Below are 115343 nucleotides of genomic sequence, written 5' to 3'. Positions count from 1 at the left end.
GGTTCTTAGGTCACCCTGAGGTATATATCGTAATCTTACCTGCAATGGGAATTGTTTCAGAGATTATGGCAGCTAATTCACGTAAACCAATTTTCGGTTACCGTGCGATGATTGCTTCTATCTTAGCAATTGCATTCTTATCTACTATCGTATGGGGTCACCATATGTTCGTATCAGGAATGAACCCATTCTTAGGATCTGTATTTACATTTACTACATTATTAATTGCTATTCCATCAGCGGTAAAAGCATTCAACTGGATTACTACTATTTGGAAAGGTAATATTCAGATGAACCCTGCAATGGTATTCTCTATTGGTTTTGTTTCTACATTTATTACAGGTGGTTTAACAGGTATTATCCTTGGAGATTCAGCATTAGATATTAACGTTCACGATACATATTTCGTAATTGCTCACTTCCACTTAGTAATGGGTATATCTGCTATCTATGGTATGTTTGCAGGTATCTATCACTGGTATCCAAAAATGTTTGGTAGAATGATGAATAAAAACTTAGGTTATATTCACTTCTGGATTACTGCAATTAGTGCTTATGGAGTTTTCTTCCCAATGCACTTCATCGGAATGGCTGGTTTACCAAGACGTTACTATACAAACTCAACTTTCCCTTTATTTGATGACCTAGCAAACACAAACGTGATCATTACTGTATTTGCTTTAATAGGAGGAGCTGCACAGTTAATTTACTTATATAACTTCTTCACATCTATGTTCTACGGAAAACGAGCTGTTAAAAACCCATGGAAATCTACCACATTAGAGTGGACTACTGAAGTTAAGCATATCCACGGAAACTGGAAAGGAGATATCCCTCATGTTTACAGATGGCCATATGATTATTCTAAGCCAGGACATGATGTTGATTTCGTTCCGCAAAACGTTCCTTTAAAAGAAGGAGAAGAAGAACTTCAACACTAAATAAAAACTGCATTAGCAGATTTAAATAAAAAGACGAAAAGACCTTTGGATAGTTATAAGCTTTCAAAGGTCTTTTTCATTATATTTGTTTTGACTTCTTGGTCATTCTAAATTCCGTTTAGAATATATAAAATAATAGCATCTCAATTATCGTTGAGCTAACACTAATAAGTTCCCTTAATCACGGGAAATACTATGAACGAAAACCTAGATCCAACAGACCAAAATTTTTCTCCGGAAGAATTAGATGTAGAAAAAAAATTAAGGCCATTATCCTTTGATGACTTCACTGGGCAAGATCAAGTATTAGAAAACTTACAAGTTTTTGTGCAAGCTGCAAATGGTCGTGAAGAAGCATTAGATCACACCCTTTTTCATGGACCTCCAGGCTTAGGAAAAACTACTTTAGCTCATATACTTGCAAACGAATTACAAGTAGGTATCAAAGTAACCTCAGGACCTGTTTTAGATAAACCTGGGGATTTAGCTGGATTACTTACAAATTTAGAAGAACGCGATGTTTTATTTATAGATGAAATACATCGTTTAAGTCCAATTGTAGAAGAATATCTTTACTCTGCAATGGAAGATTATAAGATTGATATTATGATTGAAACAGGACCTAATGCAAGAACGGTTCAAATCAATCTGAATCCCTTTACACTTATTGGAGCAACTACTCGCTCTGGTCTATTAACAGCACCAATGCGAGCTCGTTTTGGAATTCAAAGTAGGTTGCAATATTACAACACAGAGTTATTAACTACCATTGTTCAGCGTAGTGCAGAAATATTAAAAGTACCAATCTCTATGGAAGCAGCCATTGAAATAGCTGGTAGAAGTAGAGGGACACCTAGAATAGCAAATGCCTTACTGCGTAGGGTTAGAGATTTTGCGCAAATAAAAGGTAATGGAAGTATCGATATTAAAATTGCTCGTTTCTCATTAGAAGCCCTAAATGTTGATGCCCATGGTTTAGATGAAATGGATAATAAAATTCTTTCAACTTTAATTGATAAGTTTAAAGGAGGCCCAGTAGGTATTACAACTTTAGCAACAGCAGTTAGTGAAAACTCAGAAACTATCGAAGAGGTATATGAACCTTTCTTAATACAACAAGGTTTCATTATGCGTACCCCTAGAGGAAGAGAGGTAACCGAATTAGCATATAAACATCTAGGTAGAGTTAAAGGTCCAAGGCAAGGCGATTTGTTTTAGAATTCAAAACATTTCACTATTCGCTTTGAAAGCTTTATAAATACTTTCAATAAGTACATCTTAATTTGAAAACTAAAAACAACATACCCACAGTTCCTTTAAGCCGATTCGTAAAACATTCGCTTGAGATACTCAAAAATCCGTTGCCTTTTCACCATAGGAATTTTGAAGAGCAAGGAGATGTTTTTAGATTGAAAATAGGCTTTCATACAGGTGTCGTTTTTATTCGAGATGCTGCTTTTGCAGAGTATGTCCTTCAAAAGAACCATAAGAATTATACTAAGTCTAAAATTCAAACAGAAGACTTGGTTAAATATGTTGGTAAAGGTTTATTAACGGCAGAAGGAGAGCACTGGAAAAGACAAAGAAAACTTATTCAGCCTGCCTTTCATAAAAAGCAATTACAAAATATTTTGGGGACCATTAAATCGGCAATTCTTACCGAGTATAAGAAGATCACACCCAATACTAAAATAGATGTTTTTCCAATTTTAAATGATTTAGCTTTTCAAACAGTGGTAAAATCTTTGTTTAGCTCTGCAGCAAATCAAGAAGATATTAACCGACTGCAATATATTACCGAGCAAGCTCAAAAGATGTTGGTAAAAGAACTTCGTCAGCCATATTTATCTTGGTGGTTTCATATTAGTGGGGAGATTAAAAAACATCTTGATTTAACGCAAGAAGCTAGAAAGATTTTAAAACGAATTGTAGCAGAACGAAGAGCTTCTTCTGTAAAACAACATGATTTACTGGACATGCTGTTAGATGCAAAGTATGATGACGGCAGTTCTATGGAAGAAGAACAACTTATAGACGAAATACTAATTTTATTTACTGCTGGTCACGAAACAACATCCAATGCACTTACTTTTACCACACAACTTTTAGCCTTATATCCAGAATGGCAAGAAAAGATTTTACAAGAGCGTGCTGAAGTATTAAAAGAAAGTGACGATTTAATGCAATTGGTTACAAAATCAAAAGTTTGTCAGCAGGTGATTGAAGAATCTATGCGCTTATACCCACCGGTATATTTTATAGATCGTGTAAATGTTGAAGATGACACATTTAATAGCTTACATTTTGAATCTGGATCTAATCTATTGTTTTCGGTTTACGAGATGCATCGCCACCCTGATTTGTGGGAACAAGCAAATAAGTTTATACCAGAGCGATTCAGTGAAGGTTCAAGAAAGTTCTCTTCGCAGTATTTCCCTTTTGGTGCCGGACCAAGAAAATGTATAGGTAATAATTTTGCTATGTTTGAAATGATTATTGCAATTTCAGAATTAGTCTTCACTTATAAAATCCTTCCAAATTTTGAGTCTATCGAAGTGACTCCTTTAATTACTTTAAAGCCTAAAAATGCTTTTTTAAAGTTTGAAAAACGAAGTTAATGCCTAATAATAAAGCCAAATACACAGAAATCATTAAAGCTGAAGCAAAACGCCTTGGTTTTTTATCTTGTGGAATTAGTAAGGCAGCGTTTTTAGAAGCCGAAGCACCTCGTTTAGAAGCATGGTTAAACAAAAGCATGAATGGTGAAATGCATTATATGGAAAATCATTTCGATAAGCGTTTAGATCCAACAAAATTAGTGGAAGGTTCAAAATCCGTTATTTCGTTATTATTAAATTACTACCCTGAAGAAAAACAACAAGATAACACCTATAAACTATCTAAATACGCTTACGGAACCGATTATCATTTCATTATAAAAGACAAATTAAAAACGCTGTTACATCATATTCAAGAAGAAATTGGAGAGGTTGATGGTCGTGCTTTTGTAGATTCCGCGCCAGTTCTTGATAAAGCTTGGGCAGCAAAATCAGGTTTAGGTTGGATTGGTAAACATTCTAATTTATTAACCCAACAAGTAGGTTCGTTTTATTTCATTGCAGAACTTATCATCGATTTAGAATTAGAATACGATTCAAGGGTAACCGATCATTGTGGTACTTGTACTGCTTGCATCGATGCTTGCCCTACCCAAGCCATTGTAGAACCTTATGTGGTTGATGGAAGTAAATGTATTTCATACTTAACAATTGAGCTAAAAGATAATCTTCCAACACAATTTCAAGGAAAAATGGACGATTGGATGTTTGGCTGCGATGTTTGTCAAGATGTTTGCCCTTGGAATAGATTTTCAAAAGCACATGCAGAGCCACTTTTTAATCCGCATCCCGAACTATTAGACATGACTAAAAAAGATTGGGAAGAAATCACAGAAGAAACTTTTAGAAAAGTATTTAAAAAATCGGCTGTAAAGCGCACAAAATATTCTGGCTTAGTTAGAAATATTCAGTTTTTAAAGAAATAGAACGCGAGACTGTTTTCTTTTTTCTATGTACTATTCGCTTAATAACTTATATTTGCTAGTTCCTTAAAATGAATAGCAATTATGAGTAAACAAAGCAAAAGAAGAGAAGCTTTAGTATATCACGCAAAGCCAACTCCAGGAAAGATTGAAGTAGTACCTACTAAAAAATATGCAACTCAAAGAGACTTGTCTTTAGCGTATTCACCAGGTGTCGCAGAACCTTGCTTAGAAATTGAAAAAGATAAAAACAACGCATATAAATATACAGCAAAAGGAAACTTAGTAGCTGTAATTTCTAACGGAACAGCCGTTCTTGGTCTAGGAAATATTGGTCCGGAAGCATCTAAACCAGTAATGGAAGGAAAAGGACTTCTTTTTAAAATTTTCGCAGGAATTGATGTTTTTGATATTGAAGTAGACACCGAAAATGTGGAGGAGTTTATTCAAACGGTAAAAATGATTTCACCAACTTTTGGAGGAATTAATCTTGAAGATATTAAAGCCCCTGAAGCTTTTGAGATAGAACGACGCTTAAAGGAAGAGTTAGACATTCCTGTAATGCATGATGACCAACACGGTACAGCAATTATTTCTGCAGCAGCCTTATTAAACGCATTAGAACTTTCAGAGAAAAATATTAAAGATGCTAGAATTGTAGTTAGTGGTGCCGGTGCCGCAGCAATTTCTTGTACTAGATTATATCAAGCATTTGGAGCGAGTCGTGAAAATATTGTGATGCTAGATAGCAAAGGGGTAATCAGACAGGATAGAGAAAACCTTTCTTCGCAAAAAACAGAATTTGCTACACATCGTAAAATAGATACTCTTGAAGAAGCAATGGTAGATGCAGATGTGTTTATCGGACTTTCTGCCCCAGATATTGTAACACCAGAGATGTTAAAGTCTATGGCAGAAAACCCAATAGTTTTCGCAATGGCAAATCCTAATCCAGAGATAGATTATCAATTAGCAGTAGAAACTAGAGATGATATTATCATGGCTACAGGTAGAAGTGATCACCCTAACCAAGTAAATAATGTTTTAGGTTTCCCATTCATTTTTAGAGGCGCGCTAGATGTTCGTGCTTCAAAAATCAATGAAGAAATGAAAATGGCAGCGGTAGTAGCCTTAGCAGATCTTGCAAAAGAACCAGTTCCAGAACAAGTAAATATTGCTTACGGGGAAACTAGAATGACTTTTAGTAAAGATTATATCATTCCAAAACCATTTGACCCTAGATTAATAACAACAGTTCCTCCAGCTGTAGCAAAAGCAGCAATGGAAAGTGGTGTAGCAAACGAACCTATTGAAGATTGGCATAAATACGAAGACGAATTGTTAGACCGTCTTGGTAGCGATAATAAAATTGTTAGACTTTTACTTAATAGAGCAAAAACAAATCCTAAACGAGTTGTGTTTGCAGAAGCAGATCACTTAGATGTTTTAAAAGCAGCACAAATTGTCTACGAAGAAGGGATTGCATACCCTATTCTTTTAGGAAGAAAAGATAAAATTGAAAAACTTAAGGAGGAAATAGAGTTTGATGCAGATGTGCCAATCATCGATCCTAAATCAGATGAAGAAGAAGAAAGAAAGAACAGATATGCAAAGGTGTATTGGCAACAGCGCCAACGTCGTGGAATGACGTATTATTCTGCACAAAAATGGATGCGTGAAAGAAATTATTTCGCTGCTATGATGGTGAATGAAGGAGATGCCGATGCATTGATTTCAGGATATTCTCGTAGTTATCCTTCGGTTGTAAAACCAATGTTAGAGTTAATTGGTATGGCTCCGGGTGCAACTAGAGTAGCTACTACCAACTTAATGATGACAAAAAGAGGACCGTTATTCTTAAGTGATACTTCTATAAATATTGATCCTACAGCAAAAGACTTAGCTAAAATTGCACAGATGACAGCTAAAACAGTAAAAATGTTTGGTATGGAACCGGTTGTTGCACTAACTAGCTATTCTAACTTTGGATCTTCATCTAACGATAAAGCTTCTAAAATGAGAGATGCAGTTTCTTTATTGCATAAAGTAAATCCAGATATGATTGTAGATGGGGAATTACAAACAGATTTCGCTTTAAACAGTCAAAGAATAAAAGATATTTTCCCATTCTCTAAACTTGTTGGAAGAAAAGTAAACACATTAATCTTTCCGAATTTAGATGCTGCAAATATTACTTATAAGTTATTAAAAGAACTTAATAAAGCAGATTCTATCGGGCCAATTATGATGGGAATGCGCAAGCCAGTACATATTTTACAGTTAAATGCTAGTGTTGATGAGATTGTAAACATGACAGCGATTGCAGTTATTGACGCGCAGGAAAAAGAAAGATGGGAAAAAAGAAGAGCGAAAAAACAAAGCGATTAAAATTTTTTAATCGTTAAAAATTACAGTTTCCGGGGATTTATTCCTACACCATGATAATGCGTAATTATTTTATTACATTTGAGAGTTTAACGAAGGTTCATATATGATTACACACATACAAGGGAAATTAGTAGAAAAAAATCCAACAGACGTTGTTATAGACTGTAATGGAGTAGGTTATTTGCTTAATATTTCTTTACATACATATTCTCAAATACCAGATCAAGAAAACCTTAAATTGTATACCTATCTTCAAGTAAAAGAAGATTCGCATACACTTTTTGGTTTTTCTTCTTTGGCAGAAAGAGAAATATTTAAACTGTTAATTTCTGTAAGTGGGGTTGGTGCTAGTACTGCGCGAACCATGCTTTCTTCGTTAACTCCTAAACAAGTAAGAGAGGGTATTGCTGTTGGTGATGTTGCTTTAATACAATCTATAAAAGGAATTGGAGCTAAAACTGCACAGCGTGTTATACTTGATTTAAAGGATAAGGTTTTAAAGATTTATGATATAGATGAAGTTTCTGTATCTCAAAACAATACAAATAAAGATGAAGCGTTATCTGCTTTAGAAGTTCTTGGTTTTAATAAAAAGCAAGCAGAACGTGCGGTTGATAAAGTTATTGCCACAGAACCCGATGCAAGCGTTGAAGTAATTATAAAGCAAGCTTTAAAAAACTTATAATAAGATTTGAATACAACTAACTACAATCCCACAAAAACAATCAAAAAGCAACTTGTTACCATGGTTGCCGTTTTGTTGTCTTTTGTAGCTTGGTCTCAAGAGCCAACTCCGCAAGATTCTACCAGTACAGGTTACAGTCTAGGTAACTTAGAGATGCCAAATCCAACAAGTATTGTTTCCAAATATACCTATGACCCAATTACAGACAAGTATATTTATACCGAAACAGTTGGAGCTTTCAATATTAATTATCCAGTAATATTAACTCCGAAGGAATATCAAGCACTTGTAGCTCAAGAAAATTTAAGAAGTTATTATAAAGAAAAAATTGATGCTTTTGATGGTAAAAAAGCAGGTAGTGAAGACGAACAGAAAAATCTTTTACCAGAATTTTATGTTGATTCTGGACTTTTCGAAACTATTTTTGGTAGTAATACCATTGAAGTTGTTCCACAAGGTTCGGTAGAAATGGATTTAGGAGTTTTGTTTTCAAAACAAGATAATCCAGCATTTTCACCAAGAAACCGAAGCAGCTTCACTTTTGATTTCGATCAACGAATTAGCCTAAGTTTATTAGGAAAAGTAGGTACGCGTTTACAAGTAACAGCAAATTATGACACCGAATCTACTTTCGATTTTCAAAATTTGGTAAAGTTAGAATACACACCTACCGAAGATGATATCATTCAAAAAATAGAAGTAGGTAACGTAAGTATGCCACTTAATAGTTCTTTAATTACAGGAGCACAGAGTTTATTTGGTGTAAAAACACAATTACAGTTTGGTAGAACAACCATTACAGCGGTTTTTTCTGAACAAAAATCAGACACCAAATCTGTTATAGCGCAAGGGGGAGGAACAATGGAAGAGTTTGAATTTTTTGCTAGAGATTACGATGAAAACAGACACTTTTTCCTAGCACATTACTTTAGAGAGAACTACGATGCTGCATTAAACAACTATCCGTTTATAAATACACAAGTTCAAATTACAAGAATTGAAGCTTGGGTAACAAATAGAAATAATAGAACAGAAAACGTAAGGAACATTGTAGCCTTGCAGGATTTAGGTGAAAGTGCAAGAGTAGGTTCAGCAGTAAACGTAACGGTAGGTCCAAATGCTTATCCTAGTAACAAAAACAATGCTTTCAATCCATTAAATATTGGTGGTGCTGGTTCACAATTAAATAGTCAGATTAGAGATATTGCAACCGTACAATCTGGAATTATGGTTGGTGGTGTAACCGAGGGAGCTGATTATGCGAAGTTAGAAAACGCAAGAAAACTACAAGAGGGACAGGAATATACATTAAACACTCAATTGGGGTATATTTCTTTAAACCAACGATTAAATAACGATGAAGTTTTAGCCGTAGCATTCCAATTTACTGTTGCTGGGCAAGTGTATCAAGTTGGGGAATTTGCTAACGACGGAGTAGATGCTACTGGTGTGAATACAGATTTTGACGGAAATGTAACAGGAGTAAATAATAACAACTTAGTTTTAAAATTATTAAAGAGTCCGATTACTTCTACAAATCAACCGATTTGGGACTTAATGATGAAAAATATTTATGATACAGGAGCGTATCAATTAAGTCAAGAAGATTTTAAATTAAATATATTTTATAACGAAGGTTCTCCAGTAAACTATATTACGCCGGTTTCAGGAACTACCTTCCCAATTTTTAATGGAAACACTTCTATTTCTGGTGATGATTCAGAAATTTCTGAAACACCTTTAATTCGCTTATTTCATTTAGATAAATTAAACTACAATAACGATCCGCAAGTTGGTGGTGATGGATTCTTCGATTTTGTGCCAAACATTACAGTTATTCCGCAAAACGGAAAAATTGTATTCACCAAAGTAGAGCCTTTCGGTCGTTATTTATTCGATATTTTAGATGATGATGGAAACCCATCTAACAATGAAGCCGATTATCAAGCAGATACCTATACCAATCCAAACCAGGAGAAATACGTATATGATGTGCTGTATAAGGAAACGAAAACAGCCGCTTTAGAAGAAGTAGAGAAAAATAAATTCCAAATTAAAGGACGTTATAAATCTGTTGGTGGTGAAGGAATTCCTATTGGAGCATTTAATGTACCTAGAGGTTCTGTGAAGGTTACAGCAGGTGGTCGTGTGCTAGTAGAAGGAATCGATTATACAGTAAACTATCAATTAGGTAGGGTGCAAATTTTAGATGAAGCCTTAAAAGCTTCAAATACACCTATTCAAGTTTCTACAGAAAATAATTCTATTTTCGGTCAACAATCTAAACGTTTCTTTGGAATAAATGTAGAGCACAAGGTTAGTGATAAATTACTTTTAGGTGCTACATATATCAGCTTAAAAGAAAGACCAATTACCCAAAAAGCAAATTATAACAATGAACCAATAAATAACCGTATTTATGGTTTCAATATTAATTATTCAACAGAGGTTCCGTTCTTAACAAGATTGGTTAATAAATTACCAAATATTGATACAGATGTTCCTTCTAATTTTTCTGTTTCTGGTGAAATTGCAGCATTGCGACCAGGTTCTCCAAAAGGAACCGATTTTCAAGGTGAAGCAACTTCTTATGTAGATGATTTTGAAGGTTCACAATCTGCTATAGATTTAAAATCGGCACAATCATGGTACTTATCTAGTAGACCTATTAGAGTAGACGGCACCGATACTTATGACGTTCAAAATATTACAAACGGTTACAACCGTGCCATGTTAAACTGGTATCATATTGATCCAATTTTCTATAGTAACCGTCGCCCAAGTGGAATAAGTGATGATGATATGTCTGGTTTATATACATCTAGAGTATTTATTAACGAGCTTTTCCCGCAGCAAGATATCGCACAAGGACAAACCACAGTAATAAACACATTAGATTTAGCTTATTATCCTAATGAGCGCGGGCCATATAACTTTCAAACGACTAATGTGGATATTCCAAACGGGATTTTAACCAATCCACAAGACTCTTGGGCAGGAATTTCAAGAGCTTTAACTTCAACAGATTTTGAACAAGCAAATGTGGAGTATATCGAGTTTTGGTTGCAAGATCCATTCCAAGAAAATGCTTCAAACCCTGGAGGTAAGTTAGTTTTTAACCTTGGAAATATTTCAGAAGATATTATTAAGGATGGTAGAAAAATGTACGAAAATGGTCTGCCTAAAGATGGAAACGTAAGTATGTTTAATCAAACAGACTGGGGTTCTGTTGTTCCATTAAACCAATCATTAATTTATGCCTTCGATTCCACAGGAGGAGAAAGAACAAATCAAGATGTTGGTTACGATGGTTATAATGATTTGGAAGAACAAAGCTTAAGTGCGGCTTATGCAGGTTTAGATGATCCTTCAAACGATAATTATGATTATTTCCTGAATAGAGAAGGAGATATTTTTGAAAGATATAAACGTTATAATGGTGTAGAAGGAAACTCTCCCGATGCGTTTTCAGATAACAATCGGGGTAGTACAACGCAACCAGATGTTGAGGATATTAATAGAGATAATACAATGAATACCATTGATAGTTATTTTGAATATGAATTAGATATCACCCCTTCAGACTTAAACTTAAGTAATCCATATATCGTTGATAAAAAAGATAGTCAGGTTAGAAACTTGCCTAACGGACAAACCGTAGTTCCTGTTTGGTATCAGTTTAGAGTTCCGGTTACAGAATTCACGAATGCAGTAGGAGGTATAGCAGATTTACGTTCTATACGTTTTGCCCGTATGTATGTAAAAGAATTTAGTCAGCCAACAGTATTTAGATTTGGTACATTAGATTTAGTACGTAGTGAGTGGAGAAGATACACTAGAACTTTAGATGAAGATTTAGGAGATCCGAATTTAGACTTAAATACAAACTTCACTCTTGGGGTTGTAAATACTTTAGAAAACGAAGGTGTATACCAATCTCCTCCAGGAGTAGAGCCAGAAGAACTTTATAACAACAATACCGTAATTAGACAAAACGAACAGTCCCTAGTTGTTAAGGTTTGTGATTTAGAATCTCATGATGCTAGAGCTGTTTATAAAAACATCAATGTAGATATGAGGCAGTATAAACAGTTAAAAATGTTTATGCATGCTGAAATGGGTGAAGACAGATCGCCACTTGCAGATGGAGAATTGGTAGGTTTTGTAAGAATGGGTAATGACCTTACGCAAAACTATTACCAAATAGAAGTACCTCTAAAAGTTTCTACAGGTACCTCTAGATCGGAACTTTGGCCAGAAGAAAACGAATTAAATATCCGATTAGAAATATTACAACAAATAAAAGCAAAAGCTATAGCCGATAATTTTAGTGCAACCGAAGCTACTTTTTACGATGTTGTAGATGGCGGATTAAGTGATAATCCAGTTCCAGAATATGCTTCTCATACAGTTGGACAGCAACGTGTAGCTATCTTTGGAAACCCGAACTTTGGAGATATTAGAACGCTAATGATAGGGGTTAAAAATGCAACTTCTAGTAATAGATGCGGACAAATTTGGTTCAACGAACTGCGTTTAGCCGAAATGGATAACGAAGGCGGTTGGGCAACGGTTGTAAGTGCAGATGCTAATATTGCAGATTTCGCAAATTTAAGTGCAACAGGAAGATATAGTACTTCTGGTTTTGGTTCTATTGAACAAGGTCCGCAAGAGCGTAGTATTGAAGATGTAAAACAATATGACGTTGTAACCAATGTAAATGTGGGGCAGTTATTACCAAAGAAATGGGGAATGCAAATTCCGTTTAACTATGGTCAAGGAGAAGAAAGCATCACTCCTAAATACGATAAACTATATGAGGATATCGAATTACAAACTAGAATTGATGCAGCTTCCACTACCGAAGAACAAGAAACCATAAAAGAACAATCTGAAACCTATACGAAGCGAAAAAGCATCAACTTCATTGGAGTAAGAAAAAATAGAACGACAGATAAAACACCACGTTTCTATGATGTAGAAAATCTAACACTAAGTTATTCATATAATAAAGTAGAACATAGAGATTTCGAAATTGAACGTTCTTTAGACCAACAAGTAAGAGCAGGAGTGAACTATGCATATAATTTCAATCCACTTGTTATAGAGCCTTTCAAAAAGAATGATTCTTTATTTAATAGTAAGTATTTAAAATTATTAAAAGACTTTAATGTTAGTTTATTGCCATCTAGTTTCACTGTAAATACAAACTATACAAGACAATTCAATAAACAAAAGTTTAGAGATGTTGATTTAGGTGGAGCAAATATTGGTTTAGAAGAATTATACAGAAGAAACTATAATTTCGATTTTCAATACACCATAAACTATAACTTAACTAAGGCGTTAAGTCTTGATTTTACTGCTTCCAACAATAATATTGTTAGAAACTATTTTGTAAACGACGAATTAAACGGAAGACAAGATTCTGATCTAGATGTTTGGGATGGCTTCTTTGATTTTGGGGATCCTAACAGGCAATACCAAAAACTAGGAGTAAACTATAAGTTACCATTAAATAAAATACCAACATTCAGTTTTATTGATGCAACCTATACGTATAGCGGAGAGTTTCAATGGCAAAAAGGATCTGATTTATTTGGAGACCTTCAGTTAGATGGGAAAACGTATGATTTAGGAAACTCTATTTCTAATGCTAACCAACATAATATTAATGCATCTTTAGATATGAATAAGCTGTATAAATATATAGGATTAGAACAAAAAAGAGGTAGAGCTAATTCTAGAGCAAGAACTAGTCGAGCAACACCTCCAGGAGCAGAACCTAATAATAGAACGCAAACGAAAAAAAGTAGTAAACTTGGTAATTTCGGAATAGGTTTAATCACTAGTGTAAAACGAATTCAGCTTAATTATAATGAAACCAACGGAACTTATCTTCCTGGATATTTACAAACACCAGGTTTTATAGGAACCCTTAAGCCAACGGTAGGTTATACCTTCGGAAGTCAGCGAGATATTAGAGAATTAGCCGCTCGTAACGGATGGTTAACCCAATATCCAGAATTTAATCAGCAGTATACGGAAACTACTTCCAAACAATTTGATTATTCCATCAATGTAGAACCATTTAGAGATCTTAAAATTGATATTGTTGGTAATAGAATTTACGCCGAAAACTTTGCAGAAAACTTTAATGTGAATAGCGATTTAGAATACCAATCCTTAACTCCTAATAGCTTCGGTAACTTTACTATCTCTTCTGCTTTAATAAAAACAGCATTTAGTAAAAGTGATGAGATAGAATCTAAACCTTTTGAAGACTTTAGAGAGAATAGGTTAATTATTGCAGAAAGATTGGCAGAAAAGTTCTATGGAAACACAAACTACACTAGGGATGCAGAAGGCTTCCCAGAAGGTTTTGGTAAATCTAGTCAGGCGGTATTATTACCAGCTTTCTTAGCTGCTTATAAAGGGCAAGATGCAGGTAAAACTAAAACCACAGCATTTAGAAATATTCCGGTGCCAAACTGGGATTTAAAATATGCTGGTTTTATGAAACTTAATTGGTTTAAAAAACGTTTTAAAAGATTCTCTCTATCTCATGGTTATCGTTCGGCATATACCATCAACCAGTTTAGATCTAACTTAGACTATACTGCTGCGCAAGAAGGAGTGGTGTTTGCAAACCAACCTGCAGATGCATTAGACCAAAACGGAGATTTCAAAAACAAGGAATTATACAGTAATATCAACTTAACAGAAATGTTTAGTCCGTTATTCCGTATAGACTTTGAATCTAAAAGCGATGTAAAAGTGTTGTTAGAAATGAAAAAAGATAGAATGCTATCTCTAAGCTTCGACAATAACTTAGTTACAGAAATTCAAGGTAAAGAATATAAAGTAGGATTAGGATACAGAATTAAAGACGTTAGAATGAAGTCTAAATTAGCTGGTCCTAGAAAAACAATTATAAGTGATATTAACTTAAAGGCAGATGTATCTTATAGAGACAATAAAACAATTATTAGATATTTAGATCTTAATAATAACCAAATTACATCTGGGCAATCCTTATGGAGTACGAAGTTTACAGCAGATTATGCCTTTAGTAAAAACTTAACCGGTATTTTCTATTTTGATTATACCTTCTCAGAATATGCTATATCTACAGCTTTTCCACAAACATCTATTAGATCCGGATTAACCTTAAGATATAATTTTGGTAATTAATATTTAAAATTACAAGACAATTAGATACATTTGCTAATAACAAAAAATTATTTAAAAATACTATGAATATTCCAGCAGAATTAAAGTACACAAAAGACCACGAGTGGGTTAAAATTGAAGGAGATGTAGCAACAGTAGGTATTACAGACTTTGCACAAAGTGAATTAGGTGATATTGTTTATGTTGAAGTAGAAACAGTAGACGAAACTCTTGATGCGGAAGAAATTTTTGGTTCCGTGGAAGCAGTAAAAACAGTTTCAGATTTAATTTTACCGCTTTCTGGTGAAATCATCGAGTTTAACGAGTCTTTAGAAGACGAGCCTGAGAAAGTAAATACAGATCCTTATGGAGATGGTTGGATGATTAAATTAAAAGCATCAGATCTTTCTCAACTAGATGATTTATTATCTGCTGAGGATTATAAAACACTTATTGGTGCATAAAAAGATAGCTTTTTTTGTTGCATTAGGTTACACAATAGCTTTAACTGCGGTTAGTTTAGTAAGCGTTTCTGGTATGCCAGATTTCGAATACTCTAATGCGGATAAGATATACCATTTTATTGCGTATTTTTTCCTTTCCTCTCTATGGTTTGTTGTGTTATTTAAGCGATATAAATTGCCTTTTTATAAATCATTATTGTATTCTGTTGTTGCTTCAATACTTTTTGGTATAATTATTGAAGTGTTACAAGCAATATTAACAGACTATAGGTCGGCAGATTACATGGATGTTTTAGCAAATACCATTGGTGTTAGCACAACAGTAATTACTTTATTGATATTGAAAAAAAAAGTAGTTAAAAAATAATACACACTTGCTTTTTTGCCAAATAATTGGTTATTTTAGCCTCTAGTAAAAACTAAAAAATATGGAACTGAAGAAAAATCCGAAAGCAAATGTTGGTAGAAACAGCACGCTATACTTTCTAATAGGTTTAGCATTAATGTTATTTTTAACCAATTACGCAATCAATTATAAAACGTATGATAAGTCTGCGATTGATATTGGTGTACTGAATTTAGATGATGAGTTAGAAGAAGAAATTCCAATTACAGAGCAATTACAAACGCCACCACCACCGCCACCGCCACCAGCAGCACCAGAAGTTATTGAGGTTGTTGAAGACGAGGAAGAAGTGGAAGAAACAGTAATTGAATCTACAGAAACATCTCAAGAAGAAGAAATCGTTGAGGTGGAAGAAATCGAAGAGATTGAAGAAGTAGAAGAAGATATTGAAGTTCCTTTTGCAGTTATTGAAAACGTACCTGTATTCCCAGGATGTGAAGGCGAAACAAATAACAATGCTAGAAAAAAATGTATGTCTGAAAAAATCGCTCGATTTGTAAACAAGAAATTCAACACAGATTTAGCACAAGATTTAGGATTAAAAACAGGTAAACATAGAATTAGTATTCAGTTTAAAGTTGACAAAAGCGGACAAGTTGTAGGAGTACGTGCAAGAGCACCACACCCAAGACTAGAAGCAGAAGCTGTGAAAGTTGTAAGTCAGTTACCTAAAATGAAACCTGGAATGCAACGTGGAAAAGCGGTAACAGTACCTTACGGTTTCCCTATCTCATTCATGGTTCAAGATTAAAAATTTAATTTTTATCATATAATTAACTCCCGTTACAAGTTTTGTAACGGGATTTTTCTTTTAATATAATATCGTTACTTACCACAAGAAAACTTCAAATTGTATAGTCTTTCTAATTATAAAAAAATAGTATCTTTCAGCATTAAAACAACAGTAACCATACTATGAAGAAATTCCTTTTTATATTATTTCTTTCTCCATTTTTATCGTTTTCTCAAGATGGAACCCTTTCTGAAAAACCACCTGTTTTCCCAGATTGCGAATCTGTAGCGATAGAACAGCTTCAGCATTGCTTCGACACACAAGTATTGACGCATATTTTCAATAATTTTAAAGTTCCTGAAACGATTTCTGAAGAAAAATATAAAGGGGAAGTTGTTGTTCTTTTTGAAGTTGATAAAGAAGGTGCTTTTAAGGTTATTTATATTGATGCCATGTACGAGGAGCTTAAAGAAGAAGCTACACGTGTTTTTGAAGACTTGCCGAAAATTACACCAGGAACATATAATGGAAAACCAACATTCAAACAATATACCGTTCCAATTCAGATACCTATCGTAAATCAAACTGTTGAAGCAAAAGTTGTTTCGGAAAAAGAAAAAGTACAATCTATTGAAGATGCTATAAAAACAGAATATGATAGTGTTAGCCAAAAATTAGTGCCTTACACAAATAAGGAATTCACCAGTCAGTTAAATATCCCTTTTACACATAGTGCCTATGCTAAATTTGATAGAAATATCAACTTAGTTGGAACCAATAGCCATACTGCATCTAAGCCATTTGTATATGAAGAAGTTTCTAAGTATTATGATTTTCAAGCGGCAAATGAATCTTTAAGCAAAGCGGATGCTTCACTTTTATCTAGAAAACTATGGGATGAACATTTAGTGCGTTACCAATCGGAAGACTATTGGTTTACTGTAGATCCTATTTTCGATTTACAAGTAGGAAAAGATACTGATGCAGATTTTAGTTCTACTTATAACAATACAAGAGGTATTTACATACAAGGAGGTTTAGGGAAAAGTAATAAGTTTAGTTTTCATGCTTCCGTTTTCGAAAGTCAAGGTCGATTTGCGCAATACTATAATCAATATGCAGAATCTATTAAGGGAGCAGATGAAACTGCTGTTATTCCGGGAAGAGGTATCGCGAAGCGATTTAAGTCAGACTCTTATGATTATCCCGTAGCCGAAGCTTACTTGTCCTATGCACCTGCAGCGTTTTTCAATGTGCAGTTCGGACACGGAAAAAACTTTATTGGTGATGGTTATCGTTCCTTATTTATAAGTGATGCAGCTAGTCCTTCTACATTCTTAAAGTTAAATACGAAGTTTTGGAAAATTAAATATACCAATACTTGGATGTGGCTTAAAGATATAAGACCATCTGCTAAAGACGATAGCGGAGCCTATTTAAGTAAATATATGGCAACGCACTACTTGAGTTGGAATGCTACAAAAAAACTGAATATAGGTTTGTTTGAATCTGTAATTTGGGCTAAAACCGATAATAGAAACTTCGAGATTAATTATATAAACCCAATAATATTTTACCGTGCTATAGAGTTTGAAACAGGTCAAAAGGCTGGTAATGCTATTTTAGGTCTATCTGCAAAGTATAAGGTGAATGATAATATTAATACCTATGGTCAATTTATCCTAGATGAATTTTCTCTTAATCATATAAAAGGTGGTGAAAAGAGTTGGAAGAACAAATTTGGTTACCAACTAGGTGTGAAGTATTATGATGCTTTTAAGTTTAAAAATTTAATGTTACAGGCAGAATATAATAGAGTAAGACCGTTTACCTATTCACATAATTCTTCTTTCTTGAACTACGGACATAATAACCAATCTATGGCGCATTTATGGGGAGCTAACTTTAGCGAGTTCATTCTGATTGGTCGCTATCATTATGATAGATGGTTTGGAAATGCTAAAGTGATTTTAGGATCTAGAGGTTTAGATTTTAATGATGGAACCGATAACTTTAGTTATGGAGCAGATATTTACAGGACGTATAATGATAGACCTTCAGATACGGGTGTTTTGGTTGGGCAAGGAAATAAAACAAATACATTTTTCGCCAATGTACAAGCAGGATATTTAATTAATTCGGCAACCAACCTGAAAATATTTGCAGATGTAAGTTTTAGAGATTTTAACCCTGAAGCAAATACACTAACTACATTTAAAAATAATACGGTTTGGTTTAATCTAGGAATAAGAACTGATTTATTTAATTGGTACTATGATTTATAAGATTTCTTGCAATTTTTCAAAGTAAAAAACCACATGTAAAAAGCTTGTAGTTTTTTCTTTTTAAATAAGGTTTTATAAAGTATCTTTGCCCTCGCAAAACAAAGCGTTTTAATTGGACACTACAGTTACATCTACAGTAAAACATTCGGTAATTTCCGATTTTAAAGAAATTACAAAAATGCGCTTAGCATTAAGCGTCGTGTTCTCTTCTCTTGCAGGTTATTTGCTAGGGGTTGAAACAGTAGACTATAAAACGCTAGTTCTTTTAGCTTTTGGTGGTTATTTTATGGTTGGAGCTTCTAATGCTTTTAACCAAATTATAGAAAAAGACCTAGATGCTTTAATGGACAGAACTAAAGATAGACCTGTTGCTGCAGGGCGTATGTCTGTGAATGTTGCCTTTTCAATTGCTGCCATCTTTACCATTCTAGGAATTACCATTTTATATACTATCAATCAGCAAACAGCAATGTTCGGTGCGATTTCTATATTCCTTTACACCTGTGTTTATACCCCTTTAAAAACAAAAACACCATTAGCTGTATTTGTAGGGGCAATTCCTGGGGCTATTCCATTTATGTTAGGTTGGGTTGCAGCTACAGATAATTTTGGAATTGAGCCAGGTACTTTGTTTGCAATACAATTCTTTTGGCAGTTTCCACACTTTTGGGCAATTGGATGGTTTTTGTTTGAAGATTATAAAAAAGGAGGCTTCTTTATGTTGCCAACAAGAAAAAGAGATAGGGCTAGTGCAGTGCAGGTAATCGTATATTCTGTATGGACGCTTTTAGCTTCGTTAATACCAGCATTTGGTATTACTGGTAAACTATATATTACACCAATATCAGCAGTTATAGTGGGGCTTTTAGGTTTGGGCTTTCTATATTATGCATTTCAATTATTCAAAAAAATGACTACGCAAGCAGCTAGAACTTTAATGATTGTTAGTGTTAGTTATATTACATTGCTACAAATAGTATATGTATTAGATAAATTTATACGTTAATCATGGATTTAACCCAAGGGACTTTAGAAGAAAAACACGGAAGAGCAAAAAAAATGATGCTCTGGTTTGGAATTATATCACTAGTTATGTCTTTTGCAGGATGGACTAGTGCATTTGTTGTAAGTAGTACACGACCAGATTGGTTAGAAGACTTCAAACTGCCAAATGCATTTATTATAAGTACAGTTTTTATAATACTTAGTAGTATTGCATTTCTTGTAGCAAAACGTGCATTAAAAAAAGACGATAGAAAACAGGTTACCATATGGCTTTTAGCTACATTGGTATTTGGTTTGCTATTTATTTTTAATCAGTTTAAAGGTTTTCAAGAAATTATTGATTTAGGGTATAATTTTACTGGTCCAACTAGTAATGTGACCATGTCTTATATCTATTTGATCGCAATGGTGCACATTTTACACGTTGTTGCAGGCTTGATTTGTTTGTTAGTAGTAATTTATAATCATTTTAAACAAAAGTATAGTTCTACTAATATGCTAGGCTTCGAATTAGCAGCAACTTTTTGGCATTTTATTGATATACTATGGATTTATCTGTTTTTATTCCTGTATTTTGTAGGATAAAATAGAGTGTAATAGCTAGATTGATAGGCTATCAAAGGCCTAGATTATTTAGAGAGTTTCAAAATTTAAAGATCTATGTTTCATTTGAGAAATAAAATGATTATTTTTGTCCAACTTTATTAAAAACTAAACCAATTATATGAACACGACAGTTGTAAATACTGGAACAGAAGAAAAGACTTGGGGAGGCGGTAAAGAGCCCTTGAACGCAAGTTATGGAAAAATGATGATGTGGTTTTTCATCACTTCCGATGCACTAACATTTACTGGGTTTTTAGCAGCTTATGGATTTTCAAGATTCAAATTTGCTGAAATTTGGCCAATAGCAGACGACGTTTTTACCCACGTTCCTTTTATACATGGAAATTATCCAATGATTTTCGTGGCATTCATGACCTTCATTTTAATTATGTCATCGGTAACTATGGTATTAGCCGTAGATGCTGGACATAAAATGAACAAAGCGAAAACCACAGTTTACATGTTCTTAACTGTTCTTGGTGGTTTGGTTTTCTTAAGTTCTCAAGCTTGGGAGTGGAACACATTTATTAAAGGTGATTTTGGAGCTGTATCAACTCACGGTGGTAATATTATTCAGTTTGTAGATACCGATGGGAATAGAGTAGCTTTAAAAGATTTCGCTATTGCACAACCAACAGAGCGTACACAACATCAAAACAAAAACGGACTTTGGTTCGCTGATGAAAAGCCTCTAACTAGCTTTACTTACGAGGAAGTTGTAGCAGGTTTTGAAGCTAATCCAAATATATTAGTTAAAACAACGTATTCTGATGAGAATGGTCACAAGACTATTCTTGATAGAAACGAGTCTTTAAAAGAATTAAAAACAAAAGGTAAAACAGTAGTAGAAGGTGCTAACTTAACTCATAACGAGTACGGACCACCATTATTCGCTAATTACTTCTTCTTTATTACAGGATTCCACGGTTTCCACGTATCTATTGGAGTGTTATTAAATATCATTGTTTTCTTCAATGTTATCTTAGGTACTTACGAGCGTAGAGGAAGTTATGAAATGGTTGAAAAAGTAGGATTATATTGGCACTTTGTTGATTTAGTATGGGTGTTTGTATTTACATTCTTCTACTTAGTTTAATTCAAAAAAAGATTATCAAAAATGGCACACGAGCATAAACTAGAAATATTTAGAGGACTTTGGAAATTTAAATCCAACACTCAAAAGATTTGGGGAGTATTAGCTTTCTTATCCTTTGTAACTGCAATTGAGGTAATTTTAGGTATATACAAACCTGAAATCTTAAACGAGCACTTTATGGGAATGAAACTTCTTAACTGGATTTTCATTATCTTAACTATTGTAAAAGCATATTATATTACTTGGGATTTCATGCACATGCGTGACGAAGTTTCTGCTTTTAGACGTATGGTAGTTTGGACAGGAGTGTTCTTAATTTGTTATTTAATCTTCATCCTTTTACAAGAAGGAGGATATGTTGGAGATGTTTTAAACTCAGGTTTTGTAAAACACGATTTTTAACATATTGATAAGTGTTTAATTTATATATAAAGGTGGTTTTTAAACCACCTTTTTTTATTTTTGTATTATGAATAAAAAGCAAATAAAAAGGAATGTAATACTCGGAATTTTATTCTTCCTTCCAGTCGTGTTTCTGTTGTTTTTATACCCTGCTAAACATAATTATATCGCACTAGATATACTTGAAGAAAATGTTTCAGATATTACCGGATTCACTTCCGATGATACCAAAACCATTCAATTAAAAGATCATATTACCATTTTAGGTTTCATAGGTACAAATCCGCAAGATAAATATATCGCTATGTCTAACTTAAAGGAGTTGATGTACGATAAATTCAAAGGATTTAAAAGATTTCAAATTGTTATGGTGTTACCTCATTCTGCAAAAGCTGAAGCCGAAGTACTAAAAAAGGAACTAAGCAAATATGAGTATTTAGAATATTGGAAATATGTCTACGGTACCGAAAATGAAATCAAACACCTATATAATAGTTTAAACTTAATTAAAGACTTAGATGAAAATCTAGCAACTAATGATGTTGTAATTATTGATAAAGAATTAAACCTAAGAGGTAGAATTGATGATAGAACTGATAACGAAAAGCAGAGTAATAAGCCAGTTTACCAATTAAAATCATACGATTGTATAAAAGTCGCTGAGTTAAAAAACAAAATGAGTGAAGATTTAAGAATAATCTTTACTGAATATCGTCAAAAACGAAAAGGTAACTTTAATTCAGAAACTAGAAGAGCAAACGAGTTATTAAATAAGCCAGAGTAATATTAATACAATTTACCTGCATCTATTTAAATATTAAACAAAATTTAAAATGAACAAGAAATCAAATTATTCGTACATAGGAATAGCCCTAGTTATTTTAGTGTTTGGAATCATCTTTATACCAAAAATTGTTGACAGAATCAGCAATAAAGATGTGGTAAGAGATGAAAGCAGAAGTGTTAGTGTTTCTAATGATGATAGAACCATGAGAACTTCAGATTTAGCATTCCTTGAAATTAACGGAGAAGCTAAAAAAGTACCAGAATTCAGTTTTACAAACCAACATGGTGAAACTATTACTAATGAAGATTATTTAGGAAAAGTATATATCGTAGAATTCTTCTTTACAACCTGTCCTACTATTTGCCCTAGAATGAGCAGAAACTTGGTAGATATACAAAATACGTTTCCAGATAATAAAAACTTTGGTGTAGCTTCATTCACTATTAATCCAGCTAACGATACCCCAGAAGTATTGAAGGCTTATGCTGAACAATATGGAGTTACAAATCCTAATTGGAATTTCTTAACAGGAAATCAAGAGGATATTTATAAGTTAGCTAACCAAGGCTTCAATTTGTATACTGCAGAAGAAGCTGAAGCCGAAGGAGGTTTTGAGCATTCAGGAAATTTTGCTTTAATAGATAAAAACGGATTCATTCGTTCTAGAATAGTTAACGGAAACCCTGTTATTTATTACAACGGTATGATTTCTGAAGAAGAAAAAGTAGATGAAGAAGGGCAAGAAGAGCAAATTTCAATGCTAAAACAAGACGTAGCTAAATTATTAAACGAGTAGGTTTTTTATTTCACTTTAGAAGCAATTTGTAAGATTAAGAATATGATTCAAGAGCAAAACATTCAAAACGAAAAAAAATACAACAAGTTAATTGTTGTTTTGTCTGTGTTAATTCCGGTAGCAGTTGCTGCTTTATTTGGTATCAAGATTGATGTGGAGCTGCCCGTATTCTTGCCACCAATATATGCTTCTACAAATGCACTAACTTCTGTTATTTTAGTGCTTGCATTTATTGCCGTTAAAAACAAAAAGGTAAAATTACATGAAAACTTGATGAAATTTGCCATCGCACTTTCTGCAGCATTTTTAATCATGTATGTTGCTTATCACATGACTAGTAATTCTACTAGCTATTTAGGTGATCAAAAAGTATTGTATTTTACAGTTTTAATTAGTCATATTGTTTTATCTATAGCTGTAATACCATTTGTGTTAATCACTTTTGTTAGAGGAATCACTAATAATATTGAAAAGCATAAAAAGATTGCACGTATTACCTTTCCGTTATGGTTATATGTTACCGTTTCGGGTGTTGTAGTATATCTTATGATTTCGCCTTATTATATGTAAATTTGATTATTCCTTTGCTATCAAAGGAAGGTTAAAAACTTTAAAATGAAAAAAATAATTTTACTTGCCATATTAGTTCTTTTAGTTTCTACACCTGTAGAAGCACAGTGCGCTATGTGTAGAGCAGTTTTAGAAACCGAAGAAGGACAAAGTACCGCCAAAGGTGTAAACGATGGTATAGTTTATTTAATGGCAGTTCCTTATATTTTAGTTGGTGGAATAGGATTCTTTATCTACAGAAAATTTTCCAAAAAAACAGCAAAATAAACAGTATTTCTCTGTAACATATTTTATTTTCTATAGTCTAACTTCTATACTGTATAAATGTTTTCTTAACATTTAATTAGTATAAACTCGGTTGTGGTTTGTTTATTATTGTAGTAGCTAGTCGATTAGCGTCTAGTTTTTTTAGATGTAAAATGAAATATTCAGGATGATAGAAATAAAAGATTTACAGAAATCTTATCAAATGGGAAGTAATTCTCTTCACGTTTTAAAAGGAATTAATTTTAATGTGAAAGAAGGAGAGCTAGTATCTATTATGGGTTCATCCGGTTCTGGTAAATCCACTTTGCTGAATATAATAGGAATGTTAGACGAAGCAGATCAAGGAAGTTACACCCTTGATGGAGTTCCTATTAAAAATCTAAATGAAAAAATTGCTGCCAACTACCGAAACAAATTCCTAGGTTTCATCTTTCAGTCTTTTAACTTAATAAATTATAAAACGGCGCTAGATAACGTTGCAATGCCTTTGTATTACCAAGGTGTAAAACGAAAAGAAAGAGCAGAAAAGTCTATGCATTATCTAGAAAAAGTTGGTTTAGCAGATTGGTCTCACCATTTGCCAAGCGAACTTTCTGGAGGTCAAAAACAACGTGTAGCGATAGCTAGAGCTTTGGCTTCAGATCCAAAAGTATTATTGGCAGATGAGCCAACAGGAGCATTAGACACTAAAACTTCTTACGAAGTCATGGATCTTATTCAAGGTATTAACGACGAAGGAAAAACCATTCTTGTAGTGACACATGAGGATGACATAGCACAAATGACAAAACGTATTGTGCACCTTAAAGACGGACTGATTATAGATGATAGTAAGGTAGAACAAGTAAGAGCTTCAGTGCATGTTTGATTTAGAGCGTTGGCAAGAAATATTCGAAACCCTAAGCAAAAATAAGCTTCGTACTTTTTTAACAGGTCTTTCTGTAGCGTCTGGAATTTTCATATTAGTAATTCTTTTAGGAATCAGTACCGGAATTCAAAACGGTGTTAGATCTCAATTTCAAAGAGATGCTACCAATTTAATAAGTATTTGGGCTGGTTCCACTACTAAAGAATATAAAGGCCTAAATCCGGGAAGGCGTATTCAGCTTAAAAATGATGACTTCAATGCTGTATCTACAAAATATGCCGATAATATAGAACATGAATCTGCTTTTTATACTATTTGGGGCGGACTAGTAAACTATAAAAATGAATCTGGTAATTATAGAATTCAAGGAATTTTACCAGGAAATCAATTTATTGAAAATGCCGATATAACTAGCGGGCGCTTTATAAATATTGCCGATGTAGAAGGGTTGAAAAAGGTGGCGGTTATTGGAAATAAAGTATCACAAGATTTATTTAAAGGCGAAGACCCAATAGGAAAAAATATTTCTCTTTATGGTATTAACTTTAAAGTAGTAGGAGTGTTTTATGATCCGGGAGGAGAAAGAGATGAAAGTAAAGTTTTTATGCCTCTAACCACAGCACAATTAGCTTTTAATGGAGGGGATAATATCCGAAACATGATGTTTACACTTAAAATGTCTGACAATTTCGATCAAGCAGTTGCCGAATCTCAAGCTATAGCTACAGCAATAGAAAGTGAAATAAAACAAAGGCAAACCGTCGCTCCAGATGATACAAATGCCGTAAGAGTAAATAATACTTTAGAGGAAGCTAAAAAAATCTATTCTTTAGTAGGTACTATATCTGCAGTATTTTGGTTTGTAGGTATAGGAACCATTATAGCTGGAGTTGTTGGTGTTGGTAATATCATGTTGATTATAGTAAAAGAAAGAACCAAGGAAATTGGTATACGTAAAGCATTAGGAGCACAGCCATGGTCTATAGTTGGAATGATTTTACAAGAATCTGTTTTTGTAACGCTTCTTTCAGGATTGTTAGGTCTCATCTTAGGTCTAGCATTACTTGAGCTCGTTGGTCCACTCATACAAAGTGATTTTATAGAGTATCCCCAAGTAGACTTTAATACAGCAATTACTACCGTTTTTATTTTAGTATTTGCTGGGGCAATAGCAGGGTTTATTCCAGCATACAGAGCAGCCAAAATCAAACCAATTGTAGCACTAAGAGACGAATAATATGTTTAGCAGAGACCGTTGGGACGAAATATTACAAGCACTTACAGCTAATAAGTTTAGAACTTTTTTAACTGCTTTTGGTGTGTTTTGGGGTATTACAATTTTAGTATTACTTCTAGCATTAACAAATGGCTTGAAAAATGGTGTAACCTCTAGTTTTGGGAATTTTGCAACAAACTCTATGTTTATGTGGACCCAAGGAACTTCAAAAGAATATAAAGGCTTGCCTAAAGGAAGATTTTTCAATTTTAAACTTCACGATGTAGCAACCTTAAAAAGAGAAATTCCCCAATTAAAATATGTTTCTCCAAGACTTCAGTTAGGAGGATTCCAAGGAGCAAATAATGTGACAAGAGGAACAAAAACGGGAGCCTATCAAGTGAATGGAGACTATCCTGAATATATTTTTCAACAACCAATAGATATTCTACAAGGTAGATTTTTAAGCTATTCTGATATTGAAGCAAAACGAAAAATTTGCGTCATTGGAACAGATGTTATTAACGGTTTATACGATAAGGGCGAAGACCCTTTAGGAACTTATATAAAAGTAAATGGCGTAAATTTCTTAGTAATTGGAACTTTCAAGGCTTCCAACAGTAGAGACCAAGAAGAAGATGCAAATACTATTTTTATCCCTTTTACTACTTTTGGTCAGGCTTTTAATAGCGGTGATAATGTAGGTTGGATGGCTTTAACGGCAGAAGATGAAGTTTCCATTACTACATTGAAACCAAAAATCATGGAGCTTTTAAAAGCGAGTCATAAAATTCATCCAGAAGATGATAGAGCCATTGGTAACTTCGATTTATCCGAAGCTTTTGGACGCGTAAACGGTTTGTTTGCCATTTTATCCTTAGTTGGGTATTTTGTTGGAGCATTAGTTTTAATGTCTGGTATTATAGGAATTAGTAATATCATGCTAATTGTTGTAAAAGAACGAACTAAAGAAATTGGTGTAAGACGCGCCCTTGGTGCTACACCTTGGTCTATCAAGTCACAAGTATTACAAGAAAGTTTGTTATTAACTATCATTTCCGGAATGGTAGGTATTTCCTTTGCAGCATTCGTAATATTTATAATGAATTATATTTTAGATAGTAACGGGCCAGTAGAAAACTTTGCAAACCCTAGTGTTAGTATGTCTGTGATTTTTATAGCATTATTTATACTAGTAGTTTCTGGTTTATTGGCAGGATTAATTCCAGCAAATAGTGCTACTAAAATGAAACCGGTAGATGCTTTAAGAACCGAGTAGTATTTAGTGAAGATTTATAGTTAAGAAATAAGATTAGAAAATAAGAAATTAAACAATCAAAAAATGAAAAGAACCAAAACCATCATCGTTTTATCATTAATAGTCTTAGTGTTTGGTACAGCATTATATTATTTGTGGCAAAAGAACCAGGAGGACCCTGTGACTTATACTACAGATGTAGCTAGTGAACAAACAATAACCGTTAAAACCGTAGCGACAGGAAACATTGTACCAAAAGACGAGGTTTTGATCAAGTCTAATATTTCTGGAGTAGTAGAAGAGATTTTTGTTGAAGCTGGAGAATATGTTAAAGCAGGAGACCTAATTGCTAAAATTAGAGTAATCCCTAATGTTTCTTCCTTAACAAATGCAAAAGGAAGTATTGCTCTTAATCAAACAGCTTTACAAACGGCACAAATTAATTTCGAAACGCAAGAAGCTAGCTACAAGCGTCAAAAAGCATTATTTGATAAAGGAGTGATTTCAGCTAACGATTTTGAAGCAATCCAAAACACGTATTTACAAGCTAAGCAAAGTGTTGAACAAGCAAAAATAAATATCAATACTGCAAGACAAAATTACGATATTATTAAAACAGGAACTACAAGCGGTTTAGGTAATATCGCTCAAACCCAAGTGAGAGCAACCGTTTCGGGGATGGTTTTAGATGTTCCTGTGAAGGAAGGAAATCAAGTAATTGAAGCAAATAATTTTAACGAAGGGACTTCTATCGTATCTCTTGCAGATGTGAAGAAAATGATTTTCGAAGGAAAAGTAGATGAAAGTGAAGTTGGTAAAATTAAAGAAGGCTTACCATTAGAAATTACTGTTGGAGCTATTGAAGATCAAAAATTCGATGCGGTTTTAGATTATATCGCACCAAAAGGTGTTGCCGAAAATGGAGCAATTCAATTTGAAATTAAAGGAACTCTTCAAAAAATAGATTCTATTTTTATTAGAGCAGGTTTAAGTGCAAATGCTTCTATCATTTTAGATAAGGCTGAAAATGTTTTAGCCATAAAAGAAGCTTTGGTACAATATGATGAAAAAACAAAAACTCCTTTTGTAGAATTGGAAGTTTCCGATCAAAAATTTGAAAGAAAAGATGTGGAACTAGGAATTAGTGATGGTATTTTTGTAGAAGTAAAAAGTGGCGTTTCTAAAGAAGATAAAATTAAAGTTTGGAACCAAGTACAAGGGATTCCAAAATACGCTCAGAAATAAATAACGGAAACAACTGTAACATATTTACATTTATAAAGACTTATAATTTAATTATGAAAAAAATAATTTTTATACTTTTTGCGCTAGTAAGCATCACATCCCAAGCCCAAGATAAACTTTGGACGCTTCAAGAATGTGTAGAATATGCTTTAGAAAACAACATTTCTGTGAAGCAGAGTGAATTAGATTTGCAAAATGCAGAACTAAACAAAAAAGACGCTTTCGGAAACTTTTTACCTTCGCTTAATGCAAGGGTTTCTCATTCCTGGAATATTGGACTAAACCAAGATCCAGTTACCTTCGATGCGGTAAATTCTACTACTAGAAATTTAAGTGGAGGAATAAGCTCTGGTGTAAATATCTACAACGGATTAAGAAACTTAAACCAACTTCGTCGTTCTAATTTAGAGATATTAGCTAGCCAATATCAGTTAGATAATATGAAGGATAATATGTCGCTAACTATAGCAAATGCTTTCCTTCAAATTTTATTCAATAAAGAACAGCTAAAAGTTTTACAAGCACAGCAGGCAATTACTCAAGAAGAACTACAACGTACTACAGATTTGGTTGAAGCAGGTTCTTTACCAAGAGGTGATTTATTAGAAATTGAAGCAACAATCGCATCGCAAGACCAACAAGTGGTAAATGCAGAAAATGCCATTTTCCTTTCTAAAATTAGTCTAGCACAATTATTATTAATTGAAGATTATGAAAATTTTGATATCATTGATACAGCTTACGAAGTGCCGCCAACCTCTATTTTAAATGAGTCACCACAAGCTATCATTGCAAAAGCAAAAGAAACTCGTTACGATATTAAAATAGCAGAAAACAATAGCGAAATAGCAGAATATAATTTAAAAATAGCAAAAGGAGCTATACAACCAACTTTAAGCGGTTCTTATAGTTTTGGAACTAATTATTTTAGATCTCAATTATTCAATACACCAGAATTTACAGATCAAGTTTCAGATAATAAGAGTCACGGATTTTCACTAAATTTAAACATTCCTATTTTCAATGGTTTTTCAGTAAGAAACAATATTAAACGTAGCGAAATTCAAATTGAAAATACAAAGTATTTACTAGAGCAAGCTAATCTAGATTTAGAGACCAATGTTTATCAAGCATACAATGATGCAAAAGGAGCTTTAAAAGCTTACGAAGCAGCATTAAAAACAGAAGAAGCTAGATCTGAAGCATTTAATTATTCAAAAGCAAGATATGATGTTGGTTTATTAAACGCTTTCGATTTTAGTCAATCTAAAAACAGATTAGAAAACGCACAAAGCGAAGTAGTAAGAACCAAGTATGATTATATATTTAAACTTAAAGTTTTAGAATTCTATTTCGGAATTCCAATCACAGCATTAAACTAATAACCATGAGTAAGAAAACATTAACCATCATTGTAATTGCAGTAATTGTATTGCTAGCACTTTTAATTGGAGGAAAAAAAGCAGGGTGGTTTGGTAAACAAGGTAATTTTAAGGAAGTAGAAACCAAGAAAATTGCCAAAATTGATATTATTGAAACCGTTTCGGCTACAGGAAAAATCCAACCAGAAATAGAAGTGAAACTTTCTAGTGAAGTTTCTGGGGAGGTTATAGAACTTCCAGTTGTTGAAGGACAGCAAGTGAAAAAAGGAGATTTGTTGGTTCGTGTAAATCCAGATATTTATCAATCTAACTTAACGCGTACACAGGCTTCCTTACAGAATGTTCGCTCTGGATTAAATCAAGCAGAAGCTTCACTTAAAGAAGCAAAAGCTAATTATGACAGAAACAAACAGCTTTTTGAAAAAGGAATTGTCTCAAAGGCAGATTGGGATAAGGTTACTTCTTCTTACGAAATTGCACAAGCAAATAGGCAGTCGGCATACTACAATGTGCAAAGTTCTGTAGCTATCGTAAACGAAGCTCGTGACAATTTAAACAGAACAAATATCTATGCGCCAATGGACGGAACTATTTCTAAACTAGATGTAGAATTAGGAGAACGTGTTGTTGGAACACAGCAAATGGCCGGAACAGAAATTCTTCGTGTGGCAAACTTAACCAATATGGAAGTAGAGGTAGATGTAAACGAAAATGATATTGTAAAGGTTAATATAGGCGATTCTACTATTGTTGAAGTAGATGCTTATTTAAAAAAGCAGTTCAAAGGATTAGTAACACAAATCGCGAATTCGGCAGATGGTATTTTAACATCCGATCAAGTAACAAACTTTAAAGTAAAAGTTAGAATTCTGGAAGAGTCTTATCAAGATTTATTAGAAGGGAAAGATGATTTCTACTCTCCATTCAGACCTGGAATGACAGCAACAGTAGATATTATCACCAACAAACGTGAAAATGTAGTTGGTGTTCCAATTAGTGCAATTGTTATTAAAACAGATACTTCTTCAACTAAATCAGCAAGAAAAAAAGAAGCTGTTGAAGGGGAGAGCGAAGAAAAATTTGAATGTGTATTTATCAAAGAAGGTGAAAAAGCAAAACTTAGAGTTGTAAAAACTGGAGTTCAAGATAATTCTAATATCGAAATTTTAGAAGGACTTCAAGAAGACGAAGAGATTATTACCGGTCCGTATAACACCGTTACCAAATCCCTTAAAAATGGAGATGCAGTTCAAATAAAATCGGACGAAAAGGCAAAATAAAAACTGAAATAGATTCATAATAGATTATGAGTATCATTCTAAATATTGAAACAGCAACAACAAATTGTTCCGTCTCTCTTTCTAAAGAAGGAGAGACTTTTGCTTTACTAGAGGATAATAGTAAACAGTATTCTCATGCAGAACGATTACATGTATATATTAATCAAATTCTAGAAGAAAACAATATAAAATCTTCGCAAATAGATGCGATTGCGGTTAGTAAAGGTCCAGGGTCTTATACCGGGTTACGTATAGGAGTATCGGCGGCAAAAGGGCTTTGTTTCGCTTTAGATAAGCCGTTAATTTCTGTTTCTACATTAGAGGCTTTAGCACGACAAGTAAAAGAAGAAAATGGACTAATTATTCCTATGTTAGATGCTAGAAGAATGGAAGTGTACTCTGCTGTTTTTGATGCTAATTTCAATACGATTAGAGAAATTGAAGCACAAATTCTAGATGAGCAGTCTTTTGCTAGTTATTTAGAAAAAGGTAAAGTTTACTTTATTGGAAATGGAGTAGAGAAAACGAAAGGCTTAATTCAACATGAAAATGCTGTTTTTATTGACGATAAACTTCCTTCGGCAAACGAAATGTCTGTAGTTGCATATAATAAGTACAAAAAAAGCGACATAGAAGATGTCGCTTATTTTGAACCTTATTATTTAAAAGATTTCGTGGCTTTAAAACCTAAGAAGAAATCTTAAGCTTCTTTGTGAATTTCAACACTGTGTGGATAAGGTATATCTATTCCTGCAGCGTCTAATGCTTCTTTAGTACGTTCAATAATATCAAAGTTTACATCCCAGTAATCTTCTTTGTTTACCCAAACTCTAGTAAAGAAGTTAATAGAGCTATCTGCTAATTCCGATACATTCACGGCTGGTGCAGGATCTTTTAATATTTTAGGGTTTGATTCAATAACACTTAAAATAACCTCTTTTGTTTGCTTAATATCTGAATCGTAACCAACACCAAAAGTAAAGTCTACACGTCTTGTGTCTTCTGTACTTAGGTTTGTAATATTTCCGTTTGAAAGACTTCCGTTAGGAATAATAATTTCTTTGTTGTCTGGCGTTCTTAATTTAGTCGTAAAAATCTCAATCTCTTTTACCGTACCAGCTTCGCCTTGTGCTATAATATAATCTCCAATTTTAAAAGGTTTAAAAATTAAGATTAATACCCCACCAGCAAAGTTTCCTAAAGAACCTTGAAGTGCCATACCAATTGCTAAACCGGCAGCAGCAATAATTGCAGCAAAAGAAGTAGTTTCAACACCTAAGTTTCCAAGTATTGTAATTACTAAAAGAATTTTTAATACCCAGTTTAATAGGTTTACTAAGAATTTTTGCAACCCTAAGTCATACTCTCTTTTAGCCATTAATGTAGATAGGCCTTTCATTATTTTTTTAATAACCCAAGAACCTACAATCCAGATGGCAATAGCTCCTATAACTTTTAAACCGTAGGTAGTTATAAATTCCATGCCAATTTCTGCCCATTTTTCAATTTCCATAATTTTGTATTTTAGTTATTATTTTAGTTTGCGAATTTATAAATAGTATTGAAATTAATGGAGAAAGAAAAGGGTTTTAAACTTTCTTTAAGAAAAAAATGGAAGCTTGTTCTATATAATTACTCTTTTAAAAGTTGAATAGCATCTTCTGTTTTAGAAACCGCAAGTTTACAGGCTTTATTTAGGCAAACATAAATCATCGTTTTATCTTTTATAAACCTATTTTGTAGTAAAGGAAGTTTGCTTTTAGTTTCGCTTCCAGCAATTAGCTTATTAGGTAAATAGGTTTGATTTAGTTCCTTTACTTTTTGACTAGTATCTTCACCTGCAATTGCTACTTCGTAAAACGGCATTGTAAAGTTTAGCATTAAGTCTAACCAATTTGAAAATCCCGAAGCATATTCTTGCATTTCGGGTTTTACATTATTTAGCATCGTAGAGACCGTTTTGTAAAAGTGTATATTATCAAAATACTGAGACAGCTTAAATAGGTTTTTAGCCATGATAGAATTACTTGCAGGAATAACATTTTCTCTATATTCGATACTTCTTGAAACCAAGGAAGCGTCTAAATTAGAAGTGAAAAAGAACATTTTACTTTGGTCATCAAAAAAGTGATCTAGGCTATAGTTTGCTAAATCTCTAGCAGTGTTTAACCATTTTTCATTTAGCGTCACTTCGTATAAAGCGATAAAGGCTTCTATGGTTGCCGCATAATCCTCTAAATATCCGTTAATAGTGCTTTTTCCATTTTTGTAATTATGGAATAATCTTCCGTCGGCTTCTAGTTGTTTGTTTAAAATGAAGTTTGCATTTTTTTTAGCTACGTCTATATATTCTTTGTCGCCAAGAACACGATAAGCATCTATATAGCCCTTCAGCATAAGTGCATTCCAAGAAGTTAATGATTTATCGTCTAGTCTAGGTTTGTCTCTTTTGTTTCTTTCGGTTAAAAGAATTTCTTTCCAAGTGTTTTTCTTTTGAAGGAATTCTTCCATTGTAATATTATGCGTTTTTATAAAAGAGGCATCCGATTCTTTTCTAATCAATACATAGTTGTCATGCTCCCAATAACCATCCACATTTATATTATAATAGTTTGAAAATAGCTGGAAATCTTCTTTTAGTAATTTTTGAAGTTCCTCTTTTTTCCAAACATAAAAAGCTCCTTCTTCTAATGTGCCGGAAGCATTATTGCTATCTGCATCTAAAGAAGAATAAAAAGCACCTTCGCTATTGGTTAAATTACTTTTAACAAAGGCTAGTGTTTTGGTAATAACTTCCTTATATAGTTCGTTTTTTGTTAGGAGGTAGGCGTCGGCATACAAACTAACAAGTTGTGCATTGTCATAAAGCATTTTTTCAAAATGAGGAACGTGCCACTTAGCGTCCACCGAATAACGAGAGAATCCGCCTTACAATTGGTCAAAGATTCCGCCATAAGCTATTTTAGTTAAGGTATGATTTACATATTTTAGTAAATCTTCATCCTTGTTTTGATATGCATATCGTAATAAAAAGTGATAGTTGTTTGGCATCATAAACTTTGGTACTCTTTTCATTCCACCTTCATGATGATCAAAATGAGAGGACCAATTATTTACTGCTTTTTCAATAATAGCATTGGTAAAAACGGCTTCGTCTGTATTTAGCTTAACTAGGTCCACGGCTTTTATACCACTTTCTAATTTGTCTGCATATTCGGTAAGTTTCTCAGGTTTTTTAGCGTGTAATTCTGCTATCTGCTCCAGAGCTTGCATCCACTGTTCTTTTTTAAAATAGGTTCCTCCCCAAACCGGTCTGCCGTCCGGTAAAGCTACAACGTTTAGAGGCCAGCCCCCTTGGCCTGTCATGAGTTGTACAGCATTCATATATACTTGGTCAATATCTGGACGTTCCTCTCTGTCTACTTTTATATTTATATAATTGCTGTTCATTACCTGAGCAACTTCTACATCTTCAAAACTCTCATGCTCCATTACATGACACCAATGGCAAGCAGCATAACCAACACTAATTAAAATTAGTTTGTTTTCTTTTTTTGCTTTTGCTAGTGTTTCTTCGTTCCAAGCAAACCAATTTACTGGATTATGAGCGTGTTGTAATAGATACGGACTAGTTTCATGTATAAGGTTGTTTGTGAATTGCTGTGTCATGTTTTGTGTGGTTTGACTATTGCTGGTAAATACTATAGCAAGTTGAAAGGAAAAGAGTATTATGAGTTTTCTCATAATCAAAGTTAGTTAAATAACGGCACAAAAAAAGCGATCTACTAGAGATCGCTTTTTAATAATATTTTTAGAGTGATTTATTTTACTTCAAAAGTTAATTTTAAGTTTACTCTAAATTCTGTTACGTTATCATCTTTAACAACTGCACTTTGTGATTGTACAAATACAGATTTAATGTTCTTTACAGTTTTTGAAGCTTCTTTTATAGCTTTTTTTGTTGCGTCTTCCCAGCTTTTATCTGAATTAGACATTACTTCAATTACTTTCATTACTGCCATAGTATATCTTGGTTTTAAATTAATATTTAGTTGAACTATCAATTTACAAATTATTATACTAAAGAAAAAAACTATTAGCAATGATTTAACTATTAGTTAATGAGTAGGATAAGAATTATCCGTTTATAGCTTCAACAGTTTCAACTCTACCTTTAAGCATTTCTTTCAACATGTTTTCTATACCGTTTTTAAGGGTGAAAGTTGAAGAAGGGCACCCGCTACAAGCTCCTTGTAAAATAACTTTTACTTTTTTGCTTTCCGCGTCGTAAGATTCAAATTGAATATTTCCACCGTCACTAGCCACAGCTGGCTTGATGTATTCTTCAAGTATGTTTACAATCTCTTTTGAAGTGTCGTCAAGATTTTCATAAGTTTGATCTAAAGCTTCCGTAGATTTTTTTACAACTTCTGGAGCATCTGCAGTAACTACATCTTTTCCGTTTTCTATAAAAGTTCTTATAAATTCACGAAGTTCCATTGAAATATCATTCCAATCTGCAACTTCATATTTAGTAACCGAAACATAGTTTTCATCTAGGAACACACTTTTTACGAAAGGAAAGTGAAATAATTCTGAAGCTAGAGGAGAAGCTTTTGCTTCATCTATAGAAGTAAACTCAAAGGTAGCAGCAACTAGTTTTTTGTTAGCCACAAACTTCATTACCGAAGGGTTTGGAGTACTTTCAGCATATACTGTTACAGGTACTTTTTTAGCAGTTGCAGTTTCTTCTACAGCAATTCCGCCATCATTTAAGTAGTTTTGTATTTGTTCAGCAACTTCTTCTTGAACATCTGGCCATTCCACAATACTATATCTTTCAACAGCAATAAAATTACTGGTGATATATACTTTTTTTACAAATGGAAGGTAAAATAATTGTTGTGCTAATGGTGATGATTTAGCCTCGTCTATATTATTGAATTCAAAGCTTTGATGCTTGGTTATAAATTGGTTTAACTCAAACTTTACAATACTTGGATTGTTGGTTGCTTGTATAGAAACTTTATATGTGCTCATGATCAATCAAATTTTTTACAAAAATACTAAAAGAACACAAGAGTAATCTATATATTTGGGTTTTCTTAACTGTATTAAATGAAGTTAAAATCGATTAAGCAAAATCTTTAACTTTTGTTCTTAGATTTGTAAAGACTTATTTTTATATATTTGAGGGAATTATTTTGATTTAATGGAAAGGTTAAGTTGTAATAGATGTAAGAATGTGCATTTGCACAATTTGACTTGAAAACTAAAACTATGAATTTTAAAAAGTTATACCTTATAGTACTAGTTGTGTTTAGTACTCAATTTGTTAATTCTCAAGAAGGACTTCCTATATATACAGACTATTTAACAGATAATTACTATTTAATTCACCCTTCAATGGCTGGTGCAGCAAATTGTGCTAAGCTAAGAGTTACAGGTAGACAACAGTGGTTTGGTCAAGATGATGCACCACAACTAGCAACCGTAAGTGTAAATAGTAGAATTGGTGAAACACAATCTGCTATAGGAGGTATATTTTTTACAGATAAAAATGGGTTCCATTCTCAAAATGGAGCTTATGTAACTTATGCACATCATTTAATGTTTTCAAGAAGTGAAGTTGATTTAAACCAACTTTCTTTTGGATTAAGTGTAGGGATGATTCAGTATAAATTAGATGAAACATCTTTCTTAGCTGAAGGATTTGATCCTATTATTGCAGGAATTGAACAAAGCTCCACAAACTTTAATATAGACTTTGGTTTTTCTTACCACTTATATAACTTTTACGCACATGCAACAGTAAAGAATGTGTTGAATAATGAAGGTATTAATAACGATATAGAAGTAACAAGTAACTTAAGACGTTATTTACTTTCTGTTGGTTCTGTGTTTGGAAAATTTGGATCTGAGTGGAGTTATGAGCCTTCTGTATTATTTCAATATAAAGATGGAACAAAAGAAGCTTCATTTGATTTAAATGCTAAAGTTTATAAGGAAATGGACTTTGGTAAAGTTTGGGGAGGATTATCTTACAGACGTAGTTTAGATGGTGCAGAGTATTTAGATGGTACTACGGTTAGCGATCAAAAGCTTCAGTATATATCACCTCTTTTAGGTATTAACTATAACGACTTTATGTTTGCATATACTTATGCTTACCAAGCGAACTCTGTAGTATTTAATAATGGTGGTTTTCACCAAGTAACTTTAGGTTATAACTTTAACTGTAGAAAAGAAAAATATCACTGCTTATGTCCGGCAGTTAACTAATACAATTCACAAAAAAGCCTTCATGATTTATGAAGGCTTTTTTTTATAACTATACTTTCATGTTTCTGGATATTTGATATTACTTTTTTATCATGGATTTTGTCTTTTCTATCTTCTTTAAAAGTTTAATTTTGAATAATTAATTAACCTAAGGAACCCTATGCTTATCATAGGTTCTTCTATTAAAATCAATATTATGCCATTAATAAAAGCAGTAAATAATAAGCATCCACAAATACCAGAAGACTGTTATGTAGCAGAAAATGCAACCATTGTTGGTGATGTAACTATGGGGAAACAATGTAGCGTTTGGTTTAATGCTGTCATTCGAGGGGATGTGCATTTTATCAAAATGGGAAACAAGGTAAATATCCAAGACGGAGCCGTAATTCATGCTACTTATCAAAAGTCACCAACTACTATAGGAAATAATGTTTCTGTTGGGCATAATGCTATTGTTCATGGGTGTACCATTCATGATAATGTTTTAATAGGAATGGGAAGCATTGTAATGGATGATTGTGTTGTAGAAAGTAATAGTATTATAGCAGCTGGAGCTGTGGTAACTGCCAATACTAGAGTAGAGGCGGGGAGTATTTATGCAGGTGTTCCAGCAAAGAAAGTAAAAGATATAAGTAAGGAGTTAATCCACGGGGAAATTAATCGAATCGCAGAAAACTACGTAAAATATTCTAGTTGGTTTAAGGAAGACTGATATGTTAAAGTTTTAAAATACAGCTTAATAAGTGATAATTTTTCTTATCTTTAATATGTTGTATTGAGGTGCCTAGACTTACATTAGTGGCTGAGAGAATACTCATTGAACTTGTTGGATAATGCCAATATAGGAATACGACTTGCAAAGGAAACACTTGATAAAAAGCGTCAATCTGTTTCCTTTGTCATTTTTAGATATTTCTTGTTTTTAAAGAGTTCTAAAAATCTAAATATTCTACAGGGTAATCATTAGTTAGAAGCTGTTGCATTACTTCTGGCTTTCCGTTAGAATAGAATTTAAGAGTAGGTTTGTTTGTTACGTTATTAAGAAGGTTGTGCTGTCTTAAAACGGCTTTTGTTTGTCTTGCAACCGCTTCTCCAGAGTCAATAATCTTAATATGGCTAGGAAGAATTTCTAATAGCTGAGGTATCAAATACGGGTAATGAGTACAACCTAAAACAAGATAATCTATATTTGCTTTTAGCATAGGGTGCATATAGATCTTTAAGAGCTCTTTCATTTCATCGCTTGCAACTTTTCCGTTTTCTATTAAATCTACAATTCCTTCTCCTACCTGTTCAATCACTTTAATATCATTTGTGAATAGATTGGTCTTTTTATGAAAAAGATCGCTAGAAAGGGTTCCTTTGGTTGCTAGAATACCTATTGCTTTGGTTTTTGTTTGTAGTGCAGCTGGTTTAATAGCAGGTTCTATGCCTATAAAAGGAATATTGTATTTTTCACGCAGTTTGTGAATGGCGTTTGTTGTAGCTGTATTGCAGGCAACAACTATAAGTTTGCATTTTTTTTTAATTAGAAATTCTACATTCTTTTCGCTTAAAGAAAGTATTTCTTTATTGCTTTTATTTCCGTACGGAGCATTCTTGCTATCTGCTAAATAGATAGTGTTTTCATGAGGAAGTAAGGCGTTAAGTTCCTTCCATATAGAAGTTCCTCCAACACCAGAATCAAACATACCGATAGCTTGTTTACTCATGAGTTTTTAAATTGCATATAAAAGTAAATAAATACATTGAAAAAATAAATTAGTTTTTACTCTTTCCGCTTGTTATCGTTAGTTTATAAAATAAAAGAGCCGTCTTGTAGAAGACGGCTCTTTTGAAATTTTATTTCGATGTTTATTAGAAACCTAATTCTTTTTTTACATCTGCAAGTAAGTCTTTACCATCTGCCATGATAACTCCACCACCTTGTGTAGAATCTAATACATAAGCAAAACCTTGAGCTCTTGCTACTTTTAAGATAGCAGCTTTAGCTTTTTCAGTAATAGGCTTTAATAAGTCCATTTCTTTCTTTTGCATATCTTGTTGTGCTTGACCTTGGTATTCTTGAATGTTTTGTTGCATTGTTTGTACCTCGATTAAACGCTTTTGGTTTTCCTCGTCTGTTTTCGTGTTAGCTTCAGACTCATATAATTTCATTTTGTTTTGGTATTCTGTTACCATTGCTTTGATGTCTGCTTCGTACGTTTTACCAAGTTTGTCCATTTCAGCTTGAGCTGTTTTCATGTCTGGCATTTGAGAAATAAGTTCTTGTGTATTGATATGTGCAACTTTAGTTTGCGCTTGCATAAAGCTTGTTCCACCAATGAATAAAGCTGCTGCTAATAATAGGGTTTTAAATTGTTTCATTTCTTAAAGTTTAATTTGTGTTATAATTTTTGTTTTTAATTTTCGTCTTCTTTTTCGTTTTTCTGTTTTTCTCGCTCTTCTTTTGCTTTTCTACGATCTTCCAGAATTTTTTGTCTTCTTTCTTCTAGTTCTTGTTTACGCTTCTCTCTGTCTGATAATTTCTTTTCTGCAGCGTCTTCTATAACTTTTTCTTCTGTTTTAGGCTCTTCAGCTTCATTAACAGTTTTAGAACTTTCGTCTTCTTTGGTATCTACATTTTCTTCATTTGTAGTATTTCTTTCTTTTAGCCTTTCTTCTCTAATTTGTTTTCTAGCTTCAATAATACTATCTCTTCTTCTTTGTGCTTCTTCTTTTTTAGCTTCACGAGCTTCAAGAAGTTCTTGTCTGCGTTTTTCTGCTTCCGCTGCACGGGCTGCTTTCTTTTCTTCTAAAGCTTTTCTTCTTTCATCTATAGCATCATTTACTTCTGGTACTACATCTTCTGCTTGAGCTTCTCTTCTTTCTTTCTTAGAAGCTGCTTGCTCTCTTTTAGAAGTTCTTACAATTGCTCTAATAACTTGTTCACTTATATCGAATCTATCAGCGGAGTAAAGCATTACTACATCTGCAGATTTATCGAATATAAAATCATATTTTTTAGTTGAAGCAATGTCTTGAACTGCTGCAAATATTTGATCTTGTATTGGCTGAATTAATTGTCTTTTTTGGATCATTAAATCGCCGTTAGGACCAAATCTTTTTTGCTGATATTCTAAAATTTCAAGCTCTTCAAACTTAATATCTTCTTCTCTCTCTGCAACAAGCTCATTTGTTAAAAGAACTTTTTCGTTGCTTAGGTCTTTTCTTTTTTGCTCAATAACACTTAATCTAGATTCTATTTCCGATTTCCATTTCTGAACTTTAGAATCTAACTGTGAAGTTGCTTCTTGGTATTCAGGGATGTTTTCTAAAATATATTCTGTGTCAATATAACCGATTCTTACACCACGTTGTGCTTGAATATTTGTTATGTTGAGCATAAATCCAATTGCCAGTAAAATAAGAACTTTTGATTTCATCTGTTTTATATTTTATAATTTATTGGCTTATAAATTTTATAAAAGGACAGATGATTATTTGTTGCTATTCTGTCACTTTTAGAATTAAGCTTTTCAAAATTAACGAAATTTAATTTTAAAAATTTCAATTCCTTTTCTAAATAATCAATTTGTTAATAGAAAATACCGTGCCAAGTTTTAATTTCAATTAAAATTGTTGTCCGATTATAAAGTGTGTTTGCCATCCACTTACTTGATTTCCTTGACCTGGAACTGTGTCGAAACCGTGACCAAAGTCGATACCAAGTAATCCGAAAGCAGGCATAAATAAACGTAAACCTAAACCAGCAGACCTTTTAATATTAAACGGACTGTAGTCTCTAAAGCTGTTATGTGATATACCTCCTTCTAAGAATCCTAATACATAAATTTTTGCAGTAGGTTTTAGTGTAATAGGGTAACGTAACTCTAAGGAGTATTTGTTGTAGATAGATCCACCATCATTTGTAACATTACCATTTTCATCTATTGGTTGTAATGATTGGTTTTCATATCCACGTAAAGCAATAGATTCTCTACCATCTAAACTATAACTTCCTAAACCATCTCCTCCAAGGAAGAAACGTTCGAAAGGAATAACTCCTCTATCATTGTTATAAGCTCCTAAGAAACCAAATTCAATACTTGGACGTAGAACTAATTTATCAACGATACGTGTATACCAATCTGCTTTAAATTTAATTTTATAGAATTCTAACCATTTAAAACGTTCTTGATCAATTTCTGAAACTCTTGCTGCTGCATTGTTTCTTACGAAATCATTATTGTTTGGGTTATCTCTTACATCTACTTTTTCATCTCTTTCTGCTGCTAAAGCTGAATAATCTACATTATTAAATAAAGAATATGGTACAGAAAGCTTTGCTGTAATACTAAAGTTAGATCCTCCTGTAGGGAAAACAGGATCGTTATATGTATTGTTTCTACTTAAACCAATAGTATATGCTAAGTTGTTTGAGTATCCATTTCCGAAGGTAAATAAACCAGTATTATAGTTTAATAAATCATAATGTTGGTAACTTACCGCTTGTGATAATGTAAAGTAATCATCTGGTACCGAAAGACGTTTTGCTAAACCTACAGAAATACCTGTAATATTAAAACGTTTGTCTTTATCTGCATTTCCTGTTCTTGGGTTGTATAAGAACTGCTTTGAATGCGAAATAGAAGTAGAGAACTGTACTGGTTTTTTACCACCTAGCCATGGTTCTGTAAATGAGAAACTATAGGTTTGGTAAAATCTGCTTGCTTGTAAACGAAGCGCTAGTTTTTGTCCGTCACCTCTTGGTACAGGTTTATAAGCTTCTTTGTTTAAAATGTTTTTAATAGAGAAGTTATTGAAAGATAAACCTAAGGTACCTATGAAACCACCTCCACCGTAACCACCTTGTAGTTCGATTTGGCTAGATCCTGTTTCAACAACACCGTATTGTAAATCTATAGTTCCTTCGTTTGGATTAGGGTTTTTAAAGTCTGTTGAAATTTGTTCAGCATCAAAGAAACCTAATTGACTAAGCTCTCTAATAGTACGAACAACATTTGCTTTACTATATAGTTGACCTGGACGCGTACGTAACTCTCTGTAAATTACTTTATCGTTAGTAACGTCATTTCCACGAACGGTAACGCTATTGAAGTATGTAGGTTTTCCTTCAGAAATTCTAATTTCCATATCAATAACATTTCCTTCTGCATTTACTTCAACAGGGTTGATAGTAGAGAAAAGGTATCCGTTATTTTGATATAGGTTTGTTAGGTCGTTAGCGTCTGGTTTTGTGTTGTCAGCAATTCTTTCTTGTAAAAGAACTCCGTTATAAGTTTCTCCTTTTTTAATTCGAAGAATTCTACCTAATTGATCGTCTGTATATACAGTATTTCCAATAAAAGAAATATCACCAAAAGTATATTGTTCTCCTTCTTCTAGATCAACATACAATGTTACTGTATTGTCTTTGTTGTTTACTAAGCTATCTGAAATGATTCTAGCATCTCTATAACCGTTTTCTTTGTATTTGTCTACAACGCTAGTTAGGTCTTCTTTAAAATCGTCTTTAATATATTTAGAACGTTTTAGTAAGTTAAAAAAGCTTTTCTTTTTTGTGTTTTTCATTGCTTTACGAAGCTTTTTCTCTGTTAAAACAGAATCTCCTGTAAATACAATGTCTTGCACTTTTACTTTTTTTCCTTTGTCTATAGCTAATACCATATTAACTCTAGATTTTTGTAAAGAGTCTATAACCTCTACGTTATTGATATTGACTTTAGCATTATAGAAACCATCTTTTTTGTACTTGTTTACTAAGTAGTTTTTTGTTGTAGTAACTAAGTTTTCAGTCACTTTAACTCCTTTAGTAAGTTTGTTTTCTTTAATGATAGACTCTCTTTTACCTTTCTTAACACCTGTAATTTTTACTTCGTTAAGTTCTGGTAAATCGGCTAATCTAATTTCTAGGTAAGCATTATTGTCTTCTACTTTTAAAAGGTAGATGTCAATGTCATTAAAAAGATTAGAGTTCCAAAGTTTTTTAATAGCGTTACTAATTTCCTCACCAGGAATTTGTATTTCACTACCCTTCTTAAGTCCAGAATAAGTAATGATTGTTTGTTCGCTAAAATTAGTGTTTCCGTTAACAGTTATTTCTGCTAAGGTGTACTTTTTTCCTTTTTCAAATGTAGTTTCTTGAGCAAAAGTGCTTAAACTAAATACTGTAAATAATAATGCTATAAAACGTGTAGTAAATGCTTTCAAAGGCATAAACTTAGCTAAGTTGTTCACTTGTTTTCCCAAATCTTCTTTCTCTTTTTTGATATTCTATAATTGCCTCGTACAGATTTTGCTTTTTAAAATCTGGCCATAAGGTTTCCGTAAAATAAAGTTCTGCATAGGCTATTTGCCACAGCAAAAAGTTGCTAATACGTTGTTCGCCACTAGTTCTAATAAGCAAATCTACGTCTGGTAAATTGTGCGTGTAAAGATGCTCATTTATAAATGATTCATCAATATTATCTGGCGAAATTATATTATTTTTAACTTTAATTGCTACTTTTTTTACTGTATTTATTAATTCTTCCCTTGATCCGTAGCTTAAAGCTAAAGAAAGCGTTAATCTATTGTTAGTTTTTGTTTTGTCAATAACTTCCAGTAATTCTTTATGCACTTTTTTAGGAAGTGCCTCTAGGTTTCCTATTGCAGAAAGTCTTATGTTGTTTTTTTGAAGGGTTTCAATTTCCTTTTTTAAGGAAGAAACTAAAAGTCTCATAAGAGTTTTAACTTCTAGTTTTGGTCTGTTCCAGTTTTCTGTAGAAAAGGCGTAAAGAGTAAGATTTTCAATACCTAATTCGGCTGAAGCTTCTACTATTTCGCGAACCGATTTTGTGCCATTTTCATGACCAAAAGCGCGAATCATTCCTTTTTGTTTTGCCCATCTACCGTTTCCATCCATGATGATGGCTAGGTGTTTAGGAAGTCTGTTAGTGTCTATTTGTTCTTTTAAATCCATTTAAAAAATGCAGTAACATGGTGTTTTACCAAAAGTATAAGTTAATGTAATTCCAGTAAATACATACCAGTCGTTATTGTTTGTGTTACCAAAAGCAAACCTGTCAAAAAGTTCTTCAGCATCAGGAACACTTCCATCAATTTCATCTGTAAAAGTATATCTAGCTCCTATTTCTCCTGCAAGAATAAGGCTGCTAGCTATTTGGTGTTTGTAGCCTAAAACCATAGGAATTCCGTAAGCTAAACTAGAAGTATTGTCGTTTACAAATTGGCCATTTTGTCCAAAATGGAAATTATCGTGTTTTGCAACGGTAATTCCAGTATATAAGTAAGGTGTAGCGTTTGTTTTACGATTGTGTAAGTTGAAATCGAAAAAGGTAAATTCTAATCCTAAAGAGGCTTCTATTATATGATTATTGAATTTATAGTCTCTTTCTTTTCTTCTTGGGTCGTCAGAATTACTGTCTATTCCTTCTAATTCTGTGTATATAAGAGAAAAACGGAAAGAGTGTCTAGCACTTCTATTCCATTTAAAAATCCCGCCTATTGCAGGTTTATTAGGAGATATATGTTTTGTTGAACCTACATCACCAATAAAATTACTTCCTCCTGCAAAAACACCAACCTCATAGGTTTGTGCATGCGAGAGCTGTATGGTGATAAGACTCAATACTATAATAAAAAAATACCTCATAAATAATTAAAAGTTTGCAAATATAATAAATAAGATTAGCCTTTAACAATTTGAAACAAATTGATATGTGATTAAACTAATTATCTGCTAATTTATTGTTTTAATTGCGTTTGTCTTCTCCCCAAAGTAATTTTTTTCTCAGCGTATCTAAAAAGCTTTCGTCTAGTAATTCTAGCATTTTTATAGTAAACGGAGCCTTTTTAATTTTGATCACCGTATTGTTGTCTAAGGTTGCAATTCTAGAGTCAAGTGATACTAAATGCTGATTTTCTCTACCGTTTACTTTTAATTCAATTTCTGTAGAATCTGGTATAACCAAAGGTCTTGCACTTAGGTTGTGAGGTGCAATAGGTGTTAATACAAAACTGTTTGTTGATGGTGTAATTACTGGTCCGCCACAACTTAAAGAGTACCCTGTAGAACCTGTAGGTGTTGAAACAATTAATCCGTCACTCCAATAAGAAGTTAAATATTCGTTGTCTAATAAGGTATCCACGGTAATCATCGAAGTCGTGTTTTTTCTGCTTACAGCAATTTCGTTTAACGCATAATTAGCTTCTAAAATATCTTTGTTTTCCGGACTGGTTTCTACACTAAGTAAACTACGTTCAGAGATTTTATATTGTTTATTTAAAATGCTGATAAAAGCTTCTTCAATTTCATCTGTTTGAATGGTTGCTAAAAAACCTAAACGACCTGTGTTAATTCCAACAATAGGGATGTTTAAATCTTTAACATACGTTATGGTTCGTAAGATGGTACCGTCTCCACCAATACTAATTAGTAAGTTAAAACTCTTGTCTAATTCTGTAAAAGATTGAATTTCTGTGTTGTTTCTAACTTTTTCGTCTAACTGTTTTAGAAATTCTTTTTCAATACAAACCGAAATCTTCTCTCTTAAAAGAACATCTAATAAAATAGCGAAAGCTTCCGAGGTTTTCTTAGTATAATATTGGCTGTAAATAGCAATCTTCATATTATATGTTTAAATATTTATTTAAATAATCAGATCGCTCTTTTAAGCTTTCCATATAAGAGTCTTCTTCGTGTCCTGAAACAACATTGTACCCATAACGTCTAAATGTCTGCATGATATCGTTAAGTCCAGTGTTTCCAACTTTCAAGGTTAGTTGCGCTATATCGTTTTCAATTTTTGAAATAAAAACACCTAGAAGTTTCCCATTATTAGATTCTACAATTTGACTAACCTCGCTAAACGAATAATCGTTCAAACTTTTTTCAACAATTAAGATGCCACCCGCTTCAGCAAAAAAAGGTGTTTCGTTAAATAATCGAATAATATCATTTAATTCGTAATAGCCTAAATAGGTGTTTTTTGCATCTAAAACAGGCATGATATTGGTGGAATTCTGTGCAAAAGCTTCTAATATATCTAACCAATTGGTTTCTTGTCTTACAAAAAAGCCTTCCGCAGCATATAAAATATCTTTAATAGACTTGTTCGTTTCAAAACAATGAGCATCTGTTTCAGAAATACAACCTAAGTACACATTCTCTTCGTTTTTAATGGGTATATGCGAGTTGGTCAGCTGGTTAAACAGCAACTTTAAGTCGGTAACATCCTCGTTAATTGAGAGGGGTTTTATGTCGTTAATTATGTAATCTGAAAGATTCATTTCTTCTAATTTGTTTTTGCAAATTAATCAAAAAAATAGTACAATAAGGCTGTTCTACTTTGTATTTTTGCAGAACTAATAAAATTTCTTACAATGACGAAATTAAGCGTAAATATTAATAAGATAGCTACTTTAAGAAACTCTCGAGGTGGAGATTTGCCTAATGTAGTACAGTTTGCAAAAGATGTGCAGCGTTTTGGAGCAGAAGGAGTAACTATTCATCCTAGACCAGACGAAAGACATATACGTTATCAAGATGCTTACGATTTAAAACCGGAAGTTTATACAGAATATAATATTGAAGGAAATCCTATTCCGAAGTTTGTAGATATGGTTCTAGAAATAAAACCAACACAAGTAACTTTGGTGCCAGATAGTGTAGACGCACTAACAAGTAATGCAGGTTGGGATACTATTAAGAATAAAGATTTCTTGGTAGAGGTTATTCAAGAATTTAAACGAAACGGAATTAGAACTTCTATTTTTGTAGATCCAGATTTAAAGCAAATGGAAGGCGCTAAAGAAACAGGAACAGATAGAATTGAATTATATACCGAAGCATTTGCGCATCAATATGGCTTAGGAAACAAAGAAGCCATTCAACCGTATGTTGCATGTGCGGAATTAAGTAACAAATTAGGCTTAGGTGTAAATGCTGGTCACGATTTATCTTTAGATAATATTCATTATTTCAAAGAAAATATTCCGGGTTTATTAGAAGTTTCTATTGGTCATGCACTAGTTTCAGAAAGTCTTTATCTTGGAGTAGAAAATGTTATTCAAATGTATTTACAAAGATTGAAGTAATTTTATTAATTAAAATCAAGCATAGGTGGAAGAAAAAGAAATATTATACGCAAAAGTAATAGGAGAAGGAAAACCATTTGTAATCCTTCATGGTTTCTTAGGAATGGGAGACAACTGGAAAACGCTAGGAACGCAATTTAGCGAAGCAGGTTTTCAAGTGCATTTAGTAGATCAACGTAATCATGGTAGAAGTTTTCACGATGCTACATTTAATTATGAAGTTTTAGTTTCAGATTTAAAAAGATATTGTGAAGAGCATCAACTAGAAGATATTGTTTTGTTAGGTCACTCCATGGGAGGGAAAACAGCAATGCTATTTGCTTCAGAATATCCTGAATTGGTTTCTAATCTAATAGTTGCAGATATTTCTCCTAGATTATATCCAATTCATCACGATGTGATTTTAGAAGGTCTGAATAGTTTAGATTTCGATAAAATAAAATCTAGAGGACAAGCAGATAAAATGCTTTCTCAATATATTACTCATTTAGGGGTTCGTCAATTTTTATTGAAGAATTTATACTGGGTTGAAAAAGGAAGGTTGGACTTACGTTTAAACTTACAGGCTTTAATCGAAAACATTGGCGAAGTAGGTGAGGCACTTCCTATACATGCTAAATTTGATAAAGACACTTTGTTTCTTCGTGGTGATAAAAGCGAATATATTGGTGAACAAGATCAAGCTATTATTAGCAGACACTTTCCGGAAGCAAAAATTATTACTATTTCCAATTCGGGACATTGGTTGCATGCCGAAAATCCAGAAGATTTTTACCAATCTGTAATAGATTTCGTATCTTTCTAGATAATCAATTTAAAAAAATAAAATATGTATTTAATAATAAGACTTTTGCTAAATGCTATTGCCGTTTTTGTGCTAGCAAATATTTTAAATGGCGTAGGTGTAGATAGTTACGTAACTGCAATTATTGTAGCCTTAGTACTTTCTATTTTAAATCTTATTGTAAAACCAATATTGGTGATTTTAACCTTGCCAATTACCATCATTACCTTAGGACTATTTATGTTTGTTATAAATGCCGGATTGGTACTTCTAGCAGATAAATTTGTAGACGGTTTTTCGGTGAGTTCTTTTTGGACAGCCATGTTGTTTTCTGTCTTATTGTCTATCCTTCAATCCTTATTACAATCCTTCTTAGTTAAGGATAACTAATTCATCCTAAAAGCTATAGGTTTTTAATTGGCTTTCAAGTAAAGTTGTTTGATTATTTTGTTTAATAAATAACTTTACTTGAAATTAGCTAGTTTACAATACGTTAAAAACTTTGTAGTAGTCTAAAAAAATAGTACTTTTGCACTCCTTTTTGAATGGAAAAATGTGTTAAAGCACGCTTTAAGCATTCTGTTTTAAGAGGTCTTTCCCTATAAAATCGGGAAATTAAATAACTAGTGTTAACGTCCAATAAAGGACTTTATATCATTTATAATGAATATTACAAGAGAAAACATTGATGCATTAAATGCTGTAGTAAAAGTAGACATCGCTAAAGAAGATTATAGCGATAAAATTGAAAAAATCTTAAGCGATTACAGAAAAACAGCTAACATTCCTGGATTTAGAAAAGGTCACGTACCAATGGGAATGGTTAAGAAACAATATGGTAAAGCCGTTTTAGTTGATGAAGTAAACAAACTTTTACAAGAAGGATTAAATAAATATTTAACGGAAGAAAAGTTAGATGTTTTAGGACAACCATTACCAAAAACGCAAGACGAAATAGATTGGGATGCTGGTGATTTTTCTTTTGAATTTGAATTAGGTTTAGCACCAGAATTTGAAGTAGAATTAAAAAGTAAAAAACCAATTACACATTATAAAATTGTTGCTGGAGACAAAATGATCGACGATCAAGTTGAAAACATCCAAAAACAATATGGTAAATTAATTTCTCAATCTACAATTGAAAAAGACAGTGAAATCACTGGAACTTTTAAAAACGAAGAAAAAGAAATTGAAAATACAGTAACTTTAACTTTAGATAAATTTAAAGGAGCTGCAAACGCAAAGAAATTTGTTGGAGCTAAAGTTGGAGATGTAATTACATTAAAAACAAAAGGTTTATATAACGACGATCATGAATTAATGCATGCATTAAAAATTCAACATGATGAAGCACACGGTTTAGATATCGAAGTAACTTTTGAAGTAACTGAAATCAACAAACGTGAGTTAGCAGATTTAGACCAAGAGTTATTTAACAAGTTATTTGCAGACGGAAGCGTAACTTCTGTTTCAGAATTAAAAGACAAGATCAAAGAAGATGCTGAAAAGCAATTCGTGCAACAAGGTGATCAAAAACTTTTAAATGATATTACAGAGTATTTAGTAGACAATACTAAATTTGATTTACCAGCAGCTTTCTTACAAAAATGGATGCAAACTGCAGGTGAGCAACAATTAACAGAAGAGCAAGCTAAAGAAGAGTACGAAAAGTCTGAAAAAAGCTTACGTTACCAGTTAATCGAAGGAAAGTTAATTACAGATAACAATATTCAAGTTACTCTAGAGGATATTAAAGGTCAAGCTAAAAACATGATCAAAATGCAAATGGCTCAATTTGGTCAAATGAATCCTTCAGATAAAGAATTAGAAGATATTGCTGCACGTGTACTTTCTAATCAAGACGAAGCTAGAAGAATTTCTGAGCAAATCATTAGCCAAAGATTATTAGATATCTATAAAGAAAAAGCTAATATCGAAACGAAAGAATTAACTTACGAAGACTTCGTAAAAGAAGTTTACGGAGATAACAAATAACCAAAAGGTGTCTCTTGTTTTAAGAGAAAATCCGTAATACGTCAGAAAGATTTTTTAAATCTGAAGATTGAAAGGTTAAAGAATAAATCCTTATATTTAGGCGTTAAAACTTTATGAGTTCTAACGCCTTTTTAAATAACAAAACACATAAGTCAACATATGGATTACGCAAAAGAATTTGAAAAATTCGCAATAAAAGATCAAGGAATTAGCAGCACTTACTACAACAAGATTATTAGTAGTATGTACCCAACAAACTTGACGCCAAATATCATTGAAGAGCGCCAAATGAACATCGCTATTTTTGATGTTTTCTCTCGTTTAATGATGGATAGAATTATATTCTTAGGAACTGGAATTAACGATCAGGTTGCAAATATTATTCAAGCACAGTTACTATTCTTAGAAAGTACAGATGCTAATAAAGATATTCAAATATATATCAACTCTCCAGGAGGTAGCGTTTATGCTGGATTAGGTATTTATGATACGATGCAGTTTATCAAACCAGACGTTGCAACTATTTGTACAGGTATGGCAGCATCTATGGGTGCCGTTTTATTATGTGCAGGAGCAAAAGGAAAACGTAGCGGATTAACGCATTCTCGTGTGATGATTCACCAACCTTTAGGTGGAGCACAAGGACAAGCAAGTGATATCGAAATTACAGCTCGTGAGATTTTAATCTTAAAAGAAGAACTTTATAATATTATAAGTAAGCATTCTGGTCAAGATTACGACAAAGTATACAAAGATAGTGATCGTGACTACTGGATGAAAGCTGATAAAGCTAAAGAGTACGGAATGATTGATGAGATTTTAGTGAGAAGCTAAAATAGAAATGAAAAATAGGAATTAAATTATAATGGCAGAAAAAGATTTAGAATGCTCGTTTTGTGGTAGAAAAAAGCCAGAAACTAATTTATTAATTGCTGGGCTTGATGCACATATCTGTGATAGGTGTATAGAGCAGGCGCATGGTATTGTTGTAGAAGAATCTAAGCAAACAGATAATAGTGATTTATCTGCAGAGCTAGTTTTACGCAAGCCGCAAAAAATTAAAACCTTTTTAGACGAATATATTATAGGTCAAGATTCTACTAAAAAGGTAATGTCTGTTGCTGTATATAATCACTATAAAAGATTATTGCAACCACCTACAGATGATGATATTGAAATTCAAAAATCAAATATCATTATGGTTGGTCAAACAGGAACCGGTAAAACCTTAATGGCAAAGACAATAGCAAAAATGCTTAATGTACCATTAGCAATTGTAGATGCAACAGTTCTAACTGAAGCTGGTTATGTTGGAGAAGATGTAGAAAGTATTTTAACAAGACTACTTCAAGCTGCAGATTATAACTTAGAGAAAGCTGAAAAAGGAATCGTTTTTATAGATGAAATAGATAAGATTGCTCGTAAGAGTGACAACCCATCTATAACTCGTGATGTTTCAGGGGAAGGAGTACAGCAAGCTCTTTTAAAGTTATTAGAAGGAACAGTTGTGAATGTTCCGCCAAAAGGTGGGCGTAAGCATCCAGACCAAAAGTTTATTGAAGTAAATACAGAAAACATTCTATTTATTGCAGGTGGAGCGTTTGACGGAATTGAGCGTGTAATCTCAAAAAGACTAAATATGCAGGCTGTAGGTTACAGCGCTTCTATGAGCGATGATGTTGTAGACCACAACCATTTATTACAGTATATTATTCCAAAAGATTTAAAAGACTTTGGTTTAATACCTGAAATTATTGGTAGACTTCCTGTATTAACTTACATGGATCCTTTAGATGCAAAAACACTAAAAGCTATCTTAACAGAACCTAAAAATGCTATCGTTAAACAATATAAGAAATTGTTTGAAATGGATGATATTGCATTTACTATTACAGATGGTGCTTTAGATTTTATTGTAGAAAAAGCTGTTGAATATAAACTAGGAGCAAGAGGATTACGTTCTCTTTGCGAAGAGATTTTAACAGATGCTATGTTTGAGTTACCAGGAACTAAAGAGGCTAAATTAAACGTAACAAAAGCTTACGCTGAAGAAAAGCTTACTAAAACTACAATTAAAAAGTTGAAAGCTGTTTCGTAAGAAAAGCTAGTAGTATAAAAAAGAAACCCAAGCAACTTGCTTGGGTTTTTTTATGCTGTTTTAGGAAGCTTTTTTATTTTAAACTAACTGTGTATTAAGTTTCAGTAACTCCTCCAGGTAATCTCTAGAGTTTGAAAGTCTAGGAATTTTATGCTGCCCTCCTAATTTGTTGTTTTGTTTTAACCAATCATAAAACAGTTTTTCTCTTGCAATATGAATTTTAGGTTCGTTTAGGGTAATATTATTTTGACGTTTGGCTTCATAATCCGAATTCAATGATTTTAATGTATTATCAAATAATTCGTTAAAACGGTTTATATCATTTGGAGGTTTTTTAAACTCAATCAGCCATTCATGTGCACCTTTTTCTTTTCCTTGCATAAAAACAGGGGCAGCGGTGAAATCTACTATCTCAGCTTCAGTTTCTTTACATACTACTTTAAGTGCTTCTTCAGCATTTTCAATAATTAATTCTTCTCCAAAAACATTTATATGATGTTTTGTTCTACCAGAAACCTTTACTCTATACGGACTAATAGATGTAAATCTAACAGTATCACCAATCTTGTATCTCCATAGTCCGGCATTTGTAGTGATAATTACTGCGTAGTTTTTTCCTATTTCTACTTCGCTTAACGGAATTACTTTTTCGTCTTTGCTTCCATAGGTATCCATCGGAATGAATTCATAGAAAATACCATAATCTAGCATCAGTAGAAGTTCGCTAGAATTGTTTTGATCTTGAATAGCAAAAAATCCTTCCGAAGCATTATAAATTTCGTAGTACTTGAAATTACTATTTGGTAAAATAGCTTTGTATTGTTCTTGGTAAGGTTTGAAGCTTACTCCCCCATGAAAATAGACTTCAAGATTTGGCCAAACTTCGTGAATATTTGTTTTTTTGGTGGTTTCTAATACGTTATTAAGTAATACCAACATCCAAGAAGGTACACCTGCAAGACTCGTAACATTTTCGTTGATAGTTTCATCTACAATTGCTTGCATTTTGTGCTCCCAATCGCTCATTAAGGAAACCTTATTACTTGGTGTGCTACTGAATTCTGCCCAAAAAGGCATATTGTCAATTAGAATAGCGCTTAAATCACCAAAAACAGTCCCGTTTTCGGTATACAGCTCTTTGCTTCCTCCAAGTCGTAAACTCTTACCTGTAAATAGTTGAGCATCTTCATTATTGTTTAAATACATGCACAATAAATCTTTACTAGCTGCATAATGGCAATCTTCTAATGAGTCTGAACTTACCGGAATAAACTTACTTTTTGCATTGGTTGTTCCGCTAGATTTGGCAAACCATTTTATAGGCGTTGGCCAATAAATATTATTTTCACCTTGTCGTGAACGCTCTATATTACTTTGAATCTCTTCGTAGGTAGAAACAGGAACTCGTTCTGCAAATTCCTTATAGGTTTTAATAGACTTAAAATCATACATCTTACCAATTTCAGTGTTTTCCGCTGTGTTAATTAGCGAGAATAATAGTTCGTTTTGTACTTCGTTTGGGTATTTTAAAAACAATTCAATTTGATGAAATCGTTTTTTTAAAAACCAGGAAGCAATAGAATTGACTATAGGAATTGGCATATTTATATTATCTTTAAAAGTTTAAAAATAAGACTTTTTTTTTATGTTATACCAAGGTGTTTTGACAAAAATGGAAACCGAATTCTCACAGCCAATTCAATATTATTTGGTGTTTGATTCCGATTTCTTAAATATGAATCAATTATTAGGTAAAACGCTTCAGATGAAGTTTGTTGGCTACCAATGTTTAAACTGTGGTTTGAATAAGGAAATCTACCGGCAAGGATTCTGTAAGAGTTGCTTTTTTGATATTCCGCAAGCAGCAGATTGGATTATGCGTCCAGAGTTAAGTACCGCCCATTTAGATAAAGAGGATAGAGATTTAGAATACGAAAAGAAAGTGCAGCTACAGCCGCATATTGTGTATTTGGCTAACTCTAGTAATGTGAAGGTTGGGGTGACAAGAAAATCGCAAGTACCAACGCGTTGGATTGATCAGGGAGCTCATGAAGCCATCGAAATTGTTGAGGTTCCTAATCGTTACTTGGCAGGAATTACCGAAGTTGCTTTAAAAGAGTTTGTTGCCGATAAAACGAATTGGCGAACTATGTTGAAAAATGACATTGCAGATGAAGATTTAGTTGCTTGGCGCGAAAGACTAAAAACTCATATTCCAGAAGAAGCAAAAGATTATTATATTGAATCGAATACCGAAACGAATATTGATTTTCCAGTTTTGCAATACCCTGAAAAACCAAAAAGTTTGAACATTAAAAAGGAAGGTTCTTACACAGGAAAACTAGTTGGTATAAAAGGCCAGTACCTTATTTTTGAAGACCAACGCGTTTTTAATATAAGATCCAATGAAGGGTTGATAGTACAGATCGAAATAAGTTAATCAATCAAATATAAATCTAAAGAAAAATCACCAACATTTCCGTTGGTGATTTTTTTTGCTTTAATATGAAAATAAAAGGCAACAAAAAAACACGCTTAAATTAAAAAGCGTGTTTTTGTATATGTAAATTAAGAATGAACTACTAAATATCTTCAGCGTCTCTTAAGCCTTGAATATAAGCAGCCTTAGATAATTGTCTTCTACGTTTAACCGATGGTTTTGTAAAAAACTGATTCTCTCTTAAATTCTGCATTACTTTCACATTTCTGTGTTTACGTTTGTAACGTTTTAAAGCACGTTCTATATTTTCGCCTTCTTTAATTTCTATTCTTAACATAATGATTCTTTAATTGTGGATGCAAAAGTAATTCAATTATTCTAATTTTTATAATATTTCAGTAAGTTTTTTACTTAACTGTGTCTTTTACTGTTTCTTTCTTCTTTTTTCCTCCAAAAATTCCGCCTAAAACATCTTTTACACCTTCTTCAATAGTTGGTTTGGTTGGTGTTGTTTTAGTTGAGTCTTTTGGGGTGTTATTTGTGTTGTTGTTATTTCCGCCCATAATACCTCCTAAAACATCTTTAATTGGATTGTTTTCTTGTGTTTTGGTACTGTCAGTTTTTGGTTTCGTTCCGCCTAAAACATCACCAATAATATTTCCTAGTTGTTCGGAACCTTGATTTAAAAGTTTTTGTTTTTCAATCTCAATTAATTGTTTCGTAAGATTCGTGATTCCGGTTTTTAAATCTGTTTTAACGCTTGGAGTCATAAATGTTCCACCAATAATAGCTGTAACTGGAATGGTTATATTCTCCACAGCAGGATCGTTTATTTTTCCAATTAGCCTATTGATTTCGCTTCCTAAGTATTTGGCAGGAACTTCTAGAACGGCATTGTAAGCCATGCTTTTGTCAAAACCATGAGAGCCATCCACAGTTATTTTTATGTCTTTATATTTTATGTCAAATGGTTCTACATTTACTTTTCCGTCTTTAAAGTCTAATTTCGTTTTTAAATCTTTTAAATCCAGTTTACTGAAATCAATGAAATTTAAAGCATTGTCTAGTTTGCTTAGTAGAGGAGCAGATGCAGAGCTTATTTCGGTAGTTAATAATTCGGCAAGAGCATTTCCAGAGATAGAGGATAGTTTTGGTGAAAACTCTTCGTCTAAATCTCCCGATAAATTTATAGTTGTATTTAACTTTCCTTGTAGGATTTTAGAAATTGGTGCTAAACTTTCAAGTAATTCTAAACCTGTAAAAGATTGAGAGATATCAAAGTTTTTAATACCTAGATTCATATTGAAAAGAGGCGTTTTGTTTTTGGTGTTTACCAAACCAGAAATAGCAATGTCACCATCAAATATATTAGAAGTCATATTGTCTAAATCTGCTTGCTCATCTTTAATTCGTAATACTCCTTTTACATTTTTAAGCGTAAGATTATCATATAATACTGTTTTAGCATCTACTTGAATTGTGCAATCTAAAAAAGCAGGAATTTTTAACGATTCTTCTTCACTTGTGGTTTTGTTTTTAGCAGCAACTTCTGTGTCTGCAACCATAAAATCACTAATAGCAAAAGTGTTTGATTTTACATTGAAATTTCCTTTTAATTTCCCGTCACTTAATAAAAACCCTAGTAAATTGTTGATGTTACCTGTAGCGTTTAAGTCGCTTTTTCCTGTTCTAGCATCAAAGCTATCTAAAGAAACTATACCAGGATGAAAAGTTACATCTGCCTTACTAATATGAATTGGGTTTACAATATCTTCACTTGAAAATATAAAATCAGTAATACTAACGCTTCCGTTGTTTTTTATTCGTTTGTATGCATTAGTCTCTATAGCCTGCATATCAAAAGCTGTATTTAATTTTGCTTTTAATATTCCACTTAATTCTTTATCTATGCTTACAGGGTATGCTTTAGTAATATTTGCTAAGTTTAAAACACCATCTATATCTGCATTAACTAGCATGTTTTTGGTGATGTTTTTTATGGTTGCTGAGGATTTAAAAACATCTTGATCTATTTTGAAGTTAAGAGTCTTGATGTTTAAATATGTATTGTCAATATTTCCATCATCGTTTTTAACCGATGCGTTTATTGCGATATTTTCAACACGTTTTGGTAAGTCAGGGTACTTAAAGGACGCATTATTAGAACTTATATTAATATCTAAATGCGGAATAGTAGTATCGTTATTTACCCCTTTAATATTTCCTTTTACTTTAAAGTTTCCTGTTGTTGCTACGTTTTCAATGTTTTTAGAATATTCCTTAGGTATTACAGCTAGGAAATCTTTAAAGTCTGAGCCAGGATTTTCAAAAGAAATATCCATCTCTTGCCCATCATCAAGCATCTTGATATAACCTTGAAATTCTAATGGTAACTGATTAATATAACCTTTGTTTTCTTTAAAGCTGTACTTGCTATTTTCTAAATCTAAATCAATTAAAGCATCAAGTTTTATTATGTTGTTACTAAGGTATTCGGTGTCCTCTAAGCTTAAGCTTACTTTAGCTTCCGATTTTGTGTCTAATTGTGAAATATCACCAGAAAAAGTTCCATTTCCAGAATGATTTAATTCTGTAATATAAAAAGTGATATTAGACTCTTCATCCAAATAGGTAAACGCACTATTATTAATTGCATAGTCTTTTACATCAATGGTGAAAGACGCCTCCTCTGTAGAGGTGTTTTCGTTTTGACCTTCTTTTTCTTTTACAATATCATAATTTACATCTCCAAACTTGTTAGTTTTTAAAGTAAGTAAAGCTTCGTTTAGATTGATCGTGTTTATTACAATTGGGCCTTCATCTACTTTTTTGAACAACTCTTTAACAGACATTTCGAAAGTTATTGACTTTGCAGTAGCAAAAGTTTCATCTTTAAAAGGTTCAAAATTGGTAATCACTAGATCGTCTACACTAACATGAGCCTGCGGAAAGCTACTTAATAAACTTAGGTTGACATCGCTAAATTCCACATTAGCATTTACGTTTTCGTTTATAAAACGTTTAACCATGTCTTTGATTTGTGATTGAAACATAAATGGAATAGCCAGCAAAACAGCCACTAAAATAAGTAGTGTGATACCAATAATTTTTAAAGCTTTTTTCATAGAAAAATACAAATTAGTTTGTGTAAGTATTTACGTATTAATATGGATGTTTAGATTATACAAAGATACACATTAGCATAAGTTTAGCATTTAATATAAAGTTATATATTATTCGTTTTAAGAATAGTACAGGTTTTTTTGTGTAAAATAGAATTTAGAAAACCAAGCGAATTTTAAATTGTGAATAAATAGCCAAGATAAATAGAATGCTTTAGAAATTGTTTTAGTTATTTTGCAGCAGCAGATTTTGGCTAATTTCAGGGCCGTTTTAGTTATTTACAGAATAGAAAAAGTGAAGTGTAGTTCACTAAATTATGAATCAATCACAGAAGGCATACATCTCTATAGGAAGCAATCAAGGCGACAAATTTAATAATTTGCAAAACGCTATTAATGCCATTTATAATGAGATAGGTGTTATTAAAAGTATTTCTAAAGTTTATAAAACTCCAGCTTTTGGTTTTGAAGGTGAAGAGTTTTTAAATGCATGTTTACTAATAGAATCTGAACTAAAACCAGCTAAGCTCTTAAAAAAGCTACTTGAAATTGAAAAGAAATTAGGTAGAATTCGTTCAAAAGAAAAAGGGTATCAATCTAGAATTATAGATTTAGATGTTATTTTTATTGAAGACGAAATCATTGAAACTACTTCTTTGATTGTTCCGCATCCAGAAATGCATAAACGTAGATTTGTTTTGCAGCCTTTAGCAGATATAGCTTCTAATTTTATACATCCAAAACTAAAGAAAGAAGTGGCTGTTTTATTAGAAGAATGTGAGGATTCTAGTGTTTTAGAGTCTATTAATATTTGGCTGAAGAACCCAATCAAACAATATGATTTTTCTAAGTATAACTTTATTGCAATTGAAGGGAATATTGGTGCAGGAAAAACTAGTTTAAGTAATAAAATAGCTCGTGATTTTAATGCAAAACTTATTTTAGAACGCTTTGCAGACAATCCTTTTTTGCCAAAGTTTTATAAAGAACCAAAGCGCTATGCTTTTACTTTAGAAATGTCTTTTCTTGCAGATAGATACCAGCAAATTAGTGATGATTTATCGCAACTAGACTTGTTTAAAGATTTTATAGTTAGCGACTATGATGTTTTTAAATCTTTAATTTTTTCAAAAATCACTTTGCCAGAAGACGAATTTAAACTCTACAGAAAACTCTTTTATCAGGTATATAAAGATATAGCAAAGCCAGATTTGTATGTGTATTTATATCAAAATACAGAGCGCCTTCAGGAAAATATCAAGAAGAGAGGAAGAAAATACGAGAAGGATATTGAAAACGATTACCTTGAAAAAATCAACACAGGTTACTTAGATTTCCTTAAAGAGCAAACCGAATTAAATGTGAAAATCATTGATATCTCTGAGAAAGACTTTGTAAAAAACAGAGAAGATTATCTTTGGTTACTTGAAAAAATCTGCGAATAAGTTTATACTTTTTGTAGTTTGTTAAACACATCCCAAACTACAACTCCGCAACTAACAGAAATATTTAAAGAGTGCTTGGTTCCAAATTGAGGGATCTCAATCACTGCATCACTTTTGTTAACTACATCTTGTGCAACACCTTTCACTTCGTTACCAAAAACTAAAGCGTAGGTAGTATTTGATTCCGGAGAAAACTCATCAAGCATGGTTGCGTTTTCCGCTTGTTCCACAGAACATACTTTTACATTGTTTTTTTGAAGTTTTTCAATAACATCCAAGGTGTTTTCTGCATATTCCCAAGCAACGGTATCGGTGCTGCCTAGAGCAGTTTTGTGAATGTCTTTATGTGGTGGAGTAGCGGTAATTCCGCAGAGGTAAATTTTTTCAACTAAAAAAGCATCACTAGTTCTAAAAACAGAACCAATATTATTTAGACTTCTAATATTATCTAATACGATGATAATAGGTGTTTTATCTGTGTTTTTAAATTCGTCAACACTTAATCTGTCTAATTCGCTATTTTTTAGTTTTCTCATTTCAAATTTTCCTTTCTAGTGGTTTGCAATACAGCAATCTCATCTGTAAAATTGTGAACAAATGTATATAACTTCTGTTGGTTTCCCTTCAAAAAAAATCAAATTATAAGTACATTAGCAATCTTACGAAATTGATATATAATAGTACAAAAATAACATATTTACACTTGGCAAAAAAAGCAAAAAAAGAAACACCTTTAATGAAGCAATACAATGCTATAAAAGCAAAGTATCCAGACGCTTTATTGTTGTTTCGTGTTGGAGATTTTTATGAAACTTTTGGAGAGGACGCTATCAAGACCGCAGGAATACTGGGCATCATTTTAACCAAGCGAGGAGCAGGAAGCGATAATGAAATTGAACTAGCCGGTTTTCCGCATCACTCTTTAAATACTTATTTGCCAAAACTTGTAAAAGCAGGTGAGCGTGTAGCTATTTGCGATCAATTAGAAGACCCTAAGCAAACAAAAACCATTGTAAAACGTGGGGTTACCGAACTTGTAACTCCGGGAGTTGCACTTAATGATGAGGTTTTAGTTTCTAAATCAAATAACTTTTTGTGCTCGGTATATTTTGAGAAAAACAAAATAGGAATTTCCTTTTTAGATGTTTCTACGGGAGAATTTTTAACTTCTCAAGGAAACGCAGAATATATTGATAAGCTTCTTCAGAATTTTAGTCCGAGTGAAGTTTTAGTGTCCAAACAAAAAAGAACCCTTTTTAATGATACGTTTAGCACCGATTACCATACCTTTTATTTAGAAGATTGGGTATATCAAACAGATTATGCAAACGAAACACTAACGAAACACTTCAATACAAAAACACTTAAAGGTTTCGGTATTGCAGATCTTCACGAAGGTATTATTGCTTCAGGATCTATTTTACATTATTTAGGAGAAACACAACATAATAAACTACAGCATATCACTTCTATTGCTAGAATTGCAGAAGATGACTATGTGTGGATGGATAGGTTTACTATTAGAAACCTAGAACTATATCATTCTACCAATAATAATGCTGTTACGCTGTTGCAGGTTATAGATAAGACTATTTCTGCAATGGGCGGGCGTTTATTAAAACGTTGGTTGGCATTACCTTTAAAGAATGCTGAAAAAATAAAGCAACGTCATGAGGTGGTTGATTTTTTTACGAAAAACAAAACTACGCTTCAAAAGACACAGAATCACATCAAGCATATTGGGGATATAGAGCGATTAATATCTAAGGTTGCTACTGGAAAGGTGAACCCAAGAGAGGTAATTCAGTTGAAAAATTCTTTAGAGGCAATTATTCCTATAAAAGCATTATCGTCTAATTGCGATAATGAATCCCTAAAGATTATCGGGGATAAATTACAAAGTTGTGATGTGCTTCGAAAGAAAATTAAAGGAATGCTTAATGAAGATGCTCCTGTTAATGTTTTAAAAGGAAATACCATTGCAACTGGTTTTTCAGAGGAGTTAGATGAACTTCGAGCGCTTTCCACATCGGGTAAAGATTATCTAGATAAAATGTTAGAGCGTGAAAGTGAACGCACAGGAATAACTTCTCTTAAAATAGCATCTAATAATGTATTTGGTTATTATATTGAAGTAAGAAATACGCATAAGGATAAAGTGCCTGCGGAATGGATTAGAAAGCAGACCTTAGTTAATGCCGAAAGATATATAACAGAAGAATTAAAAGAATACGAAAGCAAGATTCTTGGTGCAGAGGAACGTATTTTAACTATAGAACAAAAACTGTTTGCAGATTTAGTAGTTTGGATGAACCAATATATTAAACCTGTGCAGCAAAACGCATATTTAGTAGGTCAGTTAGATTGTTTGGCCGGATTTGCGCAATTGGCAAAAGATAATAAATATGTATATCCTGTAATTGATGATACCCATGATTTAGAGGTTAAAGATGGTAGACACCCCGTAATAGAAAAGCAATTACCAATTGGTGAACCATATATTACTAATGATGTTTTCTTAGATAGAGATGGTCAGCAAATTATTATGATTACTGGACCAAACATGTCTGGTAAGTCTGCTATTTTACGTCAAACCGCTTTAATAGTGCTGTTGGCTCAGATGGGGAGTTTTGTACCTGCAAAAGCTGCTAGAATAGGTTTAGTAGATAAAATATTCACTAGAGTAGGGGCGAGTGATAATATTTCGATGGGAGAATCTACATTTATGGTAGAAATGAATGAAACTGCTTCCATTCTAAATAATATAAGTGATAGAAGTTTAGTTTTACTAGATGAGATTGGAAGGGGAACAAGTACCTATGACGGAATATCTATAGCTTGGGCTATTAGTGAATACTTACATGAGCATCCAGCAAAACCTAAAACTCTTTTTGCAACGCATTATCATGAGCTTAATGAAATGACAGAAACATTTAAAAGAATTAAAAACTATAATGTTTCAGTAAAAGAGTTAAAAGATAATGTATTGTTCTTGCGTAAGCTTGTAGAGGGTGGTAGTGAGCATAGTTTTGGAATTCATGTGGCTAAAATGGCAGGAATGCCACAACAAGTTTTGCATCGAGCAAACAAGATTTTAAAGAAATTAGAGCGTTCACACTCTAGTGAAGAACTAACTGATAAGGTAAAATCTATAAAAGATGAAATGCAGCTAAGTTTTTTCAATTTAGACGATCCTTTGTTGCAAGAAATAAAAGAAGAAATATTACACACTGATATTGATACACTTACGCCGGTAGAAGCCTTGATGAAGCTTAATGAAATCAAGAGAATGTTGGTGAAGAAAAAGGGAAATTAAAAATAATTTGAAATTTTTTTAAAAAAGGCTTTGCAATTCACATATTTCTTTTAAATTTGCAACCGCAATAGCAATATTGCTCGTTCATAACAAAGACTGCGAAAGTAGCTCAGGGGTAGAGCATCACCTTGCCAAGGTGAGGGTCGCGGGTTCAAATCCCGTCTTTCGCTCTGAGACTTTCTTAAAACATACCAATGCTGAAGTGGTGGAATTGGTAGACACGTTGGACTTAAAATCCAATGTCCATTAGGACGTACGGGTTCAAGTCCCGTCTTCAGTACAAATTGCCTTGTTAATCGTTTGATTTTCAAGGCTTTTTCGTTTTATGTCCTTTTTTTTGTACGTCATTTGTACGTAGTTTGATTTTTAAGTTAAAAACCATCACTAAAATCTTTTGAATACTTGTCTAAACTTTGTCCAGTTTTAAAACTTCTAACTTCAAGTATAAAATTCTTTTTAGGAGTATATACAACCTCAACGAAAAACATATCTATTGCGTAAAGGTTTATCCTTTCTTTATCTGTAATGTAGTTATCTAAAAAAACGCCTTTTTGGTTCGTTACTTCCATTCGGGCGTTCATATCTAATTTATTAAATTCATATAAGGTCATTATATTTAGTGTTAAATTTAATATGTTTGTAAATTAGTTAATATCAATATTTTAAACCAAAAAAATGAAAAAAATTATTTTACTCGCACTTTCAGTAGTTTTTACAACTATCACATTCGGACAAGAAATACCTCAATTAAAATTAACGCCAGATGGGGTAGAGCCAATAGTTGTTGAGGTAGAGGGAATGTCTGCTTCAGAAATTTATCAAAAAGCATTAGACTGGGTTAAGGAGTCTTATAAAAATCCTGAAGAAGTATTAAAAGCAAAATTCAAGGGTCAGAAGATTAGGCTTAACGGTTATAAAAGTAGTGCTTGGTGGCATAAATCAGTAGGTTATACTCATTATATGAATATGGATTATACTTTAGAAATATCTTTTAAAGATGGTAGGTATAGGTTTGACTATATAATTGGTCAATTTTATCTTGATGGAGGGCAAAAAACATTGTACTCTTATGATGCTTTTTATAGGAAAAAAGATGGTAGTGTTAAGAGGTCTTACACAGATGCAGTACCAAGTTTGGAAAAAACAATGAATGATTTATCACTATCATTTTATAATTATGTTAGTGGTGTTGCTTTAGATACTGACGATGACTGGTAGTATTAATTGTAATAGATAATTATAATAAAAATCCCTTCTTAAATAGAGGGGTTTATTTTTTTAGAATAGTTGTCTGAAGTCTTTAATGCAATGTTGCTATATTGATTTATAACTTCATCTAATACTTTTAATTGTTGTATTGACAAATTGTTTTTACTCATATACTCTTTAGTTACTTGCATTCTAATTTGTTCAAGCATCTGTTTTTGTAGGTTCTCTTTTAATGAATTATTGAAAGGGAATAGTTCAACCTCAACTTGTCTTTTAAACTCGTTAAATGCTTTGCGTGTTGCATCTTTGCATATATTGTGAAGTAGTTCTATATTCATTAAAATAAGTAGTTGTAAAGAGTGTGTATGGCATAAACTATTATAAATATAACTATATAAAATAATGCTACTGAAAAATGCCCTTTATACATATTTGCAGTATTATCATAATAGTTATTATGCCTCTTGTCTTTTTTCTTGAATAAACACATAATGTATATTTGTTAATTTGAAAAAAGTTTGATTATTCAAAACTTATTACTCACTAATACTCACTATTTTTACTTGGTTTTGGCGAGTATTTTCGAGTGTAATCTTACTTTTTCTTACTAATATAAACTTTGCTTTAGGTGTTTAGGTTTCTTATAAAATTAATAAAAGATTAATTAATTAAATCAATACAAATCAATTATTAATAATCAGTATAAAATCAGTTAACTAATATATGGAAAATTGTAATTGCTATTAGTTATGTGTTTGTTATAGATAAAACTTATATACCGTCAATGTATTCTTGAAAAGTTTAGTTTTTTAACTATTATAATTTATACCAAACTTTTTGACAATTTCTATTATAGTGTGCGTTTATATGTAGATGTCTTTGTAAACTTCAAATAGTGGGTGTAGGGGGTGTTATTTAGGTTTCCCTTATCAGTTTACATAAAACTATAAGGTGTGCTTATTTAAACCTTATATAGTGTTAAAACGGCACACTTTTTAACTCGTCTAATTTCTTTATTATTAAGTTTGTTAATTCCTTTTTTAGATGTGTTTCACACGTGTCTAATGCATCGTTATACGCAGTTATATTTTTTCTAAAAGTATTTTTGCTCTTGTTAGTCAGTTTTCTCCAGTGTATTTGGCACAATCTTTTTTTGTGATGTTTTAACTTTATGTCACTTAATATAGGTTTGGCATTATCATCAATGATTAATATTTGCTCAAACTCTTTAATTAATACGTCTGCTAATTTATTGTATATTTCTTTGTTTAGTAGGTCGTTGAGGTTGTAAATGCCGAGATTGTTAATGTAGTTTTTGCGACAACTTTTTATTTCATAACGCAATGTATTTATATCAGTGTATTGTGGGTATTGTATGCCTTTTGCATAACACTTTAATACTTTGTAAAGGTTGATTTTTCCGTTTTGCCTTATGGTTGTACTTCTTCTTGAGAATGCGTGTGATTTATCAGGGTAAAATTCGTTTTGGTTGTGGTAAATCATTTGAGCAAGTAAGTCTTTGATGCAAATTATACTTTTAGGTATTATAACATTTATTCCAAACTCAATATTAACTATGTATAGGTCATACGGGTTTACTTGGAATGTATTAATAAACTCTTTTAGTATTCTTATACAGTTAATTATGTGGAAGTCATTTGCGTTATGTAGATTGTTGTTAAAGTAATAATGAGGTTTGAATTTTATGTATAATATTTTATTTTCTATATAAAAATAAATGCCTTTATATTGTTTTGTTGTTTGTGTGTGTATTGTTTCTTTGTCATTAAGTAGTGTTTCTTTTTCGGAGTAAAAGTATATGAGGGGGTGTGACCACAAGTGTTTTATTAGGTCATTATTAGTTACTTTTAATTTAAGGTAATCAATCACAAATATGCATAGGGGGTCTGGGTTGAGAATATGAGTTACCATATACCTCAACAATGAGAGATTAAAAAGAGGGTTTTTACGCCCTCTATTTAATTTTTAATGTTCTGTATTGATGTGTTTTAAAACGTGTCTTAAATCGTTTGTGTAGTAGTTCTGAAAGTAATATACATTCAGTGTTTCTCCGTTGTCAGAAAACTTAAAAAGTAATAAGTGTTTTTTTCTGTCTGCATCACCTTTATATACATTAGGAATTTTAGTTTTAAATAGTCCAGTAATGTAATCTGTCCATATTTTTTCCTCTTTTATCTTTAGCCAATAAGTTGGCATTGATAAAGCATAATTTCTATTTGCACTTATGTTAATATGCTTTGATAAGATAGGGTATTTGCTACATTCAAAAAGTTCAAAATGTCTTACAGTTTTGTATTTTCCAATATTAAACTCTTTGTAAACGTGTACTATCGGTGTTGGAATTTTCGTTTTCATATACAATTAGTTTTTAAGTTTAATAATTGCATTTTCAACGTCTGAACGTAGATAGAAGACACGCCCACCGATCTGGTATGCAGTGAGTATTCCTTTTGTCTTCCAATTATGGATAGTGGAAAGGTCAACAGAGAGCATTTCGGCAACCTCTTGGCGTGTTAAATACTCGTTTGGTTGCTTTGGTTGAAAGTGTTCTTTGAGTTCTTGTAATTGAGATTTTACGCCCTCAATAATTGCGTTTTGAAGTTGTTCAGGGGTTACCTGAATGAATTGAATGTGTTTGCTCATAATTAAAATGGTTTTTTATGAGCAGTACAGAGAAGTTACAGATTTTTATATCTGTTAAAAATGTAGAAATATTAGATTCAATTATATCTATTCTAATATTTATTATTACATTTGTATTACAACTATGTAAAAAACCCTTCGAAAAGTTTTAAAAGTTGATAACAGATATAAAAGAGTGTTACTTCAATGTAATGCTCTTTTGTTATTTATTTACTGATGCTAATTTACTATAATATAGTTTAAAACGAAAAAATAGTTGTCATTAGGTTATTATCAGATTTCCGTACTTCTTGATAATCAGTAAGTTATGTTTTTATCAACACTAAATATGTTAATTAGTTTTCATTAGATGCCCTCTTTACAACTGTAAGATTGCTTTCTTTTTGTTGCTTTTGTGCTTGTAGAGTATAGAAGTCTGCTATCTGTTGGGCGTAGTCTAAACCTTGTTTTCCAATATAATTTAAAAGCATTTTCTCGGTACTGTGTGCAGTTATACTCATTATTAAAGGTGTAGGTAGTGTTCCGTATAGATTAGATGCAAACGAACGTCTGCAAACGTGTGAGCCAATAAGTTTCCATTTTTTGTAGTTGCCCTCTATTTTTCTATTTTCTTTTTTGCCTTTTTCATTTTCTATAACTTTAATAATACTTCCTTTTATTACGTTATCTATTTTTGCTATTCTGCATACCTCTTTAATCTGTTTGTTAAATTTTTGAATTGATATTTTGTAAGGTAGTCCAGTTTCTAAAATTGCTTTTGTTGTTTCTAATACTGGTATAGTTACAAATTTGTCAGTTTTCTTTTGTTTGAGTTCGATTACGTCTAAACCGTTTCTATTGACAAAATTACTTTCATTTATGTTAAGTAAGTCACTTCCTCTTTGTCCAATATTGCACCCTAATAATAACCATTTTTTAGCATTGTTTAATGCTTCAGTAGGTAGTTCTGTTTTCTCTATTTGTTTTAACTCTGCTTCGTTTAAATAAATAATATTATTGTTAGTTGGTTTAGTGCTATCAATTTTTTTGAGTTGAAAGTGAACAGGAATTCCGTTGGTTTCTGCATCAAAGCAAACAGTTTTTAAATCTGCAATTTTTTTAGTGGCATAACTAATTTGATAACCTTTAGTCTGAAGTAGGTACTTTAGAAAGTCTTTAGCAAATTTTATATTAACGTCTTTGATTAGAAAACGTTCGTTTTTTTGATATTCAATTAAAATATTCTTTAGTGATATATAGGAATTAATTCTGCTTTTAGATAATCCTAAACTGCCTTTTGAGTTTTTTCTTGTATCTGCATTATCTATAATATATTGAATGGCATCTGTTATAAGTTCACTTTGTTTTTTATTTTCTTCGGTAGGTGTGTAATATTTGGCAACAGTATTTTTTAACCAATTCTTTTCTGTTGGTTGAGGTAATTCTTTTTCATACTTCTTTAATATGAAACTTTGAAGACTATCTAACTTTTTGTTAATCTCTATATTTTCGTTCTTTAACGATGCAGATAAATTTCTTTTCTTTTTACGGTCAATATTCCAATAAGTTTTAGAAGTATGTATTTGTGTACTTGCTTCAAATTGTTTGTTCTTATCATTTAACTGAAGTCTAACCTTTAGATTTGCTTTTTCTTTAATCGAACGATACACAAAATATACTACTGCCATAATTTTATAGTTTTAATAGGTAATTGAATACTCAAATTTAAGCATTAAAATCTATATTTGTACGTAATTTGTACGTAAAATATGTTTTGTTTTAAATTACGTTCAATTAGTTTAGATTTCTGTTAATCCTTTATATATGGCTAATGTTGTTTGTTTGTTTGGTTTTTGTAGATAATATGCATTTAAGTAAAATGAAATAAATAGTATGTTTCAAGTCCCGTCTTCAGTACTAAAGCCTTTATCGAAAGATAGAGGCTTTTTTTATTCTCATAATTTAAGTTACTAAACAATAACGCACAAAAAAAGCCTTCATATAATATGAAGGCTTTTTAATACAATTAGAGTAAGTACTACTCAACTTTTACAGCGTCAGCAGCTTTGTCAACAGTTTTATTTACACCTTCTTTAACTTTGTTTGCAGCACCTTCAACAGCTTCTCCTGCAGCTTCACCAGCTTTTTCTACTGCTTCACCAGCAGCGTCAACAGCATCTCCTGCAGCGTCAACAGCGTCATCAGCAGCATTTTCAACAGCGTCTCCAGCTTCTTCCATTGCATCTCCTGCGTTATCAGCAGCATCGTTTAATGCATCTCCAGTAGCGTCAACTGCGTTTTCAACAGCGTTTCCAGCTTCTTCAGATTTTTCTTTTACTTCTCTACAAGAAGTGAATGAAATACTTAATGCTAATAATAAAGCAGCACTTAATAATAATTTTTTCATTTGTAATAGTTTTAGTGTTAATTTTAATAGTACGAATGTAATAACTTCTACATTAAAAATGCAATAGTTTTGTTAACATTTTTAACAAATTTATTTCAAAATGCACATATTTCGGTTTATCTACGTAAAAAGTCCATGATTTGGATCACAGAACCGGTGTTTTTTTTGATAAAATTTAAGTTTCGAAGTCCAATTTCTCTCCTTTTTTCTTCATTTTGAACTAATTCACTAAGTGTCTTGTTCAGTTCTTCTTTGTTTTTTATAGAAAACATTCCGCCATTTGCAATCAAATCATATGCTTCTGGGAATTTCTTGTAGTTTTTTCCAATAATAACAGGAATACCAAATACAGCAGGTTCTAAAGTGTTGTGTAAACCAGTATTTCCCATTGCTCCTCCTACATAGGCGATGTCTGCATAGTGATAAACTTTACTAAGTAATCCAATGGTGTCTAAAATAAATACCTGATGTTCTTTTAGGTTTTGATCTTCTTTTTCTGAAAATTGTACTGTAGAAACCTTTAATTGCCCCTTGAGTTTATTGATTTGCGTTGTTTTTATATTGTGCGGCGCAATAATAAATTTAATTTTTTCTGAAGCATTTTGGTTAATAAAGTCAACTAAAACCTGTTCGTCATCCGGCCAAGTACTTCCCGCTACAATACAAATACTATCTTGTTTAAACTCTTTAATAAAGTCTAAGTTGTTATTCTGTTCTAACTGATTAAAAACACGATCAAATCGTGTGTCACCAGAAACAGTTACGTTGTGGTAGTTAATTTGTTTCAGTAGTTGTTTGGATGATTCGTTTTGAACAAAAATATGATCAAAAGCAAATAAGGCATTTCTAAATTGCTTTCCGTAAAATTTAAAATAGCTCTGCTTTGGTCTAAATAAAGCAGCAATTAAAATAGCTTTTTTGTTTCGGCTTTTTAGTTCGTTTAAAAAGTTTGGCCAAATATCATATTTTACAAAAACTGTAAGCTCGGGATTTACTATGTCTAAAAACTTTTTAGCATTTCCCTTTGTGTCTAAAGGAATATATACAACAATATCTGCAGCATCGGTGTTTTTTCTAACTTCATAACCAGAAGGAGAGAAGAAACTTAAAACTATTTTGTGTTTTGGGTATTGCTTTCTTACTTCTTTAAAAACTGGTAAACCTTGTTCATATTCGCCTAAAGATGCGCAGTGAAACCAAATACAAGAATCTGTTTTGTTTATGTTATTTTGTAGGGTGTTAAGTGTTTGTTTCCTACCAACAACTCCGCTCTTAATTTTCTCATTAAATAGTGCGATTCCTTTTAGAACGAAGGAAGTTATAGAAATCAGTGTGTTATATAAAAATGACAATGTGTTTATGTTTCTTGCTAAAATACATTTCTTTTAAATTATATGCATAACTAGTATTTAATAAATTGTTTTAATTAAGTTGTCTTCGTTGTATAACGTCTTGGTTTTTCGTAATTTCGTAGCTTATACAATATGCCTAAATTGCTTATTTAGGTTTTTAAAAATTACACTGTGAAAAAAATACAAATGGTTGACCTTAAGGGTCAATATGCGGCTATAAAAGAGATTGTGAATCCTTCGATTCAAGAAATAATTGATAATGCTTCTTTTATAAATGGACCAATGGTTCATGAATTTCAAAAGAATTTAGAAGAATATTTAGGAGTAAAACATGTAATTCCTTGTGCAAACGGAACGGATGCCCTGCAAATTGCAATGATGGGATTAGGTTTAAAACCAGGCGATGAGGTTATAACAGCAGACTTTACTTTTGCTGCTACAGTTGAGGTTATCGCATTATTACAATTAACTCCGGTGTTAGTAGATGTGAATCCTGACGACTTTAATATTAATATTGAAGCTATAAAGAATGCGATTACTCCAAAAACAAAGGCTATAGTTCCTGTTCATTTATTTGGACAGTGTGCAAATATGGAAGCGGTTATGGACCTTGCTAAAGAACATAATCTTTATGTAATCGAAGATAATGCACAGGCAATTGGCGCTACCTATACCTATAGTGATGGCAAGAAAGCTAAAGCAGGAACGATTAGTCATGTGGGATCTACTTCTTTCTTCCCTTCGAAAAACTTAGGTTGTTATGGTGATGGAGGTGCGATATTTACAAATGATGACACTCTTGCTCATACTATAAGAGGTATTGTAAATCACGGAATGTACGAGCGCTACCACCATGATGTAGTAGGAGTGAATTCTAGATTAGATTCTATTCAAGCTGCAGTTTTAAACGCGAAACTTCCGCATTTAGATGCTTATAATAAAAGTAGAATAGAGGCTGCTAATAAATATGATGCTGCTCTTAAAGATGTTCCTCAAATAGAAACACCTTTCCGTTCTGGAGATGCAGATAACCATGTATTCCATCAGTATACTTTAAAATTAAAGGGTGTAGATAGAGACGGACTTGTGAAGTTTTTAAATAGCCATGATATTCCATGTGGAGTGTATTACCCGATTCCTTTACACAAACAAAAAGCATATCAGGATGCAAGGTATAAGGAAGCAGATTTCCCTGTAACAAACCAATTAGTTAAAGATGTTATCTCCTTACCTATGCATACAGAATTAGATGATGAGCAAATAACATTTATAACTAATAAAATTAAAGAATTTATTAATGGATAAAATTCTAGTTACTGGCGGATTAGGCTTTATAGGATCTCATACAGTTGTTGCTTTACAAGACGAAGGTTTTGAAGTGATTATTGTAGATGATTTATCAAATTCTTCTATAGAAAATTTAGATAGAATTACTTCTATAACAGGAAAGAAACCAATTTTTGAAGAATTAGATTTAAGAGATAAGACTAAGGTACAAAACTTATTTAAACGTCATGAAGGTATTACAGGAGTCATTCATTTTGCAGCTAGTAAAGCTGTAGGAGAGAGTGTTGAAAATCCTTTAAAATATTACGAAAACAATTTGAATAGCTTAATTTATCTTTTGCAAGAAATAGATAAATTACCACATTCTAATATCATTTTTAGTTCTTCATGTACAGTTTACGGTCAAGCCGAAAAAATGCCAATAACGGAAAATGCACCAGTACAAGCAGCAGAATCTCCATATGGAAATACGAAGCAAATTGGAGAAGAAATTATTCAAGACGTATGTAAGGTGAAGGAGGGTTTTAAAGCCATTTCCTTACGTTATTTTAATCCTGTGGGTGCTCATGAAAGTGCTAAAATTGGAGAGTTGCCATTAGGCGTTCCTCAAAACTTAGTTCCTTTTATTACGCAAACAGCAATTGGTTTGCGTGAACAGCTTTCTGTTTTTGGAGACGATTATCCTACTCCAGATGGAACTTGTATTAGAGATTATATTCATGTAGTAGACTTAGCTAAAGCGCATGTGGTTGCTTTAAAAAGAATCCTGAACAACAATAATATCACAAACTACGAAACATTTAATTTAGGAACCGGAAAAGGAAGTTCTGTATTAGAAGTAATTCAAGCTTTTGAACGCGTTTCTGGTGAAAAATTAAATTATAAAATTGTAGGTAGAAGAGCAGGGGATATTGTTTCTGCTTATGCCGATACCGAGAAAGCTAATAAAGTACTTGGTTGGAAAGCAGAATTAAGCTTAGAAGATGCTATGCGTTCTGCTTGGAAATGGGAACAATATATTAGAGAATAAGACTTTTCTGTCAAAATTCGCGTTTTCATATTGTTAACAATGTGTTTTATCTATTGACTATCTGTTAATTCTTTGTGGATGTTATTATTGAATTGATAATAAAAATTTGATTTTCAATGATTTAGGTTTTGATTTTTTGAATTGGTCATAAATTTTCGTTACTTTGTATTTAATGATAAATGAAATTATGAAACTGATAACTGTAAAAAGAGAAACAAAACAAGAGAAAAGATACACGCCAAAAATGGGGGAGTTGCTTACAAGAGTAACTTATATTAGAAAGCAATTTCTAAGTATCCCTTACAAAACCCTTCATAGATATAGGGAAACCTATTACGGAGAAATAAAAGATTGCGAAGCTTGTAGCTTAGCTAGATAATAAAAAAACCTCGAAATTTATTTCGAGGTTTTTTGTTTCTTATTGAGAAGGATATTTCCAGTAATTAAAAGTCCGAGTCCTAGCATCACAGACATATCTGCAACATTAAAAATTCCGGTTCTAAAAACACCTCCAAGATCTATATGTAGAAAATCTGTTACAGAACCATATATGAATCTGTCGTAAATATTAGCCATTCCTCCACCAACAATACAACAAAAACCTATAAGAGAATAAGTGTCTAAGTTCTTGTCCTTAAAAATAAGGTATAAGACATATACCATTACTGCAATAGGAATTATAAGTAGAAAAATGGCTCGCATAGTAGGGTTCAATTCACTTCCCATTCCTAAGAATGCACCAGCATTTTCTACATTATGTAATGTAAGGTAATCTCCTATAATTTCAGATTTACTGTGTTTTGTAACATTTGCACGTATCCAAAATTTAGAAATTTGATCTATAGCAATATTAAATACTATTAAAATTAATACAAATAGGGTGCGTTTCATTAAGCTTGCTTTTCAAATGATGCACCTGCAACTTGTGCTTCTCTATCTATTTTCTTTACCAATCCTTGAAGTACTTTTCCTGGTCCAACTTCTGTAAATAAACTAGCGCCATCTGCAATCATTTGTTGTACAGATTGTGTCCAACGTACAGGTGCAGTTAACTGTGAAATTAGGTTTCTTTTAATTTCAGCTTCATCAATTACAGCACTTGCAGTCACGTTCTGATAAATTGGGCAATTAGGTTTGCTAAATACTGTGTTTTCAATTGCAGCGGCTAATTCTTCTCTAGCAGGCTCCATCATTGGCGAGTGAAATGCTCCACCAACAGGAAGTACTAAAGCTCTACGTGCTCCTGCTTCTTTTAAAGCTTCACAAGCACGATTAACAGCTTCTATTTCACCAGAAATTACTAATTGTCCTGGGCAGTTGTAATTTGCAGCAACAACAATACCTTTTGTTTGTGCACAAATATCTTCTACTACTTTGTCCTCTAAGCCTAAAACAGCAGCCATTGTGCTTGGTTGCATTTCACAAGCTTTTTGCATTGCTAAAGCACGTTTAGATACTAGTCGTAAACCATCTTCAAAAGTTAAAGCGCCACTTGCAACAAGAGCAGAAAATTCCCCTAAAGAATGACCTGCAACCATTTCTGGTTTAAAGCTATCTCCTAATGATTTCGCTAAAATTACAGAATGTAAAAAGATAGCAGGTTGCGTTACTTTTGTTTCTTTTAAAGCTTCAGCAGTACCTTCAAACATAATGTCTGTAATATTGAAATCTAATATCTTATTAGCTTTTTCAAATAATTCTTGTGCTTCACTTGAGTTTTCGTATAAGTCTAAACCCATTCCTGTGAATTGTGCCCCTTGACCAGGGAAAATATATGCGTTCATGTGTTTTCTGTTTTAAAGTGCAAAAATAGGATTTTTTTTTAGATGCTATGCTACTTCCTATTTTGGTTCATGTTATTTGATATAGGGTATTAAAATAGATGTGATTTTAGTCGTGTTTTATAAGCCTACGGTTGCAGCTTCGGCACAACGTTCTCCATCCATTGCTGCGCTAACAATACCACCAGCATAACCTCCTCCTTCTCCACATGGAAAAAGACCGTTTATTTCTGGGTATTCTAAGTTTTCTTTTCTTGGAATATTTACAGGTGATGAGGTTCTAGACTCTACACCAATAATATTTGCTTCGGAAGTATAAAATCCTTTCATTTTATCACCAAAAGCTTTAAAACCTTGACGTAATCTACTTCCTATTAATTTAGGAAATAAAGAATGAAGCGGTGCGGAATTTAATCCTGGCTGATAGGAGGTAGGGTTTAAGTCTGTAGACATATTCCCTTCAACAAAATCGGTTAAGCGTTGTCCCGGTGCTGTTTGCGTTCTTCCTCCTGCAGTAAAAGCTAGTTTTTCGAAGTCTTTTTGAAACTCTAAACCTTTAAGAACGCCGAATTTTTCATATTTAGCTAAATCCTTATCTGCATTGATTTCAACTACAATTCCAGAATTGGCAAATTCGTTATTACGTTTTGATGGCGACATACCATTTACCACTACTTCTCCGTTTGCAGTTGCTGCAGGAACGATAAATCCACCTGGACACATACAGAATGAGTAAACCCCTCTGTCATTTACTTGTTGCACTAAACTGTAAGCTGCAGCAGGAAGTAAATCGCTACGTTTCCCTTCACAATGATATTGTATAGAATCTATAATATGTTGTGGATGCTCTATGCGAACTCCCATTGCAAAAGATTTTGCTTGTAAGGCAATTTCTTTCTTGTGTAATAAATAATAAATATCTCTTGCCGAATGCCCAGTTGCCAGAATAACACGGTTTGCAGTAAGCTCATCTCCGTTTTGAAGTTGTAATGCTTGTATGGCGTTGTTCTTAATTACAAAATCTGTAACTCGTGTGTTAAAATGAATTTCGCCACCATATTTTAAAATAGTTTCTCTAACATTAGCAACTACTTTTGGTAACTTATTGGTTCCAATATGCGGATGTGCATCTACTAGAATTTGATCTGTAGCACCGTGATATACTAGGTTTTCAAAAATACGTCTTACATCCCCGCGTTTTAAACTTCGAGTATATAATTTACCGTCGCTATAGGTTCCTGCTCCACCTTCGCCAAAGCAATAATTAGAATCCTCGTTAACAAAATGATCTCGGTTGATGGCTTTTAAGTCTCTACGTCTGTCTTGTACGTTTTTACCACGTTCTAAAACGATTGGTTTAAAACCAAGTTCAATACAGCGAAGTGCAGCATACATTCCTGCAGGACCAAAACCAATAATATGAATAGGTTTTGCTGAAGAAACATCTTTATAATCAAAAATGTATTCTGAAGTTTGTGGAACTGGTTCCTTTATATAAACAGCGACTTTATAATTAAAGATGATTTTGGGTTTACGGGCGTCTATAGATTTACGTAATACTTTTACTCCAGAAATATCTTTAGCTGATATATCTAGTTTCTTTACTGCTTTTTTTAAAAGGATGTCTGGAATTTCTTCCTCTTTAAGCGAAACTCGTAATTGAAGGTCTTTAATCATGTCGCAAATTTAGTTAAAATTGCTTCAGGTTGTTATGAATGTTGATAACACCTTGCATTGTTTTTAGTTTTTCGTTTACACAAGCTAGCAGATTTGGTTCTTGCTCCGCATGTTGTAATAGAAATTTTTGGGGAAGTATAAAACGAATTACTTGTGTTGTTTTGACTAGTATGTTGGTAGCAATAGCCATTAGCAATGCTAGTTTTATGTTTACATCTGGAGCCCTTTTTAGTTTTTCCTTTGCATTGGGTGGTTGATGACTTTCCTACAGATTTATCTGAAGCATAAAAGCTATTTCTGCTTGTAATATTACCTACTTGTGGCGGTTTACATATTTTACATGCAGTGAGATTGTACTTTGAAATGTCTTCTTTAGAAAGCTTTTTAGAGACATTTTCCACCATTCTGCAAGAGCTTAAATGGTATTTTTTACCCGAAGGTGTTTTATAAAGGCTTTGCGCATTTATAGTAGTAAACACCATAAATAGGATAATAAATATGCCGTATTTAGCCTTATGCATTTTAAGCATAATTACTTTCTCTCGTAAGTTAAGAAAGTGAATGGGTAATCATGCTCCTCGTCTTTACCATGAAATGTTTTGCTGGTTTCTTTCCAAACTGAAGTATCTATTTTAGGGAAGAAAGTGTCTGCATCAAAACTTTCGTGAACGCGAGTTATTTCTAATTTATCGGCAAGAGGCATCGCTTGTTTATAGATTTCGCCACCACCAATAATAAAAGGTTGCGAATCACTTTTTGCTGCTACGATAGCTTTTTCTAGGGAGTTCACAATAATTACACCAGCTGGGGCTTGGTAGTTCTCTTGTCTAGAAATCACAATATGTGTTCTGTTAGGTAAAGGTTTAGGAAAACTTTCAAAAGTTTTTCTACCCATAATAATGTGGTGACCAGAAGTAAGTTTCTTAAAGCGAATTAAATCATTACGTAAGTGCCAAATAAGTTTATTGCCTTTACCAATAGCATCATTTTCTCCAGCAGCAGCAATAATTGTAAGCGTTTGATTTTTTGATGCTAGTTCTTGGTTGTAGATTTCAGTTTTAGCAACAAGAGGAGCTTCCTTTTTAAGCTCTTTTTTCATTTTTTCAATGCGATCTTCTTGCTTATTAACAAGCTTTTCTAGTTGCTTTTGTTGCCATTCTTTCCCCATAAACCTATTAATTATAAATACGTTTATAGTGTGCCAAAACAGTAAAATAAACCAAAATACTATAATAACCACAGACCATGGGAAAGTTGCTAGAGTAAATTCATTTGCAAAGCCAAGTCCTACATTAAAAGTGTAGAGTAGTAAGCTAAAGACCAAAAATATAATGACATGCGTGTACAGGCGTTTTTTTTGTTTTATTCTACGCTGTGCATTTTGTATAAGCTCTAATTGCTCTTTATCTATTTGAGGTTTTTTCTTTTTTAGTCCGAACATGATTACTATTTATACGTAAATATAATTCTTTTAAAAGTTATAAGTAAAGGTTGTTGAGGGGGAATTTGGGCTAGTTTTTTTTCTATTATTGCAAATGAAACAGCTTCCGTCTCCTCTTCATTTACATCATCTATAGGTTTTACAGATGTTGTTGCTTCCTGTGAGAATGAAACTAAAGTAAATAGAAAAAGAGCTAAAAAATATATGCTTTTCATGTGTTTTGGTCTGTTTTATACAGCAACGGTACCTTTAATATGTGGGTGAGGATTGTAGTCTTCTAAGGTAAAATCATCAAAAGTAAAGTCGAAAATATCTTTCACTTCCGGATTAATTTTCATCTTCGGTAGCGGTCTAGGCTCTCTTGTTAGCTGCAGTTCTAATTGTTTATAGTGATTGCTATAAATATGTGCATCCCCGAAGGTGTGGATAAAATCTCCTGCTTCATAGCCACAAACCTGTGCCATCATCATCGTGAATAAAGCATAAGACGCAATATTAAACGGAACACCTAAAAATATGTCGGCACTACGTTGGTATAATTGACAAGATAATTTCCCGTTTGCTACATAAAATTGAAAGAAAGCATGGCAAGGAGGAAGTGCAGCTTTTCCGTTTGCTACGTTTTCGCTAAAAGATTTAGATGTGTCTGGTAAAACCGAAGGATTCCAAGCAGAAACTAACATTCTCCTACTGTTAGGGTTTGTTTTTAAGGCGTGAATCACTTCTTTGATTTGGTCTATTTCATCGCTGTTCCAGTTTCTCCATTGGTGACCATAAACAGGTCCTAAGTCGCCATTTTCATCTGCCCAATCATTCCAAATACGAACGCCGTTTTCGGTTAGATATTTAATATTTGTATCTCCTTTTATAAACCAAAGTAGTTCATGAATAATAGATTTTAAATGTAGTTTTTTTGTGGTAACCATAGGGAAACCTTCACTTAAGTCAAAACGCATTTGGTAACCAAAAACACTTTTTGTTCCTGTTCCTGTTCTATCTCCTTTTTCGTTTCCGTTTTCTAAAACGTGCTTTACTAAATCTAAATACTGTTTCATGTTTCTCTTTCCGTGTAAATGGAAATACCTTTAAATTATACAATTAGAAGCTGAAATATTATCAGTTTCATATACAAGCTAAAATAAAAAAAAAGCATCAATAAGATGCTTTAATTTAATATATAAATAAGATTCCTATATAGGAATTTGTTATCCTATTATCATACCTGCGATGGTAGCAGACATTAGCGATGCTATTGTACCACCAATTAATGCTTTTATACCAAATTCCGATAAGGTTTTACGTTGTCCAGGAGCAAGAGAACCAATTCCCCCTATTTGAATACCAATAGAAGCAAAGTTTGCAAATCCGCATAACATATAAGTTGCCATGATGATAGATTTGTTATAAGTTAAATGTGTTGCGCTTGCAGCATTTTTTAAATCTGCTAACTGGATATAACCTATAAACTCACTTGCAGCTAGCTTGATACCTAAAAGTTGTCCCATTAAAGCCATATCTTCTTTTGCAACTCCAATTAGCCACATTAGTGGAGCAAATACGTAACCAAGAATAAACTCTAAAGAGAATTTTTGATAAGGTGTATTATTCGCAATAACTTCATTTAAAGAAGTAAAATGCCAATCGATATTTAATGCTTCAATCGTGAAGCCATCAAAACTGGCAGCACCACCTAAAATCCCATTAACCATTGCTATAAAAGCAACAAAAACAAGAAGCATTGCACCTACATTTACTGCAAGTTTTAAACCTTCTGTTGTTCCGTTTGCTATAGCATCTAAGAAATTTGAACCAATTTTATCTGAAGAAACGCGTACATCTGTATTGATTTCTTCTGTTTGTGGATATAATATTTTTGAAATAACAATAGCTCCAGGTGCAGCCATTACCGATGCTGCTAATAAGTGTTTTGCGTAAAATAGTTGAAGCACTTCATCATCACCACCTAAGAAACCAATATAAGCTGCAAGTACAGCTCCTGCAACTGTAGCCATTCCACCAATCATTACTAGTAGAATTTCGGATCTGTTCATTTTTTCTAGGTAAGCCTTAATTAGTAAAGGCGCTTCTGTTTGCCCTAGAAAGATGTTTCCCGCAACACTTAAGCTTTCAGCTCCTGAGATTCCTAAAACTTTAGTTAGTAATATACCCATAGCTTTTACGACTTTTTGGATGATTCCTAAGTAGAAAAGCACCGATGTTAAAGCAGAAAAGAATATGATAGTTGGTAGTACTTGAAAAGCAAAAATGAACCCGAAGGAAGTAACATCTAACATGCCACCAAAGAGGAATTCACTACCTGCTTGGGTGAATCCTAAAATAGAAATAAAACCTTTTCCAATTATTTCGAAACCAGTTTTTATAAAATCTACTTTTAAAACTCCTATTGCAATAATAAGTTGAAAAGCTAACCCTAGTCCAACGGTTTTCCAGTTAATTGCTCTGCGGTTTTTACTAAAAAGAAAAGATAAAATAATAAGAGAAATCATTCCTAAAATCCCTCTCCATAGACTTTCAAAAGAAAATCCCTGACTATCTACGATAGTTCCATTTGTGTTATTTGCTTCTGCTGTGTCTGTTACTGCAATAACTTTTTCTGTTTCTTGAGAAGCTGTAAACTGGTAAACTATATTATTATCTGAAAACACTAAAGTAGAATCCGTGTGTTCTTTAATTTTATAATCACTTACAGAGTCTGTTGGTTTATTGAAGTAGAAAACCAATAGTTTATTTTGGTGTAAATAATCTCCTGAAGCATTATCGGCATTAAACTCTCCTTCTCGTAATTCTAAAGTTTCAAAAATGTTGTTTTGGTCGTTTGCAATCCATTTTTTCTCAAGGTCTTGAGCCGTACTTATAGAAATTCCAAAAAAAATAGCCGTAATAGCTAGTAATATTCTTTTCATAGTAATGGGTTATCGTTTAGAGATCTCGTCTCGAATATGTGCTGCTTTTTCGTAGTCTTCATTAGCAACTGCTTCTTCAAGCATGATATTCAGTTCCTCTATGGATTTGTTAGCGAAACTATCGCTAGGAGATTCTGTTTCAATTTCTTCAGTAACCAAAGCGTCAAGTAAGACATCGTCTTCTATTTCTTTGTCTTCTTTTTCAGGGTTTACTTTTAAGTAAATTCCAGCTTTGTCTAAAATGTTTTTATAAGTGAAGATAGGAGCTTGAAAGCGAAGTGCTAATGCTATAGCATCGCTAGTTCTAGCATCAATAATTTCCTCGATTTTGTCGCGTTCACAAATTAGACTAGAATAAAAAACTCCATCTACTAATTTATGAATGATTACTTGTTTGACTGTAATATCAAACCTGTCTGCAAAATTTTTAAATAAGTCGTGGGTAAGTGGTCTAGGTGGGCGAATTTCTTTTTCTAAAGCAATCGCAATAGACTGTGCTTCAAAAGCACCAATGACGATAGGGAGTTTTCTGTCTCCGTCTTCTTCATTTAAAATCAAGGCGTATGCGCCATTTTGGGTTTGGCTATACGATATTCCTTTAATATTTAATTTAACTAAACTCATAATTTAAAACACAAAAGACTGCTTAAATTAGGACAAAACAAAATTTAAACAGTCCTTTTTACCAATACAATTTATAAAAAATTAATTATTGTTGTGCTTTAAAAGCTTTTAATTTTTCGATTAAAGCAGGTACTACTTCAAAAGCATCACCAACAACACCGTAATCAGCTGCCTTAAAGAAAGGAGCTTCTGGGTCTGTATTGATAACTACTTTTACTTTACTTGCATTGATTCCTGCTAAATGTTGGATAGCTCCAGAAATACCAATAGCAATGTATAAGTTAGAAGCTACAGGCTTTCCTGTTTGCCCTACGTGTTCGCTATGAGGTCTCCATCCTAAATCACTTACTGGTTTAGAACAAGCTGTTGCTGCGCCAAGAACTTCTGCAAGTTCTTCAATCATTCCCCAGTTTTCTGGACCTTTCATTCCACGACCAGCTGAAACAACGATTTCTGCATCTGCAATACTTACTTTATCTGTTGCTTTATCTACAGATTCTACTTTTACATTAATTTCTGGAATACTAGGAGAGAAGTCTTCAGCTGTAGCTGATCCTTCGCTTTCTACTAATCCGAAAGAGTTATTTGATACGGCAACTAATTTTACATCGGTATTAATAGTTGTCATGTTGAAAGCTTTGTTTGTGAAAGCTGTACGTTTTACTGTAAATGGCGAAGTGCTTGAAGGTGCCTCTACCACGTTTGAAGCAAATCCTGCTTCTAATCCAACAGATAATAATGGTGCTAAATATTTGCTGTCTGCACTTGAGCTTACAATAACTACTTTTGATCCTTCTTTTTCTGCTGCTTGTTTTAATACATCTGCATAAGCTTTTGCATTAAAAGCATCTAAACCTGCATTTGTTACATTTAAAACTTTATCTACACCATACTTTCCAAGTTCACTAGTATCGTTAGCGTTAATAGCTACTGCAGTTACTGTTGTACCTAGTTGGTTGGCAACAGCTTTTGCGTAAGAAGCTACTTCTAAAGCTGTTTTCTTTAATTTTCCTTGTTCTGATTCTGTATATACTAAAACTGACATATTTTTTAAATTTTAAATTTCAAAAAGGCTACTTCCAATTAAATATTATTGGCGACTGCGATTTGAAATTGCGATTTATATTACTTTAGCTTCGTTGTGAAGTAAGTTTACTAACTCATCTAAATTATCTGGAGCAACAAGTTTTACTGCACCTTTTGGAGCTGGTTTTTCAAACTTTACAGAAGCAGTTTCTGCATTTGCAGCTACAGGCTCAACAACTTGTAATGGTTTTTTACGAGCCATCATAATACCTCTCATGTTAGGAATACGTAAGTCGCTTTCTTCAACAAGTCCTTTTTGTCCACCTATAACTAAAGGTAAAGTTGTAGACACTGTTTCTTTTCCACCATCAATTTCTCTAGTGGCAGTAACGTTAGTCCCGTCAATTTCTAAGTTGATACAGTTATTCACAAAGTTTGCGTTTGTTAAACCTGCAATCATTCCAGGAACCATTCCTCCATTATAATCAATAGACTCACGACCAGCAATAACTAAATCGTATCCACCATCTTCAATTACTTTTGCTAGTTGTTTTGCAACTGCAAAACCATCTGTAGCTTCTGTATTTACTCTAATTGCCGTATCTGCACCAATAGCTAAAGCTTTTCTTAAAGTAGGTTCTGTTTCTGGTCCTCCAACATTTACTACATCTACACTTGCACCTTGTTTTTCTTTAAACCACATAGCGCGAGTTAAACCAAATTCATCATTTGGGTTAATTACAAACTGAACACCGTTAGTGTCGAATTTTGTATCTCCTTCAGTGAAATTAATTTTTGATGTCGTGTCAGGAACGTGACTGATACACACTAAAATTTTCATATTCTTATAATTAAATTAAGGTTAAATTTATAAAGACTATAATTTCCTAAATTCTCTCCTGAATTTATGTGGTAAAATTCTAGACTTTTTTCCAAGCCACGAAGTTAATTATTTTATTTTGATTATTTACTATGCGCGCATAGTAAATTTTAAACAAATCTTATAGAGAAAGTTTTCCTTTTATTGCTATTTTTGTTGTCTTTATTATTAACTAAAAAAGTTCTTCAGTTTTGAAGACATTAATTAGGAATGAAAACAATACAATTTAGAGAAGCTATTTGTGAAGCAATGAGTGAAGAAATGCGCAGAGATGAGAGCATTTATTTAATGGGAGAAGAAGTTGCTGAATATAACGGAGCATATAAGGCTAGTAAAGGAATGTTGGATGAATTTGGTCCGAAACGTGTAATAGATACTCCAATTGCAGAGCTTGGTTTTGCAGGTATAGCAGTAGGATCTACTATGACAGGAAACAGACCTATTGTGGAATTTATGACATTTAACTTCTCATTAGTTGGGATTGATCAAATTATAAACAACGCAGCTAAGATTAGACAAATGTCTGGAGGGCAGTTTAAATGTCCTATTGTTTTTCGTGGGCCAACAGGTTCTGCAGGACAATTAGCAGCAACACACTCGCAAGCTTTTGAAAGCTGGTATGCTAATACACCAGGTTTAAAAGTGATTGTTCCTTCTAATCCTTACGATGCTAAAGGTTTATTGAAAGCTGCTATTCGTGATGATGATCCAGTTATCTTTATGGAAAGTGAGCAAATGTACGGGGACAAAGGAGAAGTTCCTGAAGGAGAATACGTGATTCCAATAGGTGTTGCAGATATAAAAAGAGAAGGTACAGATGTAACTATCGTTTCTTTTGGTAAGATTATTAAAGAAGCTTACAAAGCAGCAGAAGAATTAGAAAAAGAAGGAATTTCTTGTGAGATTATCGATTTACGTACAGTAAGACCAATGGATCACGAGACCATTTTAAATTCTGTTAAGAAAACAAACAGATTAGTAATTTTAGAAGAAGCATGGCCATTTGGAAATGTTGCTACAGAAATTACATATCAAGTACAATCGCAAGCATTCGATTATTTAGATGCTCCAATTATTAAAATTAATACTGCAGATACACCTGCACCTTATTCGCCAGTTTTACTAGCAGAATGGTTACCAAATAGTACCGATGTTATTAACGCAGTCAAAAAAGTGATGTATAAATAAAATAAAACTAATATTTTTATTATTATTAGACTTCATTGGCTTGATTGTTAATGAAGTCTTTTTTTTTATGGGTATGAATTATAAACTAAGTATAGTATTTTTTTTCTTCGGAATTATGTCCGTTTTATCACAAACAAAGGTTAGTGGTAAAGTGTTTGACGAATTTGATGAGCCGGTTGCATTCGCAAATGTGATTTTTAAAGGTTCTTCTGAAGGAACAATAACAGACGAAAACGGAACTTTTTATTTAGAGTCTAAAGATACTTGGGATGCGCTTATTGTTTCTTTTATAGGCTTTGCTACTTTAGATATTCCGTTAGAAAAGCGAGTTAACTATAATCTTAAATTTATTCTTAAAGAAGAAACAGGTTCTTTAGACGAAGTTTTTATTGTAACAGGAAAGCAGTCTAAAAAAGAATCTGAAAACCCAGCAATAGCTATTCTTAAAAAGGTTTGGGCACACAAACGTAAAAATGGGTTAAGACAATTCAATCAATACGAATACGATAAATACGAAAAAGTAGAATTCGATTTAAACACTATTGATAGTGCGCTTATAAAGAGTAAACTTTTCAAAGGAATGGAGTTTGTTTTTAATGAAGTAGATACTTCTCGAGTTACCGGAAAAACCTATTTGCCAATTTTTATTAATGAGGCAGTTTCTAAAGTTTACGGAGATAATACGCTTAAAAAAGAAAAAGTTGATTTACTAGGGAATAAAAATTCCGGATTCAGTGATAATCAAATTATTATTGATTTTGTAAACGATTTGTATTCAGAGTTTGATATTTATGATAATTATCTGAAGTTTTTCGATAAGAGTTTTGTGAGTCCGATTTCTAAAACAGGAATTCATACCTATAACTATGTTTTAGCTGATAGTACTTATAGAGACAATAAATGGTGTTATAATATTATTTATTACCCAAGACGTAAAAATGAACTAACCTTTAAAGGAGATTTTTGGGTAGCAGATACCACTTATGCTATTAAGGAAATTAATATGCAGGCATCTAAAAGTGCCAATATAAACTGGGTAAAAGAAATTTATATAGAGCAGGAGTTTGATGTTTTAAGCGATTCTTTATTATTACTGAAAAGAGATTACTTCATGTCTGATTTCTCTTTTAACAAAAAAGAAAAATCTCGTGGTGTTTACGGTAAGCGTACTACATTATATGATAATTACGTTTTCGATAATCCGAAAGACGAGAAATTCTATAGTGAAGAAGTTTATAACTACGACAAAGATATTTACAATCGGGAAGATAGTTTCTGGGAAGAAAACCGAATGGAAGCATTAAGTAAAGACGAAAAAGGTGTTTACAAAATGTTAGATACACTTAAAACCGTTAAAAAGTTTAAGCGATTATATAATATGGGAAGTATTTTGGCTTCCGGATATATTGAGTTTCCAGAATGGAATTTAGATTACGGACCAATATTTTCTACTTTCGGGTTTAATGAGGTGGAAGGAATGCGTCTAAGAGTAGGAGGAAGAACCTACTTTGGACAAAATGATCTTTGGCGAGTAGAAGGGTTTACAGCATACGGATTTAAAGACAATAAATTTAAGTACGGTATTTCAGGAAAAGTACTGCTTAATAAGAAAAACCGATTTATTATTTCTGGTGGAAACCGTAGAGATATCGAACAGATAGGAGCTAGTTTAACAACCTCTACAGATGTTTTGGGTAGAAGTTTAGCTTCTTCCTCTTTAATAGGAACTGGAACCAATGATAAGCTTACAGACATCAATATAACTACTCTTGCAGTAGAGTTGGAGCCTATTAAGAATGTGGTTTTTAAACTAAGTGGAAACTATAGAACCTTAGAGTCTGCTTCACCAACTTTTAGTTTAGACTATAATACGCCAACAGGAATAGAATCAGAAATCAAACAATTTGAATCTGCTTTCTCTGTTTCCTATTTTCCAAAAAGAAAAATGACAGGATATGGGGTTGAGCGTCATGAAGCAAACGACGATTTTGCTAGACTGTTTGCGCAAGTAACTCGTGGAAGTCAAGGAATGTTTAAAAGTGATTTTGATTATACCAAACTTCAATTCTCTTATATGCAACCATGGTCTGTTGGAGGTTTAGGAAGACTTTATACTACCATAGAAGCCGGTAAAACCTTTGGAGATGTACCTTTAGGATTGTTAAGTGTTATACCTGGAAACCAATCTTACTTCTCTGTTTATAATAGTTTCGCGCAGCTGGACTATTATGAGTTTGTTACAGATACTTATGCGTCTATGCATTTAGAACATAATTTTAATGGAAGATTCTTTTCAAGAATTCCGTTTTTACGTAAATTAAATTGGAGAGAGATTATTGGTTTTAGAGCTGCTTGGGGAGAACTTTCCGATAGTAATATTGCTTTAAGCACTACTTCAAACCCTTATAATATACCATTAATTTCACCAAATAATAAGGTGTATTATGAGTATAGTGTAGGTGTAGGTAATATTTTTAAAGTCTTTAGAATCGACTTTAACTTTAGAGGAAATTATTTAAATGAAGCTAATTATCCAGATGCTAGAAAGTTTGGTGTAACAGGAAGCTTTGGGTTTAACTTCTAGTAAGTTATCTTATAGTAATCTGTAATTTCTCCGTTGGTTTCTAAAGAAAGATTGTGTTTATCTAGTTTTTTAATGGTAGAAATCCAATTTCCAAATTTGAAGATATATTCTAATGCAAAAGAAGCATCTTCCTCCTTGATATATAAGTAGGAATGAGAACCTTTTACGGATAAATATTTCCCTAAGGATTCGGTTGTTTCTACATTTTCAACATTTCCTCTTCCGTTTTCAAACCAAAAATGGTAGAGACTTTTAGAGGAGTCGTCTTTTATTTTCCAATATCCAGAAAGCGTTTCTTCAATTTCTTCTTTAGAAGAACAACATTCTAGATTTTGAGAATAGCCTGAAAAAGTTAAAAACAGAGAGGATACAATAAGGATTTTGCTAAAAAAGGACATAAAAGCAAGATATTTAGGCGTTAATAGATAACTAAGATAGTGTTTTCTTTGTAAAAGTTAATAGTTTCCGTACTTTTGCAAACCGAAATTTTTAGATAATTAATAAAACTGTTTTCGCTTAAGCGGAAATATTAATAATATATATAATATGAGTCCAAAAGGAAAAGAAACTTTTGATGTATTAATCGAAATACCAAAAGGAAGTAGAAACAAGTACGAATACGATTTCGAATTAAATAAAATTCGTTTTGATAGAATGTTATTCTCCTCTATGATGTATCCAGGAGATTACGGATTTATTCCTGAAACTTTAGCATTAGATGGAGATCCACTAGATGTTTTAGTATTAGGAACAGAGCCAACTTTTCCAATGTGTGTTATGGAAGTAAAACCAATTGGTGTTTTCCATATGGCAGATGAAAAAGGACCAGACGAAAAAATAATTTGTGTTCCAGTAACAGACCCAATTTGGAATATCTACAATGATATTGATGATTTAAATCCACACAGAATTAAAGAAATCACACATTTCTTCCAAGTGTATAAAGATTTAGAAAAGAAAAAAGTAGATATCGGTGGATGGGGTAACGCTGCTGAAGCTTATGACATTTTAAATAAATGTGTAGATCGTTATGAAAATAGCGAGCACAAAACTAACGGAGATTTCACAATCTAATTAGTAGATATATTTATAGTTAAGCCTTTCATTTTCAAATGAAAGGCTTTTTTATTTTATGTGGTTTCGGTTGCTGTTACCTTTGTTTATAGGTGTTAGAGGTTTTTGTATTCTAAAACATATAGCTTTAAAATTAATAAAATCCCTTTTATATTGTTAATAAATTATCAAATTTAAAAGATTTTTTACTTCTGATTGATTTTATTACATTAGCATTCATTAAAACTAACCAAACTACAAAAACAATATGGAATCAATAATGATTTACATGCCAATCGTATTGGCAATTTTAGGTTTAATCTATATGACGATTAAACAAAAATGGGTTATGAAACAGGATGCTGGAGATGGCAAAATGAAGGAAATTTCAGACCATATCTATGAAGGTGCATTAGCTTTCTTAAAAGCAGAATACAGATTATTAGCAGTTTTTGTTTTAATAGTAAGTGTATTGCTAGCAATAGTTTCTTTCGTTGTGCCTACTACACATTGGTTAATTGTTATTGCTTTTATTTTTGGTGCTGTTTTTTCAGCATTTGCAGGAAACATCGGAATGAAAATAGCAACCAAAACAAATGTTAGAACTACACAAGCGGCAAAATCTAGTTTACCAAATGCATTAAAAATTTCTTTTGGTGGCGGAACGGTAATGGGACTTGGTGTTGCTGGTTTAGCAGTATTAGGATTGACTACTTTCTTTATTATATTCTTTCATTTCTTCATGGGTGGTGTTTGGACAAACACTATGGACATGACTATTGTTTTAGAAACTTTAGCAGGATTTTCATTAGGAGCAGAGTCTATAGCTTTATTCGCTAGAGTTGGTGGAGGTATTTATACCAAAGCTGCCGATGTAGGAGCCGATTTAGTTGGTAAAGTTGAAGCGGGTATTCCGGAAGATGACCCAAGAAACCCAGCTACTATTGCTGATAATGTTGGGGATAATGTTGGAGATGTTGCGGGAATGGGAGCTGATTTATTTGGCTCTTATGTGGCAACTGTTTTAGCTGCAATGGTTTTAGGAAACTATGTGATTAAAGATATGGGTGGTAATATTGGTGAAGCATTTGGAGGAATTGGTCCAATTTTACTACCAATGGCTATTGCCGGAGCTGGAATTATTATTTCTGTAATCGGAACCATGTTAGTAAAAATAAAAAGCAACGATGCTAAAGAAAATCAGGTAATGGGAGCTTTAAACCTAGGGAACTGGGTTTCTATTGCTCTAGTGGCAATTTCGTGTTTCGCATTGGTAACTTGGATGTTGCCAGAAACAATGAAAATGAATTTCTTTGGTGAAGGCTTGCAGGATATTTCTTCTATGCGAGTTTTCTATGCTACTTTAGTTGGTTTATTTGTTGGTGCTGTTATTTCTTCTATTACCGAATACTATACAGGATTAGGTAAAAAGCCGATATTAAAAATTGTACAACAGTCTAGTACTGGAGCTGGAACTAATATTATTGCAGGTTTAGCTACGGGAATGATCTCTACCTTTCCTTCTGTGTTATTATTTGCTGGTGCAATTTGGGCATCTTATGCCTTAGCGGGTTTTTATGGTGTGGCTTTAGCGGCTTCTGCTATGATGGCAACTACAGCAATGCAGTTAGCAATTGATGCCTTTGGGCCTATTGCCGATAATGCTGGTGGTATTGCCGAAATGAGTGAGCAAGATCCTATTGTAAGAGAGAGAACAGATATTTTAGACTCTGTTGGAAATACTACTGCTGCCACCGGAAAAGGTTTTGCAATTGCTTCTGCAGCATTAACTTCTTTGGCGCTTTTTGCTGCTTATGTAACTTTTACAGGAATTGACGGAATTAACATTTTTAAAGCACCTGTTTTAGCTATGCTTTTTGTTGGTGGAATGGTGCCTGTGGTATTTTCTGCTTTAGCAATGAATGCTGTAGGAAAAGCAGCTATGGAAATGGTGCAAGAGGTGCGTCGTCAGTTTAGAGATATTCCTGGAATTATGGAAGGAACCGGAAAGCCTGAATACGATAAATGTGTGGCAATTTCTACCGAAGCTTCACTAAGAGAAATGATGCTACCAGGTTTATTGACTATTGGTTTTCCTTTGGTAATTGCCTTTGTTCCGATGTTGTTCGGAATGGATAATTTAGCAATTGCTGAAATGTTAGGAGGATATATGGCTGGAGTTACCGTGAGTGGTGTTCTTTGGGCAATCTTTCAAAACAACGCAGGAGGCGCTTGGGACAATGCTAAGAAGTCTTTTGAAGCAGGAGTGGAGATAGATGGTAAAATGACTTACAAAGGAAGTGAAGCGCATAAGGCTGCTGTTACAGGGGATACTGTTGGAGATCCTTTTAAGGATACTTCAGGACCTTCTATGAATATTTTAATCAAACTTACTTGTTTAATTGGTTTGGTAGTTGCTCCAATACTTGGCGGACATGCTAATGATGCTATGACTGTTGAAAATGAAGTGAGTATTGAAAAAGTTGTTCAAGATGGAAATACGCAAGTCATTAAAAAAGCGGCTATTGAAAAATATACAGATGGCTCAGCCAAAGCAACTGTAAAAACTACTACCATAACGAACGGAATTGAAAATGTAAAAGAAGAAACTTTTAAAGGTTCTTTTGAAGAAGTAAAAAGAAAAGTGAAAGAGCTTGGAGATAATGTTACAGTTAGCGTTTTAGAAAAAGAATAATAAGCTAATATATTTATAGATTGAAACCACGCTTTATGCGTGGTTTTTTGTTATTTTACTTTTTTAAAACATTCATGATTTATGTCTTTATTTAGAAGAGATCCTGTTCAAATTATTGCATTTCAAAGTTACGGAACCGATACGCATTTCTATTTACGAGGAAGGGCTCTAGAGGACGAATCAATTGATTTAGAAAAGCAGGGTTTCTTTAGTTTGCTAGTCAATAGTTGGAAGCGAATGGAAAGTGATGAGGTGAAAAACGCTGGAATTTCTATACAATTACCAGATGGAACGGTTTTACGTACCAAAAGTGATAATCATGGTTATTTTAAAGTGAAAGCAGACTTGAAAGGATTGAAAGCGATGGCAAATGAAGAAGGTTGGCTTGCTTGCGAAGTTTCTTATAAGGACGATAGAATAAAACGAAGCATACAAAACAGAAATCGTTTTCCTGCTGAAATTTTAATACCAAGTTCTACAGCAAATTTTGGAGTTGTTAGCGATATTGATGATACCATTTTGCATACCGGGGTGGTTTCAACTCTTAAATGGCGATTGCTTTATAATACACTTTTTAAATCTGCAAAAATGCGTCTGCCATTAGAGGGTGCAGCAGCATTTTATCATTTATTGCATCGAGGGAAGTCTGGAGAAAATGTAAATCCGATTTTCTATGTAAGTAATAGTCCGTGGAATTTATACCGATACTTAGAATTGTTTTTAAGGCAGAATGATTTCCCGAAAGGACCAATTTTATTAAGAAGTTTTAAAGATATTTTGAAGCGAAAAACGGAAGCTGAAAAGCCTCAAAAGCAAAAGGAAATTATTGATTTACTAAATACATACCCTGAATTACCTTTTATTTTAATTGGAGATAGTGCAGAGCAGGATGCAGATATTTATTTAGAAGTAGCACAACAATTTCCTGGAAGGATAAAAGCTATTTATTTACGAAATGTTAAGCATGAAAAGAAACTACTTAGAGTAAAATGCTTGCTTGAAAAAAATAAAACCACACCAGCTTTAATGATTGAAACTAGTGAACAAGCTATACAGCATGCAAGAGAAAATGGCTTTATTGCATAATAAGATTAAATAGGTACTTTTAAGTTCTACTTTTTCTAAAACCACAAAAAATGAAAAAATTATTTATTATTGTTTTGTTGCTTAGTTCTTTAAAAACTATGGCTCAAAAAGTCTACTCTGTACAATATGCAAACCAAGCAGATGTTAAAGTTTATGTGGTTGATTATGCTAGTCGGGCAGATTTAAAGGTATATAAAGTAAAGTACTCTAGTCAGGCAGGAAAAAATAATGGTAAATGGTTTTTTGTGGAGTATGCGGACCGGGCAGATAAGAAAATTTACTTTGTAGACTATGAAAGTCAGGCAGATTTAAAAGTTTATTATGTGGATTATTCAACTCAAGCTGGTTGGGTGAACAAAAGTAAACAACACTTGTTGTATTAGTTATATGTTTATTTAAAGGAATAAAAAAAGCTCATTTCGTTTAAATGACGAAAGAGCTTTTTTTTTGCGTTAGCGATAGTAGCGGCATCCTTTTTTGTGTCGGTTTAGCACAAAAAAGATATAGCGGATAGCGCGACCCTTGTGGTAACGCCCAAATTATATTTATGGGATTAAAATAATCCGTTTATTTCTGCGTCAATTTTATTTAAGATGAACCCTAGGTCTTCTGGATTTGCAACAAAGTCTAAATTATCTACATCTATAATTAGTAGTTTTCCTTTGTTGTAACCAGTAATCCATGCTTCGTAGCGTTCGTTTAGTCGGCTTAAATAATCAATACTGATAGAGTTTTCGTAGTCGCGACCACGTTTGTGTATTTGCGAAACCAAATTAGGTATCGAGCTGCGTAGGTAGATTAATAAATCTGGACCTTGAACGAAGCTTTCCATAAGTTCGAAAAGAGAGGAGTAGTTTTTAAAATCGCGATTGGTCATAAGGCCCATTGCGTGAAGGTTGGGAGCGAAAATATGCGCATCTTCATAAATGGTTCTGTCCTGGATAATGTCTTTACCGCTTTCGCGAATTTCGGAAACCTGTCTAAATCTACTGTTTAGGAAATACACTTGTAGGTTAAAACTCCAACGTTCCATTTGGTTGTAAAAATCATCTAAATACGGGTTGTCTACCACGTCTTCTAGTTGGGCTTCCCATTTGTAATGTTTTGCTAGTAATTTTGTAAGCGTAGTTTTACCAGCGCCTATATTTCCTGCTACGGCAACGTGCATATTTATTCTGTTTTTAGTTGAAATTTACTGAGGATTTTCGAATGGTAAATATACAAGGTTTCGTTGGTTAGTAAAAACTGACTTATCAACAAATTTGGTATTTCTAATTTTTGAAAATCGTTGGTGTTTTTTTTGTGGTAAAAAAGACTGTTTTCCTTTTGAAGAATTAAGTTTCCGTTGTCTTCTTCTAAGGCTGTAAATCCTTTGTTTTCTATTTTGCTTACGGTGCTACCAAAGTAGCTGTACTTGTATAAATAGTTTTCGGTAAGTAGCCAACAGTAATTGAAATTACTTTTAATGTCTAGTAATCTGGATTGTATAGGCAGTGTTTTTGCTCTTACAGTATTTGTTTTGTAATCATAGAGCTCAAGTTGTTGTGTATCTTGATTGAAAATCCAGATGGTATTGTCGTTTCCAGTTGAAATATGTGAAACACTTTTATATGGTTTTGTGGTATTGAAATCTATTTTGAATATTTCTGAAAGTCTGTTATCTAAAACAATTACCGTATTGAAGTCGCTGTAAAATAGGTTTAATTTTAAAGGATTGAATGCATTTGCAGAGGTGATTTCTCCTAACTGCACATTACTGTAATTGCTAGATTTTGTGTTTTCTGTTTTATAGAGAGTGTTGTGCTGTATATGATACTGGGTTCCAAAATTATTTATTTCGACTAAAGATTGGACAGTTAAAGTAGTGTCTTTAATAAAAGTAGCTTTCACAGTATTTTGCGAGCAAACAGATATGGTGTATAAAAAAAAGAAAAGAAAGATATGTTTCATAGTGTATTGAAAAATACAAAAATTGCACCAACTTATGATTATTCTAGAAACAAAAAAGCCTTCTTAAGTAAAGAAGGCTTGTTTTGGTGGGGAGAGCAGGATTCGAACCTGCGAAGTTAAAAAACAACAGAGTTACAGTCTGTCCTCGTTGGCCGCTTGAGTATCTCCCCCAATTTTTTGTCAAAGATATTTAAGTTTTCGAATTTTACAACTATAATTTGTGGTCTTTTTTTAGATTTTTTTTCATCATTAGTTTTGTGTAAAACGGGTGTTGCGGTATGTGTTTGTTAGTTAAATGATTAGCTGTTTTTGTTTTGTGCTAATTTTTATATGACAAATAAAAAACCTCTAACAATTTGCTAGAGGTTTATATGAATTTTATGAAAAATGAAATTTATAAACCGAATTCTGCTTTGATTTTATCTACATAATCTAACTTTTCCCATGTAAATAACTCAACATCTACTGTTAAGTCTTCTCCGTTTACTTGTGAGAATGTTTTTTTAACTACTTCATTCTTTCTTCCCATATGTCCGTATGCAGCAGTTTCGCTATAAATAGGATTACGAAGTTTTAAACGATCTTCTATAGCAGCTGGTTTCATATTGAAAATTTTAGAAACTTTTTCAGCAATTTCGCCATCGGTCATATTAAATGGGCAAGTTCCGTAGGTGTCTATAAAAACTCCCATAGGTTCTGCAACACCAATTGCATAGCTTACTTGTACTAAAACTTGTTCGCAAACTCCTGCGGCAACAAGGTTTTTAGCAATATGTCTTGTTGCGTAAGCAGCACTTCTGTCTACCTTACTTGGGTCTTTCCCAGAAAAAGCTCCACCACCGTGTGCGCCTTTTCCACCGTAAGTGTCTACAATAATTTTACGACCTGTTAAACCAGTATCTCCATGAGGTCCACCAATAACAAACTTTCCTGTTGGATTGATGTGGTATTTAATATCATCGTTGAATAATACTTGAATATGCTCTGGTAGTTTTGCTATTAAACGCGGAATTAAAATCTCTTTTATGTCCTTGTTAATTTTAGCTACCATTTCTTTTTCAGCAGCATCCACATCAGCGGCAGACTTAGATCTTGGTAAAACAAACTCGTCATGCTGTGTTGAAACTACAATAGCTTCAATTCGTTGTGGTACGTGATCATCACTATATTCAATAGTTACTTGACTTTTAGAGTCTGGACGTAAATAAGTAATTTCTTTATTTTCTCTACGTAAAGCAGCTAGTTCCAACATGATTTTATGAGAAAGGTCTAATGCTAAAGGCATGTAGTTTTCTGTTTCGTTGGTAGCGTAACCAAACATCATTCCTTGGTCTCCAGCTCCTTGTTCTTCTCTGTTTACTTTGTCAACACCACGATTAATGTCTGGTGACTGTTCGTGAATAGCCGAAATAACTCCACAAGAATTCCCGTCAAACATATAGGCGCTTTTAGTGTAGCCAATTTTGTTTATGGTGTCTCTTGCAATTTGTTGCACATCTAAATAGGTGTTTGATTTTACTTCACCGGCTAGTACAACTTGACCTGTTGTAACTAGTGTTTCGCAAGCTACTTTAGAATCTTTGTCGAAGGCTAAAAAGTGATCGATTAAAGCGTCACTAATTTGGTCTGCAACCTTGTCTGGGTGTCCTTCTGATACACTTTCGGAAGTGAATAAATATGGCATAAATAATTGTTTTTTAAACTGTTATATTGCAGAAAAATAATAAGATTGCGCGCCGCTAGAGAAGTAGATGAGTTACTGCTTTAGCATTTTTTAATCTCCAAGTAACTTGGAAATCTGTTTTTCTGTATTGAAAAACATAGAGGTTGCAATCAGACAAATTTTTCCTCTTAATAATTGAACTGCAAAATTAGTAAAATTATATGGATTCTATATTGTTTTTTGGTTTTTTCCTGTAAAAGAGGGTGAGATTAAACTAGATGCATCTGTATTATTTAAATATTATGCTATTTTTACAATCTAACTAAATTTAATGAAGCGTTTATTTACCTACTTATTTTGCTTGTTTTGTGTTTGTACGTATTCACAAGAAAACAAAGCAACAAAGTCCACTATGGATGTGAATTACTTTGCAGGAAACATTGCTTTGCATAACACTGATATTTTACATTTAATTCAAGGACATCCAGAAGGTGTGATTATAAGTTGGAACAAGAAAACCTTTGGTGAAGAAGCATGGCAACAAGGTTTTAATTATCCCGATTACGGACTTTCCTTTGCTTATCAAGATTTGAAAAATGAGACGCTTGGAAACAATGTTTCCGTATATGCGCATTATAATTTTTACTTTCTAAAACGAAATTTAATGTTTCGTATAGGTCAGGGATTGGCATATACTACAAATCCATACAACAAGGATGCTAATCATAAAAATGTAGCATTCGGTTCTCATATATTAAGTAGTACCTATGCGATGCTTAATTATAAAAAAGAGCGATTGCTAGATAGGTTTGGTTTGCAGGCAGGCTTATCCCTCATACACTATTCAAATGCAAATGTAAAAGCACCAAATACAAGTGTAAATACCATTGCTTTTAATTTTGGTGTGACATATAATTTAGACGAAGAAGATCCGGAATATATTACAAGAGAATCTAAAGAGAAGTTTACACAACCTATAAAATATAATCTAGTTTTTAGAAGCGGAATTAACGAAAGCGATTTGATTGGTAGCGGACAGTTTCCTTTTTATATTCTTTCTGCTTATGCCGACAAGCGTCTAGGTTTTAAAAGTGCGGTTCAATTAGGAACTGATGTATTTTTTTCCAATTTTTTAAAGGAATATATAAGATATAGAGCCGCAGCTTTTCCTGAAGAAGGGGAAGATGGTACAGCCGATTATAAACGAGTAGGTGTTTTTGTAGGGCATGAGTTGTTTATAAACAAAATGTCTTTGGTGACGCAATTGGGGTATTATGCTTATTATCCGTATCATTTTGAAGGAAGAACCTATATTAGAGTAGGTTTGAAACGATATTTTGGTGAGAAATGGTTTGCAGCTTTAACCTTGAAATCTCACGGAGCAAAAGCGGAAGCTGTAGAGCTAGGAGTAGGTATAAGATTGTAATAGAAAGGAAGAGTTTAATATGAATAAATACGTTTTTAGAATAAACAAAATGAAAAACTTTATATACATATTTATTGCGCTATTCATGTTTGCATGCGATAGTGAAGATGCAAATGGTTGTTTAAAAAAAACTGGGACGATTATTCAAGACGAAGTCGCTATTTCTTCTTTTGAAAATATTTTTGTAGATAGGGACATCGAGTTAATCTTGAAACAGGATATAGGTTTTCGTGTTATTATTGAAACGGGAAAAAACATAAGAAAAGATTTAGAAGTAAAAGTTATAAATAATGAATTACAACTTAAAGACACAAATACTTGTAATCTTGTACGCGAGTACGGAGTTACCAAAATATATGTTTCTGCTCCAGGCATAAAGGTGATTAGAAGTTCTACACAGCATACTATTTCTAGTGATGGTGTATTGCATTATCCTAAGCTGAAGTTGGTTTCCGAAGATTATAATAGACCAGAAAGTTATTCTATTGGTGATTTTAGATTAGCGATTAACTCTCAAGAATTAAGTGTGGTAGCCAATAATATTTCCTCTTTTTATATTTCAGGAGAAAGTCAAAATGTAGATATTAATTTTTTCTCTGGTTCGGGTAGATTTCAAGGCGAAGATTTAATAGCCCAGAATATAAACTTCTACCATAGAGGTTCTAATGATATGGTTGTAAATCCGCAAGTTTCACTTACAGGGGAAATCAGAAGTACGGGTCATGTGATTTCCTTAAATCAACCAGCTACAATCGCTGTGGAAGAATTTTATAATGGAAGGCTGATTTTTCAGTAGGATTAAAAAATTAATTCTTTTAAAAAAATAATACCGCTTTTTATATTCTTTCGAAATTAGATATTTACTTTGATGAAGCTTTGTAAAAGTTAACTCGTCAACTCCCTAAATAAACTCTCTAAACTAGCGTTTTTCTGATTTAGTTGTAATATTTTTAATTGGTTGTCATGAGCAAAATCGAATACGTGAGAACGCATATCTTCAGAAGTTTCAAAGGTGATTTCGTAAATAAAATCATGGGTGTTTTTTACGCTTTTTACTTTCGGAAGTTTTAGTAAAAAAGCATCTTCCACACGGTAGTCAAATTCTACAATAACAACTTGTTCCTTTTCGTCACGTAAATCCTTCAGGGTTTTGTTTGCTACAATTTCTCCCTTATTTATAATTATAACGCGATCACACATAGCTTCTACTTCTTGCATAATATGTGTAGAAAGAAAAACTGTCTTTTCTTGTCCGATATTTCTAATCAAATTTCTAATATCCACCAATTGATTTGGGTCTAAACCGGTTGTAGGTTCGTCTAATATCAAAACATCCGGATTGTGTAAAAGAGCGTTTGCTAAACCTACACGTTGCCTATATCCTTTAGATAGTTGACCGATTTTTTTATGAGCTTCCGGACTTAAGCCTGTAAGTTGGATGACTTCATCAATTCGGCTTTTAGAAACTCCGTATACTTGCGCGTTAAATCCAAGATACTCTCTTACATATTGTTCTAAATACAACGGATTGTGTTCTGGTAAGTACCCAACACTTTGCTGTACTTTTTTAGTTTCCTTTTTAACATCAAAACCATTAACAGTTGCATCTCCTTCGCTTGCATCTAAATAAGTGGTTAAAATCTTCATCATAGTAGATTTTCCTGCACCATTCGGACCTAGAAAACCAACAATTTCAGGTTTGTTTACCTTAAAAGATACTTGGTTAAGCGCTTTTTGGTTTCCGTATATTTTAGAGATGTTTTTTACTTCAATAGACATATTAAAAAGTATTTTGCGTAAAAATAAGTAAATATTACATGTATATAGCTAAAAAATGAAGGATAGATGTTGTTTTCTAATTCTGTTCTTTAGCTGTAAATGGCTTTAAGTTATTCTAAGATTAAAAATATTGTAAATAAAGCAATGCTTGTTAAAAGTTAATGTTTTAGAACTAAAATTATCTTAAAACCATGTAGGACTAAATTTGTAGGTTTTACCTTTGTATATAATGACGATTTTAAAAACACAAATTAATGATGGAGGTAGCAGATAGGTTGAAGCATGTTGAAGAATACTACTTTTCTAAAAAGCTACGTGAAGTAAATGTGCTTAAAGCAGCAGGAAAGCCGGTTATTAATTTAGGGATAGGAAGTCCGGATTTGCCTCCGTCAGAAAGCGTTATAAAAGCAATGACCGAAAGCTTACAAGATGAAAACGCTCATAAGTATCAAAGCTATCAAGGTTTATTAGAGCTTCGCGAAGCGATTACAGCTTTCTATAAAGAAAATTTTTTAGTTACATTAAATCCCGCATCAGAGGTTTTACCATTAATGGGAAGCAAGGAAGGAATTATGCATATTTCTATGGCTTTTCTAAATGCCGGAGATGAAGTACTTATCCCGAATCCGGGCTATCCAACCTATGTTTCGGTAACGAAGTTGCTTGGAGCAAATCCAATATATTATAATTTAGATGAAAGTCGTAAATGGCTTCCAGATCTAAATGAAATAAAGAAATTAGACCTAAGTAAGGTGAAAATCATGTGGATGAACTATCCGCATATGCCAACAGGGGCAAAGGTAAGTGAAAAGTTTTTTGAAGAAGTTGTAGACTTTGCTACAGAACATGATATTTTAATAGTAAATGATAATCCGTATAGTTTTATTTTAAATGATGCACCTAAAAGTATTTTAAGTGTTAGAAATGCAAAAGATGTTTGTTTAGAGCTAAACTCTTTAAGTAAAACTTTTAATATGTCTGGTTGGCGAGTTGGAATGGTTTTAGGAAGAGCTTCACATATTAATACTATTTTAAAAGTGAAAAGCAATATGGATTCTGGTATGTTTTATGGCATTCAAAAAGGAGCTATTGAAGCTTTAAAGTCTTCTAAAAAATGGTATAATAGCTTAAATAACGAGTACAAGCAAAGAAGAGAAGTTCTTTGGAAAATAGCAGATGCTTTAAATTGTACTTATGATAAAAATAGCTCTGGATTATTTGTTTGGGCAAAACTCCCAAACCAGATTAAATCAGAAGATTTTATAGAAAAACTATTAAAAGAAAAAAACATTTTTGTTGCTCCGGGAACAGTTTTTGGTCCTCTTGGAGAAGGGTATGTTCGTTTTTCTATATGTGCTTCCACCGAAGATTTAATGGGAGCTCTAGAAAGAATAAAATCATAACTTAAAGAGGAATGTGATAATCACAAATTGTAATTCAATATTCAAAACAAAGTATTTCAAACTTAGAGTTTTATATTTGGAATTTTAAAATTTATGGAAAATAAAAAAGAGTTACGAACATGGTTAGATGATATGAAGCTAGATCATCCGCTAGTTATTGCTGGGCCGTGTAGTGCAGAAACCGAAGAACAAGTTTTAAAAATTGCACATCAGTTAAAAGATACCGATGTGAATTATTTTAGAGCAGGAATTTGGAAGCCAAGAACAAGACCAGGAAATTTTGAAGGAGTAGGGGCTTTAGGTTTAAAATGGTTGCAAAAAGTGAAGGCAGAAACAGGCATGAAAACCTGTACAGAAGTTGCAAATGCATACCATGTAAAATTAGCTTTAGAGCATGATATAGATTTACTTTGGATTGGTGCGCGTTCTACCGTAAGTCCGTTTATAATGCAAGAAATTGCAGACGCTTTATGTGGTACAGATAAAATAGTACTAGTTAAAAATCCTGTGAACCCAGATTTGGCTTTGTGGTTAGGAGGAATTGAAAGGTTGTACGAAGCCGGAGTTAAAAACCTAGGGGCAATTCACAGAGGTTTTTCTACTTACGAAAAATCTAAATATAGAAATATCCCAGAATGGCAATTGGCTATAGAGTTTCAAAATAGGTTTCCAGATCTACCTTTAATAAACGACCCTTCGCATATCACGGGAAGACGAGATATGATTTTCGATGTGTCGCAAACAGCATTAGATCTTAATTTTGACGGACTAATGATTGAAACACATACCTATCCAGACAATGCATGGAGTGATGCAGCACAACAAGTAACACCAGCTACTTTAGTGCAAATAATGAAGGATTTACAAATAAGAAAAGAATCGCATCCAGAAGCAGCCTACAATAATGAATTGAATAAATTAAGATCACAGATTGACCTGGTTGATAATCAAATTATTGATTTGTTAGCAAAAAGAATGAAAGTAGCAGATGATATTGGGGTGCTTAAAAAACAGAAAAATGTTGCTGTATTGCAGCGAAAACGATGGAAAGAAATTCTTGAAAAAATGATAGTAGAAGGGAAGTCAAAAGGATTAAGTGAAGAGTTTATTTTAAGTATGTTTAAAGCCATTCATCAAGAATCTATAAATCATCAAGGAAAAATTTTAAAGTCTTAGTTTGTATATTTACTTTTTAATTTAATAATAGCATCTTTGTAAGAATGATAGGACTAGTTTATAAATCTACCGGAAGTTGGTACACTGTAAAAACAGATTTGGGTGCAACCTACCTGTGCAGAATAAAAGGAAAGTTTAGATTGCAAGGTATTAGAAGTACCAACCCCATAGCAGTTGGAGATGTTGTTGAGTTTGAATTAGAAACAAAAAACGATGAAGAAACAGGTGTTATTCATTCCATTCACGATAGAAAAAATTATATTGTAAGAAAGTCTGTAAATCTTTCTAAGCAAACCCATGTTATTGCTGCCAATATTGATCAGGTATTTTTATTAGTTACAATAGATAATCCTCCTACATTCACTTCCTTTATTGATCGCTTTTTAGTTACCACCGAAGCATATTCAATAAAAACAGTTTTGCTTTTTAATAAGATAGATGCTTATAGTAAAGAAACTCTAGATGAGGTTAGATACTTAGCGCATGTTTATAGGTCTATTGGCTACGAATGTATTGGTATTTCGGCCGAAACCGGCAAAAATGTAGATAAGGTAAAAGCTATGATGCATGGAAAAGTAAGTATGTTTGCTGGTCACTCGGGAGTAGGTAAGTCCACTTTAGTAAACGCTATAGAACCAGGATTAGACCTTAAAACCAAAGAAATTTCTGTACAACACAGCCAAGGGCAACATACAACTACTTTTGCAGAGATGTTCGATTTAAGTTTTGACGCTAAAATTATTGATACTCCAGGTATAAAAGGTTTTGGTGTTGTAGATATGGAAAAGGAAGAAATAAGTGATTATTTTCCAGAGTTCTTCGCAATAAAGCAGAATTGTAAATTCAATAATTGTTTGCATATTGAAGAGCCAAAATGTGCTATTAAAGATGCTGTTGATAAAGATGAAATAGCTTATTCACGTTACCGTAGCTATGTAAGCATTATCGAAGGGGAAGACGAGCACTACAGAACCGATAATTATAATTAAAATACTTTAGTGTTCTTACTTAAATGAAAGCAGTAATTCAAAGAGTTGCCCATGCAAGTGTTACTATTGAAGGAGAAAAAGTTGCTTCAATACAACAAGGACTTTTAATTCTTTTGGGCATTGTGGCAGAAGACACCCAAGTAGATATAAAGTGGTTATCCAACAAAATTGTGAATCTTCGAATTTTTAATGATGCCGATGGTGTTATGAATAATTCACTAATGGCTAGTAGTGGCGATGCAATTGTGGTATCTCAATTCACTTTACACGCAAATACCAAAAAAGGAAATAGACCAAGTTATATTAAGGCTGCCAAACCAGATATTGCTATTCCTTTATACGAATCCTTCGTTGCACAGATTGAAAAAGATTTAGGAAAAAAAGTGCAAACAGGTGAATTTGGTGCAGATATGAAAGTGGAACTATTAAATGATGGTCCAGTAACCATAATTATTGATACAGAAAACAAATAAATAGTTGTCAAATTTGTGTGAAAACTTTAAATTAATATTTTTGTTTTTAACTCCATAAAATTTACAGCTATTAAATCAACATTAAATTTTTTCTTTCTGTTGCTTGTTTTCTCATCTACAGCACAAGAATTTTCGTTACAATCCTTAATTATTGACTCTAGTTTAAGAGAGAATGCAAATGCCATTGTTAGGCAAAATGATTTAAGTATTGAAGTTTTAAAATATGATAAAATCCTTGTTAAACAAAGGCGCGTTGTAACAATCCTAAATTCTAGTGGAAACTCTAAAGTTAATGCTTATTTACATTACGATGAGAATGTAAATATAAAAAAACTAGAAGCTATTGTTTACAATGCTTATGGGAAAGAAATAAAAAAAATAAGAAAAAACAAGTTTTCAGATGCCAATGCTGTAGACGGATTTTCACTGTATTCCGATTCTAGAATTAAATATCTAGATTATACACCAACAAATTATCCATACACAATTGAATATATCGAGGAATACGAAACTTCTTTCACTGTAAACCTTCCAAGTTGGTATCCTTTAGACGGGTATTACACAAGTGTTGAAAATAGTACCTATACTATTATTAATGATTCTAATGTAGAAATAAGTTTAAAAACCGAAAACTTAGAAAACTACAACATAGATGTTCTTTCCGAATATAGCTTCCAAGCCAAGAACTTAAAAGCAATTAAACCAGAACAATACAGTCCGTCCTTTGCTAAAATAGTCCCTTCTGTTAAAGCAACTCTAAAGGAGTTTAGTATGAAAGGTGTAAAAGGAGTAAATTCTAACTGGCAAGATTTTGGAAAATGGATGAACGATAAGCTTATAGCTGGAACCCAAGAATTGCCACAAGCAGTTAAAGATGAAATTAAAGCCTTAACTGCAAATGCAGAAACAGATATAGAAAAGGCGAAGATTGTATATAATTATATGCAAGATAAAACCAGATATATTAGTATTCAGGTTGGAATTGGAGGATGGAAACCAATGCTAGCTAGTGATGTAGATAGACTAGGTTACGGAGATTGCAAAGGACTTACCAATTACACCATGGCATTACTGCAAGAGGTGGGAGTGCCATCCTATTATACGGTGGTTTATGGAGATTCTAACCTAAGAAATATAGACGATTCCTTTTCTTCTTTACAAGGAAACCATGTCATTCTAACAGTCCCTAATAAATCCGATTATATATTTCTAGAATGTACTAGTCAAACAGTGCCGTTTGGTTATACAGCAAACTTTACAGATGATAGGGATGTATTATTAATCAAGCCAGAAGGAGGTGAAATAGTACGAACAAAATCTTATAAAACAGAAGAAAACTTATTAGACACAAAAGCAACTATTAAATTAGATGCTGAAGGAAGTTTAGAAGCCCAAGTAGTTATGAATTCTTATGGAACACAATACGGAAGTCATGAAGGGGTGCAAAACGAAACAGAAAAAAACCAACAACTATACTATAAAGACTATTGGAATTATATAAATAACTTAGAAATAAACTCTTTAGACTTTACAAATAATAAAGATAGTATAGTATTTATCGAAGAAGTGGAACTTAAAGCTGCTAGATATGCTGTGAAAACAGGAGATAGACTATTGTTGCAGCCTAATATGTTTAATAGAATTGAAACCGCACCAAAGCGTTATAAAGACAGAAATTTACCTTTTGAAGTAGAAAGAGGATTTACAGATATAGATGAATATATTATCGAAATTCCTGAAACATTAGAGGTAGAAGCTACAATGAATCCGGTTTCAATAAAAAACAAATTCGGGGAATATATTGCGAGTGTTTCTATTGAAAATAACAAACTACTATACCATCGTAAGTTTGTATTAAATAAAGGTGCTTATACTAAAGACGAGTATAAAGAATTTAGATCGTTTTGGTTAAGCGTAGTAAAGCAAGATAAATCAAAAATAGTATTAAAAACCAAACCCTAATCATATGAAAAAAATAGTATTTATTGTAGCCTTAATAGTTAGTCAGGTAGCATTTGCTCAGGACTATAAATTTGGTAAGGTAAGTAAAGAAGAGCTGACAGAAAAAGCCAACCCAACTAACCCCGAAGCAAACGCAACGGTATTGTACAGAAGTCAAAAAATTTATTTCGATTTCCAACAAGGAAAAGGGTTTATGCAAAAAAATGAAATCCATGAACGAATTAAAATTTATAATAAAGACGGATTTGATCAAGCAACAAAATTTGTTAGACTGTATGTAGGTAGTTCTAATGATTCTAAAGAAAAACTAATAGGCTTAAAAGCTGTAACCTATAACTTAAACGGCAAAAAAATAGAAGAAGATAAGCTTAGAAGTAATGGTATTTTTGAAGAAGCTACAAATAAATACTGGGAAACTACAAAATTCACCATGCCTATTGTTAAAGAAGGTTCTGTAATTGAGTACAGATATACCATAGTATCTCCTTTTACAGGTATTGATGATATTCCATTTCAGCAATCAATTCCAATAAAAAAACTAGATTTCGAATTAAAAACACCAGAATATTACCTGTACCAAACGCTGTTAAACCCAAGAGCTAGTTATATTCCTAAATTTACTAATACAAAAGCTACCAATAGTTTTACTATATCTTCAAAAGAAAGAAATATTTCAAATAGAGTTGTAACAGCATCAACAACTAATAAATCTACTATCGATTATGTAGATAATGTTGTTTCAGCAAGTTTAGATAATATTCCAGCATTAAAAGGAGAAGAATATGTAGATAACTTAGGAAACTATCAATCTAAATTAATTTTAGAATTACAATCTATTCAGTATCCAGGAGAACCTATAAAGAACCTTGCAACTTCTTGGGATAAAGTAACTAAAACAATTTATGATAATTCCGACTTTGGAGGCGAATTAAATAAAACAGGATACTTTAAAAAAGATATAGATGCTTTAATAGCTTCGGTTAGTAGCCCAGAAGAAAAGACTGCATTAATTTTCGACTTTGTAAAAGCTAAAGTTAAATGGAATGATTTGCATGGCTATACAACCGATTTAGGTGTTGCAAAAGCCTATAGAGAAGGAGTTGGTAATATTGCAGATATCAACTTAATGCTAGTTTCTATGTTGCGTTATGCAGGAATTGAAGCAAATCCTATCCTAGTAAGTACTAAAAGTAACGGGATACCTTTACTTCCAACTCGCTCAGGTTTTAATTATGTTATTTGTGCAGCAGAGTTAAACGGAGGTGTTGTTTATTTAGATGCTTCAGAGCATTATACAACAGCAAATATTCTTCCATCAAAAACATTAAACTGGTTAGGAAGATTAATCAGAGAAAACGGTACATCAGAATGGGTAGAGCTAATACCAAAAGTGTCTTCTCGAGAAATGGTTTCTATAAGTATAAAATTAAATGAAGACTTGTCTGCTACAGGAAAAGTTAGAAACCATTTAACAAATTACCAAGCTGCTAGGTTTAGAAACAAATATCATAACTTCAATAAGGAAGAAATGATGGCAAGCTTAGAAAAAAACAGAGGTGCCTTAGAAGTTTTAGAATATGATAACAAGAATGTTAAAGACTTGTCTAAGCCTATTTTGCAAACTTATGACTTTCACCTAGAAAGTGCTTTAGAAGAAATAGGAGACAAGGTGTATTTTAGTCCGATGTTGTTTTTTGCATCTAAAGAAAACCCTTTCAAAGAAGATACCAGAAACTATCCAATAGATTTTGTTTACCCATTTTCAGATAAGTATATTATAAATATGCAACTTCCTGAAGGATATGTTGTGGATACTTTACCAGAAAGTAGTAAAATCCAGTTCAATGGTACAGAAGGAGAATACACTTTTTTATCTAATCAAAAAGGAAATATACTACAGTTTACTGTATCTTTAGACTTAAACAAAAGTTTAGTTCTTGCTTCAGATTATGAGCAGTTTAAACAGTTTTATCAGCTTAAAGTAGAAAAAGAACTTGAAAAGGTAGTGCTTAAAAAAGGATAATTATGAATATAAAAAACGCACAATTAGAAGTCGATAATTGGATTAAAAACCATGGCGTTCGTTATTTTAACGAGCTTACAAATATGGCGCAACTTACCGAAGAAGTAGGTGAGGTAGCGCGAATTATAGCAAGACGTTATGGGGAACAAAGTGAAAAAGAAAGCGATAAAAATAAAGACCTAGGGGAAGAGCTAGCAGACGTTATGTTTGTAGTTTTATGTCTTGCAAACCAAACGGGAGTAGATTTACAAGAGGCTTTCGATAAAAAGTTAGACTTAAAAACCAAACGCGATCACGACCGTCACCATAATAACGAAAAATTAAAATAATTAAAAATTCCTGCGAAAGCAGGAATCTTTTTTAATATGAATCTGCAACTACATAAATCTGAAATTATACATCGAAATCTAAAAATCGATATCACGGGTTCTAAAAGTGAATCTAACAGATTACTGTTGTTGCAGGCTTTATATCCTAATCTGAAAATAGAAAACCTTTCTAATTCAGATGATTCTAAAGTCATGCAAGAAGCTTTGCAGGTAGATTGCAATGAAATAGATGTTCACCATGCCGGAACAGCTATGCGTTTCCTAACGGCTTATTTTTCTATTCAACAAAATAGAGAAGTTATACTTACAGGCTCTTCTAGAATGCAAGAAAGACCCATTGCAATTTTGGTGGATGCGCTTCAGCAACTTGGTGTAGAAGTAGTTTATTTAAAAAACGAAGGCTTTCCTCCAATAAAAATAAAAGGAAAGAAAATATTTAAAAATAAAGTCAACCTCCAAGCAAATGTTAGTAGTCAATATATTTCGGCATTATTACTAATTGCACCAAAGCTGGAGAACGGATTAAAACTTACACTAGAAGGCGAAATAACCTCGATTCCATATATAAACATGACCTTGACTTTACTTCAGGGAATTGGAGTGGAAACAAGTTTTATAGGTAATACTATTAAGGTAAAACCAAAAGCTACAATCCGTGATAAAACCTTTGTGGTAGAATCCGATTGGTCTTCTGCTTCCTATTATTATAGTATTATTGCGATGAGTAAAGCTGGAACAGAAATTAGCTTAGCTTACTATAAAGAAAACTCTCTGCAAGGAGATGCTTCCTTAGTAGAAATTTATAAGAAATTTGGAGTGGAAACTATTTTTCTTCCGCAAGGATTACTTCTTAAAAAAGTTTCAGAAACTAACTCTCAATCCACTATAAGTTTAGACTTAAAAAATTCGCCAGATATAGCACAAACTGTTGCTGTTACTTGTTTAGGATTAGGTTTAGCTTGTGAATTAACCGGTCTTCATACTTTAAAAATCAAGGAAACAGACAGGTTGGTTGCTTTAAAAACTGAAATAGAAAAATTAGGAGGTAAGGTTCAAATAACAAATAGCTCCCTTAGCATAGAAACTTGCGCTTCTTTAAAAGAAAATATAGAAATTGCAACCTACCAAGATCATAGGATGGCTATGGCTTTTGCGCCTTTAGCATTAAAAATACCAATCATTATTCAAGACGCTTCTGTGGTTTCAAAATCCTACCCTACATTTTGGGACGACTTAAATGCTATCGGCTTTAAAATTTTTAAAAGATAATTGGCTATTTACTTGACAACGCCTACTTTGAGATTGTATATTTGCAATCTTGTAAACTACATTACATAATCTAATTATTACTACATGCAGAATTTTAAAATGAAGTTGTCTCACTTCCAGTTTGATTTACCAGATGAGTTATTAGCGGAGTTCCCAGCAGAGAACAGAGATGAATCTCGCTTAATGGTTTTAAACAGAGAAAAACAAACCATTGAACACAAAATGTTTAAAGATCTAATTGAATATTTTGATGAAGATGATGTATTAATACTTAACAACACAAAAGTATTTCCAGCTCGTTTATACGGTAATAAAGAAAAAACCGGAGCACGTATCGAAGTATTTTTATTAAGAGAACTTAATGAAGAGCAACGTCTTTGGGATGTGTTAGTAGATCCAGCACGTAAAATTCGTATAGGTAATAAACTGTACTTTGGTGAAGACGAAACCCTAGTAGCAGAGGTAATAGATAATACTACTTCTAGAGGAAGAACTCTACGTTTTCTTTACGATGGATCTTACCAAGAATTCAGAAGAAAACTTAATGAATTAGGTGAAACTCCTTTACCTAAATATATAAACCGTGAGGTAACTCCAGAAGATGAAGTTCGTTACCAAACTATTTTTGCTAAAAACGAAGGGGCTGTAGCAGCACCAACAGCAGGTTTACACTTCTCAAAACACCTTTTAAAGCGTTTAGAAATTAAAGGAGTAAACTTTGCAGAAGTAACACTCCACGTAGGTTTAGGAACTTTTAACCCTGTTGAGGTAGAAGATCTTTCTAAGCACAAAATGGATAGTGAAGAAATTAAAATTGATGCAACAGCAGCAAATATTATCAACACGGCAAAACTAAATAAAAAACGTATTTGTGCAGTTGGTACAACCGCAATGCGCGCCATTGAAAGTTCGGTTTCTACAAACGGAACCCTAAATGAGTTCGAAGGGTGGACAAACAAATTCATCTTCCCTCCATACGATTTCAGCATTGCAAACTGTATGATTACCAACTTCCATACACCAAAATCAACACTTTTAATGATGGCTTCGGCCTTTGCAGGACATGAATTCATCAAAAAAGCATACGATGAAGCTATCAAAGAAAAATACAATTTCTATAGCTACGGTGACGCGATGTTAATCATCTAACAAAGCAAATCACAAAATAAACGAAGCCTCTTTTTTAGAGGCTTTTTTTATGGCATTACCCAACTCCGCTTAGGCTACGTTGCGTCGTGCTTTCACTACTCGCTTTTTTATGTTGCATATGTGCAACAACATAAAAAGAGCTCAAACAGACCGTTCAATCACTAATGCGAACCTAACGATGAGGTTTAGATTAAGGCAGAACAGCTTCAGTAAAAACGAACTAGTAGTTTAAAATGAAAAAATCAGTTCATCTAATTCGCTCATAGAAAATCCTTTCATTACTTTTGCATCATAATGGCAACAACAAAAAAAGACATAAGAGCATTAACCAAAGAACAGCTTAGAGAATTCTTTGTAAAAGAAGGAGAAAAAGCTTTCCGTGGAAACCAGGTATACGAGTGGTTGTGGAGCAAATCTGCCCACTCTTTTGAGGATATGACAAACCTATCCAAAGAAACCAGGCAAATGCTAGAAGATAACTTTGTTATCAATCATATTCGTGTAGATACCATGCAAAAAAGTAATGATGGTACTATAAAAAACGCGGTGCGTTTACATGACGGATTAATTGTGGAATCTGTTTTAATTCCAACTAAAACCAGAACAACAGCATGTGTTTCTAGTCAGGTAGGATGTAGTTTAGATTGTAGGTTTTGTGCAACAGCACGTTTAAAACGTATGCGTAACCTAAACCCAGATGAAATTTATGACCAAGTAGTTGCTATAGACAATGAGAGTAGATTATACCACAATAGGCCATTAAGTAATATTGTTTTCATGGGAATGGGAGAACCACTTATGAATTACAATAACGTACTAAAGGCAATTGATAAAATCACTTCGCCAGAAGGTTTAGGTATGTCTCCAAAAAGAATTGTAGTTTCTACTTCTGGAGTGCCAAAAATGATTAAAAAAATGGCAGATGATGAGGTGAGATTTAAACTAGCAGTTTCTTTGCATTCAGCAAGAGATTCTGTTCGTTCTTCTATCATGCCATTCAATAAAACATTTCCTTTAGCAGATCTGCGAGAAGCTTTAGTCTATTGGTATGAAAAAACTAAAAACCGCATTACCTACGAGTATGTAGTTTGGCAAGGTATTAACGACAAAATAGAGGATGTAGATGCGCTAGTAGAGTTCTGTAAGTTTGCTCCAAGTAAAGTAAACTTAATAGAATACAACCCTATTGATGATGGGGAGTTTCAACAAGCAAACCCAGAAGCTATAGATATGTATGTTTCTACACTAGAAGCCAATAATATAACAGTTACAGTTAGACGCTCTAGAGGAAAAGATATTGATGCTGCTTGCGGACAATTAGCTAATAAGAAATAAGTTAATATTCCTTAATAAGAATACTAATTGTAAAAGAAAAATAGCATTTCACACCCTTTTTTAGTACGTTTGCTATCACATATCCTATACTTATTTTCTTTTGAAGATTGTAGAACAAATAAAACAACCTATTACATATGAGATGGAGCTTTTTGAACAAAAGTTTCAACTTTCCATGTCTTCTAAGGTTGCCTTACTAAACAGAATTACCCACTATATTGTAAACCGAAAAGGAAAACAAATGCGACCAATGTTCGTGTTTTTAGTTTCAAAAATGGTTTCTAATGGTGAAGTAAGCGAGCGTACCTATCGTGGAGCTTCGGTTATTGAGCTTATTCATACAGCAACTTTAGTACATGATGATGTAGTAGATGAGAGTAATCGTCGCCGTGGTTTCTTTTCTATAAATGCACTTTGGAAAAATAAAATCGCCGTTCTGGTTGGGGATTATTTACTTTCAAAAGGATTACTACTTTCTATAGACAATAATGATTTCGATTTACTGAAAATTATTTCCATTGCAGTTCGTGAAATGAGTGAAGGGGAATTGCTTCAAATTGAAAAAGCAAGGAAGCTAGATATTACAGAAGAAGTTTATTATGAAATCATCCGACAAAAAACAGCAACCTTAATTGCAGCTTGTTGTTGTCTTGGAGCAGCTTCTGTAAAACCAGAATCTTCAGATGTAGAAAATATGAGAAAATTTGGAGAGCTTATTGGTATGGCTTTTCAAATTAAAGATGATTTATTCGATTACGGAAAAGAGCAAATCGGTAAGCCAACAGGAATTGATATTAAAGAGCAAAAAATGACTTTGCCTTTAATTCACGTCTTAAATAATGCTAGTAAAAAAGATAAAAAGTGGTTAATCAATTCTATTAAAAACCATAATAAAGATCAAAAACGAGTAAAAGAAGTTATTGCTTTTGTAAAGGCTAATGGCGGATTGGATTATGCGGTAACTAAAATGAAAGAGTTTCAAGTAGATGCTTTAAATATTTTACAGAAATATCCAGAAAGCGATTATAGAAATTCTCTCGAGCTCATGGTAAATTACGTGATAGACAGAAAGAAGTAACCTCGTTTCGATTTCTAAATATACAAGCCAATAATTCATAAAATTTATTGGCTTTTTCTTTTCAAAACAATTGCTATATTACTTTTAATATTCGATGAATATTGTAATTTTACATTCACTAAATCTTATAATTTGATATCAAAATCCACCATAGACCAAGTGTTTGAAACTGCTCGAGTAGAGGAGGTTATTGGCGATTTTGTACAATTAAAAAAATCAGGTAGTAGCTTTAAAGGATTGAGTCCGTTTAGTGACGAACGCTCTCCAAGTTTTATGGTTTCCCCTGTAAAACAAATCTGGAAAGATTTCTCTAGCGGAAAAGGAGGGAATGTTGTTGCTTTTTTAATGGAACACGAACATTTTACCTACCCAGAAGCTATCAAGTACTTAGCCAAAAAGTACAATATTGAAATTGAAGAAACCGAGCAGACTAACGAACAAAAAGAACAAGCAAATGAACGTGAAAGTTTGTACTTGGTTAGTGAATATGCAAGCTCTTATTTTCAGAAAATACTTCATAATACCGATAAAGGAAAAAGTATTGGGTTAAGCTATTTTAAAGAACGTGGTTTTACAGACGAAACTATTAAGAAGTTTGCCCTAGGATATTCCTTAGATGAGTGGCAAGCATTCACAGATGAAGCTTTAAAACAAGCTTATAAACTGGAGTTTTTAGAGAAAACCGGACTCACCATTGTAAAGGGAGAAAAACGTTTCGACAGGTTTAAAGGTCGAGTAATGTTTCCTATTCAGAGTATGAGTGGGCGTGTGCTTGGTTTTGGAGGACGTATTTTAACCAACGATAAAAAAGCAGCCAAATATCTAAATTCCCCAGAAAGTGATATCTACCATAAAAGTAAAGTGCTTTATGGTATTTATCAGGCAAAGCAAAGTATTGCAAAAGAAGATAATTGCTACTTAGTAGAAGGTTATACTGATGTTATTCAGTTTCATCAAACTGGTGTGCATAACGTGGTTTCTTCGTCTGGTACAGCTTTAACTCCTGAACAAATAAGATTAATCAATAGACTTACCAAAAACATCACCGTACTTTTTGATGGAGATGCAGCTGGTTTAAGGGCTTCGCTTCGAGGAATTGATTTGATTCTTGAACAAGGAATGAATGTGAAGATATGCACGTTCCCTGCAGGTGAAGATCCAGATAGTTTTGCTAAACAAAACACTTTTGAAGAATTAACGGCATATTTAACCGAAAACGCTCAAGATTTTATTCAGTTTAAGGCTTCGGTTTTATATGAGGAATCTAAAAATGATCCGATTAAAAAAGCGGAAACCATTAGAGATATTGTAAATAGTATTGCAAAGATTCCAGATAGAATTAAAAAGGAAATCTATATTCAGGAGTGTTCTAGAATCATGGATATTAGCGAGCAAGTTTTATTTACAACTTTAGCGCAGATTGATAAAAAAGATTTTCAAGATGCTAAAAAGCAACAGCCTCAAGAGAAAAAAGCAGCTTTTCAAGTAATAAAACAAGAGCAACAAGCTAAAAAAGTTGATGTTCAGTATTTATTAGAAAGAAAAATTATTGAAATCCTTTTATTGTACGGAAACAGAGTAGAGGATTTTGAAGATTTGGTTTTAAAAGAAAACGAGCAAAATGAATTGGTTTTAGAACCTGTGAAGCATCAAACAAAAGTGTTTGAGAAGATATATTTAGACTTACAGGATGACGAAATACAATTCACCAATCCGCAGTTTAAAAACTTGTACTATACCATTATAGATAACTTAAATCAAAATCCTGATTTTGCTATTGAACATTTTGTGAATACCGTAGAGCCTGAAGTAGCTTCAGAAATCACATCTATTTTAATGGATGATGAGCGTTATAGTTTATCTAATTGGCACAGAAAGGATATATTTCCAAAGGAAAAAGAGCATACCGTTGCGCAACTAGCAAGTGAAACTATTTTAAGCTTACGTTGCTTTTTAATAGACCAAAAAGTTACCGAGTTTATGCAGGAAACTCTTAATAATAAATCGGAAGTAAATAAAGATATACTTGAAGAAGTAAAAGATTATTCTAGTTTAAAAATGTTGCTTTCTAGAAAGTTAAACAGAGTTTTATAGTTCTAATAGCTTCGCTCTATTAATTAAATCAACAATATTAGACACATTAAGTTTCTTCATTAAACGTGCTTTATAAGTACTAACTGTTTTTTCGTTAATATCTAATTCTATTGCGATTTCCTTGTTTTTTCTTCCTGAAGAAATAAGTTTCAACACTTCAATTTCTCTTGTAGAAAGCTTCTTATAGAAATTCCCAGTTCTGCTTACCCTTCTACCAACAGCTAATCGCTGAGCAAGGTCATTACTTAGATAAATACCACCATTATGAACTTTTAAAATTGCTTCGTTTATAGTAACAATATTAGCTGTTTTAGATAAATATCCAGAAGCTCCTGCTTTAATGGCGTTAATAGCATAGATCTCTTCGGGCTGTGCACTAAACATAATTACCTTGACTTCAGCGTGTTCTTTTTTTAGCCTTCTTAATGCAGTTAAACCATTAAGTTTTGGCAAGTCAATTTCAGCGATAATAATATCTACCTTGTTTTTGTTTAGGAAGTCAAAAATGGCTTCACCATTGTCTAAAGCTCCTACAACTTTTATGTTAGGAGATGCAATAAAAAGTAGTTCTAGACCTTTTCTAATAATCGGGTGATGGTCAACTACCAACAGTTTAATCATAACTATAATTTTTTTAAGATTGTTATAACTGCTGGGGCAACAACAGACGTTTTGCTATTAGTCGTAAAGTAAAGATAATGAAATTCAGTTGATTACAGCTAATCTATTTCAGATTTTTTGGAATTTCACAAATAGGTATAGGAATCATCTTGTGTTTGTTAGCTCTGTTGTAGCGTTTGTAAATTTTAAAGACCTCTTGTTTTCTACCTGTAAAATCCTCTTCGGTTTTTCCTTCATTATAAACTTGCATTGCCCATTCTAACTCTGGGTACGATGCACCTATTTGGTCTTCATCACTTCTGTCGTCACCAAATAAACCATCTGTAGGTGCTGCTTTTAATATAGATCCTGGGACTTTTAAGTACTCTCCAATTTTGTAAACTTCCGATTTCATTAAATCGGCTATCGGACTTAAATCTACTCCGCCATCGCCATATTTTGTATAAAATCCAACACCAAAATCTTCTACTTTATTTCCAGTACCGGCAACCAATAATTTATGAAGTCCTGCATAGTAGTATAAAGTGGTCATTCGCAATCTTGCTCTAGTGTTGGCTAGAGCCATATCAACAATTGCTTGTTCTCCTTCTAAGGAAACTTCCGTTTTAAATTCTTCAAAAACAGGCGTTAAATCTGTTTTGGCATCTCGAACATTCTTGTATCTTTTCTTTAATTGCGATATATGCTCTTGTGCTCTGTTAACATGGCTTGCTGCTTGGTGTATTGGCATTTCAAGACATAAAACTTCTAAGCCAGT

Annotated in this window: 104 protein-coding genes and 3 tRNA genes (2 of these 107 running past the window's edge); 63 read left to right on the top strand and 44 right to left on the bottom strand. The window is 32.8% G+C overall.

All coding sequences use genetic code 11. The annotated features are described in order from the left end of the window. The 26 genes from DU428_RS01310 to tsaB all read left to right on the top strand — a co-directional run. Nucleotides 1-941, top strand: partial view of a cytochrome c oxidase subunit I gene (locus tag DU428_RS01310; protein WP_072348392.1) — the 3' portion only. The gene continues 847 nt to the left of window position 1, outside the view; the window shows 941 of its 1788 coding nt (coding positions 848-1788); its start codon lies beyond the left edge, outside the window; the stop codon is at nucleotides 939-941. A 195-nt stretch (nucleotides 942-1136) separates the two neighbouring features. Next, complete coding sequence (ruvB, locus tag DU428_RS01305; protein ID WP_113965620.1) at nucleotides 1137-2159, top strand: Holliday junction branch migration DNA helicase RuvB; 1023 nt, start codon at nucleotides 1137-1139, stop codon at nucleotides 2157-2159. 65 nt (nucleotides 2160-2224) lie between these two features. Beyond that, on the top strand, nucleotides 2225-3559 hold the full coding sequence (locus DU428_RS01300) for a cytochrome P450 (RefSeq protein ID WP_072348397.1): 1335 nt from the start codon (nucleotides 2225-2227) through the stop codon (nucleotides 3557-3559). After that, complete coding sequence (gene queG, locus DU428_RS01295; RefSeq protein ID WP_113965619.1) at nucleotides 3559-4485, top strand: tRNA epoxyqueuosine(34) reductase QueG; 927 nt, start codon at nucleotides 3559-3561, stop codon at nucleotides 4483-4485. Before DU428_RS01300 ends, queG begins: the two co-directional genes overlap by 1 nt. An 81-nt stretch (nucleotides 4486-4566) precedes the next feature. Continuing rightward, nucleotides 4567-6870 carry an NADP-dependent malic enzyme gene (locus DU428_RS01290; protein WP_072348401.1) on the top strand — a complete coding sequence of 768 codons (2304 nt, stop codon included), beginning with the start codon at nucleotides 4567-4569 and terminating at the stop codon, nucleotides 6868-6870. A 103-nt stretch (nucleotides 6871-6973) separates the two neighbouring features. Further along, nucleotides 6974-7555 (top strand): Holliday junction branch migration protein RuvA, encoded by a 582-nt coding sequence (gene ruvA / locus DU428_RS01285; RefSeq protein ID WP_072348403.1) that lies wholly within the window; start codon nucleotides 6974-6976, stop codon nucleotides 7553-7555. Between the two features lie 60 nt (nucleotides 7556-7615). Next, complete coding sequence (sov, locus tag DU428_RS01280; protein ID WP_165839145.1) at nucleotides 7616-14749, top strand: T9SS outer membrane translocon Sov/SprA; 7134 nt, start codon at nucleotides 7616-7618, stop codon at nucleotides 14747-14749. Between the two features lie 62 nt (nucleotides 14750-14811). Further along, the gene (gene gcvH / locus DU428_RS01275; RefSeq protein WP_072348407.1) at nucleotides 14812-15192 is read left to right on the top strand and encodes a glycine cleavage system protein GcvH; all 381 of its coding nucleotides are present in this window, start codon (nucleotides 14812-14814) and stop codon (nucleotides 15190-15192) included. Further along, nucleotides 15185-15559, top strand: coding sequence for a VanZ family protein (locus DU428_RS01270; protein WP_243633432.1), 375 nt, complete (start codon nucleotides 15185-15187; stop codon nucleotides 15557-15559). Before gcvH ends, DU428_RS01270 begins: the two co-directional genes overlap by 8 nt. Nucleotides 15560-15620: 61 nt before the next feature. Further along, a complete protein-coding gene (locus tag DU428_RS01265) occupies nucleotides 15621-16349 on the top strand; it encodes an energy transducer TonB (RefSeq protein ID WP_072348409.1) in 729 nt (242 codons plus the stop codon). Nucleotides 16350-16513: 164 nt separating this feature from the next. After that, nucleotides 16514-18616: an energy transducer TonB gene (locus DU428_RS01260; RefSeq protein WP_113965617.1), complete on the top strand. Its 2103-nt coding sequence runs from the start codon at nucleotides 16514-16516 to the stop codon at nucleotides 18614-18616. A gap of 112 nt (nucleotides 18617-18728) precedes the next feature. Further along, nucleotides 18729-19622 (top strand): heme o synthase, encoded by an 894-nt coding sequence (gene cyoE, locus DU428_RS01255; protein WP_072348412.1) that lies wholly within the window; start codon nucleotides 18729-18731, stop codon nucleotides 19620-19622. A gap of 2 nt (nucleotides 19623-19624) precedes the next feature. Beyond that, nucleotides 19625-20206 carry a cytochrome c oxidase subunit 3 gene (locus DU428_RS01250; protein WP_072348413.1) on the top strand — a complete coding sequence of 194 codons (582 nt, stop codon included), beginning with the start codon at nucleotides 19625-19627 and terminating at the stop codon, nucleotides 20204-20206. 139 nt (nucleotides 20207-20345) lie between these two features. Beyond that, nucleotides 20346-21323: a cytochrome c oxidase subunit 3 gene (locus DU428_RS01245; protein ID WP_072348414.1), complete on the top strand. Its 978-nt coding sequence runs from the start codon at nucleotides 20346-20348 to the stop codon at nucleotides 21321-21323. A gap of 21 nt (nucleotides 21324-21344) precedes the next feature. Then, the gene (locus DU428_RS01240) at nucleotides 21345-21725 is read left to right on the top strand and encodes a cytochrome C oxidase subunit IV family protein (protein ID WP_072348416.1); all 381 of its coding nucleotides are present in this window, start codon (nucleotides 21345-21347) and stop codon (nucleotides 21723-21725) included. Between the two features lie 67 nt (nucleotides 21726-21792). Continuing rightward, nucleotides 21793-22509: a hypothetical protein gene (locus tag DU428_RS01235; protein WP_072348417.1), complete on the top strand. Its 717-nt coding sequence runs from the start codon at nucleotides 21793-21795 to the stop codon at nucleotides 22507-22509. A gap of 49 nt (nucleotides 22510-22558) precedes the next feature. Beyond that, complete coding sequence (locus DU428_RS01230) at nucleotides 22559-23308, top strand: SCO family protein (protein WP_072348418.1); 750 nt, start codon at nucleotides 22559-22561, stop codon at nucleotides 23306-23308. Nucleotides 23309-23350: 42 nt separating this feature from the next. Further along, a complete protein-coding gene (locus tag DU428_RS01225) occupies nucleotides 23351-23878 on the top strand; it encodes a DUF420 domain-containing protein (protein ID WP_113965616.1) in 528 nt (175 codons plus the stop codon). A gap of 45 nt (nucleotides 23879-23923) precedes the next feature. Next, nucleotides 23924-24145: a hypothetical protein gene (locus DU428_RS01220; RefSeq protein ID WP_072348420.1), complete on the top strand. Its 222-nt coding sequence runs from the start codon at nucleotides 23924-23926 to the stop codon at nucleotides 24143-24145. A 166-nt stretch (nucleotides 24146-24311) separates the two neighbouring features. Further along, nucleotides 24312-25013, top strand: coding sequence for an ABC transporter ATP-binding protein (locus DU428_RS01215; RefSeq protein ID WP_072348422.1), 702 nt, complete (start codon nucleotides 24312-24314; stop codon nucleotides 25011-25013). Beyond that, entirely contained in the window at nucleotides 25006-26250 is a 1245-nt protein-coding gene (locus DU428_RS01210; RefSeq protein WP_072348424.1) for an ABC transporter permease, read from the top strand. Before DU428_RS01215 ends, DU428_RS01210 begins: the two co-directional genes overlap by 8 nt. Before the next feature lies 1 nt (nucleotide 26251). After that, a complete protein-coding gene (locus DU428_RS01205) occupies nucleotides 26252-27508 on the top strand; it encodes an ABC transporter permease (protein WP_072348426.1) in 1257 nt (418 codons plus the stop codon). A gap of 63 nt (nucleotides 27509-27571) precedes the next feature. Next, complete coding sequence (locus tag DU428_RS01200; protein ID WP_072348428.1) at nucleotides 27572-28732, top strand: efflux RND transporter periplasmic adaptor subunit; 1161 nt, start codon at nucleotides 27572-27574, stop codon at nucleotides 28730-28732. A gap of 53 nt (nucleotides 28733-28785) precedes the next feature. Then, nucleotides 28786-30114 (top strand): TolC family protein, encoded by a 1329-nt coding sequence (locus tag DU428_RS01195; RefSeq protein ID WP_113965615.1) that lies wholly within the window; start codon nucleotides 28786-28788, stop codon nucleotides 30112-30114. A gap of 5 nt (nucleotides 30115-30119) precedes the next feature. Beyond that, nucleotides 30120-31394, top strand: coding sequence for an efflux RND transporter periplasmic adaptor subunit (locus tag DU428_RS01190; RefSeq protein WP_113965614.1), 1275 nt, complete (start codon nucleotides 30120-30122; stop codon nucleotides 31392-31394). A 26-nt stretch (nucleotides 31395-31420) separates the two neighbouring features. Continuing rightward, nucleotides 31421-32098, top strand: coding sequence for a tRNA (adenosine(37)-N6)-threonylcarbamoyltransferase complex dimerization subunit type 1 TsaB (gene tsaB, locus DU428_RS01185; RefSeq protein ID WP_113965613.1), 678 nt, complete (start codon nucleotides 31421-31423; stop codon nucleotides 32096-32098). Here the strand turns inward: tsaB and DU428_RS01180 are convergent. From DU428_RS01180 to DU428_RS01165, 5 genes are all read right to left on the bottom strand, one after another. After that, on the bottom strand, nucleotides 32095-32907 hold the full coding sequence (locus tag DU428_RS01180) for a mechanosensitive ion channel family protein (RefSeq protein WP_072348436.1): 813 nt from the start codon (nucleotides 32905-32907) through the stop codon (nucleotides 32095-32097). The genes tsaB and DU428_RS01180 overlap by 4 nt on opposite strands. Nucleotides 32908-33026: 119 nt before the next feature. Then, nucleotides 33027-34301, bottom strand: coding sequence for a thioredoxin domain-containing protein (locus DU428_RS13590; RefSeq protein ID WP_317047515.1), 1275 nt, complete (start codon nucleotides 34299-34301; stop codon nucleotides 33027-33029). Between the two features lie 21 nt (nucleotides 34302-34322). After that, nucleotides 34323-35138 carry a thioredoxin domain-containing protein gene (locus tag DU428_RS13585; protein WP_317047488.1) on the bottom strand — a complete coding sequence of 272 codons (816 nt, stop codon included), beginning with the start codon at nucleotides 35136-35138 and terminating at the stop codon, nucleotides 34323-34325. Between the two features lie 77 nt (nucleotides 35139-35215). Next, complete coding sequence (locus DU428_RS01170) at nucleotides 35216-35416, bottom strand: dodecin family protein (protein WP_072348918.1); 201 nt, start codon at nucleotides 35414-35416, stop codon at nucleotides 35216-35218. Nucleotides 35417-35531: 115 nt separating this feature from the next. Further along, on the bottom strand, nucleotides 35532-36434 hold the full coding sequence (locus DU428_RS01165) for a NifU family protein (protein ID WP_072348438.1): 903 nt from the start codon (nucleotides 36432-36434) through the stop codon (nucleotides 35532-35534). Between the two features lie 240 nt (nucleotides 36435-36674). Here DU428_RS01165 and DU428_RS01160 point away from each other — a divergent pair, with 240 nt between their 5' ends. Further along, nucleotides 36675-37676: a PorP/SprF family type IX secretion system membrane protein gene (locus DU428_RS01160; protein ID WP_072348440.1), complete on the top strand. Its 1002-nt coding sequence runs from the start codon at nucleotides 36675-36677 to the stop codon at nucleotides 37674-37676. Between the two features lie 196 nt (nucleotides 37677-37872). Further along, on the top strand, nucleotides 37873-38391 hold the full coding sequence (locus DU428_RS01155) for a gamma carbonic anhydrase family protein (protein WP_072348920.1): 519 nt from the start codon (nucleotides 37873-37875) through the stop codon (nucleotides 38389-38391). A 220-nt stretch (nucleotides 38392-38611) separates the two neighbouring features. Here DU428_RS01155 and murI read toward each other — a convergent pair whose 3' ends face one another. From murI to DU428_RS01115, 8 genes are all read right to left on the bottom strand, one after another. Beyond that, nucleotides 38612-39391, bottom strand: coding sequence for a glutamate racemase (gene murI / locus DU428_RS01150; protein ID WP_072348442.1), 780 nt, complete (start codon nucleotides 39389-39391; stop codon nucleotides 38612-38614). 145 nt (nucleotides 39392-39536) lie between these two features. Beyond that, nucleotides 39537-40046 (bottom strand): OmpH family outer membrane protein, encoded by a 510-nt coding sequence (locus tag DU428_RS01145; RefSeq protein WP_072348444.1) that lies wholly within the window; start codon nucleotides 40044-40046, stop codon nucleotides 39537-39539. Between the two features lie 35 nt (nucleotides 40047-40081). Then, nucleotides 40082-41104 carry an OmpH family outer membrane protein gene (locus tag DU428_RS01140; protein ID WP_113965612.1) on the bottom strand — a complete coding sequence of 341 codons (1023 nt, stop codon included), beginning with the start codon at nucleotides 41102-41104 and terminating at the stop codon, nucleotides 40082-40084. A 187-nt stretch (nucleotides 41105-41291) separates the two neighbouring features. After that, nucleotides 41292-43898: a BamA/OMP85 family outer membrane protein gene (locus DU428_RS01135; protein ID WP_113965611.1), complete on the bottom strand. Its 2607-nt coding sequence runs from the start codon at nucleotides 43896-43898 to the stop codon at nucleotides 41292-41294. A gap of 4 nt (nucleotides 43899-43902) precedes the next feature. Then, entirely contained in the window at nucleotides 43903-44643 is a 741-nt protein-coding gene (locus DU428_RS01130) for an isoprenyl transferase (protein WP_072348450.1), read from the bottom strand. Next, nucleotides 44644-45336, bottom strand: coding sequence for a type IX secretion system protein PorG (porG, locus tag DU428_RS01125; protein ID WP_113965610.1), 693 nt, complete (start codon nucleotides 45334-45336; stop codon nucleotides 44644-44646). It lies immediately after the preceding gene. A gap of 100 nt (nucleotides 45337-45436) precedes the next feature. Beyond that, nucleotides 45437-46312, bottom strand: a complete 876-nt coding sequence (locus tag DU428_RS01120; protein WP_113965609.1) for an NAD kinase — start codon at nucleotides 46310-46312, stop codon at nucleotides 45437-45439. 1 nt (nucleotide 46313) lies between these two features. Then, on the bottom strand, nucleotides 46314-46973 hold the full coding sequence (locus DU428_RS01115) for a CBS domain-containing protein (protein WP_113965608.1): 660 nt from the start codon (nucleotides 46971-46973) through the stop codon (nucleotides 46314-46316). Nucleotides 46974-47066: 93 nt separating this feature from the next. Between DU428_RS01115 and DU428_RS01110 the strand changes: the two genes are divergently transcribed. The 6 genes from DU428_RS01110 to clpX all read left to right on the top strand — a co-directional run bounded on the left by DU428_RS01110 (nucleotide 47067) and on the right by clpX (nucleotide 52657). Beyond that, nucleotides 47067-47780: a pyridoxine 5'-phosphate synthase gene (locus DU428_RS01110; protein ID WP_072348457.1), complete on the top strand. Its 714-nt coding sequence runs from the start codon at nucleotides 47067-47069 to the stop codon at nucleotides 47778-47780. Between the two features lie 25 nt (nucleotides 47781-47805). Beyond that, nucleotides 47806-48585 (top strand): alpha/beta fold hydrolase, encoded by a 780-nt coding sequence (locus DU428_RS01105; protein ID WP_113965607.1) that lies wholly within the window; start codon nucleotides 47806-47808, stop codon nucleotides 48583-48585. Between the two features lie 24 nt (nucleotides 48586-48609). Further along, entirely contained in the window at nucleotides 48610-48954 is a 345-nt protein-coding gene (locus DU428_RS01100; protein WP_072348461.1) for a phage holin family protein, read from the top strand. A gap of 273 nt (nucleotides 48955-49227) precedes the next feature. After that, the gene (gene tig, locus DU428_RS01095) at nucleotides 49228-50559 is read left to right on the top strand and encodes a trigger factor (protein WP_072348463.1); all 1332 of its coding nucleotides are present in this window, start codon (nucleotides 49228-49230) and stop codon (nucleotides 50557-50559) included. Between the two features lie 159 nt (nucleotides 50560-50718). Then, on the top strand, nucleotides 50719-51393 hold the full coding sequence (clpP, locus tag DU428_RS01090; protein WP_072348465.1) for an ATP-dependent Clp endopeptidase proteolytic subunit ClpP: 675 nt from the start codon (nucleotides 50719-50721) through the stop codon (nucleotides 51391-51393). 31 nt (nucleotides 51394-51424) lie between these two features. Then, complete coding sequence (clpX, locus tag DU428_RS01085) at nucleotides 51425-52657, top strand: ATP-dependent Clp protease ATP-binding subunit ClpX (RefSeq protein WP_072348467.1); 1233 nt, start codon at nucleotides 51425-51427, stop codon at nucleotides 52655-52657. A gap of 78 nt (nucleotides 52658-52735) precedes the next feature. Here the strand turns inward: clpX and DU428_RS01080 are convergent, their stop codons facing one another. Further along, nucleotides 52736-54259, bottom strand: coding sequence for a GH3 auxin-responsive promoter family protein (locus DU428_RS01080; protein ID WP_113965606.1), 1524 nt, complete (start codon nucleotides 54257-54259; stop codon nucleotides 52736-52738). A 43-nt stretch (nucleotides 54260-54302) separates the two neighbouring features. On the opposite strand from DU428_RS01080, the gene DU428_RS01075 reads away from it, so the two are divergent. Continuing rightward, a complete protein-coding gene (locus tag DU428_RS01075) occupies nucleotides 54303-55097 on the top strand; it encodes a DUF2797 domain-containing protein (protein WP_113965605.1) in 795 nt (264 codons plus the stop codon). Between the two features lie 142 nt (nucleotides 55098-55239). Here DU428_RS01075 and rpsU read toward each other — a convergent pair whose 3' ends face one another. Both rpsU and DU428_RS01065 read right to left on the bottom strand, forming a co-directional pair. After that, nucleotides 55240-55434, bottom strand: a complete 195-nt coding sequence (rpsU, locus tag DU428_RS01070) for a 30S ribosomal protein S21 (RefSeq protein WP_072348474.1) — start codon at nucleotides 55432-55434, stop codon at nucleotides 55240-55242. A gap of 70 nt (nucleotides 55435-55504) precedes the next feature. After that, nucleotides 55505-58222: an AsmA-like C-terminal region-containing protein gene (locus tag DU428_RS01065; protein ID WP_113965604.1), complete on the bottom strand. Its 2718-nt coding sequence runs from the start codon at nucleotides 58220-58222 to the stop codon at nucleotides 55505-55507. 314 nt (nucleotides 58223-58536) lie between these two features. Between DU428_RS01065 and folK the strand changes: the two genes are divergently transcribed. Further along, entirely contained in the window at nucleotides 58537-59664 is a 1128-nt protein-coding gene (gene folK / locus DU428_RS01060) for a 2-amino-4-hydroxy-6-hydroxymethyldihydropteridine diphosphokinase (protein WP_113965603.1), read from the top strand. A 2-nt stretch (nucleotides 59665-59666) separates the two neighbouring features. Here folK and DU428_RS01055 read toward each other — a convergent pair whose 3' ends face one another. Then, nucleotides 59667-60200, bottom strand: a complete 534-nt coding sequence (locus DU428_RS01055) for an RNA methyltransferase (RefSeq protein WP_113965602.1) — start codon at nucleotides 60198-60200, stop codon at nucleotides 59667-59669. 167 nt (nucleotides 60201-60367) lie between these two features. Between DU428_RS01055 and mutS the strand changes: the two genes are divergently transcribed. The 3 genes from mutS to DU428_RS01040 all read left to right on the top strand — a co-directional run bounded on the left by mutS (nucleotide 60368) and on the right by DU428_RS01040 (nucleotide 63260). Then, nucleotides 60368-62980: a DNA mismatch repair protein MutS gene (gene mutS, locus DU428_RS01050; protein ID WP_113965601.1), complete on the top strand. Its 2613-nt coding sequence runs from the start codon at nucleotides 60368-60370 to the stop codon at nucleotides 62978-62980. A 98-nt stretch (nucleotides 62981-63078) separates the two neighbouring features. After that, a tRNA-Gly gene (locus tag DU428_RS01045) sits at nucleotides 63079-63150 on the top strand. Nucleotides 63151-63176: 26 nt separating this feature from the next. Then, nucleotides 63177-63260 (top strand) — tRNA-Leu (locus tag DU428_RS01040). Between the two features lie 91 nt (nucleotides 63261-63351). Here DU428_RS01040 and DU428_RS01035 read toward each other — a convergent pair. Then, nucleotides 63352-63591, bottom strand: coding sequence for a hypothetical protein (locus DU428_RS01035; protein WP_113965600.1), 240 nt, complete (start codon nucleotides 63589-63591; stop codon nucleotides 63352-63354). A gap of 64 nt (nucleotides 63592-63655) precedes the next feature. On the opposite strand from DU428_RS01035, the gene DU428_RS01030 reads away from it, so the two are divergent. Further along, the gene (locus DU428_RS01030) at nucleotides 63656-64198 is read left to right on the top strand and encodes a DUF4468 domain-containing protein (protein ID WP_113965599.1); all 543 of its coding nucleotides are present in this window, start codon (nucleotides 63656-63658) and stop codon (nucleotides 64196-64198) included. 38 nt (nucleotides 64199-64236) lie between these two features. Here the strand turns inward: DU428_RS01030 and DU428_RS01025 are convergent, their stop codons facing one another. From DU428_RS01025 to DU428_RS00995, 7 genes are all read right to left on the bottom strand, one after another. Then, nucleotides 64237-64527 (bottom strand): hypothetical protein, encoded by a 291-nt coding sequence (locus DU428_RS01025; RefSeq protein WP_113965598.1) that lies wholly within the window; start codon nucleotides 64525-64527, stop codon nucleotides 64237-64239. A gap of 640 nt (nucleotides 64528-65167) precedes the next feature. Then, nucleotides 65168-65692: a hypothetical protein gene (locus DU428_RS13345; protein WP_123796480.1), complete on the bottom strand. Its 525-nt coding sequence runs from the start codon at nucleotides 65690-65692 to the stop codon at nucleotides 65168-65170. Nucleotides 65693-66175: 483 nt separating this feature from the next. Next, on the bottom strand, nucleotides 66176-66565 hold the full coding sequence (locus DU428_RS01015; protein ID WP_113965596.1) for a hypothetical protein: 390 nt from the start codon (nucleotides 66563-66565) through the stop codon (nucleotides 66176-66178). A gap of 6 nt (nucleotides 66566-66571) precedes the next feature. Continuing rightward, nucleotides 66572-66853 (bottom strand): helix-turn-helix domain-containing protein, encoded by a 282-nt coding sequence (locus tag DU428_RS01010; RefSeq protein WP_113965595.1) that lies wholly within the window; start codon nucleotides 66851-66853, stop codon nucleotides 66572-66574. Nucleotides 66854-67188: 335 nt separating this feature from the next. After that, complete coding sequence (locus DU428_RS01005; RefSeq protein WP_113965594.1) at nucleotides 67189-68520, bottom strand: phage integrase SAM-like domain-containing protein; 1332 nt, start codon at nucleotides 68518-68520, stop codon at nucleotides 67189-67191. Between the two features lie 350 nt (nucleotides 68521-68870). Further along, nucleotides 68871-69239, bottom strand: coding sequence for a hypothetical protein (locus DU428_RS01000; protein ID WP_207802354.1), 369 nt, complete (start codon nucleotides 69237-69239; stop codon nucleotides 68871-68873). 116 nt (nucleotides 69240-69355) lie between these two features. After that, a complete protein-coding gene (locus DU428_RS00995; protein ID WP_113965593.1) occupies nucleotides 69356-70591 on the bottom strand; it encodes a 3-deoxy-D-manno-octulosonic acid transferase in 1236 nt (411 codons plus the stop codon). A gap of 171 nt (nucleotides 70592-70762) precedes the next feature. Here DU428_RS00995 and DU428_RS00990 point away from each other — a divergent pair, with 171 nt between their 5' ends. From DU428_RS00990 to DU428_RS00980, 3 genes are all read left to right on the top strand, one after another. Beyond that, entirely contained in the window at nucleotides 70763-71896 is a 1134-nt protein-coding gene (locus tag DU428_RS00990; protein WP_113965592.1) for a DegT/DnrJ/EryC1/StrS family aminotransferase, read from the top strand. Beyond that, nucleotides 71889-72908, top strand: a complete 1020-nt coding sequence (gene galE, locus DU428_RS00985) for a UDP-glucose 4-epimerase GalE (protein ID WP_113965591.1) — start codon at nucleotides 71889-71891, stop codon at nucleotides 72906-72908. Before DU428_RS00990 ends, galE begins: the two co-directional genes overlap by 8 nt. A 187-nt stretch (nucleotides 72909-73095) precedes the next feature. Next, nucleotides 73096-73287 (top strand): hypothetical protein, encoded by a 192-nt coding sequence (locus DU428_RS00980; RefSeq protein ID WP_072348922.1) that lies wholly within the window; start codon nucleotides 73096-73098, stop codon nucleotides 73285-73287. Nucleotides 73288-73304: 17 nt separating this feature from the next. Here DU428_RS00980 and lspA read toward each other — a convergent pair whose 3' ends face one another. The 11 genes from lspA to DU428_RS00925 all read right to left on the bottom strand — a co-directional run bounded on the left by lspA (nucleotide 73305) and on the right by DU428_RS00925 (nucleotide 83222). Continuing rightward, nucleotides 73305-73799: a signal peptidase II gene (lspA, locus tag DU428_RS00975; protein WP_072348491.1), complete on the bottom strand. Its 495-nt coding sequence runs from the start codon at nucleotides 73797-73799 to the stop codon at nucleotides 73305-73307. Next, nucleotides 73799-74692: an ACP S-malonyltransferase gene (gene fabD, locus DU428_RS00970; RefSeq protein ID WP_113965590.1), complete on the bottom strand. Its 894-nt coding sequence runs from the start codon at nucleotides 74690-74692 to the stop codon at nucleotides 73799-73801. Before fabD ends, lspA begins: the two co-directional genes overlap by 1 nt. A gap of 117 nt (nucleotides 74693-74809) precedes the next feature. Next, the gene (locus DU428_RS00965) at nucleotides 74810-76366 is read right to left on the bottom strand and encodes an NAD(P)/FAD-dependent oxidoreductase (RefSeq protein WP_113965589.1); all 1557 of its coding nucleotides are present in this window, start codon (nucleotides 76364-76366) and stop codon (nucleotides 74810-74812) included. 32 nt (nucleotides 76367-76398) lie between these two features. Continuing rightward, nucleotides 76399-76887, bottom strand: coding sequence for a DUF5763 domain-containing protein (locus DU428_RS00960; protein ID WP_123796479.1), 489 nt, complete (start codon nucleotides 76885-76887; stop codon nucleotides 76399-76401). Between the two features lie 11 nt (nucleotides 76888-76898). Next, nucleotides 76899-77807 (bottom strand): dihydrofolate reductase, encoded by a 909-nt coding sequence (locus DU428_RS00955; RefSeq protein ID WP_113965587.1) that lies wholly within the window; start codon nucleotides 77805-77807, stop codon nucleotides 76899-76901. 5 nt (nucleotides 77808-77812) lie between these two features. Continuing rightward, complete coding sequence (locus tag DU428_RS00950; RefSeq protein WP_072348502.1) at nucleotides 77813-78022, bottom strand: hypothetical protein; 210 nt, start codon at nucleotides 78020-78022, stop codon at nucleotides 77813-77815. Nucleotides 78023-78037: 15 nt separating this feature from the next. Then, entirely contained in the window at nucleotides 78038-78862 is an 825-nt protein-coding gene (locus DU428_RS00945; protein ID WP_113965586.1) for a thymidylate synthase, read from the bottom strand. Between the two features lie 150 nt (nucleotides 78863-79012). Further along, nucleotides 79013-80731, bottom strand: coding sequence for a NupC/NupG family nucleoside CNT transporter (locus DU428_RS00940; protein ID WP_113965585.1), 1719 nt, complete (start codon nucleotides 80729-80731; stop codon nucleotides 79013-79015). 9 nt (nucleotides 80732-80740) lie between these two features. Next, nucleotides 80741-81355 (bottom strand): bifunctional nuclease family protein, encoded by a 615-nt coding sequence (locus DU428_RS00935; RefSeq protein ID WP_072348509.1) that lies wholly within the window; start codon nucleotides 81353-81355, stop codon nucleotides 80741-80743. A gap of 85 nt (nucleotides 81356-81440) precedes the next feature. Beyond that, the gene (locus DU428_RS00930) at nucleotides 81441-82400 is read right to left on the bottom strand and encodes an electron transfer flavoprotein subunit alpha/FixB family protein (protein ID WP_072348511.1); all 960 of its coding nucleotides are present in this window, start codon (nucleotides 82398-82400) and stop codon (nucleotides 81441-81443) included. Nucleotides 82401-82475: 75 nt separating this feature from the next. Beyond that, the gene (locus DU428_RS00925) at nucleotides 82476-83222 is read right to left on the bottom strand and encodes an electron transfer flavoprotein subunit beta/FixA family protein (protein WP_072348513.1); all 747 of its coding nucleotides are present in this window, start codon (nucleotides 83220-83222) and stop codon (nucleotides 82476-82478) included. A 249-nt stretch (nucleotides 83223-83471) separates the two neighbouring features. Between DU428_RS00925 and DU428_RS00920 the strand changes: the two genes are divergently transcribed. Continuing rightward, nucleotides 83472-84449, top strand: a complete 978-nt coding sequence (locus DU428_RS00920; RefSeq protein WP_072348515.1) for a pyruvate dehydrogenase complex E1 component subunit beta — start codon at nucleotides 83472-83474, stop codon at nucleotides 84447-84449. 73 nt (nucleotides 84450-84522) lie between these two features. After that, a complete protein-coding gene (locus tag DU428_RS00915) occupies nucleotides 84523-87033 on the top strand; it encodes a DUF5686 and carboxypeptidase-like regulatory domain-containing protein (RefSeq protein ID WP_113965888.1) in 2511 nt (836 codons plus the stop codon). Here the strand turns inward: DU428_RS00915 and DU428_RS00910 are convergent. Continuing rightward, nucleotides 87030-87431: a hypothetical protein gene (locus tag DU428_RS00910; protein ID WP_113965584.1), complete on the bottom strand. Its 402-nt coding sequence runs from the start codon at nucleotides 87429-87431 to the stop codon at nucleotides 87030-87032. The genes DU428_RS00915 and DU428_RS00910 overlap by 4 nt on opposite strands. A 148-nt stretch (nucleotides 87432-87579) precedes the next feature. Between DU428_RS00910 and DU428_RS00905 the strand changes: the two genes are divergently transcribed. From DU428_RS00905 to DU428_RS00890, 4 genes are all read left to right on the top strand, one after another. Next, a complete protein-coding gene (locus DU428_RS00905; RefSeq protein WP_072348518.1) occupies nucleotides 87580-88107 on the top strand; it encodes an inorganic diphosphatase in 528 nt (175 codons plus the stop codon). Between the two features lie 247 nt (nucleotides 88108-88354). Beyond that, nucleotides 88355-90781 carry a sodium-translocating pyrophosphatase gene (locus DU428_RS00900; protein ID WP_113965583.1) on the top strand — a complete coding sequence of 809 codons (2427 nt, stop codon included), beginning with the start codon at nucleotides 88355-88357 and terminating at the stop codon, nucleotides 90779-90781. An 81-nt stretch (nucleotides 90782-90862) separates the two neighbouring features. Next, nucleotides 90863-91867 (top strand): App1 family protein, encoded by a 1005-nt coding sequence (locus DU428_RS00895; protein ID WP_072348522.1) that lies wholly within the window; start codon nucleotides 90863-90865, stop codon nucleotides 91865-91867. A 50-nt stretch (nucleotides 91868-91917) separates the two neighbouring features. Then, entirely contained in the window at nucleotides 91918-92250 is a 333-nt protein-coding gene (locus DU428_RS00890; protein WP_072348524.1) for a DUF6150 family protein, read from the top strand. Nucleotides 92251-92420: 170 nt separating this feature from the next. Here the strand turns inward: DU428_RS00890 and DU428_RS00885 are convergent, their stop codons facing one another. The 4 genes from DU428_RS00885 to metK all read right to left on the bottom strand — a co-directional run bounded on the left by DU428_RS00885 (nucleotide 92421) and on the right by metK (nucleotide 95501). Next, nucleotides 92421-93035, bottom strand: a complete 615-nt coding sequence (locus DU428_RS00885; RefSeq protein ID WP_072348526.1) for a deoxynucleoside kinase — start codon at nucleotides 93033-93035, stop codon at nucleotides 92421-92423. 2 nt (nucleotides 93036-93037) lie between these two features. After that, complete coding sequence (locus DU428_RS00880) at nucleotides 93038-93817, bottom strand: hypothetical protein (RefSeq protein ID WP_113965582.1); 780 nt, start codon at nucleotides 93815-93817, stop codon at nucleotides 93038-93040. Nucleotides 93818-93901: 84 nt separating this feature from the next. Further along, nucleotides 93902-93987: transfer RNA gene (locus DU428_RS00875), tRNA-Tyr, on the bottom strand. Between the two features lie 224 nt (nucleotides 93988-94211). Then, a complete protein-coding gene (gene metK, locus DU428_RS00870; RefSeq protein WP_072348530.1) occupies nucleotides 94212-95501 on the bottom strand; it encodes a methionine adenosyltransferase in 1290 nt (429 codons plus the stop codon). Between the two features lie 310 nt (nucleotides 95502-95811). Here metK and DU428_RS00865 point away from each other — a divergent pair, with 310 nt between their 5' ends. Both DU428_RS00865 and DU428_RS00860 read left to right on the top strand, forming a co-directional pair. Then, nucleotides 95812-96906 carry an acyloxyacyl hydrolase gene (locus tag DU428_RS00865; RefSeq protein ID WP_072348532.1) on the top strand — a complete coding sequence of 365 codons (1095 nt, stop codon included), beginning with the start codon at nucleotides 95812-95814 and terminating at the stop codon, nucleotides 96904-96906. A gap of 49 nt (nucleotides 96907-96955) precedes the next feature. After that, nucleotides 96956-97702 carry a head GIN domain-containing protein gene (locus tag DU428_RS00860; protein ID WP_072348534.1) on the top strand — a complete coding sequence of 249 codons (747 nt, stop codon included), beginning with the start codon at nucleotides 96956-96958 and terminating at the stop codon, nucleotides 97700-97702. An 89-nt stretch (nucleotides 97703-97791) separates the two neighbouring features. Here DU428_RS00860 and gldA read toward each other — a convergent pair whose 3' ends face one another. Next, on the bottom strand, nucleotides 97792-98685 hold the full coding sequence (gene gldA, locus DU428_RS00855) for a gliding motility-associated ABC transporter ATP-binding subunit GldA (protein WP_072348536.1): 894 nt from the start codon (nucleotides 98683-98685) through the stop codon (nucleotides 97792-97794). Between the two features lie 254 nt (nucleotides 98686-98939). Here gldA and DU428_RS00850 point away from each other — a divergent pair, with 254 nt between their 5' ends. From DU428_RS00850 to dnaG, 12 genes are all read left to right on the top strand, one after another. Next, a complete protein-coding gene (locus DU428_RS00850) occupies nucleotides 98940-100088 on the top strand; it encodes a pyridoxal phosphate-dependent aminotransferase (protein ID WP_113965581.1) in 1149 nt (382 codons plus the stop codon). A gap of 93 nt (nucleotides 100089-100181) precedes the next feature. Next, on the top strand, nucleotides 100182-101264 hold the full coding sequence (locus DU428_RS00845; protein ID WP_072348540.1) for a bifunctional 3-deoxy-7-phosphoheptulonate synthase/chorismate mutase type II: 1083 nt from the start codon (nucleotides 100182-100184) through the stop codon (nucleotides 101262-101264). A 44-nt stretch (nucleotides 101265-101308) separates the two neighbouring features. Beyond that, entirely contained in the window at nucleotides 101309-102253 is a 945-nt protein-coding gene (rsgA, locus tag DU428_RS00840) for a ribosome small subunit-dependent GTPase A (protein WP_072348543.1), read from the top strand. Nucleotides 102254-102276: 23 nt separating this feature from the next. Next, a complete protein-coding gene (dtd, locus tag DU428_RS00835) occupies nucleotides 102277-102726 on the top strand; it encodes a D-aminoacyl-tRNA deacylase (RefSeq protein WP_072348545.1) in 450 nt (149 codons plus the stop codon). Between the two features lie 99 nt (nucleotides 102727-102825). Next, the gene (locus DU428_RS00830; protein ID WP_243633431.1) at nucleotides 102826-104688 is read left to right on the top strand and encodes a DUF3857 domain-containing protein; all 1863 of its coding nucleotides are present in this window, start codon (nucleotides 102826-102828) and stop codon (nucleotides 104686-104688) included. A gap of 4 nt (nucleotides 104689-104692) precedes the next feature. Next, complete coding sequence (locus DU428_RS00825; RefSeq protein ID WP_113965580.1) at nucleotides 104693-106711, top strand: DUF3857 domain-containing protein; 2019 nt, start codon at nucleotides 104693-104695, stop codon at nucleotides 106709-106711. Nucleotides 106712-106713: 2 nt separating this feature from the next. After that, nucleotides 106714-107040 carry a nucleotide pyrophosphohydrolase gene (locus DU428_RS00820; protein ID WP_072348550.1) on the top strand — a complete coding sequence of 109 codons (327 nt, stop codon included), beginning with the start codon at nucleotides 106714-106716 and terminating at the stop codon, nucleotides 107038-107040. Nucleotides 107041-107076: 36 nt separating this feature from the next. Beyond that, entirely contained in the window at nucleotides 107077-108309 is a 1233-nt protein-coding gene (locus DU428_RS00815) for a 3-phosphoshikimate 1-carboxyvinyltransferase (protein ID WP_113965579.1), read from the top strand. A 99-nt stretch (nucleotides 108310-108408) separates the two neighbouring features. Next, entirely contained in the window at nucleotides 108409-109458 is a 1050-nt protein-coding gene (queA, locus tag DU428_RS00810) for a tRNA preQ1(34) S-adenosylmethionine ribosyltransferase-isomerase QueA (protein ID WP_113965886.1), read from the top strand. A 294-nt stretch (nucleotides 109459-109752) separates the two neighbouring features. Continuing rightward, on the top strand, nucleotides 109753-110793 hold the full coding sequence (gene rlmN, locus DU428_RS00805) for a 23S rRNA (adenine(2503)-C(2))-methyltransferase RlmN (RefSeq protein WP_113965578.1): 1041 nt from the start codon (nucleotides 109753-109755) through the stop codon (nucleotides 110791-110793). A gap of 100 nt (nucleotides 110794-110893) precedes the next feature. Next, on the top strand, nucleotides 110894-111871 hold the full coding sequence (locus tag DU428_RS00800) for a polyprenyl synthetase family protein (protein WP_113965577.1): 978 nt from the start codon (nucleotides 110894-110896) through the stop codon (nucleotides 111869-111871). A gap of 132 nt (nucleotides 111872-112003) precedes the next feature. Next, a complete protein-coding gene (dnaG, locus tag DU428_RS00795; RefSeq protein WP_072348560.1) occupies nucleotides 112004-113965 on the top strand; it encodes a DNA primase in 1962 nt (653 codons plus the stop codon). Here dnaG and DU428_RS00790 read toward each other — a convergent pair. Together DU428_RS00790 and nadE are read right to left on the bottom strand one after the other, a co-directional pair. After that, nucleotides 113960-114586 (bottom strand): response regulator, encoded by a 627-nt coding sequence (locus DU428_RS00790; protein ID WP_113965576.1) that lies wholly within the window; start codon nucleotides 114584-114586, stop codon nucleotides 113960-113962. The two genes, dnaG and DU428_RS00790, sit on opposite strands and share 6 nt — an antisense overlap. A gap of 103 nt (nucleotides 114587-114689) precedes the next feature. Further along, nucleotides 114690-115343: the 3' portion of an NAD(+) synthase gene (nadE, locus tag DU428_RS00785; RefSeq protein WP_072348564.1), read on the bottom strand. The gene runs 135 nt beyond the window's last position; only the last 654 of its 789 coding nucleotides appear in the window; its start codon lies off the right edge, out of view; the stop codon is at nucleotides 114690-114692.

It is taken from the genome of Oceanihabitans sediminis (assembly GCF_003337215.1).
Taxonomy (GTDB): Bacteria; Bacteroidota; Bacteroidia; order Flavobacteriales; family Flavobacteriaceae; genus Oceanihabitans; species Oceanihabitans sediminis.
The sequence above is the reverse complement of the archived record's forward strand: the minus strand, read 5'-3'. Positions and strand labels throughout refer to the sequence as shown.

What these genes read in the sequence shown, in the direction of transcription:
- DU428_RS00850 (WP_113965581.1), top strand. Translation starts at nt 98,940, where the DNA reads ATGATGGAGGTAGCAGATAGGTTGAAGCATGTTGAAGAATACTACTTT.
- DU428_RS01130 (WP_072348450.1), bottom strand. Translation starts at nt 44,643, where the DNA reads ATGGATTTAAAAGAACAAATAGACACTAACAGACTTCCTAAACACCTA.
- DU428_RS01265 (WP_072348409.1), top strand. Translation starts at nt 15,621, where the DNA reads ATGGAACTGAAGAAAAATCCGAAAGCAAATGTTGGTAGAAACAGCACG.
- DU428_RS00920 (WP_072348515.1), top strand. Translation starts at nt 83,472, where the DNA reads ATGAAAACAATACAATTTAGAGAAGCTATTTGTGAAGCAATGAGTGAA.
- DU428_RS01245 (WP_072348414.1), top strand. Translation starts at nt 20,346, where the DNA reads ATGAACACGACAGTTGTAAATACTGGAACAGAAGAAAAGACTTGGGGA.
- DU428_RS00885 (WP_072348526.1), bottom strand. Translation starts at nt 93,035, where the DNA reads ATGCACGTTGCCGTAGCAGGAAATATAGGCGCTGGTAAAACTACGCTT.
- DU428_RS00925 (WP_072348513.1), bottom strand. Translation starts at nt 83,222, where the DNA reads ATGAAAATTTTAGTGTGTATCAGTCACGTTCCTGACACGACATCAAAA.
- DU428_RS01110 (WP_072348457.1), top strand. Translation starts at nt 47,067, where the DNA reads ATGACGAAATTAAGCGTAAATATTAATAAGATAGCTACTTTAAGAAAC.
- DU428_RS00880 (WP_113965582.1), bottom strand. Translation starts at nt 93,817, where the DNA reads ATGAAACATATCTTTCTTTTCTTTTTTTTATACACCATATCTGTTTGC.
- DU428_RS01215 (WP_072348422.1), top strand. Translation starts at nt 24,312, where the DNA reads ATGATAGAAATAAAAGATTTACAGAAATCTTATCAAATGGGAAGTAAT.
- ruvA (WP_072348403.1), top strand. Translation starts at nt 6,974, where the DNA reads ATGATTACACACATACAAGGGAAATTAGTAGAAAAAAATCCAACAGAC.
- tsaB (WP_113965613.1), top strand. Translation starts at nt 31,421, where the DNA reads ATGAGTATCATTCTAAATATTGAAACAGCAACAACAAATTGTTCCGTC.
- metK (WP_072348530.1), bottom strand. Translation starts at nt 95,501, where the DNA reads ATGCCATATTTATTCACTTCCGAAAGTGTATCAGAAGGACACCCAGAC.
- DU428_RS00890 (WP_072348524.1), top strand. Translation starts at nt 91,918, where the DNA reads ATGAAAAAATTATTTATTATTGTTTTGTTGCTTAGTTCTTTAAAAACT.
- DU428_RS01025 (WP_113965598.1), bottom strand. Translation starts at nt 64,527, where the DNA reads ATGAATATAGAACTACTTCACAATATATGCAAAGATGCAACACGCAAA.
- rsgA (WP_072348543.1), top strand. Translation starts at nt 101,309, where the DNA reads ATGATAGGACTAGTTTATAAATCTACCGGAAGTTGGTACACTGTAAAA.
- DU428_RS00945 (WP_113965586.1), bottom strand. Translation starts at nt 78,862, where the DNA reads ATGAAACAGTATTTAGATTTAGTAAAGCACGTTTTAGAAAACGGAAAC.
- DU428_RS01170 (WP_072348918.1), bottom strand. Translation starts at nt 35,416, where the DNA reads ATGGCAGTAATGAAAGTAATTGAAGTAATGTCTAATTCAGATAAAAGC.
- DU428_RS01005 (WP_113965594.1), bottom strand. Translation starts at nt 68,520, where the DNA reads ATGGCAGTAGTATATTTTGTGTATCGTTCGATTAAAGAAAAAGCAAAT.
- DU428_RS00915 (WP_113965888.1), top strand. Translation starts at nt 84,523, where the DNA reads ATGAATTATAAACTAAGTATAGTATTTTTTTTCTTCGGAATTATGTCC.
- gldA (WP_072348536.1), bottom strand. Translation starts at nt 98,685, where the DNA reads ATGTCTATTGAAGTAAAAAACATCTCTAAAATATACGGAAACCAAAAA.
- DU428_RS01100 (WP_072348461.1), top strand. Translation starts at nt 48,610, where the DNA reads ATGTATTTAATAATAAGACTTTTGCTAAATGCTATTGCCGTTTTTGTG.
- clpX (WP_072348467.1), top strand. Translation starts at nt 51,425, where the DNA reads ATGGCAGAAAAAGATTTAGAATGCTCGTTTTGTGGTAGAAAAAAGCCA.
- DU428_RS01120 (WP_113965609.1), bottom strand. Translation starts at nt 46,312, where the DNA reads ATGAAGATTGCTATTTACAGCCAATATTATACTAAGAAAACCTCGGAA.
- DU428_RS13345 (WP_123796480.1), bottom strand. Translation starts at nt 65,692, where the DNA reads ATGATTTACCACAACCAAAACGAATTTTACCCTGATAAATCACACGCA.
- dtd (WP_072348545.1), top strand. Translation starts at nt 102,277, where the DNA reads ATGAAAGCAGTAATTCAAAGAGTTGCCCATGCAAGTGTTACTATTGAA.
- DU428_RS01055 (WP_113965602.1), bottom strand. Translation starts at nt 60,200, where the DNA reads ATGAGAAAACTAAAAAATAGCGAATTAGACAGATTAAGTGTTGACGAA.
- DU428_RS01135 (WP_113965611.1), bottom strand. Translation starts at nt 43,898, where the DNA reads ATGCCTTTGAAAGCATTTACTACACGTTTTATAGCATTATTATTTACA.
- galE (WP_113965591.1), top strand. Translation starts at nt 71,889, where the DNA reads ATGGATAAAATTCTAGTTACTGGCGGATTAGGCTTTATAGGATCTCAT.
- tig (WP_072348463.1), top strand. Translation starts at nt 49,228, where the DNA reads ATGAATATTACAAGAGAAAACATTGATGCATTAAATGCTGTAGTAAAA.
- DU428_RS01000 (WP_207802354.1), bottom strand. Translation starts at nt 69,239, where the DNA reads ATGAAAAAATTATTATTAAGTGCTGCTTTATTATTAGCATTAAGTATT.
- DU428_RS01065 (WP_113965604.1), bottom strand. Translation starts at nt 58,222, where the DNA reads ATGAAAAAAGCTTTAAAAATTATTGGTATCACACTACTTATTTTAGTG.
- DU428_RS01035 (WP_113965600.1), bottom strand. Translation starts at nt 63,591, where the DNA reads ATGACCTTATATGAATTTAATAAATTAGATATGAACGCCCGAATGGAA.
- DU428_RS01160 (WP_072348440.1), top strand. Translation starts at nt 36,675, where the DNA reads ATGAATTTTAAAAAGTTATACCTTATAGTACTAGTTGTGTTTAGTACT.
- DU428_RS01205 (WP_072348426.1), top strand. Translation starts at nt 26,252, where the DNA reads ATGTTTAGCAGAGACCGTTGGGACGAAATATTACAAGCACTTACAGCT.
- DU428_RS01195 (WP_113965615.1), top strand. Translation starts at nt 28,786, where the DNA reads ATGAAAAAAATAATTTTTATACTTTTTGCGCTAGTAAGCATCACATCC.
- porG (WP_113965610.1), bottom strand. Translation starts at nt 45,336, where the DNA reads ATGAGGTATTTTTTTATTATAGTATTGAGTCTTATCACCATACAGCTC.
- DU428_RS01250 (WP_072348413.1), top strand. Translation starts at nt 19,625, where the DNA reads ATGGATTTAACCCAAGGGACTTTAGAAGAAAAACACGGAAGAGCAAAA.
- DU428_RS13585 (WP_317047488.1), bottom strand. Translation starts at nt 35,138, where the DNA reads ATGAGAAAACTCATAATACTCTTTTCCTTTCAACTTGCTATAGTATTT.
- folK (WP_113965603.1), top strand. Translation starts at nt 58,537, where the DNA reads ATGAATCAATCACAGAAGGCATACATCTCTATAGGAAGCAATCAAGGC.
- queG (WP_113965619.1), top strand. Translation starts at nt 3,559, where the DNA reads ATGCCTAATAATAAAGCCAAATACACAGAAATCATTAAAGCTGAAGCA.
- DU428_RS00930 (WP_072348511.1), bottom strand. Translation starts at nt 82,400, where the DNA reads ATGTCAGTTTTAGTATATACAGAATCAGAACAAGGAAAATTAAAGAAA.
- DU428_RS00950 (WP_072348502.1), bottom strand. Translation starts at nt 78,022, where the DNA reads ATGAAAAGCATATATTTTTTAGCTCTTTTTCTATTTACTTTAGTTTCA.
- DU428_RS00820 (WP_072348550.1), top strand. Translation starts at nt 106,714, where the DNA reads ATGAATATAAAAAACGCACAATTAGAAGTCGATAATTGGATTAAAAAC.
- DU428_RS01200 (WP_072348428.1), top strand. Translation starts at nt 27,572, where the DNA reads ATGAAAAGAACCAAAACCATCATCGTTTTATCATTAATAGTCTTAGTG.
- DU428_RS00965 (WP_113965589.1), bottom strand. Translation starts at nt 76,366, where the DNA reads ATGATTAAAGACCTTCAATTACGAGTTTCGCTTAAAGAGGAAGAAATT.
- clpP (WP_072348465.1), top strand. Translation starts at nt 50,719, where the DNA reads ATGGATTACGCAAAAGAATTTGAAAAATTCGCAATAAAAGATCAAGGA.
- DU428_RS01155 (WP_072348920.1), top strand. Translation starts at nt 37,873, where the DNA reads ATGCCATTAATAAAAGCAGTAAATAATAAGCATCCACAAATACCAGAA.
- DU428_RS01290 (WP_072348401.1), top strand. Translation starts at nt 4,567, where the DNA reads ATGAGTAAACAAAGCAAAAGAAGAGAAGCTTTAGTATATCACGCAAAG.
- DU428_RS01220 (WP_072348420.1), top strand. Translation starts at nt 23,924, where the DNA reads ATGAAAAAAATAATTTTACTTGCCATATTAGTTCTTTTAGTTTCTACA.
- DU428_RS00900 (WP_113965583.1), top strand. Translation starts at nt 88,355, where the DNA reads ATGGAATCAATAATGATTTACATGCCAATCGTATTGGCAATTTTAGGT.
- DU428_RS00960 (WP_123796479.1), bottom strand. Translation starts at nt 76,887, where the DNA reads ATGCATAAGGCTAAATACGGCATATTTATTATCCTATTTATGGTGTTT.
- gcvH (WP_072348407.1), top strand. Translation starts at nt 14,812, where the DNA reads ATGAATATTCCAGCAGAATTAAAGTACACAAAAGACCACGAGTGGGTT.
- lspA (WP_072348491.1), bottom strand. Translation starts at nt 73,799, where the DNA reads ATGAAACGCACCCTATTTGTATTAATTTTAATAGTATTTAATATTGCT.
- DU428_RS01230 (WP_072348418.1), top strand. Translation starts at nt 22,559, where the DNA reads ATGAACAAGAAATCAAATTATTCGTACATAGGAATAGCCCTAGTTATT.
- DU428_RS01015 (WP_113965596.1), bottom strand. Translation starts at nt 66,565, where the DNA reads ATGAAAACGAAAATTCCAACACCGATAGTACACGTTTACAAAGAGTTT.
- DU428_RS01165 (WP_072348438.1), bottom strand. Translation starts at nt 36,434, where the DNA reads ATGAGCACATATAAAGTTTCTATACAAGCAACCAACAATCCAAGTATT.
- DU428_RS00935 (WP_072348509.1), bottom strand. Translation starts at nt 81,355, where the DNA reads ATGAGTTTAGTTAAATTAAATATTAAAGGAATATCGTATAGCCAAACC.
- DU428_RS00940 (WP_113965585.1), bottom strand. Translation starts at nt 80,731, where the DNA reads ATGAAAAGAATATTACTAGCTATTACGGCTATTTTTTTTGGAATTTCT.
- DU428_RS00905 (WP_072348518.1), top strand. Translation starts at nt 87,580, where the DNA reads ATGAGTCCAAAAGGAAAAGAAACTTTTGATGTATTAATCGAAATACCA.
- DU428_RS00815 (WP_113965579.1), top strand. Translation starts at nt 107,077, where the DNA reads ATGAATCTGCAACTACATAAATCTGAAATTATACATCGAAATCTAAAA.
- rpsU (WP_072348474.1), bottom strand. Translation starts at nt 55,434, where the DNA reads ATGTTAAGAATAGAAATTAAAGAAGGCGAAAATATAGAACGTGCTTTA.
- DU428_RS00860 (WP_072348534.1), top strand. Translation starts at nt 96,956, where the DNA reads ATGAAAAACTTTATATACATATTTATTGCGCTATTCATGTTTGCATGC.
- DU428_RS00790 (WP_113965576.1), bottom strand. Translation starts at nt 114,586, where the DNA reads ATGATTAAACTGTTGGTAGTTGACCATCACCCGATTATTAGAAAAGGT.
- DU428_RS01010 (WP_113965595.1), bottom strand. Translation starts at nt 66,853, where the DNA reads ATGAGCAAACACATTCAATTCATTCAGGTAACCCCTGAACAACTTCAA.
- DU428_RS01235 (WP_072348417.1), top strand. Translation starts at nt 21,793, where the DNA reads ATGAATAAAAAGCAAATAAAAAGGAATGTAATACTCGGAATTTTATTC.
- rlmN (WP_113965578.1), top strand. Translation starts at nt 109,753, where the DNA reads ATGGCAACAACAAAAAAAGACATAAGAGCATTAACCAAAGAACAGCTT.
- DU428_RS01030 (WP_113965599.1), top strand. Translation starts at nt 63,656, where the DNA reads ATGAAAAAAATTATTTTACTCGCACTTTCAGTAGTTTTTACAACTATC.
- DU428_RS01140 (WP_113965612.1), bottom strand. Translation starts at nt 41,104, where the DNA reads ATGAAATCAAAAGTTCTTATTTTACTGGCAATTGGATTTATGCTCAAC.
- DU428_RS01190 (WP_113965614.1), top strand. Translation starts at nt 30,120, where the DNA reads ATGAGTAAGAAAACATTAACCATCATTGTAATTGCAGTAATTGTATTG.
- DU428_RS01240 (WP_072348416.1), top strand. Translation starts at nt 21,345, where the DNA reads ATGGCACACGAGCATAAACTAGAAATATTTAGAGGACTTTGGAAATTT.
- DU428_RS01075 (WP_113965605.1), top strand. Translation starts at nt 54,303, where the DNA reads ATGTTATACCAAGGTGTTTTGACAAAAATGGAAACCGAATTCTCACAG.
- DU428_RS01145 (WP_072348444.1), bottom strand. Translation starts at nt 40,046, where the DNA reads ATGAAACAATTTAAAACCCTATTATTAGCAGCAGCTTTATTCATTGGT.
- DU428_RS00865 (WP_072348532.1), top strand. Translation starts at nt 95,812, where the DNA reads ATGAAGCGTTTATTTACCTACTTATTTTGCTTGTTTTGTGTTTGTACG.
- DU428_RS00825 (WP_113965580.1), top strand. Translation starts at nt 104,693, where the DNA reads ATGAAAAAAATAGTATTTATTGTAGCCTTAATAGTTAGTCAGGTAGCA.
- murI (WP_072348442.1), bottom strand. Translation starts at nt 39,391, where the DNA reads ATGAGTAAACAAGCTATCGGTATGTTTGATTCTGGTGTTGGAGGAACT.
- DU428_RS01180 (WP_072348436.1), bottom strand. Translation starts at nt 32,907, where the DNA reads ATGGAAATTGAAAAATGGGCAGAAATTGGCATGGAATTTATAACTACC.
- DU428_RS01210 (WP_072348424.1), top strand. Translation starts at nt 25,006, where the DNA reads ATGTTTGATTTAGAGCGTTGGCAAGAAATATTCGAAACCCTAAGCAAA.
- DU428_RS00845 (WP_072348540.1), top strand. Translation starts at nt 100,182, where the DNA reads ATGGAAAATAAAAAAGAGTTACGAACATGGTTAGATGATATGAAGCTA.
- DU428_RS00980 (WP_072348922.1), top strand. Translation starts at nt 73,096, where the DNA reads ATGAAACTGATAACTGTAAAAAGAGAAACAAAACAAGAGAAAAGATAC.
- DU428_RS01260 (WP_113965617.1), top strand. Translation starts at nt 16,514, where the DNA reads ATGAAGAAATTCCTTTTTATATTATTTCTTTCTCCATTTTTATCGTTT.
- fabD (WP_113965590.1), bottom strand. Translation starts at nt 74,692, where the DNA reads ATGAACGCATATATTTTCCCTGGTCAAGGGGCACAATTCACAGGAATG.
- sov (WP_165839145.1), top strand. Translation starts at nt 7,616, where the DNA reads ATGGTTGCCGTTTTGTTGTCTTTTGTAGCTTGGTCTCAAGAGCCAACT.
- DU428_RS00955 (WP_113965587.1), bottom strand. Translation starts at nt 77,807, where the DNA reads ATGTTCGGACTAAAAAAGAAAAAACCTCAAATAGATAAAGAGCAATTA.
- queA (WP_113965886.1), top strand. Translation starts at nt 108,409, where the DNA reads ATGAAGTTGTCTCACTTCCAGTTTGATTTACCAGATGAGTTATTAGCG.
- DU428_RS01080 (WP_113965606.1), bottom strand. Translation starts at nt 54,259, where the DNA reads ATGCCAATTCCTATAGTCAATTCTATTGCTTCCTGGTTTTTAAAAAAA.
- DU428_RS01225 (WP_113965616.1), top strand. Translation starts at nt 23,351, where the DNA reads ATGATTCAAGAGCAAAACATTCAAAACGAAAAAAAATACAACAAGTTA.
- DU428_RS00895 (WP_072348522.1), top strand. Translation starts at nt 90,863, where the DNA reads ATGTCTTTATTTAGAAGAGATCCTGTTCAAATTATTGCATTTCAAAGT.
- DU428_RS01115 (WP_113965608.1), bottom strand. Translation starts at nt 46,973, where the DNA reads ATGAATCTTTCAGATTACATAATTAACGACATAAAACCCCTCTCAATT.
- ruvB (WP_113965620.1), top strand. Translation starts at nt 1,137, where the DNA reads ATGAACGAAAACCTAGATCCAACAGACCAAAATTTTTCTCCGGAAGAA.
- DU428_RS00910 (WP_113965584.1), bottom strand. Translation starts at nt 87,431, where the DNA reads ATGTCCTTTTTTAGCAAAATCCTTATTGTATCCTCTCTGTTTTTAACT.